Source organism: Mesorhizobium sp. L-8-3 (genome assembly GCF_016756615.1).
Lineage (GTDB): Bacteria > Pseudomonadota > Alphaproteobacteria > Rhizobiales > Rhizobiaceae.
Window position 1 is genome coordinate 6,965,256 of record NZ_AP023262.1, and the last position, 115,343, is coordinate 7,080,598.

The window sequence follows — 115,343 nt, forward strand, 5'->3', positions numbered from 1 at the left end:
CAACTCTGTTGAATGAATGCGGCAAGTGGCATCCAGACGCAAGAGAGACAGCTGACCCATATTGAAAAGAACGACGTTCGGCGCACTTACGCCAGGGCAGAGCACTGGGAAAAGCGCGTCAGTATGGTGCAGTGGTGGGCCGATTATCTGGACGAAATTGGGTGCACGAAACCTGCAGTTGAACCCAAACAAGTGTAACTGCAACCCCGTGTCCGCACCTATCGTGAACATGAACATCAGCTTTGCGTACGTTATGACATTGGCCGCGTCTATGTTGGGGCGGGACCGGCGACGCAGTCCTTCGAGGGACAGGGGCTTTTCACAAATCTACGTTAAGCGACTTAACTGGTTGTGGAGCTTCAATCGTTATTCCGAGTCGGCTGACGGCCGGCGTCAGCACAGCGTCAGGAACAGCGGTCTGGCTCAGCGTTCCGGCTTGTCGTCCCGGAGGATGCGCTCAGCGGCTCCGTCAAGATCCTCATATTGGCCACTCTTCAACGCCCACAGAAAGCCAGTCAGCCCCAGTGCGCCAAGAAATAGGGCGACTGGCATGAGGTAGACGAGTATCGTCATGATGACCGCGCTGATGGGTGAATGCCGGAATGCGTTGCCGAAGAAGCCCTCGTCAGCTCGGCGAGCCTAAAGCCCTGCAGCCGCAGCCCGTTTCCGATCACTAGCAGCGATGAGGCGGACATCGCGACCGCGGCGATCAACGGCGTGACGTTGCCGAAGATGGCGATCGGCACGGCAACAGCGTTGTAGATGATCGCGATGGCTATGTTTTGGCGGATCAGCCGCCCTGCCTTCCGCGAGACGTCCAGCGCAAGGGGTACGGCCGAAAGGCTTTCACGCAGGAACACGAAATCGGCCGCGTTGCGGCCAATATCGGCGGCGGTCGCGGGAGCGATCGAGACGTGCGCCGCGCCCAGCGCTGGCGTGTCGTTGAGCCCGTCGCCCACCATCAGGACCTTGTGGCCGGCCTTGGTCAGCACTTCGATCCGCTCAGCCTTCTCGGACGGCAGCAGCGCCGAAACAAAACGGTCGATGCCCAATATTCTTGCGACATCGCCACAAGCGTCCGGGGTATCGCCCGACAGCATTTCGACCGACACGCCGGCATCCTTCAATTGTCCGACCGCCGCCTTGGCGTCGGCGCGCCTAGCGTCCTCGAACTTGAAGGAGGCGACGATCCTCCCATTCTTCGAGAGCACCGTCCCGCCATAGCCGCCATACTTGCCTTCGCCACCGGTCCGGGCTTTCCATCCGGCCCAGCCGCGCCGGCCAAGACGCCAGGTGCTGTCCGCGGTCGTCGCTTCGATGCCGAGACCCGGGTGCTCGCTGACGGCTTCCAGCTTCGGCTGGCCGGCAAAACCCGCGAATGCGGCGATGGCCTTCGAGAACGGGTGACGGGAGTGCGCCGCCATGTCGGCTGCGATCGCCAGCATCGCCGGATCGATGGTCGACGCGTTGACCAGCCTGGGCTGACCGAGCGTTAGCGTGCCCGTCTTGTCGAATACCGCCACGTCTATCGCGGCCAGGCGCTCCATGGCCGATCCGTCCTTGACCATCATGCCGGCTTCGAACAAGCGGCGCGCCGCGACCACTTGCACGATCGGCACGGCCAGACCGAGCGCGCACGGGCATGTGATGATGAGAACGGCGATCGCGATCGTCACTGCCCGGTGCCAGTCGCCGGTTACCGCCATCCAGCCAAGGAACGTCACGAAGGCGGTGAGATGGACCACCGGCGCGTAGAGCGCCGAGACACGGTCGGCGATCCGCCGATAGTGCGCACGACCACCTTCGGCGGCTTCCATCAGCCGAACCATTTCCGCCAGGAAGGAGTCCTTTGCGGCAGCGGTCGCTTCGATGGTCAGCGGGCCGGTAAGATTGAGCGTGCCGGCCTGAACCTGTTCCCCGGACGCCACGGTTTTCGGTGTGCTCTCGCCGGAAACCAGCGAGCAGTCGAGATCCGACGCGCCGCGAATGACCCTGCTGTCGACAGGCACCCTTTCGCCGGCGGCGACCAGCAGTTGCATGCCCGGTTCGATCTCGCCAACCGGCAGGTAGTCGCGCGCGCCATCGCCGCGCAGCACCATGGCGCCACGTGCGGCCAACTGGGACAGGCCTTTCACGGCGGTCCGTGCCCGTTCGCGCATGACGTGATCCAGGGTGCGGCCGATCAACAGGAAAAACAGCAGGGATACGGACGCGTCGAAATAGGCGTGATCGCCATGATTGATCGTCTCGTAGAGGCTCATGGCATAAGCGAGCGACACCCCAACCGCGATCGGCACGTCCATGTTCATGCGGCCGTGGCGCAGTGCATTCCAGGCCGAGCGGAAGAAGATGCCGCCGGCAAAGGTGAGCGCCGGGATGGCGATCAATGCAGAGACCCAGTGAAACAGGTCGCGGGTAGCACCTTCGGCGCCGGACCAGACCGAGACCGAAAGAAGCATGATGTTGCCGGCGGCGAACCCGGCGACCGCGACCGCGCGGATCAGCTCGGCAAGCGTCTTGTCCTTCTTATCAGGGTCGGCTTCGAACAGGTGCGCCTGAAAGCCCAGCCGTCCCAGCGCGGCGACAAACGGAGGCACAGAGTCCCCACGCCACCGGATCGCGACCCGTTTCGTCGACAGGTTGACACGAGCGCCTTCGACGCGATCGAGCCTTCCGAGAGCCGTCTCGATGGCCTGGATGCACGCCGCGCAGTGAACCGTCGGCACTGAAAGGTCGGTCTGCCAAAGATTGTCGCCAAGCGATCGGCTCGCCAACCTGATCTCCTGGCTAGACGGCAGGACCGATGTGGTACTGGTCAGATCCAGCGCCAGTTCCGCGCTGGCTGCACAACAGCTCATTGCAGCGCTCCTTGCGAAATCATGATCCGGCGAACGTCGCGATAGGGCTCTGTCAGACCGGCATCGGCGTCGACTTCGACGATCCAGACGCCATCCCTTGGCAAGTGCTGCGCGGCAAATTCCTGGTCCGAGACGAGGGCGAGAGTGACGGCCTTGTCCCCAGCCTCGTAGGCGGGATGACGAAACAGTATCTTGACGCCATGCAACGGGACCGGCTTGCCGGTGGTATCGCTCAAGCTGTAGCGGACCTCACCCCGAGCGATCGTCAGTTTGCCGGTCCAGCCGAGTGCCGCCTGCGCGCGCCCTTCCTCGGCCTTTCGGTTGAATTGCTGGCTGGCCACATAGGTGTTCTCGACGACAAGGCCGGTCCAGCTCGTGCTGGCGAGTGTCGCCATCGTGAGATTGACCGCGATGATCACGCCGAAAAAGCCGAGAATGGTGAGCAGCATGTGCCTGCCGGTGAACTCACGCGTCTTTTGCGTATTGGTGCTCATCTGGCGATCTCCGGTGCGTTGAAGGTGGCGGTGTATTCGTCCGATTCGAAGCTCGCTCGGTCCTCGACGCGGAACTTGAAGGTTTGTGCAGCGTGCCGAACCTCACCCGCTGGCTGGCGCACGAAGACCTTCAGCATGTTCAGCCGGTCGGGTTCGACCGCGATGGCGAACAAGCGAGCTGCCGGCAGATCACTGCCGACGACGCTCATTTCGGCTCCCTGCAAGCCCTGCATCGTGACGACGATCGTCCTTGGCTCGGGGATCATGTTAAGCAGCTTGACGGTGTAACCGTTGCGGATCGAGCCGTCGGACAGGGTCACGAATTGCGGATTGCGGTCGTGCAGGACGTTGATCTCGAGTCGGTCGCGCGTCAGCAGCGAATAGATCAAGGCAAGCCCGACCGCCGTCCACGCGCCCATGTAGAAGAAGGTCCTCGGCCGGAAGATCTTGCGAATATGGAAATGCGCCAACCTGGCGGAGAATGTGCTGTCGGCCGTTCTGACGAGTGAAGGGTTCACGGGACCGGAGCCGCCTGCGGTCGCCACCGCCATGTTGGCGTTGTAGTCGGACAGCGTCGCATAGGAGATCAGCCCGCGCTCCTTGCCGAGCTTGTTCATGACGCCGTCGCAGGCATCAAGGCACAGCGCGCAAGTGATGCATTCGAGTTGTTGGCCGTCGCGAATGTCGATCCCCATCGGGCAGACTGCGACACAGGCATTGCAGTCGACGCAGTCACCGACCGGCTGCCCCGCAGCCTGGACCTTCTTGGCGTGCCGCGAACGAGGTTCGCCACGCCAGTCATTGTAGGTCACAGTGAGCGAATTCTCGTCGAGCATGGCAGCCTGGATGCGCGGCCACGGGCACATGTAGGTGCAGACTTGCTCGCGCATCAGCCCGCCGAACGTGTAGGTGGTCGCCGTTAGCACCGCGATGGTGACGTAGGCGACCGAAGCGGCGGTGCCGTTGAATACGTCGCCGATCAGCGTCGGCGCATTGGCGAAATAGAGGATCCAGGCGCCGCCGGTAGCTGCCGCTATGACCAGCCAGATGGCGTGTTTCGACACACGCAGCACCAGTTTGCGCGCGGTCCAGCGGCCGGCGTCGAGCTTCATGCGAGCGTTGCGATCGCCTTCGATCGCCCGCTCCACGACTAGGAAAAGATCGACCCATACCGTCTGCGGGCAGGTATAGCCGCACCAGGCGCGGCCGACGGTGGACGTGATCAGGAAGAGGCCGATGCCGGCCATCATCAGAAGGCCGGCGACATAGTAGAATTCCTGCGGCCATATCTCGATGAAGAAGACGTAGAAACGGCGGTTGGCAAGATCGATCAGCACGGCCTGATCAGGAGCAAACGGACCTCGATCCCAGCGCAACCAGGGCATCAGATAATAGATGCCCAGCGTGATCGCCATCACCAGCCATTTGAAGCGGCGAAAGCTGCCCGAGGCGCGTTTAGGGAAGATTTTCTTGCGCGGAGCATAGAGCGGCTGTCGTGTCTTGGCGGAGTTGACCGCTTTTGCCTCGAGCCGCTCCATCTGCGTTTTATCCAGCACGTGCATTTCCACTCGCGCGCGGCCTATGACATCGTTGTGCGACGGACTTGTCTGCTTCGACAGACGTCCGGTCTGCAGTGAGCCCGCTTCGCCGTGTGGGCCGCGTCGCCTTGCTGCAGGTCAATCGCCGCATGCCGGAATGGTGTCGGGGCCCGACTCGTGCCGGGCCCCGTCGCTTGGCGGGGAGGGCCGAGAATAGGCTTCCGTTCCTATTCTCCGCCGCCAAGCGAATGGACATAAACCGCAAGTTCCTTAACCTTGGTCTCGCCGAGACGCCCGATCCAGGCCGGCATGACACCGTGCTTCGGCGCGCGGACTTGGACGGCGATGGCTGTCTCGCCGGGTGCGTAGAGCCAGATCGCATCGGTCAGATTGGGCGCGCCGAGCTCTTTGTTGCCTTTCGCATTATCGCCATGACAGGCGACGCAGTTTTCCCCGAATACCTTGGCGCCGGGCTCGATAAGACTTGCATCCTGGACCTTGCCCGAGAGGCTGGCGACATAGGCGCCGACCTGTGCGATCTGTTCGGGCGTGATGATGTCACCGAAGGGGGGCATTTCCGACTGCCGAGTATCTGGGTCGGATGCGAAACGGATGCCGTGCGCGATCGTTTGCTGGATCTGCTCGGTCGTGCCGCCCCACAGCCAGTCATCGTCGTTCAGGTTTGGAAAGCCCTTCGACCCTTGGGCGCCCGAGCCGTGGCATTGCACGCAATTGACCTTGAAGGTAGCTCCGCCGGCCGCTACCGCGAATTCACGCAGCGCGTCGTCGGCTGCAATCTCGGATACGGTCTTCTGCTGGATGGCCGCGACATATTTGCCCTTGGCGGCTTCGGCAGCCGCCAGCTCAATCTTGACAGCGTTGCGGCTGGAATAGCCAAGCACACCCTTGGTCGCGGAAGACAGCATCGGCCAAGCCGGATACGCAATTGTATAAGCCACCGCCCAAGCGACGGTGATGTAGAAGGTTATCACCCACCATCGGGGCAATGGGTTGTTGAGTTCCCTTATCCCGTCCCATTCATGACCGGTCGTTGAGATGCCCGAGACTTCATCGATATGCTCGCTGCTCATGATCAGTCGTCCTTGAGTGGAATCTGGGCGGCTTGATCGGCCTGTGTTTTGCCGCCGGGACGCAAGGCAAAGGCAATGCAGCCGACGTAGAAGAGCGCCATGGCAAGCAGACCCCAGCTGTCCGCGAATTCCCGCATCAAATTATAGCTCATTGCGTCCCCCTCAGCGGTAGCCGGCTGCATCGTCATAGGTCTTGAAATCGACCAGTGTTCCCAGCATTTGCAGATAGGCGACGAGGGCATCCATCTCGGTCACCTGCTGCGGATTGCCGTCCAGATCACCGAGTTTGGCTTTCGGATAGCGTTTCTCGACGCCGGAGGCATCGGCATTCGGGTCGGCCTGGGCCATCAGATCGGCATTGGCGTGCGCGATCATGTCATCGGAGTACGGGACGCCAACACGCGCGTTCGCAACCAGATGCGTCGAGAAGTCCTTCACCTCGATCGGAGCGTCCTTCAGGAACGCATAGCTCGGCATGATCGATTCCGGCACCACGGAACGTGGATCGGAAAGATGTGCGACGTGCCATGCGTTCGAATAGCGGTCACCGACCCGGGCGAGATCGGGCCCGGTGCGCTTCGATCCCCATTGGAAGGGATGATCGTACATCGACTCGGCGGCCAGGCTGTAGTGGCCGTAGCGCTCGACCTCGTCCCGGAAAGGCCTGATCATCTGGCTGTGGCAGAGGTAGCAGCCCTCGCGCACATAGATGTTGCGTCCGGCGAGTTCCAGTGGCGAGTAGGGCCGCATGCCTTCGACTTTCTCGATCGTGTTGTCGAGATAGAAGAGCGGCGCAATCTCGACGATGCCGCCGACGGTCACCACAAGAAGAGAGCCAACGAGAAGAAGCGTGGCGTTCTTCTCGATGATCGCGTGTTTGTCCATCAAGCCCATTGTCTGGCTCCCTATTCGGCAGGCCGGAGGGCGGGCTCAGAACCTGGCATTGGTTGCTCTTCGCGCTCGTGGCCAAGAATGGTCATGGTCACGTTCCAGGCCATGAGCAGGGCGCCGGTGAGGTACATCGCACCGCCGATGGCGCGCATGACATAGTAGGGGTGCATGGCGGCGACGGTTTCGGCGAAGGAGTAGACCAGGAAGCCCTGCTCGTTGTATTCGCGCCACATCAGGCCCTGCATGACGCCGGACACCCACATCACCGCGGCGTAGACGACGATTCCGAGCGTCGCCAGCCAGAAGTGCCAGGTGACGAGCCGCAGCGAATAGAGACGTTCACGATTCCACAGTTTCGGCACCATGTAGTAGATTGCGCCGAACGAGATCATGCCAACCCAGCCGAGCGCGCCGGAATGGACATGGCCGATGGTCCAGTCCGTGTAGTGCGACAGCGAATTGACCGTCTTGATCGACATAATCGGACCTTCGAAGGTCGACATGCCGTAGAAGGCGACTGCCATCACCATCATGCGGATGATCGGATCAGTGCGCAGCTTGTCCCAGGCGCCAGACAGCGTCATCAGGCCATTGATCATACCGCCCCATGACGGCATCCACAGCATGATCGAGAACGCCATGCCGAGCGTCTGCGCCCAGTCGGGTAAGGCGGTGTAATGCAGGTGGTGCGGGCCGGCCCAGATGTAGAGAAAGATGATCGCCCAGAAGTGGACGATCGACAGCCGGTAGGAATAGACCGGCCGGTTCGCCTGCTTGGGCACGAAATAATACATCATGCCGAGGAACCCGGCGGTGAGGAAGAAACCGACGGCGTTGTGGCCATACCACCATTGCGTCAAGGCGTCCTGGACGCCGGAGAAGGCGGAGTAGCTCTTCGAGCCGAGGAAGGAGGCCGGCATCGACAGGTTGTTGATCACATGCAGCATCGCGATGGTCACGATGAAGGACAGGTAGAACCAGTTGGCGACGTAGATATGCGGCTCCTTGCGCTTCAGGATCGTGCCGAGGAACAGGATGAGATAGGCGACCCAGACGATGGTAAGCCAGATGTCCACATACCATTCGGGTTCGGCGTATTCGCGGGCTTCGGTGATGCCGAGCAGGTAGCCGGTCGCGGCCATGACGATGAACAGCTGGTAACCCCAGAACACAAACCAGGCCAGTTTGCCGCCAAACAGCCGGGCGCGGCACGTGCGCTGCACGACATAGAGAGACGTGCAAAGCAAAGCGTTGCCGCCGAAAGCAAAGACGACGCCGGATGTGTGCAGCGGCCGCAGCCGGCCGAAATTGAACCAGGGTTGGATGTTGAGGTGAGGGTATGCCAGCTGCAGGGCAATGATCACACCGACGAGCATGCCGACGACGCCCCAGAATACCGTTGCAATGGCTCCGTAGCGGATTGGGCCATCCATGTAGGCGGAGGTGTCGACCGGAGCCGCCGGCTTGAAATCTGTGTTGCGCAGCAGGATCGCGGTAAAGCCAGCCACGGCGACGAACAAAACCCCCATATGCTGGCGAAAAGGTCCTTCTACGCCGAAGCCGGCAGCCACCAGGGCCGCAAAAGCAAACAGGCTTAGAACGACGATCTCCGTGCCGAATTTCATGACATGTCCCCGACCAGGATTCCAATGCGCGGACGCCAAATCCGCGGTGCATTAATTCCGTAGTTGCCGCCTGCTCGCCCTGATCCATGTCAGAGCCGCACGATTTTGCTTCGGGCAGCATCGAGTTCGGTGCAATCAGAAGGTGGCGATTTGAACAAGGAAACGCAGCACGGGCCAACCCGCTCATGGACAAGTGCGGCTTTCTCGCGCCAGGCCGGCACAGAGGCGATTCCGGGCGAGGTCATGAAGCTTGCCCATCGGGAAAAGCTGGAGCTCTGCTTCTCGCTGGAAAGCATTGCCGATGCACTGCCGAACGTCGACCGCCTCAAATGTCTTGGAACGGCCAAGAAGATCGTTCCGCTGCTCCGTGACATTCATGGGTTTGAGGAGAGGGTGATTTTCCCTGCGTATGAGGCGCACTTGACCCCGGCCGAGGCCAAACTTGCCTCTACCAGCCGGTTGCGCATCGAGCACCTTGAGGATCAATGCTTCGCTGGCGAGGTGGCCGAAACGCTCCTAGCGATCGGTCATGGTGATCCGATAGAGAGCGCGGAAGCTGTCGGATTCATGCTACGCGGCTTCTTCGAAGGCTTGCGGCGACACATCGCTTTCGAACGCGAGCATGTCCTGCCGCGGATCGTAATAAGCGACGAAGGCCCCGACGCTTAGGTCTCATTCAAAGGCCGGTTGCCGCGCGCCTCGGCCGCCGCAGCGCTGCTCCAGCCGGCTCATGCTGTCGACCGTTACATGGCGTTTGCTCTCGATCCGGATCACGCCGTCAGCCCGCAATCGCGTAAGCTGGCGGCTCACGGTCTCGTTCGTCAGTCCAAGGAAATCAGAGATGTCGGCACGTGTCAGCGGCAGATCGAAGCATGCCGACCCAGCCGCCGGGTCGATACTGGAATCCATATTCCGGGCGATCATGAGGAGAAAGCTCGCCACCTTCTCCGGTGCGGTCTTGCGCCCGAGAGTCACCATCCATTCAAGTGCCTCGTCGAGTTCGTCCAGCGTCTGCTTGAGCAGGCGATGCTCGAGTCCCGGTGATTCCTTCATTATCCGTTCAACGGCCACCTTCGGAAACGAGCACAGCGAGACGGAGGTTGCCGCTTCCACATTGATCGTGCTTTTCACCTTGAAGGGCCGTCCCAGAAAATCCGGTGCGAACCGAAGACCGACAATCTGCTGGCGGCCGTCCGAAAGGCACTTCGTCAGCTTCACAACGCCTGAAAGCAAGTTTGAATAGCTGTCGACGGCCTCGGCGTCGGCGATCAGTTCGACCCCCGGCTCGAGCTTGTGCCGCGACGAAGTTTTGGCGAGCCCAACCAAATGGTTTGGATCGAGCGCAGCGCAGACGCCGCGAAGTCGTGCTGCGCAAGACAGGCAAAGAACGGGAATGCCGGAACTGTGAATGTCTTGCCGTACTGTCATTACGCTCGCGCTACCGATCCCAAGTTTCGACAGGATAGCAAGCGATGGCAGAGAAATCCTTGCGGCAGTTTGTCCGTGCTGGAGGCTGACCGAAATCAGGGCATTGGCTCTTCGACGCGTCCAGACTTCCGGCGAGGCAAAAACGGCGGACCACCAAATGAGACCGGAATTAGCTGCCAGGCTTGGCGAGAACGTCCCGCGTTATACCAGTTACCCGACCGCGCCGCATTTCCATCCTGGCGTCGACGCTGATGTCTATCGAAGCTGGTTGAAGGCGCTCGAAAGCGGTGACGAGGTCTCGCTCTACCTGCACATCCCTTATTGCGACCGGCTGTGCTGGTTCTGTGCGTGCCATACAAAGCAGACCCGCCGCTACGAGCCGGTGGCTTCGTATCTCCGCTCGCTTCACGCGGAGATCGCGACTGTCGCCGGTCTTGTCGGCGGCAAGGCCCATGTCCGCGCCGTGCATTTCGGCGGCGGCTCGCCGACCATGCTGAAGCCCGAGGATATGATAGCCTTGGGAACTGTCCTGCGGGATAGCTTCGATTTTCTTGCCGATGCGAAGATCAGCGTCGAAATCGAACCCAACGACATGGACGAAGCCCGCCTTGATACACTTGCCGAGATCGGCATGGCGCGGGCGAGCCTCGGCGTTCAGGATTTCGATCCGAAGGTGCAGAAGGCGATCAATCGCGAGCAGAGCTTTTTGCAGACCAAGGCGGTTGTAGACGGCATTCGCTCTCGCGGCGTAGGGTCCGTGAACCTCGATTTGCTTTACGGCCTGCCGCATCAGACCAGGGAGAGCGTCTGTTCCACCGTGGCGCAGGCGCTGACTCTGGAGCCGGACCGGATGGCGCTGTTCGGCTACGCGCATGTGCCCTGGTTCAAGAAGCATCAGACTATGATCGACGAGGCATGGTTGCCGGGTCCGGCCGAACGGTTCGCTCAGTGGCAAATTGCCGCCCGTCTGATCATGGGCGCCGGATACGAGGCGATTGGAATAGACCATTTCGCCAGGCCGGATGATGCGCTTGCAGTCTCGGCTCGCGCGGGAACAATCCGCCGCAATTTCCAGGGCTACACCGAGGATCGCTGCGAAACACTGATCGGGCTCGGGCCGTCATCGATCAGCCGGTTTCGACAGGGCTATTCGCAGAACATGCCGTCGACAGCCGAATATGGACGCATGGTCGAGGGGGGACATCTGGCCACGGTCCGCGGCATCGCGTTTTCCGAAGATGACCGTGTTCGCGGCTGGATCATCGAGCGCTTGATGTGCGATTTCGGCTTTTCAGCAGCCGATCTGGTGGAACGCTTCGGGGAAGCCGGACAAAAGCTTCTTTTCCAAGCAAGCTCCATCGCCATTGGCGACCCTGCTCGACCGCTTGAACTCCAAGGTGACAGTTACGTCGTATCGGCGGAAAGTCGTCCCTTTGTAAGGAGCATTGCAGCGAAGTTCGACAAATATTTCGAAAGTGGAACGGCCAGGCACTCAGTGGCAGTCTGAGTGCCACAGACGAACGTCACCGTCTTCAGTCGATCGCGAACCTCCTCAAAATCGCCGAAACCAGCAGCTAACAATTCGATAGTGCATATGACGCCACTTTACGATGCTGTGACGACGCGGGTATTTCCCAAAGGGGGTCGCATGGCAGAGGGCTGGGACCCGCCGGAACCCTGCAGGCAGGGCTCCACTTCGTATCCGCCCAAGCAGGTTGGATTGTTCGGCCCAGTCTTTCACTGAATGTCAGCGACGCACCCCATTGCGGCTTCCGCTACTCAGCGCTGCGGCTCTTGAATGCCCCTTTGAGATGAGCTCATTCTGAGTAACAACCGCACGGCGTTCCCACGGGTCTGAAACCATGCATCAGTGCGGCTAGCACGCCCTGCGCCTGTTCGCGGTTTCCGGGCCGCCCAGGCACTTACTTGACCTCCAGCTGCTCGAAGTTCGCGCATAGGCCTTACATGACGGATCGGTAGGCCGCGACCGCCGGGAAATTAGGCACCCGGGCGGCTGCGCCAATTGACCAACTTTATGCTTCGATTACTCGGAATCTGAACCTGACACGCGTCGCGATTTCTCTGACATGCCGGCGGGCAAGCTTTCCTTTCTGGCCTTGGCAAACGCTCTGTCACCTTCCAGAAACCCTGCCAGCATGAAAGGTATGAGTTCCGGTACCGTTTCAGACTCGCCATAGGTCTGGCGGTAAAGCGCCGCATAGTCCTTGAGTGCTTGGTTCAGGTCCGCGCTAACGGTGATGGTCATCTTCGAAGGTGTCCGGTCCGGAAGCTTTCCAAGTTTCAGATCTGCCATGATTACTCCTGTTCAAGTCGGGTATGGGCGCAGCACAAGATCCTTGTGTACAATCACGCGTAGGGGCCAACCGGGGCGGACGATAATGGTGGGTTGAATATTCAGGTTCTTTTCGGTGATGCGCTGGCCGGCTTGACTGATGTTTTGCTGAGTGGATTCCCGGATCGCCTTAACTAGGTCGCTTTCGTTTTCCCCAAAGCTCAACTCGGTACCAACGCCCAGTAGCGTCGCTAGAGCAACTCCCTTGATCAGCTGCCAGGTGTGAAAATCGACCTTGTCTTCAAGCCCAGCATAGCCGGCAGTATCCGTCGCTGGCAGATTGTCGATTTCGATCGAGGAACCGTCGGGCAGGATTATTCGCTGCCAGACCAGCAATGCGCGCCTCTGCCCAAAAGCCACGACGCTGTCATAAGTGCCGATGAGGCGTGAGCCTTGCGGAATGAGCACAATGCTGCCGGTGACTGTGTCGTGCACATTCTCGGTGACCTGCGCGACGACAAGGCCAGGCAAGTCGGAATTTATGCCGGTGACGAGACTGGCCGCGATCACGCTGCCGGCCATCAGTTGGTAGGGCGAGGCCGGCGTCTGCAGCGCATGCGGATTGTAGATCCCGCTTGTGTTTCGCTGACTGACAAAATCGAGCTTGCGCTGTTGGTTGTTCTGGTCACCCTCGGCTGGGGCAACGGAAGCTGACGTGCGCGTCGCTCCGGATTGCGGAAGCGCCTCAGACGGCTGCTGCGCACTCGGCCCGCCGCCGGCCACATCTCTCTGTCTGGGTCGATTGTCGATCCGGAACAAGACTTGCGACTCGCGCGCCTCAATTGCTTGCTGGGCAAGGCGCTGCTCCTCGGCGGAGATATCCTGCCCTGGCGCGATGCCGAGCTGACGTTGGCGTTCAAGGATGGGGCGACCGAGGTCGCCGGGCAGTGGCGGTCCGAGCACAGGGGCCTTCGGCATGATCCCGGAATAGTCCTTGGGAAGCGCTTCTAGTCCCTCGGCGGGTGGCTTGCGCTCGGTGTTATAGCGGTCCTCTGCCTGGTGCTTGATACGCCATGCCGGTCCTTGAAGCGCCATCATCGTGACGCCCAGAATGGCACCGGATCCGACTGCAGCGATGGCGATGATCACACCGCGCCTGAATCGGACAGCGCGGCGGGGCGAGGCTCGCAATTGCAGCTGCTCGGGATCGAGTTTCGGCGGCGCATCGGATCGGGAAGTATCGGTCATGAGCGCTCCCCTCACCTGCTGGGCCGCGCAAAGAGCGGAATCCGCCGCGGCGGTTGCCGGCCGTCAGTCCTGGTGATGCGCACCACCTGCTGCTGCTTGCTGCCTAGACGCAGTTCTGCAGCGCCAAAGAGGCGATCGACGATGTAGTAGTTGCCGCGCATGCGATAATTGACGAGCTGGCTGTCCCCATCGGCACCGACGATGAAGAGAGGAGGCGCTTCACCCTGATCAATGCGACGGGGGAATTCGATATAGACCTTGCTGCCATCGTCGAAAGCGCGCGTCGGCCTCCAGGGTGGTGTGTCGCCGGTGATTGAATACCGAAAGCGGATATTCTCGAGCGCCACATTCGACGCCACCGGCGTGGCAGCCTCGGCTTGGGCGTTGCGCTGGCGTAGCGCGATGATCTGGTCCTCGCTATAGGTCCAGGAGATCGCCGCCATTGAGGTCTTCTCGGTGCTTTGAAGCTGCAAATGGTAGGTGCGTCGTTCCGTGGTGATCACCAGATTTGTGTTAAGTCCCGGCGCGAAGGGTTTTACCAGCACATGGGTGCGCTGATTGTCACCGGTGCCGCTGACGGTATCGCCGATCACCCAACGCACCGTGTCGCCGGCCGACACGGCTGTTAGCTTCTCGCCCGGCTGGAGTGCGATATCGGTAACGCGCTCCGGCGCGGCATAGAGCTGATAGAGTGCGCCATCGGCGAATGGATAGACCTGAACCGCATTCACGTACCCATACCTGGTGGGTTGCTGCGTCGCTGCTTTATTGGCATCGGAGACCCGTTCTTCAGGAGAGCGCTTGTCATCGGCCACCCTGCCCGGATCGGGCTGTAGCTGACCTGGCAACGGCAGCGGCTTTGGCACTTCGACTATCTTGACCGGCTTCTCCGGCGGCTTCTCGATTGCGGCTGGTTTGAAATCGGCAGCATCATAGGAAATCTCAGGCGGCGGTACCGGCTTCGACGCGCAGGCGGAGAGGACTGCTGTAGAGGCCGACAGGATCAGCACGGCACGGACCGACGACATTCTATTCTTCATTGGTGGACTCCTTTTGGGGAAACGGACGTCGGCGCAGCACTGTCGAGCTCGCGCGACCAGTCGATCGCATTGATGAAGACGCCGAGCGGGTTGTTGCGCAGTTGGTCAGTATTACTTGGCGGGCGGATCACGATGGTGAGGATCGCGGTCCAGCGCGTCGTGCTGGCAAGGCTGCCGCGCTCAAAAACCTGCTCGGCCCATTTGACCTGGAACGAGCTGTCGGAAGCCCTGACCACGCTGGTCACTTGCACCGACACGCTGCGTGTGCCGATCTGGCCGAAAGGATCGTTCGCCTTGGCGTACTCGTTGAGAAAGAGCGCCGCGCGGTCGGTGGCGAAGTCATAGGCCGAAAGCCAGTTCTGCCGCACCAGCACCGGATCGGTGGAAACGGAACGGACATTCTGAATGAAGCGGCCGAGATGCCACGCGATCTGGGCATCGGAGGGCTCGTAGCCCCGGATTGCCGGCGCAACGGCGCGTGCCTCGCCGAAGCCGTCGACCTCGACGACGTAAGGCACGACGCGGCTCTGCATCGACTGCCACACGAGTCCGCCGGAAAGTCCGGCCGCCAAGGTCAGACAGCCAAGAGCCATGAACCGCCAGTTGCGGGCCTGCACTCGAGATGAGCCTATGCGCTCGTCCCAGAGCTGCGCGGCCTTCTGATACGGCGTGACCGGCTCGGGCGTCTTGCCGTAACGTTGAATGGGTCGCTTGAATAGCATTTAGTCGTCCTTGTCGTTGAGAGAGGGATTGGCGCTGCCTCCCGGCCTGTCGCCTTCACGGACGGCCTGCATGGCGGTGTGACGGTGGGCACGGGCTGTCTGTTCGGAACGCAGGCGCCTGGCCCAGCCGGGCGCGGCATCAGCGACCGGACCAGTAGGGCTTCCGGTTATGGATGCGGTCGGCGCACCACCGGTCGCGGTCCAGGCAGCTTCGCGCCCGGCATCAACGCTGCGCCCGAAGCCTCCTGCGGCAGATCGTGCCGCCCGCATTGCGGCGCCGCCGGCGGCGCTGGTCACACCATGCATTCCAGCAGCTACACCGGACAGGCCGGACTCGGGCGATGTTGCGCGCCCGATCTGCCAGGCCGTAGAAGCCGCTGACCCCATGGTCGTGCCGGCACGGAGTGCGGTGAGACCGCTGCCGGTTGCCGTGCGCGCGCCGGCAAATGCTGCGCCTGCGGCAACGAGCGATGCACCGGCTGCGGCTGCCGTGGTTCCAAGTGCGGCGCCCGCGCCAAGCTGCGGCGCGCCCGAGACAAGACCGGAGGCTATCCCAGGTCCGAAAATGCCGAGACCAAGGAGCGCCAAGGCGCCCAGGACCTGTGACATGGCGGCGGCCAGATCCGGCTCCTTGCCTTGCAGCGCGGAAGCGAACTCGCCAAAGAGCGTGGAGCCGATGCCGATGATGACGGCCAACACCATCACCTTGATGCCCGACGAGATGACATTGCCGAGCACGCGCTCGGCGAGAAACGCTGACCGGTTCCAAAGCGCGAAGGGCACAAGAATGAATCCGGCCAGAGTGGTGAGTTTGAATTCGAGGATGGTGATGAAGAGTTGGATGGAGAGGATGAAGAAGGCGATGATGACCAGGAACCAGGCCACGAGCAGCACGAAGATGGTGAGCGCGTTGCCGAAGATTTCTGGGAAGCCGAGAAGCTGGCTTGCCTGATCGAGAAGCGGCCAGGCGCCCTCGAAACCGGTTGCGGCAATGCGGCCCGGATGCAGGAGATTGTCGGCGGAGAGATTGCCTGAGGACGCATTGATGCCGAGGCCAGCGAAGGACCGATAGATGATGTCGGCGAGGTTCTTGAAGTTATTCAAGATGAAGGCAAAGACGCCGACATAGAGCACTTTGCGGATGAGCCGGCCGAATATGTTGGGTTCGCCGCCGAATGCCCAGGCGAGGCCGGCAAGTGTGACGTCGATGCCGATCAGGGTCGTGGTAAGGAAGGCGACATCGCCCGAGAGCAGACCGAACCCGCTATCGATGTAGCGGATGAAGGTCTCCATGAAGCGATCAATGACCCCAAGGTCGTTCATGCCGCCTTCCTCGTCGTCAAGAGATTGGTGATCAGTTGCCGGGATAGGCCGTGCCTGTGCCGAGGAAGCGCTTTGTCGTCTCGCGCGCGGCCTCCTCGGACTGCGCCTTGCGCGCCGCATCCTCGGCCTCAGCGCGGAACTGCGTTGCGAGCAGCGTCTGGATCTGCATCTGCTGCTTGGTCGAAAGCGCAAGGAGCTGGTTAGTGGCCTGACTTGCCTGAAGCGCACCGGCCGCGCCTTGGCTGCGGTTGACGAGATCGGCAAGCAGGTCGCCATCACCGCGAACATTCTCGACGATCTGCGACTGAACACCCATGGTCTGACGGAATGCCTGCATTGCGCTTTGCCAGCGGTCACGTGCGGCGCTCGCTACATCGCTGACCTTGATCGTGGCGTCGTAGCTTTCCGGATATTGATTACGCCACTGGTCCTGAAGCTTGTTGAGATCAAAGCTCAGGCCACTTGCCTGGTCCATCAGACCGTCGATCCGTTGGAGCGAGCCGGTAAGCTGACCCACGGAAGAAAAATCCAGACTCTGAAGATTGCGTGCCATGTTCTGCAGCACGGTCGCCTGGTTCTGGAGCGACTGGATCTGGTTGTTGATCTGCTCCAGCGAGCGCGCCGCCGTGAGCACGTTCTGAGCGTAGTTCGACGGATCGAACACGATGAGCGCGTAGGCCGGCTGCACGTAGTCGGCCATCGGCTTGGCGATCAACGAAAGGGTGATCAGGCCCGAGAGAAAGCGGCGCCGCATCATGACGATTGCTCCTTGGTTGGTTGAGGGAATTGCTGGAGAAGCTCGGCCGCCCAATCGAGGCCGCGGGCGCCGAGGAAGCGAAAGACAAAGCTGTCCTGCCCGTGCTCGGACAGGACCCTGTCGATCAGGCTTTGCGCGGCTGGACCCGAGGCGCCGCAAAGTGCAAGCGCGATGGGGCCGAGCCCGAGCTCGAAGAGACGGTTGCCGCAGCGCGACTGCAAATAGTAGTGCCGCTTCGGCGTGGCCCGGGCGATCAGTTCGATCTGCCGGTTGTTGAGACCGAAGCGCTCATAGGCAGTCCGTGCCTGCGGTTCCACGGCACGATCATTGGGGAGAAAAATGCGCTGTGGGCAGCTCTCGATGATCGCCGGCGCTATTGCAGAGCCGGCGATGTCGGCAAGCGACTGCGTGGCGAAGATCACCGATACGTTCTTCTTTCGCAGCACCTTCAGCCATTCGCGGATGCGGGCAGCAAAAAGCGGATTGTCGAGATAGACCCAGGCCTCATCGAGCATGAGCAGCGTCGGTCGCCCGTCGAACCGCTCCTCAAGGCGATGGAAGAGATAGGTGAGCACAGGCAGCACAGCGCTTTGGCTATGCATCAGCTCCTCGGTCTCGAAGCACTGCACATCCGACAAGGCCAGCCGATCGTCATCGGCATCGAGCAATCGGCCGAAGGGACCGTCGAGCGTGTAGGGCATTAAGGCGGACTTCAGTGCATTGGACTGAAGCAGGACCGACAGACCGGTCAGCGTGCGCTCCTGCGCCGGCGCGGTGGCGAGGCTGTTGAGCGCCGACCAGATCGCCTCCTTCACCTCCGGCGTGAGGGTGACGTTCTCATGGGCAATCAGGCCGGCGATCCATTCAGCTGCCCAGCTGCGCCTACCCTGATCACCGATATTGCGCAGTGGCTGGAAGGCAAGCGCACCGTCCGAACCCAAGACATGATGCTCTCCACCCATGGCGAGCGTTGCCGCGCGCGCCGAATTGCCTTTGTCGAAGACATAGACCTGCGCGCCGGCATAGCGACGAAACTGCAGGGCGATCAGGGCAAGCAGCACCGATTTTCCGGCGCCGGTCGGTCCAACGATCAGCATGTGGCCGACATCTTCGACATGGGAAGAAAGCCGGAACGGAGTCGACCCGCTGGTTTCGGCGATGAGGAGCGGCGGGGCCTCTCGTCCAGTGACTTCAGCCAGATGCTCGTTCGCCGCAGGACCGGCCCACACCGAGGAAAGCGGCATGAGATGGGCAAGGTTCAGCGTGTGAACGAGCGGCTGACGAACGTTGGCATAGACATGACCCGGCAGCGAGCCGAGCCAGGCTTCGACCGCATTGACGCTTTCGCGGATGGTGGTGAACCCGAGCCCATTGATGATGCGCTCGACCGCGCGAAGTTTCTCAGCGGCGGCTTGGCGATCCTCGTCCCATACCGTCACCGTTGCAGTGAGATACCCGAAGCCGACATGATCGCCGCCCAACGCCTGAAGTGCTTCATCGGCGTCGAGCGCCTTATTGTCGGCGTCGCTGTCGACGAGCGGAACGGGTTCGTTGCTTACAACCTCGCGCAGGATTGCGACGATCGATTTGCGCTTGGCAAACCACTGCCGGCGCAAGCGGGTCAGCGTCTTGGTGGCCTCGGTCTTGTCGAGCGGAATGAAGCGCGTCATCCAGCGATAGGCGAAATCCTGATGATTGAGGGCATCGAGGATTCCGGGCCGGGTGAGGTTCGGAAAGCCGAGGATGGTAAGTGTGCGAAGATGTTGCTCACCCAGCATCGGCTCCAAGCCGCCGGTAAGCGGCACATCGACCAGGATGCCGTCCAGATACATTGGCATTTCCGGCACGGCGACCGGATGGCGGCGGGTCGAGATCGTGTCGTGCAGGTATGTCAGCGTCTCGGCGTCATCGAGCGGACGCACTTCGGGCATGAAGCCCGACAGAAGATCCAGCACACGGTCGGTCTCGTCACGGAACCGCGCCATCTCCTGGCGCCAGTCTCTTTCGCCTTCTGAATGATGCGAGTCGACGAGCGCGCTTTCCGCCCGCGCCTGGGCGTCCGGTGGCGGCATGGACAGCAAGGTCAGGTGATAGCGGCTCTCGAAATGCGCGACCTTGCCTTCGAAGGCAGCACGCCGTTCTTCATCAACCAGCCATGACGCCGCGTCCGGGAAACGCGAGGACGGATAGCCCAGCGCTTCGATGCGCTCGGCCTCGAAAAACAATGTCCAGCCGGAGCCAAAGCGTCTAAGCGCATTGTTGGCCCGGGCGCAGATGCCGATGAGTTCGGCTTCGGTCGAGCTTTCCAGATCGGGCCCGCGAAACCGAAGAGTCCGCTGAACGCTGCCGTCCTTGTTGAGCACGATGCCGGGCGCCACCAGTGCTGCCCAGGGCAGATGGTCGGCAAGCCGGTCGGCCTTGCCGCGATATTCCGAAAGGTTCAGCATGCGAGCCATCCCCTCAGGCGAAGGTGACGGACAAGCACGCTGGCAAAGTCGGGATCGCGCCTTGCGGCAAAGACCGCGAGCGTGTGGCCGCCAAGCCAGAGCACTAGCCCGGCAATCCATTGCTGCAAGCCTAGTCCGATGGCCGCAGCCACCGTGCCGTTGAGGATCGCCACCGCCCGCGGCGCGCCGCCCAGCAGGATCGGTTCAGTCAAGGCCCGGTGAACGGGAACCTCGAAGCCCTCGATATGTTGCACTCCGGCGGCCATCAGACGAGCGCCCCGCCGCCGAAGGAGAAGAACGAGAGGAAGAAGCTCGATGCGGCGAAGGCGATCGACAGGCCGAAGACGATCTGAATCAGCCGGCGGAAACCGCCTGCAGTATCGCCGAAGGCAAGGGTCAAGCCGGTGGTGATGATGATGATCACCGCGACGATTTTGGCGACCGGTCCCTGCACCGATTCCAGGATCTGCTGCAGCGGCTGTTCCCAAGGCATGCCGGAGCCGGCAGCGTGCGCCGGAACTGTGAGAAGAAACGCGAGCGCGGCAAACGAAAGAAAGCGGAGCTTCTTGCGCATAAGGGGCCTTTCAGAGTTGCTGGAGTTGCGGAGGCGTGAGTGGGGTGAGGGCGTAGTCGCCGCTGCCGTCGAGACCTGTGACCTCAGCGATTGCATCGATGCGGCGCGACGAGCCGCGCCCCGCGATGAAGACGATGAGATCGATGGCATTGGCGATGAGGCGGCGCGGCACGGTGACGACAGCTTCCTGTGCAAGCTGCTCGATGCGATAGAGGGCAGAGCGCGCCGAATTGGCATGAACCGTGGCGATGCCGCCGGGGTGCCCGGTGTTCCATGCCTTGAGCATGTCCAGCGCTTCCGCGCCCCTGACTTCACCGACGATGATGCGGTCGGGGCGGAGCCGGAGCGTCGAGCGCACGAGATCGGCGAGTGTGACCGAGCCCCGCCTGGTTCTCAGGGCAACGCAGTCCTTTGCTGCGCATTGCAGTTCGCGGGTGTCCTCGATGAGGATCACTCGCTCGTCGCATTCGGCGACTTCGGCCAGCAGCGCATTGGCAAGCGTCGTCTTACCCGACGACGTGCCTCCGGCGACAAGGATGTTGCGCCGTTCTCGGACTGCATTTATCAACGCATCGGCCTGCAGCGGCAACATGATGCGATCCGCAACATAGTTGGCCAGCGTGTAGAGCTTTGCGGCTGGTTTGCGGATGGCAAAGCAAGGCGCCAGCACGACAGGCGGCAGCAGTCCCTCGAAGCGTTCGCCCGATGGCAATTCGGCGCTGACAATCGGATTGTCCGCATGCGCCTCGGCACGCACGTGGGAAGCGACCAGGCGGATGATGCGTTCCGCCTCGGAAGGATGCATATGCACGGCCGTATCGATTCGGCCTTCTCCCAGCCGGTCGAGCCGCAGCGCACCATCGGGATTGACCATCACCTCGATGACCAATGGATCGGCCAGCGCCTCAGTGATCGTCGGACCCATGGCGGTGCGCAGCATGGCGCGGCGTCGGTGGTCGGCCTCTGGATGAGCGCTCATCCTTCCCCTCCTCCGCCATTGTCTTTGCCAAACGAGCGTTTCCCCGATGCGATCTGGCGACCGACCTGCTCGACGAATTTGTCGAAACGCTCCTGAGCAATCGCCTGCGTCGCCTTGTCCGGAACAGGCGTGTGGGCATGAAGCGTGATCGAAAAGCGGATGAAGAGCGCCAAGCTTTCCAATGTCATGTCGACATCGCGCCTGACGTGACTGAGGTCGCGGGAAAGACGGTCCAGCCTCATGCCATAGCGCCGATCGAGTTCATTCTCGCCACGCCGCTCGATGAAAGCTTCTACGGCCTTCGCGACGACCGCGGATTTTGTGGTCGAGGGATCGCGGCTGAGGTTGTCCAGCTTCTCGCTCAATTCCGGTTCGAGCAGAAACTGGTGACGAATGCGGTGGGGCTTCATGCGCTTGTTCCAACTGGCCGGCGCTGGCGGGCCGGCGGCGGAACAAGCATTATCGAGATGCCCAAAATTGCTTACGGCCGTTATCTACGCTGAGATACGCCCGAGCTGCGGAAAGCGTTCAGAAGCCGGGGACGATATCCTTATCATCGTCCCTTCCCTCGTTGATGCCATAGGCACCTGCGACGGTGGAGATCCGGTCCATGACGCGCTTGTCCGCCATCGCCTCGCTATCATCGTCTGCGGGTCTGGACAGATCGTCCTGGTCCGGTTCCTGGGTGACGGCGGTATGTTCTTCGGGTAGGCCAGGATGGCGCTGCTGCTGAATCCCTCCCTCGTCCGCAAGCGCGGCGCCAGCGCTTTCATCGTCGGACGCAAGACGACGGTCGACGCCGCGTACTTGCCCAGTCCAATCGTCCGGCCGCGACATCGGGCAGTCCGCGTAGGGTCCGTCGCGCAACACCGGCGAAGGCAGCACCCGCTCGGTGAAATTGTGATCCTCATAGTATCGCAGCTTTTTGGCCCGGATGGGGGGCAGTCCCGAAACCAGCACCAGTTCGTCCGCGGGCGGCAATTGCATCACCTCGCCCGGTGTCAGCAGCGGGCGGGCGGTTTCCTGGCGGCTCACCATGACATGCGAGAGCCAAGGTGCCAGCCGGTGGCCCGCATAGTTGCGCATGGATCTGAGTTCCGTGGCCGTGCCAAGCGCGTCCGAGATTCGCTTGGCCGTGCGCTCATCATTGGAGGAAAAGGCAATTCGCAAATGGCAGTTGTCCAGAATGGCGTTGTTGTCGCCATACGCTTTGGAGATTTGGTTCAACGATTGCGCGATCAAGTAGGCACGAATTCCGTAACCGGCCATAAACGCGAGCGCGGTCTCAAAGAAGTCGAGGCGACCGAGCGCCGGAAACTCATCCAGCATCATGAGCAGTTGATGCTTGCGGCTCTTCTTTGGGTCACCCTCGAGGCGCTCCGTCAGCCGCCTGCCGATCTGGTTCAGGATCAGTCGCACCAAGGGCTTGGTGCGCGAGATGTCCGATGGCGGCACGACCAGATAGAGCGACATCGGCCACTCCGCATCCATCAGATCGGCAATGCGCCAGTCGCAGTCCGATGTTACCGCCGCCACGGTCGGATCACGGTAGAGGCCGAGAAAAGACATGGCGGTCGAGAGGACGCCTGAACGTTCGTTCTCCGATTTGTTCAACACCTCTCGTGCCGCCGAGGCCACGACGGGATGGACCTCAGGCTTATTGACCGAGCCGAGATGGTTGGTCGTCATCATTCGCCGCAAAGTCGCGGCAAACGAGCGTTGCGGGTCCGACAGAAAGGTGGCGACGCGGGCAAGAGTCTTTTCCTCTTCGGCGTAGAGCACGTGCAAGATAGCGCCGACGAGGAGTGAATGACTGGTCTTCTCCCAATGATTCCGCCGCTCCAGCGCGCCTTCCGGATCGACTAGAATGTCGGCGATGTTTTGGACATCGCGAATCTCGTCCGAACCTTTGCGTACCTCCAGCAGCGGGTTGTAGCGGGCCGATCGCGGATCAGTCGGATTGAACAAAAGGCAATGCGAGAACCTCGACCGCCAGCCGGAGCTCAGCTGCCAGTTCTCGCCTTTGATGTCGTGAATGACGGCCGAGCCGGACCAGGAGAGAAGGGTTGGGACAACCAGTCCGACGCCCTTGCCGGAACGTGTCGGCGCAAAGGCCATGACGTGCTCAGGCCCGTCATGACGCAGATACCGGTCCTTCAGTTTGCCGAGGAAGACGCCGGCCGGCTGAAACAGCCCTGCTTTCTCGATCTCCCGCGTCGCCGCCCATCGAGAGGAGCCATAGGTGGTGACCAAGCCGCGCTGGCGCGCGCGCCAGAGGGAACCAGCGATCGCAGCGGCACAGCCCATGAATCCACTGGTGCCCGCAAGCATGCCCGCCTTGTCGAATACCTCGGGCGCATAGGCATCGAATTGGAACCACCATTCCAACAGTTTCCACGGCTCGTAGATCGGCCAGCCAGCCGCGACAAACCATGGCGCGCCGAGTTGTTCCTGAAAGGCTAGCATATGAGCGCACCATTGCGTGGCAGCCCACACGCCGAGGAGAACGATGGCGAACACAATGGCGATCTGCCCAATCAGAAGCTTCGTGGGCGTCACTGGCTTGCTCCGCTGTTCTGGAGAGATGGATCGAGCATCGCCCGGGACGGCCGGAACAGGAATGCGCCCTATGTACGACTTGGTGCGATGAGAGGCTGTTTGGCGCGCCGTTTGCTCTCCTTCGAGGTGTATCAATATTCGCGCATTCCCGAGGACTGCTACGTCGGAGGGGACTCATATCGGTCGTGCCTATCGTGAGCACGTGGTCGGCGAGCTGGCGGTGGCGTGCGGGCAAGCCGCTGAGGAAATTCTGAAAATCGAGTCCGGTCTGAGGTACAACAAGCCTATCGAGATCGGATCGCGAGGTAGCCCTGCCCGCCATGGGAATTCCTCAGGCGAGTACCGACTTATTGGGCGCTGCCTTATAAGTGGAAGGCGCCTTCCCGTTGCCTCTATCGCAGATAAGTTACCTTCCGGCCTTCGCGCTGGGTTTCCCACCTGGACTGCGTTTCAGTCTCAATTCGCTGTGCTTCTTGTGAGCCAGACACCATTTCTCGGACGGTGGATTGACGACATTCATTGTCCGACAAGCCCTCGCCGGCGATCTGTTGGGCAGAGGCGGCTATCACCCCGGCCGTGGCACATCCGCGCGCTGCAGAACCTCGATGAGCCGCCGGCTCAAACGCCCAGGCGGATGCAAAGATCCACAGATGCGTTCCGCCAGCCCTAGTTGCCAAGCATATGACCGGCATTTCGCAACGCGTCTAGGAAGAGGCCGGCATGGTGAGTGACATCGAATTTGGCCTGCATTGACACCGGCATGCTGGTCCAATTCTCCAACGGTGCAATGAAGCGGGAGAAGGTATCGTCGATGACGCAGTAGCGGCTAATAAGGCCTTGTCTGTCCAACGCCAGCACACCAATCTGCCCGCCTCGATATCGGATGGCTGCGAGCCGTTGGACCTCGGCGTCATCATCGATCCGCACATCGAAAAGCAGGTTTCCGCGGCTCCTCGCGGCTATCTCCGCCGCTTTGTCATTGAAGCTCAAGCAGAGTGAGCGGACGCTTTCCACTGCCATCTGGAAAACCAACAAATCCAGTTCATTCACGGCCATGTGGGCAGTTGAGCCAATAAATGGATGATTGCAATGTCGCACACGGCTTGTTCACAGGTGTCGGCGACTGATTGTTCGTGGCTTTCTGTCCGCTGCCGGCGATGGAATATTTGAAGGACGGCGGGTCCCGTATTTCCTGTCGCGTTGGCAACCGCGGCGGCCACCTGCCGGGCGGCAGCGGCAGAGACAATGTCATAGACAGGTGGAAGCCTTTCTGCCCTTCAATAGTTCCCTGACCATACAGATTTGCACGCGCGGCCGCAGCTTGCCGCCCGCCTCAACGGATTCGGCTTCTCTGGCAGCACGTTCCATTGCTGCGGTCGCCTTATTGAGCGTCACCAGAACGCCAAGCTTCGTGGCTGGCAAGATCGCCAACTCGCTCAAGCTCACGACCTCTATTCGATGGACGGGCACGGCCGTGCATCGCCGCGGCAGGGGACAACATCGTCGTGACCGACCCTCAAGCCCTATATCGTGTCGGCGGGATCGTTCAGCAGGAACGGCGAGATCGCCGTGGAGGGCAAGCCCTTCTACATCGTGGCCGGCGGCGGGAGCGGCAAGATCCACGATCAAGCAGCTGAGAAAGATCACGCATATAGCCACGATCCCGCGGTCCAGCCGATCTACATTTGAGGACGACCAGATCAAGCAGCGCGCCCTGTCGAATTTGGGTCCGGGATTGGCAGTTGGTCTATCCCTTCCTGACGATGGAACGCTCGATCCAGTCATGGCTTATAAGGCGGAGAGCGGCGACCAGAGCGCAGATGAGTACGCGCCTACTACGAGATCGGCTATCGCACCAATTCGAGCGGATCACGATCGATGGCGACACCGTGGCATTCTTCGAGGGCGGGAAGCCGCTTGAGGCCTGCTTCCCTGGCGACGGCTGTGAAATCCTGACCTCGAAGAAAGGAAACCGCATGGGCGTCAAATTCCGCTTCGGCGTCGCCTTGGCCTCCTCACACTTGGTTGGCTGACTCAGCGGGCAACCCGGTCGAGAAAAGCGTCGAATGCGGCAGCGACAACGCGCATCGCAAAGCGATGCTGCCGCCGTACGCGGACAAAACCCTTTTCGATGTCCACAATCCCGTCCTTGGCAAGCATCGCCAAGCGTTCAGCTGAATCGAGAAAATGGATCGGATCAGATCCGTGGGCGGCACAGATTGCCGGCACATCGGCCTCGAGATCGCACATTAGTCGCTCGATGATTGCGGCTCGCGCGCGGTCTTCGTCGGTGAGACGGTAGCCCTTTGACGTCGCCAGACGGCCAGCCGCGATGTGCCGGCAGTAGGAATCCCGTGTAACCTCGTTCTGAACGTAGCCCTCGCCGACACGCCCGATAGCCGACGCGCCGAAACCGATCAGGGTTTTGCAGGTGTCGGCCGAGTAGCCCAGCGAGTTGCGCCGCAGGCGACCGGTTTTCTGTGCCAGCGCGAGATCGTCGTCCGGCAAGGCGAAATGGTCGAGCCCGATCTCTCGGTAGCCGGCGGCAATCAGCGTCACGGCAATGGCCGCATCCTGTTCGGCGCGGGCAGCGCTGCCCGGAAGCGATGCCTCCTCGATGAGGCGCTGATTCTTAATAAAGGACGGAATGTGCGAGTAGCCGAACACCGCAAGCCGGTTGGGGCGCATGGCGACCGCCGCCCTCGTGGTCTCGACGCAAGACTGCACCGTTTGCTGCGGGAGACCAAAGATGAGGTCGAAGTTGATGCTTGTCACTCCATGCCGACGCAGCATTTCGACGGCAGCCGCCGTCTGCGCCTCACTCTGGACCCGGTTGATCGCTTTTTGAACAATGGGATCGAAGCTCTGCACGCCGAGGCTCGCGCGGTTCACGCCGGCTGCTTGCAAGGCTTCGGCCATATCGGCCGTGAACGTGCGTGGATCGATCTCGACGGCGATCGTAGCTGTTTCCGCAAGCGCAAAGTGGCGGCGCAGGAATTCCGTCAGGGCGAGGAACTCAACTGGCCCCATGAGAGTTGGCGTTCCGCCGCCGAAATGCACATCGCTCACGGGCAGCGCCTGCGGCGCGTGCTCCGAGACCAAACGTATCTCGTCACGCAGCGCCGCCAGATAATTAACGATCGGCGCATCATGGCGGGTGATGGTGGTGGGGAAGCCGCAATACCAGCACTTTGATCGGCAGAACGGAACGTGCAAGTAGAGTGACGCCGGATCGTTAGCCGGTAGGTTCCTGAGCCATTCCTCATAAGCGTCGGCGCCGACCGCCCCAGAGAACTCCGCGACAGTCGGATAGATGGTGTACCAAGGCAGGTGGGCTTCGCGATGTTTTGTGGTCTGCAACAGTTACCGTCCCATGTTGTTGCCTTCCATCCTTACCACTGCGCTCTCCTGTGTCTTTGCGCTATATCAGTCCGGTCCGCTTTGGGCCCGATTATTTCGCAGCGATAGCCCCATTCAGCCTTGGCTGGACAGCGATGGTATGAGCACGCGCTGGTCAGCGACAAGCGCCGTGGGTTTCCCGTCGAGACTTTCCCGCACACCGTTTGGTGCTACTATCCTATCCTATCCCCTCCCTTCAGCGTCCGATGGAACGCAGCATGCCCCGTCCGACCAGTCGATTCGGCGTTGGGACCAGACTTTTGCTCGCCGGCTGGTGCGTAAGACGGCGTCACGTAGCGATACCTGGCATCTCGATGAGTTCGTCGTATTAATTGCCGGCACGAGGCTTTGGCTGTGGCGCACCGTCTGTCAGAGCGGGAATTGTGCTCGAGGAGACCGTCCAGGTCCGCCCCTGCCAAGGCTGCAAGCCTGATGAACCAATTTAGAAAGTAGCGCTACGCCAGGCGCATGATCACCGACAAATCGCGCTCCTGTGGCCCGGCAAAGCGCCGGAGTGAAGCGCAACTCAAGCATCGCTCGCAGCTGACAATCGAGCGAATTCGCATGTGCTTCCGTAAAAACAAAAATGGCCCATGCACGGCTTCCGATTCAGAGAGGGGCTTACAACGGCTCGTCTCGACCTTCCCGCCTTTCGGAACCACTTTGTCCGGACTAGCTGGAAAGCTGGTGCACCTCGCCACCGCCGAGGTGTGGCCCTTCGCCCTAACGAGGACGCTTACGCCTAGGCATGTCGGCATCAGTGGGGCATCTCGGCTCACGTACCGAGCGGTGCACTCGCATGATGTCAACAATGTCGAGGCTCAAAACAAACAAAAGCTATCGCCATTGAACGATACTGTCGCGAAGCGAACAGACGAACCATGTCCGAAACATTTGCTTTTCGTGCTCAGCTTGACCCTCAGAGCAAAAAAAGGAAACGCAAGCCAAGGTCCGACGGCAAACTTGAGTGTCAATCGTAGCTTGGTCGTGAGGTTGGCACGTCGCTTGCGGGGTGATTTTCTGAAGCCGGTACGCCCGCAGCTATCGGAGATAATCATGGCGATCGACCCAGAAGTGTTTGATTCCTCCCCCGGGCATTTCAAGCAGGTGATATGAGAACAACATCTTATCGCGTGGAAGTATGATTCAGATTCATCGCCTCTGTTGTTGAATCATTATTATGACCCGTGCGTCATACTGCGATGGGCGCAGCGCGATGTGCATCGTTTTCGATTGTGGGTCAGGAAGGGCTGGCTCGTTCGTTGACGTCCCCTTCTTTAATATTTGAACGGAGATCAAGAATGAACATCAGGAGCCTCCTGCTCGGCTCAGCTGCGGCCCTGATCGCCGTTTCCTGTGCCCGAGCCGCCGACGCCATCGTCCTGGCCGAGCCTGAGCCCGTTGAATACGTCAAGATCTGCGACGTTTACGGCGCTGGTTACTACTACATCCCCGGCACCGAGACCTGCCTGCGCATCGGCGGCTATATCCGTTACGACATCGGCCTCGGCGATGTCGTGTCGCATGACAAAGCTAGAACCACGGATGTGAAGACTGGCGAGGCCCAGGGCATATGGCAAAACCACACGCGTTTCACATTCAAAACTTGGACCGGGCAAGAGACCGAACTCGGTACATTGCAGACCTACATCGAGACCCGCATGAACTACGGCAAGCACACGGCCTATTCCGGTTCGGACAGTCCTCGATACCATGCCTTCAGCCAAGGCATCACGTTGACTTTCGCCTGGGTTCAGCTTGGTGGCCTCCGAGTTGGCAAGGACTGGTCCGCCTTCGACATGTTTATTGGCTACGCGGGCGACGTGCTCAATCAGATGCTTATCCCGTACGGCGCCTTCGATACTAATGTGGTTCAGTACTACTTTGACGCCGGTAACGGCTTTTCGGCTGTGGTTTCACTCGAAGAAGGCTCGGGCCTGGTCGGCACCATCGACAGCTACGTTCCGCACCTAGTCGGCGGAGTGAAATACACACAACACTGGGGCGCGATCACCGGCGTTGTCGCTTATGATAGCAACTACGAATCGGTCGCGGGCAAGGTCCGCATCGACGTCGATGTTACCGACCAACTCTCGCTATTCGGAATGTTCGGCTACGGCTCCAGCGGCAAGCTCAACGATGACGTCACTAACGCAATCGACGCTCATGGTCGCGGGTTCTACAAAAGTTGGGGCGGTAACTGGGCTTTCTGGGCCGGCGCCACTTACAAGCTCAATGAGACAACTTCGTTGAATCTTCAGCTCTCGGGTGATCAGCTCAGGAACTATGGTGTCGCTGCAAACGTCGCCTATACGTTTCTTGCAGATTTCACAATTACAGCCGAACTCGACTATGACCGCTACGGCGACTTCGCCGTCGGCAAGGTCGACCCTTCCATTAGCTGGGCGAATGCCAACAAAAAGAGCAGTGTCGGCGGCATCCTCCGTTTCGAACGTTCATTCTAACGGGAGGAAGAGCTTCATCTCGGTGCCTCAGGCGGCGAATGACGATTATGCGGGGGACCTGCCACGCCTGCGGCAGATAAGCGCTGGCACGTTTGCAATCGGATACAGCTGCGATTAGGGCGCGGCCGATGCCCCGCCTGCCGGGATGTGACAGCTGGCAAAGCGTTGCGGCAGGTTTGCTGGCGGTCCCGGCACTTGCGCTGACGCGTGCGGCGCAGTCCGGCGACACGGTGGAGGCCGCCGGCAGATGGGTGGGCGCGTGATCGCCGAAGCAATCGCCGAACTCGCCTAGTATCCCAGCTTCGATAACGACTGAATCGGCGGCGACTCAATGCAACCTTGGCTTCCGGAGACCGCGCTGACCGCCGCCGGCCTGACCGCGCTCGCCGCGCAGGATGCTTCGGACAAGCAAATCACCTGCGTCAAGGCGCCCTTCAAGTCGCTGATCGACCATGTCTTTATCTCGCCCAATCTCGTGCCGTGCGGCCACGATTTCATGATCCTCGCGCTCGACCGAACCATCGAGCGGTTCCTGGAAGTGTCCGATCATCGCCCGGTCCTCTTGCGACTGGCCGGGCCTATCGGTGAGCGTTAGATCCAGAACGAGGTTACACGGGATTCCTACAGCCCGCACATCGCAGCTGGCCGCCTGGCAAAGTCAAAGGGCAACCGTCTCACCGACGAAGACCGCGGCGAGCCGCAATCATCGAGCGAGGACGAAATAGGGACAGCGAAGGGTTTTATCCGCATGCGGCAGGAGGATCGCTTTGTGGTTAGCGCTATTGCTGCGTATTCGATGCTTTTCTCGACCGGGTTTGCCAGTAGGCACAGCCAAGCAGCGTGAGGGGAGGCCAAAGGGATAACCAATCGTCGCTAAACGGCATGCTCCAGCAAATAACGGCAAGGCGGTAGCGGCGCGCTTGAGCCCCGGTTGAAGTGCTTGGAGTTTTTTCCGAATGGGCGAGCGTTGCGACTAATGAAGGCGTCACATCATTCGACGGTGACTGATTTTGCCAGGTTGCGTGGCTGGTCGAGATCTGTGCCCATGAAGAGCGCCGTGTGGTACGCAAGAAGCTGTATCGGCAGCGAGAAGATCATCGGCGCGATAATCTCGTCGGTGGCCGGCAGCACGATCGTGTGCATCGTATCGAGTTTCGATGCGGCTGCCCCTTTTCCATCGGTGATGAGGATAATGCGCCCTCCGCGGGCGGCCACTTCCTGCATGTTGGAGAGGGTCTTGTCGAAAAAGCGATCATGTGGCGCGATGACGATCACTGGCATGTTCTCGTCTATCAATGCGATAGGACCGTGCTTCAATTCACCCGCCGCATAGCCTTCGGCGTGGATGTAGGAAATCTCCTTGAGCTTCAGCGCCCCCTCCATCGCCAGCGGGAAATTTGTGCCACGGCCGAGATAAAGGACATGATGACACTTTGACAGTTCGCGCGACAGAAGCTCAATCTCCGGCTGGATGCTGTCCAGTACCTGCCTCATGAGGCGCGGCATTTCGGCGAGGCTCTCGACGAGCGCCTGCACCTCATCTTCGGTCACGGTTCCGCGGGCCTTGGCTGCGTGGATGGCGAGTGCGGCAAGAGCGGCTAGCTGGCAGGTGAAGGCCTTGGTGGAGGCGACGCCGATCTCTGGGCCGGCAAGGATCGGGAAGACCACATCGGCCTCCCGAGCGATGGTCGATTCGCGCGCATTGACGACAGCGCCAATTTTCAGCCCAAGCTGCTTGCAGTACCTCAGCGATGCCAGCGTATCGGCGGTTTCGCCCGACTGTGAAATGAACAGAGCCGCAGACTGCGGCGACAATGGAATCTCGCGATAGCGGAATTCGGATGCAACATCTATTTCGACCGGCAGGCGCGCATAGCGCTCGAACCAGTATTTTCCGATCAGCCCGGCGAGATATGCGGTGCCGCAGGCAGAGATCGCCAAGCTCGGGATCTTGGCGAAGTCGATGCCAGAAACCGCATCGGCACCATTTTCGATGAAATTGATATAATGACCGAGCGCATCGGCGATGACCTCGGGCTGCTCGAGGATTTCCTTCTCCATGAAGTGGCGATGGCTGCCCTTGTTGGCCAGAGTGGCCACGGCCACGGAGGTCTGGCGCGGACGCGCGACGGGGTGGCCGTCGTAATCAAATATATCAGCGCCCGTCCTGCCGACAACGGCCCAGTCACCGTCGATGAGATAGGTGATTTCATTCGTGAATGGAGCAAGCGCGATCGCGTCGGAGCCCAGGAACATCTCGCCGTCGCCGTGACCGATCGCCAGCGGTGGTCCATTGCGCGCCGCGATGATGGTCGACGGATCATCCTCAAAGAGGATGGCAAGCGCGTAGGCACCCCTGACGCTTTTCAGCATGGCATGCACCGCCTCACCACGCCTCATGCCCTCCCGGCGGTGCCTTGCCAAGAGATGCGCAAGGACCTCAGTGTCGGTGTCGGTCTGGAACTCGGCTCCCGTCGCCGCCAATTCGTCCTTCAGTTCGGCGAAATTCTCGATGATGCCGTTATGGACGACGGCCACACCATCCGTGAAGTGCGGGTGTGCATTGCGTTCCGTCGGTGGCCCATGGGTTGCCCAGCGGGTGTGGGCGATGCCGATGGTACCACCCAGCGGCTCTTCCTTGAGTCTCCTCTCGAGATTGACGAGCTTGCCCTCCGCGCGCCGGCGGTGCAAGGTGCCATCGGTGATCGTCGCAATGCCGGCCGAATCATAGCCGCGGTATTCCAGACGCTTCAATGCGTCGACCAGGCGTTCCGACACCGGCTGTTGCCCAACGATGCCAACAATTCCGCACATGTTCTTCTCCGAAGTCTTCCCGGCAGCCTTAGCCGACGCAGACGAGGGACGCCGCCCGGCATGCGCTCAGTTAGAGTCTTCTAATGGAATCCAGTCAGTTCGGTAAAATTGATTGTTGGGATAGCCATCATCCACGCCATGGATGAACTAAATCTCAGTCCAATGCGGGTGATGTGAACCGGGGCGTACGCTTCCGCCTTCAACGGGCTGCGCATATCATGGCCGGCGCCCTCACCTGCGTTAATAGCATGCAAGCCGGCCAGAGGAGACGGGGAATACTTGGGCCGAGTGCGAATGGGTAGCCCCAGCGCACTCTTTGATCTCGCCGTTCAATTGTGCGGACGCTGCTTCATGCATCATTCCTCGGTTTGCTTCTCCAGGCCGGACGCAATGACTCCTTTCGGCGACGAGAAGCAAACCCTCTCTTCCGATCCCTGGGGCCACGCACCACGTCTTAGCTACCGCATGGGCCGTGCGGCAGGCCGAGAATCGGTCGCCACAGTACCGGCCCATTCAGACGTCCCCTCCAGCGGATGCGCAACAGGCTGGCGTGAGAGATCTCGAGAAACCCGGCCACCGCCTCCGTTTTGCCGACGGGCTGCGGCTTTCCGATGCGCGACAATGGCCACGTTGCGAGGCGAAGGATCCGTTCCATACGCGTATCGGTCACCGTCACGATCCGGGTGAGATTGTTGGCCAAGCCGAATTCGATCATGCCGGCGAAGAGCTCGTAGGTTGCTTGGGCAAGGCCGCCTGCCGCCTTGGGCGTTGATGGGGGCAAATCGAGCGCGAAACGGCTGCTTTCCCATATGTCGGGACTCGCGGGCGCCACAGCTTCACCCAGCAGCGCCGGGAATGTGTCGCGCAACATGGTCGGCCCAGTGGTTGGCAAGAGGCGCACGCAGCCACGAATTCGCCAATCGGATCCCTTGAGCAGCAGATAGACAGGCTTCAAGTCGTCAAAGGTGTCTGTTTCCATTTCGCCTCCGGTCTGAACTTCCCAATCGAGCCTCTCCTTGAAAACCCGATATCTGAGCCCGTGCATCTCTTTGAGCTCGCCTGCGAATTCGCTGTAGAGGCCAGGTGTGATCAGCTGAATCATTCGTCGCCTCCGTGCGGGTTGTGTTCCCGCCATCGAAGGGCAAAGCGCACAGCGATGCAGCCTGTGGACGTTTACAGCTATCCTCGCGGAAGGATCCGGATCTCGCCTGACCGGAGGCAGCCAGCCTGGCAACCGCATGGATCGTCCGAACGCGAGCTTTGCTTGGCATTTTCCAGATGGAAGGTCCCCTTGCCCTTTGAGACCTGCTTTCCAAGGCGTATTCGCGAGTTTTATCCATGCCTTTATGGTCTTGGGAGCGTGGCGGGCAGGCTACACAGTGGGTGGCCGAGAGGTCGGGAATCAGTTGGAATGGAGGAATTCGTCTCGCCAAAGAGGGGATCCTTTGCAATGCACTGCCTGCCCGACACTCCCGCTTCAACGTTACGCGCCACATACCGCCGAGTAACAGCCGGACCGGCGACGCCGGCTGTGCTGGTTGTTGGCCTGATCAGCGGCGGCACGGTGAATCTGAGCCACGTCGCCAGCCATTTCCACGGACCGGCGAGCGTAGCCTCCAACGATCGCCGGCGGCGACGCTTCTTCCAGTTTACCAGTTCGACGAGGACTGGCTGGCGTGTACGCTGGTGGCGCGGCTCAACCTACGCCCGCCCTTGCGGCTGTGCCTTGACTGCACCAATTGGAAGCAAGGACATAAGGTTCGCATCAAGGAGCGAGGCAATATGCATCGTCGTAACCTGATTAGAGCATTCATCGCGCTGGGCGTGTGCCCGATCTGCGCCCAGACCGCGCGTGCGGCCAGCGCCCATTGGGGATATGGCGGCTCGGTCGGGCCGGAGCATTGGGCCGATCTGGACACGAGAAATTTCGCCTGTTCGGCGGGCAGGCAGCAGTCACCCATCGACATCGCCGGCACGGTAAAGGCGGATATACCGCGCATCGACATCAGTTGGCTCAAGGGCGGCGGCAGGATGGTGAACAACGGCCACACCATTCAAATCAACATGCCGGAAGGCAGCACCTTGACCCGCGGGGATCGCGTCTTCCAACTGGCACAGTTGCATTTCCACGCGCCGAGCGAGCATCACGTGGCGGGCATGAGCTTCCCGATGGAAGCGCATTTTGTCCATAAAGACACAAAGAGCGATACTCTGGGTGTGCTGAGCGCCCTTCTTATGCCTGGCGCGACAAATAACAGCTTTGCCGGTCTCGCCAAGGTCTTTCCGGCCCGGCCCGGCGAGGAGATGGCAGTTGACGAGTTCGATCCCAACGGGCTTTTGCCGGCCTCGCTCGGCTATTGGACCTATGAGGGATCATTAACGACTCCGCCCTGCACCGAAAACGTGGAGTGGATGGTTGCAATGGAACCGGTCGAGGTCGACACCGCAGACATCAAGCGGTTTACGACGCTTTACGCATCTAACGCGCGGTCGATCCGTCCCTCCAATCGGCGCTTCATCCTAGGCCTCAGCTAAGGTCATCGCGCGCGTCAAGCAAAACCGCGGTAACAATCGGGGGGTTTCGAACAGTACGACGGCACCCTGGTGGCGCTGGCATCGACCATAATGCCCTAGAGCGGGATGAATTTGGATTGAATCGAAGGGGATTCCCAAGGGTCTGCAAATCAGATTCAAGATGCTGGCTGGGAGAAGGAGGCCGGCATGGATGGGCAAGCCATATTCAAACGATCTTCGGGACCGGGTTGTCGCTTCGGTTGAGCAGGAGGGGCTTTCGCGCCGGCAAGCAGCGGCGCGTTATGATGTCGGCATCAGCTCGGTAATCAGATGGGTGGGGCGCTTTCGAGAAACAGGCAGCGTCAGCCCCGGCCAGATCGGTGGACACAAGCCCAAGAAGATCCGCGGCGCCCACCGCGACTGGTTGGTTGAGCGCTGCCGCAATGAGGCCTTCACCTTGCGTGGGCTGGTCGCGGAACTGGCCGAACGCGGCCTGAAGGTGGACTATCGCTCGGTCTGGGCCTTCGTTCGCGAGGAGAAGCTTAGTTATAAAAAAAGACGCTGGTCGCGGCCGAACAGAGGCGTCCCGACATCGCGCGCCGGCGTCAGCAATGGTTGAAGTATCGCGCAGCGATCGATCCTTCACGCCTGGTGTTCATCGGCGCCGTTGCGCGGCTGGGCGCCGGTCGGGGAGCGGCTCTATGCCGAGGTCCCGCACGGCCACTGGCAGACCATGACTCCTGGCGGCACTGCGCCATGATCGGCTGGACGCGCCATGGCTGATCGACGGACCGATCAACGGCGAGCGGTTCCGGCTCTATGTCGAGCAGGTTCTGGTTCCGACCCTTAAACCCGGTGACATCGTGATCATGGACATGTGTGGACGCCCCCGTTGGTGCAAGAAGAATCTTTCGAAGAGCACGGAGCGTGGTCGGGTGCTGACATGTGTCCGGCCTCTGTTGCGGCTGTCACATGCCGCGGGCCTGTATGGGAGTTCGCGGAGCGGGTCCAATTCAATCTGGCGCGCTCAAGGCGCGTATCCATGATCTGGTTTTCCCGATCCCGTCTCGTTGACCGTTGCGCCATACTCTCCGTTTGACCTTCTCACACTTTCGAGGCCTTCTGGCCGAGCGGAACTAACCCGCCACGGCTGGAGCCCGATAAGTTCCGCCTTTCGCCATCAGTGCCCAGACGATGCGTGCAGTCTTGTTGGCAAGCGCGACGATCACCAACATGGGCGGCTTGCGGCCCAAGATGCGCATGAGCCATGGGTCCGCAGATTTCCCCTTCCGCATTGCCCAGCGTACGGCCGCGCTGGCCCCTATGATCAGCAGCCGGCGTAGCGTTCGCTCGCCCATCCGAGACGTCTCGCCGAGCTTCTGCTTTCCGCCCGTGGAGCGTTGCAGCGGCGTGAGGCCGAGCCAGGCCGCGAAGTCTCGCCCCCTCTTGAAGGTTGTCGCCGATGGAGCCAGAGCAGCAAGTGCCGTCGCGGTGATCGGCCCTATGCCGGGAATGGTCATCAATCGCCTGGCTTCTGCATCCTCCTTGGCACGCCGGGCGATCTCGCGGTCGAGCACGGCCACTCTCTCATCCAGCGACCGCAACTGTGCAACGAGCAGAGACAGGATCGGACGGGCAGCTTCGGGGATGGCGGTACCTTTGTCCTCAATCGCCGTGACAAGCTTGGCGGCATGGAAGAGACCCTGTGCAGCCACGAGTCCGAATTCGGCAAGATGGCCCCGTATCGCATTGATGGTCTGGGTCCGCTGACGAACCATAAGATCGCGAACGCGGAACACCATTGCCGCAGCTTGCTGCTCTTCGCTCTTCACCGCCACGAACCGCATGGTCGGCCTCTGGGCTGCTTCGCAGATCGCCTCAGCGTCAGCGGCATCGTTCTTCTCTGGTTGCCGCCCTCGATGCAAGAAGCCTTCCAACCTGATGTGCCCGGTGATCGAGTGCGTTCTTCTCTCAGGCCTTTCGTTGCGACCTTTCAAGAAGCCGCGGGCCAGTATGGTGATCTGCGGATCGGGTCCAAATCTTCTGCAAGAGCTTTCAAGCTCGCGAACGATGTCTGGTTTTCCTGATCCAGATCTTTTCGATCATTGTGCCCATTCAGGTCATCGACTTCCTACACCTCCTTCACCGGCGCAGTTCGTGTGGTGATGCATCCGTCATGCAGCCACAACTCGCGCCGGATTTCGATAATCCTCTTTCTTTGTCATCATCGCCCAGATCGCCCGCGCCATCTTGTTCGCAAGCGCGATCGCGACCAGCATGAGCGGCTTGCGACGCAGCATCCGTGCCAGCCATGAACCCTCGACGATGGATTTGCGGGCCAGCACTGTCAGGCGTGACATGGCACCGATGATCAACAAAGAACGGATATCAGTTTGGCCAGCCTTCGACACGCGTCCAAGTCGCTCTTTGCCGCCGGAGGTGTATTGACGTGGCACAAGCCCAAGCCAGGCCGCAAAGTCTCGCCCGCGTTTGAAGCTCTCCATCGGCGGAGCAAAGCCGCTGATCGCCAACGCGGTCTGGGGCCCGACACCAGGCATTGTCTGCAGGCGCCGCGCTGTATCGGTCGCCAGGGAAAGGGCTTTGGCCTTTGCCGTTTTGACGTCGATCCGAGCTGTCTTCTCGGCAATCTGCTCAATCAGGTCGCGGCATTCCTCGCGTACCAATTCGGGCAGGTCACTGTTGGGTGCCTCCAGGATGCCCTCGATCCGCTTGATGTGGGCGATCCCTTTCGGAATGATGTGACCATATTCGTACAGCACCGAACGCAGAGCATTCACAAGCTCGGTGCGCTGATGGAGGAGGCGCTCCCGACCTCGGAACAACACAGCGCATGCCTGTTGATCTTCCGACTTCGGCTGTACAAAACGCATCTCCGGACGCTGTGCTGCAACGACGATTGCTTCAGCATCGGCAGCATCGTTTTTCTGCCGTTTGACAAAGGGCCGCACATATTGAGGTGCGATCAGCTTCACCTCGTGGCCAAGCTTGACCATTTCTCGGGCCCAGTAGCTCGCGCTGCCGCATGCTTCCATCACAACCACAGCAGGCGGCTGGCTTGCCATAAACTGCCGGAACCGTGACCGCGTCAGCTTCTTACGGAATCTCAGATGCCCCGTCATTGTCGCGCCGTGAAGCTGGAAAACGTTCTTTGCCAGGTCCACCCCGATCATAGTATCGTTCATTTGCCGTCCTCTCCTTCTCGTGGCGTTGAACACCACGACCTTGGCACATTGCGATGCCGTCTGGGGAGGGCGGCAACCATCCCATCTTCTGCCGCTTCACGAAAGGCTTCACATATCCCGGAGCGATTAGCCGGGCATCGTGCCCAAGCTTCGCAATCTCCCGCGCCCAATAATGACCGCCGGCGCAGGCCTCCATAGCCACCGTGCAAGCAGGCTGCGCGGCAAGAAACTTGAGCACCTGGTCACGACGCAGTTTCTTGCGGAAGGCCACGGCTCCCGATCCATCCGCGCCGTGCATCTGGAACACGTTCTTCGCCAGATCCAACCCGATTGTGCTAACTTCCAACATGGACGCCTCCGTTCAAGTGATGATCAACGACACCACTTTGGCACAGCGATGCCGTGAGGGGGCGTCCACCCCATCAATCTCGGCTCGCACAAGGGCAAGGCAATGCGCCGCGCCATTCGCGGCGTCGGTGCCAGACTCCTGCTCCTGCCGAAATATTCGCCCGATCTGAACCCGATCGAGCAAGCTTTGCCAAGCTCAAGCACTGGCTCAGAAAGGCGGCGCGCCGAACCGTCGATACTGTCTGCAGCGCGATCGGCGAAATCCTCGATGGCCTCACCGCAACCGAATGCAACAACTACTTCGAAAACGCCGGATACTGTTCAACCTAAAATCATCCCGCTCTAGGGTTCACAACAGCATGACCGGATCATGGGGAACTTGTGGGCCGCTTGCTTGCGGAGAACTGGGTGGCGTCACCGACACCCGTACGCTCCGGCCTGGATCTGCTTGATCAGGGATTGATAAATTCGACGCGTCGCTCCCGTGCTGCGAGAACCCTCCTCATACTGGACCAATTAAAATCTCCAAAAGTGGCAGTTTAGTTTGGACCAGTGAACTGCAATATTGGCTTGCAGTCAGGGAAGCGATCGTGACTGGTCGCGCCGGTCATGGATTGCTTGCGCTCGAACTGATGGAGTTGCCTGGATGTTTGAGGGTCCCATCATCGACGCTCGAATTAAGAGTATTGCATCGGGATTTAGAGCCGTGAGCGTCTACGTCGATGCCACTTCAGCTGAAGAAGGACGTTTCGATCCCCGATTGCTTGGTGAAGCCTGCGATTGCGCGTTGGCGGATGGCCCGGCTTGGGCAGAAGCTCATCTGGCGAGTTGGTCCGACGCCTACGCCGTCTTTGGCGCGAAGCCTAACCGTACGCCGTGCTCAGCCCAGGCCCTCAGAAAGCGGGTTCTGAAAGACGGCACTCTTTCGACGATCAACCCGATCGTCGATCTCTACAACGCCATCAGCCTGAAATACGCAGTCCCGGTGGGTGGAGAGAATTTTGACGCCTATGTCGGAAGACCCTACCTGACGATCGCTGACGGGAGTGAGACGTTCGACACCATGGTGAATGGAGAGGCGGTCAACGATCCTCCCTTGCCCGGTAAGGTCATCTGGCGCGACGACATTGGCGTCACCTGCCGACGCTGGAACTGGCGACAGGGCACTCGAACCCGCCTGAAGACCCTAACAGGCCGGATGTGGTTCGTACTGGAGGCGTTGGAGACCATGCCGGACGATGCATTGGCAGAGGCGACGGATGCCATGGTCGGAGGGCTGAATGCCTTGATGCCTGGCTGCAAAATCGCGAGCCAAGAAATTGCCATCGCCGGATGAGGTTTCCGGTCGAGCGAGTGGATCCATGGCCGCCCGGGGCATCCGGCGCGATCGATCCGATCGAGATTATCAAGGGCTGAGAGAATGAATGTCGATCTCCATCAGTTGCTCATCGTCTTTGCTGCATATGTCATTGCCGCGGGGAGCCCCGGCCCGAGCAACATGCGCATTATGGGGGTTGCGATGGCGCGCGGCAGAGGTGCTGCGCTCATGCTCGCCTCCGGCGTCGTCAGCGGCTCGATCTTTTGGGGTTTTATGGCCTCCACCGGCATCTCCGCCCTGTTGGCCAGGTACGCCCAGGCACTGCTCGTTCTGCAGGTTTTCGGGGGGCTTTACCTGCTATTCCTCGCCTTCAGGGCGGGACGGTCGGCGCTTACGTCGAACGAGAAGCTGGCGGTGCGCGCATCGACCGACCAAGTCGCTCTTTCGCGGGGTGAGCTCTATAGGAAGGGCCTCTTGATGCATTTGGCGAACCCAAAATCCGTGCTGGCATGGATCGCGCTCGTCACGCTGGGGATCGGTCCGAATTCATCGTGGCAAAGCATCGCAGCGATATTGGGTGGCTGCGCCATCCTAAGTGTCACGATATTCTGCGGCTACGCCATTGTCTTCTCCACACCGCCTATGGTGGCTCTATATCGCCGCTGCCGCCGCTGGATCGAAAGTCTGTTGGCGATGTTCTTCGCGTTCGCCGGGCTGCGTATGCTGCTTTCCCGTATGTAGTTTCGAAAGGAATGGATGATGACTTTGTTTCGCGGCCTGTCGGCGTTCCCCCTTACGCCAACCGATGCGGAAGGGCATGTCGACACCGAGGGTCTGGCTCGTTTTCTCGAGCGTATTCAACGCGCCGGAGCGGACTCCATCGGCCTTCTGGGGAGCACGGGCGGTTATGCTTACCTCACCAGGGAAGAACGCAAGCGTGCCGTTCAGGCTGCCGTGGAATGCATCGGCGGCAAAACGCCTCTTGTCGTGGGTGTGGGTGCATTGCGTACCGATGAAGCTCAGGCTCTGGCGCGCGATGCCAAATCCGCTGGCGCTGACGGCCTGCTCCTGGCACCGATGTCCTACGTTCCCCTGAACGAGGACGAAGTCTTCCAGCACTTCGTCGCGGTGGCCGAGGCGGGGGAATTGCCTTTGTGCATATATAACAATCCAAGCACCACGCGCTTCACATTCAGCGACGCATTGATCGCCCGGCTGTCAGAGGTGTCCAACATCGTCGCGGTGAAAATGCCTCTGGCGGCGAATGACGATTACGCGGGGGAACTGGCACGTTTGCGGTCGATGACGCCTGACACGTTCACAATCGGATACAGCGGCGATTGGGGCGCGGCGGATGCCCTGCTTGCCGGATGTGACACCTGGTACAGCGTTGCGGCAGGTCTGCTGCCGGTCCCGGCGCTTGCGCTGACGCGTGCAGCGCAGTCCGGCGACGCGGTGGAGTCCACTCGGTTGAACCGCGCTTTCGGGCCGCTCTGGACCTTGTTCAAACACTACGGCAGCTTCCGCGTTATGTTCGTCATCGCCGACTACCTCGGTCTGGCGCACGTCCAGCCACCGCGCCCTATTTTGCCGTTGCCGGAGGACGCCGGAGATGACATTAGGCAGGCATTGGAGAAGCTCGAATAGCCGAGCACAGGGCATGCCCAGTGCAACTGCGTGCGGGCGAAGATGTCGAGCGGGAACTGCCGGTCCTCTCGACCTTTCTCGGCCACGCCAATGTTCGCGACACCTACTGGTATCTATCCGCCGCGCCGGAGCTAATGACCCATGCCGCGCGACTGCTGGATGAGCGGTGGGAGGTTCGCTCATGAGTGCCTCGAACGATCTGGCCGTGCTGATCGAGCGGTGGTTCACCGATCGGCTCATGCGACATCGAGGCGTAAGCTCCAACACCATCGCCTCCTATCGCGACACCTTCCGGCTCCTGTTTGCATTCGCGCAGACACGCCTTGGCAGGTCTCCGTCGCAGTTGACACTGCGGGATTTGGACGCGCCTTTCATCGGTGCATTCCTGGAGGACCTTGAGACACTGCGATCCGCCTCAGTGAGGACCCGGAACCTCCGCCTCACGGCCATTCGGTCTTTCTTCAGATATGCGTCGTTCGAGGAGCCGGCCCATAGCGCCCAGATTCAACGCGTGCTCGCGATCCCGAGCAAGCGATGCGACAAGCGACAGCTTCAGTTTCTCACCAGGCCCGAGATTGAAGCGATCCTGGCCTGTCCGGATCGCAGCACATGGCTGGGACGGCGTGATCACACTCTGCTGTTGCTGGCCGCGCAAACGGGGTTGCGGGTCTCGGAGATCATCGATCTCGACCGGGACTCGGTGATGCTGGGGCACGGTGCCCACGTGCGATGCGTTGGCAAGGGCCGCAAGGAGCGAAGTACGCCGCTCACCAAGGTTGCACAGCAAGCCCTTCGGGGCTGGCTCAACGAGCCCAGGAAGCGGGGCGCAACGGCTCTCTTTCCGAACACGCACGGCGGCAAGCTGAGCGCCGACGGCGTGCAGGCGCTGCTGAACAAATACCCAAATAGAAGGGCGTCTCAAACCAAAAGGCACGGACATCAAACGCCATCAGAGCCTCGCCGCTACCCCCGTGGCGGAAGGTTGCGTACAGACTTGCCGCACAGAACCCCAAGGCGAGTGAGCACGCGATGCTAATGGCTATGTTGGGGGACGTCGTTTTTGTAGAAGACATTGTTCCATGGCCGAATTAGCCGTGCTGATGCTGCGCTTGCTTCAGACACCGAACCGAGGTCGCGATGCCGACGCTCGACAGATCGATGCCGCAGCGGGTGGTGCGATGCTTGCATCGCGCCACCCGGCAGACGTGGATTTTGAAAGTTTCACTAAGCAGCTACGTCGACGGCCAGGGAATTGGAAACAGCAAGGCCGTGAACGGAATTCGGGAGAGGAAGCGTTACTGCCATGGCCGAGACCTCAACGGCCGGTGCGATCTCTGCTTCTCCTAGCCTCCATTAGATCCTCTCGGGCGTGATTGTAGGAGTGGCTTATGTCCCGGCCGACTTGACCACCCCGCTGCAGCTGTTCGTGGGAGGTTTGCGGGCCAACTGTATCACGGACTGCAGCCCCAATACCTGCTATGTGGGCGTCCAGATCCGCACTGCGTTCCTCTGCTGCATGCCGCGGAGGAAGCATCTGCGGCAAGATGTCTTGCATGCCGGGAATTGAGTGAGCTTGGCCCTGTTGATTTGGATCTAACTGGTGATACATCGCGTACATAGCATTGGATGCTGTCGACCTGACGTGGCCATCCGGATCGGTAGCCAATTCAGCGGCCTGATCAAAAATGCGAGCTTTATTTTCAGCGTTAAACTTGCTGAAGTTTTGCGCAGCGTAAAGCGCTCCGATAGCTTGCGAAGGTGGATCCATGTTGCCAATGCGATTAACAATACTATCTTGTGTCTCTGGCCGAAGGTAATGAGACACATTACTGACTGCTCTGAATTGCTCCAATGCTACTTCATCCGAGGTGTGTCCCAACCCGGCAGTCAATTTATCTCCCAGATCGACGGCTGATCGTCCAAGCTGATTGGTCCGCGTTTCAAACTTCGCGAGGTCAGTTTCTGGCTCGGTTCGAGTGCCCCGAACGGCTATGCGCTCTCGCCTCCCGAGTTCTTTGAAGGTCCCAAGATTTCGCGCTGTATCGCGCGGGTTTAGCGCTTACCAGCCGTTCTGCAACATCGGTCAATGGTCCGTATGGAAGGTCACGGAGGGTACTGCGATTCCCCACGTCTTGGGATGAACTTGCAGCTGCGCGTGCCCGTTTGTTATCGCGATCCATTGCTCGGCCTCCAAAGTCGTTAAGTTACCCAATCAGGGTACCACCGACGCTTGACCTGCTAAACCGATATGAGGTTACAGTTGTAGTCTGGCAGAAGCTTCTCCCAACTCTGGGATACGCCGAGAGCCGTAACCGGGGCAGATTTCCGGGCGGAAGGGGTTTGCGGCGAGAGCGTTCGTGATTCACCGTTTGCGTGACGCATCAGGATCGTCTCGTAAAAGAGAGTCCGTCGCGATACGCCCCGCGAATGACGATGGTACCTTCGGCTTGACTTATCCTTCGCGCTCTGCGGGTCCGACGAGAAAATCAGCCTACCCTTGCTGAGACTACCTGCGGAGGACTTGCCGCTACGGCGGTCCTGCTCGATCTCGTACTTGATCTTCTGCCCATCAACGAGGTTTGAAAGTCCAGCCCGTTCTACAGCTGGAGTATGGGCGAAAACGTCCTGACCGCCGTCATCGGGCTGGATTAAGCCAAAACCTTTGGTGCTGTTGAACCACTTCACTGTTCCGGTCGCCATATCTGTGTATTCCTCTGTGGCCAGTGCGAACCAGACGGGCCGTGAAGCCGATCCTGTTCATATTTCGTAGAGTTAAACCCAGCAAAAACCAGAATTACCCACCTCGGGGTTGCGGCGCGAAAAGCCATTGCTCTGTTTGGGAACGCACCGAACAGGTGCCGGTGAGCTTGAGCGCAACGCGCTGCAAGACGCTCGAGTGCCGAGGAATCTCTCCGACAAGGATACGTCTGAGCCGCCCAGTATGCCGGCTCGGCAACCACTCGAATGGATCGAAGCCGATCTGCAAAACGGATGGTGAGAGCGGTGGCTCGTTTCCAACCCATCCTGTCTCACCAGCGCGGACGCCTGGACGGATGTCAACGCCGGAAAAAGAACCGCATCGATTGGTCCCGCTTGCGGCCAGCTCCAGTCGGCCGCTCGATCGCAAGCGTGGTTCGAGGAGGAAGCTCTCCCAGGTGCAATGCGAGGAGACGCTGGTCCAACTCCTTGTCGGCTGCCGTAAGGCGGTGGTTCAGGCGAAGGTAGTCCATCCAGGTCGGGGTGCGGAAGGTTTCTGTCCAACGCGAAGGCTGCTGGAGGTCGCGCTGGAGATTCCAGTGTCGCGCACCAACGCCGCTTTGTACTCGCCGCCGTTCCCGCATCTGCTCCAGGAACGCTTCGACATTTGCTTCGGGTATTGAATATTCGATCTTGGCGACGATCGGCCCGCTTCGGGGCTTCAAATCCAGGGCAACCTGAGGCGTTTCGAAGCCAAGAGGAGCCTGATCGGAATCTTTCCATTGACGGATGGGCAGCAGGAAGCCGGTGCCAGCGACCAGCAGCAGCGCGCCACCTGAAAGCTCCAGAGCCGAGCTCAGCGAATAGCTCTCGGCCACCGTACCCCACAGCCAGCTGCCAGCCGCGATGCCGCCGGATGAAAGGGCGTAATAGATCGAGAGCGTGCGACCAACGACCCACCTTGGACTCGCCAACTGGACGCTTACGTCCAGCCCGGTCCAGGTCACGACCCAGCCCGCGCCGCCGAGCGCCAGCGCGATAGCCGCCACCGCCACCGAGGGGGTGAAAGCAAGCGATAGACAACAAGCCGCACAGGCGATGCACGACAGTGTCGTCAAACGTTCCTGGGACAGCCTCCGTCTCAGAATGTTGTTGCAGATGCCGGCGAACAAGGCGCCGGTCCCGAAGCCGGCCATCAGGATGCCGTAAACGACTGGCCCTCCCCCCAGCTGATCGCGGGCGACGAGAGGCAAGAGCGCTAGTATAGAGATGCTCGTCAGCCCAAAGAGGGCACCGCGGGCAATTGCTGCCTTGATTTCGGATGACAGGGCAGTGAAGCGCGCTCCGTCATGGATCGCCGTGGTCAATGGTTCACTCGGCAGCGGTGACGGGCGAACTTGCCATTTGCAGCGCCCTATGGTCCACAGCAGCATCAGATATGTAAGCGTCGCCACTGCGAAAGCCGTCAAAGGGCCAAAGGAAGCAACGACGACTCCACCGAGAGCGGGACCGATGCTTCGGACGGCGTTATATCCGACCGAAATAAGCGTGACGGCGGCCGGAACATCGCGCTTTCGCAGGATATCGCCAACCGACGCGTGCCAGGCGGGGTCGGTGAAAGCGGCGCCTACTCCGGCCAAACAGCTGAATGCAAGAACCATCCATGGATTGAAAATTCCGAGACCTGCAAGAACAGTCAGCATCGTCGAGGACGATGCTATCACGCACCAGCCAGCGAACATGAGATTGCGGCGGCTGTAATTGTCCGCTAGGGCGCCGGCGATAATTGACAGGAGGAATGTGGGCAAGGTTGTCGAAGCCTGCACCAAGGCGACCATCACATCCGATGTCGAAATGGTCGCCATCAGCCAACTGATGGCAACCATTTGAATCAGCCACCCTAGACTGGATACCTGTGTGGCAATCCAGATCGGACGGAAAGTTGAATTCTCGAGCGGCGCGAACGTTGCCGATGACACCGGATTAACTTCTTCACGCGCCACCCCGCTCATTGGGCCGAGCCTCCCTTCGCTGCCAGTTGTATGAGATTTCTCCCCGCCCACGTGCCCATGGAGGAATGGCAGGATCAGGGCATTTTATCTGCGCAACGCAAGTTATTTTTGCCTGGCCGATGCTGTGGCAGAACCGAATGCTTCCGGTGGAGCTATCGTTCCGCTATGCGGGACGAGACCGGTTCGATCCTGTCGCTCTCGATCCCCGACCACGTTACAAGAATCGTCAGTTTGACGTTCCTTAGCGTCTCCAACCAAGCCACGTCCTGGGCATCGACTTCCCTTCTGGTGATCACGAGCTCCCGCGCATTGAACCGCCTCGCCAAGGTGGATCAGTAGTCATCTTTGGCGTAGGTATTCAGCAGCCTGCTAGGCGCCCGCCGCCACGTGCGGGCGACGCCGGCATCAACCGGCGGGCAGATGCGCCGAGGGCAACAACCGCGCCTGACGCAACGCCGCCAGATCAGCCGAGCCGGTGCAGAAGCAGGCAACGGCCAACTGGCGGATGACGATCTCGAAATGCGCGACAACCGCCTCGGTGGACACCGTCGCCGCGCGCAGCACGCCGGCCGCCTGCCCGGCGATGTCCGCGCCCAGGCGGATGGCCTTGGCCACGTCGACGCCGTCGCGGATCCCGCCCGACGCGATCAGCTTCACAGTTGGCAGCGCCCGACGTACCGCCTGCACGCTGGCCGGGGTCGGAATCCCCCAGTCGGCGAACGCCATCGCCACTGCACGGTCGGCGGCATCGCGGGCGCGCTCGCCCTCCACCGCGGCCCAACTGGTGCCGCCGGCGCCGGCGACATCGATGACCGCCACGCCCGCCTTGACGAGCGCGCAGGCCACCGAGGCGGACAGGCCCGACCCCACTTCCTTGGCCACAATCGGCACGTCCACGCTGCGCGCGGCGCGAGCGATCTGCGCCAGGACGCCGCGCCAGTCGCGGTCGCCCTCCGGCTGTACCGCTTCCTGCAGCGCATTGAGATGGACGATGAGTCCATCGGCTTCCAGCGCATCCACCGCCCGGCACGCCAGGTCCAGGCCGTCGGCCTCGCGCAGTTGCGCGGCGCCGATATTAGCCAGCAAGGGAATGTCTGGGGCCATGCGGCGCAGCGCGCGCGTCAGCCCCTGGGAGTTGCGGGATTGCAGGCTCACGCGCTGCGAACCGACGCACATGGCGATCCCCAAGGCTTGTGCTGCCTCGCTCAGATGCCGGTTGATGGCCTCGGCGCGTAGCACGCCGCCGGTCATGGAGCTGATCAGCAGCGGCGCGCGCATGGTCTTGCCCAGCAGCGAGGCGCGCAGGTCGATCTGCGTCAGGTCCAACTCGGGCAATGCGCAGTGTTCGAAACGGATGTACTCCCAGCCGGCGGCGACCGTGGCCGGCGCCGTTCGCCGATCCAGCACGATGTCCAGATGGTCGTCCTTGCGCCGGCTCGGGATGTTGTCGCTATCGCTCATGCTCGCTCCATCCGTCGCATCGGGGGACGGCGTTGCATCGGATCGGACCGACGGCAGCGCGCGCACGCAGCCGCATCCCGCCGTTCAGGCGGGCGCACGCTGGCCTCCCCCCGCAGCGTCGCTGCGGTAGCGGCTGGTCGAGGTCTGGTAGTACTGCGCGCGGATGGCCGCCATGGCCTCGATCAACGCTCCCCACGGCGCGGGAAAGCGTTCTTCCGCCATCACCCGGTGCAGCATGCGCGTATGGCCGGCCAACTCGTCGTTGAGGAACTCCACCACAGGCATAGCCGGATAGCGCTGCCGCAGCAGGATCGCCGCGTTGTCGGCCTCGCCCGCCGACCTGTCCTTGTCGCGTCCATGCAGATCGTTCTGCAGGCGCCCTATCGCGGAGATGAGCCGCAGGACCTGGCGAAACGCCGGACGCGCGCGCAAGGTCGCCATGTCCAGCCCCCACAGCAACGACAGGCAACAGAACACGTTCGTGTAGGCGATCGAATCGATGCCGTTGTGCAGGTACTCGGCGTAGGACCAGCGTTCCGCCCCTACCGCCTGCGCGTGTCCGGCGCGCAGCGCCGCGCAGTAGCACCGAGTGTCGTCGAGCAGCCGAGCATAGTCGCGACGATCGTAGGCGAGCGCGGCCAGCGAAGCGCGCAGAGCAGCGCAGCCCTCGAATCCGGGGAGCGCGCACGGCACGCCCTGCCCCAGCGCCTGCTCCACCGCGGCGAGCTCCTCCGGCGCGATCAGGCCAAGGTCGTTGCAATCGTCGAGCCAGAACAGCAGCGCCAGTTCGCGATAGAACGCCACGATCAGCGTTTCGGCCTGCGGATCGCGGCCAGTGCGGGCGCAGGTGTCGCGCAGGCTCGGGTGGATGCGCTGCAGGATGTACTGGCCGCCCCTGACCGCTTCCACGGCATGCTCGTCGGCGAACCCTGTCAGGGAACGCCCCCACTCCAGCACCTGCTGCAGCGCGCGTTCGGTCTGGATCATGGCGCCGCTCCTGCTCCCTCGGCCAGGACGCGCCGCCCCCAACGAAGCGCCAGCCACAACCCGGCGAGTTCGGCCACCCGCACGACCCGGGTGGGGCAATACAGTTCCTTGCCGATCCACAGCGCCGTCTGCGGCAATGCATGCGCCACATGGCGAGCGAGCATCCACTCCAGCGCACGCGCCACCGCCTGCGCGATGCGCCGGCGCCCTGTCGGCTCTTCGCTCCCGTCCATGACGTGCAACGCGAACAGCGCATAGGCGGTTTCCTCAAATGAGGACGCGCGACCGGCGCCCCAGCCGCCGTCATCGCGCTGCGCCTGCAGCAGCGCCGCCAGCGCGCGCTCGTCGCGCCACTGGGGCTTGCCTTGCGCCAGCGCAGCGACCGCATGCGCGGTGGGATACAGCCACGAAACGTGCCATTTTTCGTTGTCCCATAGACCGTGCGGGTTGCGATTGGCCTCGACGTAGTAGCTGGTGCCGGCGGCGGGCTTTCCCAACAGTCGCAACGCATGCAGGGCATGGATGTTGGTCGACACCGAGGCATTGCGCTCGCCGGGGAAGGTGACGAATAGCTCGCCGATTTCGAAATCGCGCAGCGCATCGACCGGCGGGTCGCGACCTGCAAGGCGCAGGACGCACAACGCAACGGAGGTGTCGTCGGCATCGGCTGCGAAGTGCAAGGCCGGGCCCAGACCGCGCACGCCCATGCGGGCGTCGAGCTGCGCGACGATCACGCGCACGGCATCGGCGAACGCGGGATGCGCGAACAGCCCGGCCAGATGCAGGGTGTACAGCGACCAGCATGGCTCGAACACATTGATCGGCCAGACGTTGGGAACGACACCTTCGATGCCGCTGCGCGTCGCCCGCGATGCCGCCTGCAGATACGCGTCGGTGCGCCCGACCTGCGGCGTGCTCCCATGTGTTACGGCGTGCGCACGCCACGCGGCGGTGGCCGCCGGACTGATGCCAATGCTGCCGTCGTCGTCGGGGCATGCGGTGGTCGGCGACGTTCCCCAGGCTTCCCAGGAGTGCAGCAACGGATGGCCGCTCGGCAACGTCGCCACCGCCCCCAACTTGACAAGGCACGCCTGCCGCAACGGCAACAGCGCCGGGTGGCGCGGAAACCCCACGCCGCCCAGCAAGGATGCGGCCTCGCCGCACAACTGCGGCAGGATCAGCTCCGCGCCGATCGGCGCGTCCTCCGGCACCGAATGCGCGTAGGGATCGGGCTGGCGCTCGAGGAACCGGGTTGCAGCCTGGACTGCGTCGGCCGCGCCGGGAAGAGGATCGGCACGCTGCAATGTCAGCAACGTCGCCCAGGTGGGCGCATGGCGGAACAGCGGGAAGTCCGCGCTTCCCCATCCGCCATCGGCCTGTTGTTGCGCGATGAGCCACGCGTATGCGTCCTGCCGATCGGTGACGTTGCCGTGGAACTGCAGAGCTCGCGCCGTGTCGTAGACGGACGGACCGACGCTGCCGCCGTCGCTCATCTCGATCAGCAGGTGGCGCAATTCGGAAAGGATCTGTTCGGACAGCGCGTTCACGCGGTATGTTCCTTCTGCAGACAGTTGACGGGAACCTGGATCGGGCAGACGCCGCGCACGTCGCCGCAGGCCCGTCGCGGCCCGGCGCACGGGCAGCGCCGGACGGCCGCCCTGCTCCGGCGCGGCGACGCGCCCCATGCTGGGGCCGGTCCGCCGCATAGGCTTGCGCGCAGCGCGCCGCGTGAGCCGCGGCTGTGCTGGGCAACCGCTGCGATCGCCGCCGCCGACTTGGACACAGTGCAGCATGCACCGCTCACGCCGGCCGATCGATCGCAGCGGCACAGGGGCGACTCCATGCGGACGGGCGCGCTCATGCGCATGGCGCGTGCTTGAACAGATACGCGTTGGCCCGTTGCAGCATCTGCGCCAACCGTTCCGCACGCGTTCCCAGCGGGGGGATGGCCTCCCCGGCGTCGCGCAACAGATCCAGCGCCAACTGGCGCGCTGCCTGCAGCCCCATGATCGACGCACAGGTCGGCTTCTGCGCCGCCGCGTCCTTGCCAGGGGTCTTGCCCAACGTCGCGGTATCCGCTGTCGCGTCGAGAATGTCGTCGACCACCTGCAACGCCAGGCCGAAACAGGCGGAGTAGCGATCGAGCGCACAGTACAGCGCAGCGTGGGCGGCATCCTCCGCGATGGCGCATAGCGCGCCCATGCGAACGGACGCGCGCACTAGTGCTCCGCTCTTCATCCGGTGCATCGCCACGATCCTGTCCAGCTCGACGTGCTTTCCTACCAGCGACAGATCCATGGCCTGCCCGCCTGCGGCACCCTCGGCGGACACCGCCTGCGCCAGTTCGCGCACGAGCGCGATACGGTTGTCGCTCGGCGCATCCAGGCTCGCCAGGGTCAGGAAGGCGTGCGCCTGCAGCGCATCGCCGACCAGGATCGCAGTGGCTTCGCCGAACTTGACGTGCACGGTCGGAAGGCCGCGGCGAAGCACGTCATCGTCCATTGCGGGCAGGTCGTCGTGGACCAGGGTACAGGCGTGCATCATCTCGATGGCGGCGCCGACATCGTCGAGCATGGGCGCCGGCGTGTCGGCCAGTGCGCCGGTAGCCAGACAGAGCAAGGCGCGGGTGCGCTTTCCGCCATGCAAGGTGGCGTAGCGCATCGCCGCCATCAGCTCGGTCTCACCGTCGTCTTCGGCGCAGAGAAGACGCGCCAGCGCCTGTTCGACCCGCCTTGCGCCGTCCTGCATCCAGATCTCCGACGGCAGCCTGCCGGATGCGCCGCGCGCCTGCGCGTCGTCGTGTAGCGTGGAATCGGTCTGCATGTCGTTCATGTCCTTGTATCTGGCACGGCCACGGCGAGCGTCCGAGCCGCCGCGGTGTTGGCGGGGTCGCACCGAGCGCGCGCGCCGAGTAGCTGCCTCGCCACACGGGGCATGCGATGCCAGCTCATGAGAATCCGATGCGGATTTTCATGGACGGATGTGCGGTCGGGAAATAGCGCCGACCTTTTTCGACGGCGCTCAGCAACCGCGGCCGCACCCCGGCCTTGTGCATGGTCAGTGCCAAGGCGATGCAGAACTGCACCATTTCCAGCCATACCAGGTGGTAACCGATGCAGACGTGTGGGCCGGTACCGAACTGCAGCATGTCCACCGGCCGGATCGGCTCCGTGCGTTGCAGCCACCGTGCCAGGCGGAACTGATCAGGCGCCTCGTGCAGCAGCGCAGAGGTCGAGAAATGCAGCAGCGGGATGCACAGAGGGGTGCCCGCAGGAATGCGCCGTTGGCCGAGTTGCAATTCCTGCAGCGCGCGACGCGGCAGGAGCGTGGTCGCCGGATGCACGCGCAGCGTCTCGCGGAACAGCGCCTCGGCGACCGGACACTGCGCCAGGTCCGCGTGCCGGGTCGGCACCGCGCCCACGCGTTGCGCCTCCTCGACCAGGGCGTCCCATAGCCCAGGCTGCCGCGCCAGCTCGATCACCATCCAGGCCATCGTCGAGGCGGTGGTGTCGTGACCGGCAAGCAGCAGCAGGCGGATATTGGCGACCAGGACGTCGTCGGAGAGCGCATCGTCGCCGCGATCGAAGGAGCTCACCATGTCATTGATCAACCCAGTGCGCGCGGCATGTGCGCGCGCGTCGCGGACGAACTGGCGCAACTGCGCGTCGATCCAGTCGCGGGCGGCGCGGCCGCGCCGCAAGGGCAGTCCAGGCAGGTCGACCGGGGGCGCGACGATCAACTGCAGCAGTTGCCGGTATTTGCGATGCCATCCCGGCAGGTCCTGCGCTGGGATTCCCATGAGGCTGAAGATGAGCTTGAGCATCAGGTCGCCGGTTTCGCGCAGGATGGTTACGTCGCCGCGGTCGCGCCACGCCTGCACCCGCGCCTGGATGACGGGCGCGAACAGGTTGCCGATGCCGGCTTGGGTCAGCCCCTTGGGCAGGAACGCCGCCTTGATCGCGTCGCGCGCCTGCCGGTGCGCGCCGCCGTCCTGGGCGACCAACGTTCCGCCAAGCAATTCGGGCGCGATCTCTTCGATCAGCGCCGAGGACACGTCCTTGTGCCGGAGCAGTGCAAACGCATCCGGATCCACGCAGGTCATCAGGTGTCCGGCAGGGCCGAAATCCAGCCAGAAGTGGCTGCCCAACGTCCGTTCCGCGCGCCGCAGCAGGCGCGGCAGGTCGCATACGATGGCGGGAAGATGTCCGACCAGGGGGAAAGCGCCGGGCACGACCGGGATGTCGTCCCGCAGCCGGTGCCGACGGTCCAGCGGGTTGAGCAGCATGTCCATCAGCAGCGCGGCCCCGCGGCCGCTTTGGCGGTGTCGCCGGCAGGCCGCGCGGCGCGGCTGTTGCCACCGTCGGCGTACGTCGGCACATGCGCCAGCATGCCGCCGTCGATGCACAGGACCTGGCCGGTGATGAACGCAGCATCGTCGGAGAGCAGGAACGCCACGAGCGCGGCCACGTCCTCGGGGCGGCCGACGCGCTGCAGGAGTTGGTGCCGGCTCAGATGCCGTTGCATGCACTCGTCCAGCTTGGCGAGGAGACGCTCGGTCATGATGAGACCCGGCGCAACCGCGTTGCAGCGGATCTGCGCATGACCGTACTGGGTGGCGAGCGAGGCCGACAGCATGTTCATCGCCGCCTTCGACGCGGCGTAGGACGTCTGCGCGGTGTCACCGCTGAGCCCCTGGCACGACGACATGTTGACGATCGCGCCACCGCCGCGGGCGATCATTCGTGGGATGGCCTGCCGGCAGCAGAGCAGCGTGCCGCGCAGATTGGTCGCCATGGTCTGATCCCAGACCGCCAGGTCCAGGTCGAGGATCGTGCGGTCGCGCGGTGTCAGATGCATGGCGCTCGCGTTGTTCACCAGCAGGTCGACCCCACCGAAGTGCCGCTCCGCCGTCTCGAACAGCGCTGCCACCGCCTGCGCATCGGCGATGTCCATGGCCAGGGCCAGCGCGTGGCCCGCTTCGGCCGCGATCTGCGCGGTGCAGGCGACGGCCGCCGAGCCATCAATGTCGGCCACCACCACTCTGCCGCCCTCGCGCGCGATGGCGAGGGCGCATGCCTTGCCGATGCCGGCGCCGGCGCCGGTCACCACGGCCACCTTGCCTTCAAACCGTCCTCCTGGGTTGCGTTGGTCTTTCGCGGCATGCCGCTCAGCCTGCGCCGGAGAAGGCGCAGGGTCGGCGCTGGCGCGCTCGCCAGCGTCGCTTTCGATGACCCGAATGGCGGCGACCGGACACTGGCTGGCCGCGAGCCGCGCGGCGGCGTGCAGCGCCTGCGGGACCGTCGCCACGCACACTTCCGCCACGCCGTCCGGTTCGCGCTGGCGAAAGGTGCCCGGCAGCGTCAGCACACACTGCCCGGTGGTTCCGCATAGATCCTGATCGATCACGACGCGCATCTCAGCCCCCCTGAGCATGCAGTCGCACCGGCAGCGCGCGGAACGTCCTGAGGAACGCGGATGGCTCCCGGGTCGGCTGCTCGGCCAATGCCAGCGTGGGGAAGCGCGCCTCGATCCGCGGCAGGCTCTCGGCCAACTGCACCCGGGCCAGTTGCGCACCGAGGCAGAAGTGGATGCCGTGGCCAAAGCTCAGCATGATCTTCCCGTCGGTCGACATGCCAGGAGTGGTGCCGTAGAACCGCGCGGGATCGAAGCGGTCGGGATCGGAGAAGGCGTCCGGGTCGCGATTGCCGGCCGCGATCAGCACGCGCACGTCCGCGTTCTTCGGGATCACCACGCCGCCCAGTTCGATGTCGCGCTGGGCGATACGCGGGATGGAGCTGAACATGGCAGGCGCGTCGCAGCGCAGGACTTCTTCGACGAATGCCTTCACCCCCACGGCGTCTCCCTGCAGCCAGTGCCGCTGTTCGGGATACGCCAGCATCGCTAGGACCGCATGGTCGATGGTCGCAGCAGTGGTGGCGAAGCCGCCCAGCAGCATGCCCCACAGCATGCTGATCAACTCCGCATCCGACAGCGTGTCGGCATCGTCGTCGTGTGCGCCGACCACCATCGACACGATGTCGTTGCGGGGATCGGTGCGCTTGCGCTGTATGAGGTCGCCGAAGTAGGCCTGCACCCTGGCGCTGGCCGCGTCCGCCTCGGCGAGCTGGGGATCGCTGGCGTGTGGGCTCAGGCCTTCCAGAATGGCGCCGATGCCGGCGGCGAGCCCGAACATGTCATCCTGGGGCATGCCGAACAGTTCGGCGAAGACCAGAATGGGCACAGCCAGCGCGAATTCCCAATGCAGGTCCACCGCCTCCCCGCGCTCCAGCGCGGGCGCCATGCCGTCCAGGCGCGCTGCGACGATGCGTGCGATGCTCGGCCGCAGGTTGTCGATCTGGCGTATGGTGAAATCGCGCGAGATCAGCCGGCGCAGACGCGTATGCGTCGGTGGTTCCTTCATCGCTAGCGTGGACGCGAGGAGATTGAGTGACAGGCTGGTCTCCGCACGCGGGAAATAGCGCGCCAGTTCGCCCGGCGCCGGTCCCCGAAACACATCGCCCGTGGCCTTGAGCGCCCAGTAGATGTCGGCGTGGCGGCTCAACAGAAAGAGGCCCGACGCCGCACGATGCACCGGATCGTGCTCGCGCAACCACCGCATGAACGTATACGGGTCTTGGATACACGCTGGCGACGCAAGTTCGGCGAAGGCGTCCCGGCATGCTGCCGTGGTTTCTTGCACGTCCATCTTGGTTACCTGTTGGCTGGCTGATCTGACCGGCGCGCGCTGGGCGCGCCGGCAAATTGCGGAGTAGATCGCGATTCCGGGCGGCGTCCGCGCGTCACCAGAGCACCGGGAACTCCTCGAACCCGCCAGTGATGATCTCCTTGCGCAACTTCAGTTCTTCGGGCGCCACGGCCAGGCGCAGCGCGGGAAAGCGCTGGAAGATCGAGCCGACCACCACCTTGAGTTCCAGCCTGGCCAGCGCCATGCCGATGCAGTAGTGCGGCCCGTGCGAAAACGTCAGGTGCGGATTTTCGTCGCGTCCGATGTCGAAGATTTCCGGGTCGTCGAAATGGCGCGGATCGAACGACGTCGCCGGCAGGCCGACCAGCACCTTGCTCTCCGCGGGAATATGCACGCCCGCGATAGTCACGTCGGTCCTCGGATAGCGCATGATGCCGTCCCAGCCCGCGCCCGGCGGGTACATGCGCAGGATTTCCTCCACCGCCTTGTCCACCAGGGATGGATCGCCGACTAGGCGTTCGCGCTGTTGCGGATGGCGGAACATGGCCAGCAGGCCGAATTCGATCTGCGCGACGGTGCTCTCGTGCCCCGCCACCAGCATGCCCGCCGCCAGGCCGATCGCCTCTTCCTCGGTCGCATTGCCCTGCTCGACCGCCGCGAGCAGATCCGTCAGCAGGTTGTCGCCCGGATCCTGGCGCTTGTCCCACATCTTGCCGCGAATGTAGGCGCGCAGTTCTTCCCAGGCCAGGCGCGACGCGCTGCGCGGGCCGCTTTCATGCTGGTGCGTCATCACTTCGTCGGACAGCCCGGCGAAAAAGGCGTGATCCTCGTAGAGCACGCCCATCAGCGCGCTGATGACCATGGCCGGCAGCGGAAAGGAGAGGTGGCGCCTCAGGTCGGCGGGCTGGGGCTGGGCCGCCAGCGTCTCGAACAACTGCGCGGCGATCGCCTCGACCTGCTGCGCGAGCACCTTCACCCTGCGGTTGCTGAAGGCCGGCGCCACGATCGTGCGTAACCGGGCATGCTCGCCCCCCTCGTGCGAGACAAGCCACCCCGGCGAACCGAGAATCACCGAATCCGGGGTGAATGCCGCCGGCGGCATTCCCGCGGGCCGGAACGCCGCGTCGGACAGCGCCGCCTTGGCCTCGTCGTAGCCTGTCACCCACCAGCCTTCGTGCCCGGACGGGAAGCGTACGTGGTGGATCGGACCGTTGGCGCGTAGCGCCAACATCTCAGGCGAGGGCTCGATGTGATCGACGCGCCACATCGGCAGCGTCGGCAAGGGTTGTTCGGACATGGTGGCACTTCACTCTCTAAGCGATGGAAGGGCGGAAGGCGCTGCGGGCAGCGAATGATTACGACGGCACGTAGACGTCCTCCGGGGAGTAGCCCGACTCGATGTCAAGATCGGCCAACGTGTAACTGTCTAGGCATACCGCGCGGCGAGATGCAGAACTTTATCCTGCGCCTTCGAGTTCAGGATTAACGCGAGTGTGGTGGGCCCTTGAGTCGCAGCCGGCCATCAAGATTTCCTGCGCAAGCGTCGACAAGGTTGGCAGCCTGTTTGGGTACGGGCGGTTTCGCCAAGGCCCCCTTGCCATAGGATGCTATCTGATGCGGATTTGACATTATGCTTTTCTTTCTTCGTTCCATCGATCGCGGTGTCATCCACGAAATGAAGATCGGTCGTCGGCTCCCGGCTCCCAACGAAGGAGTCTCAAAACTCGTGCCAATTTGGCCGACCCAGCAGAAGAAAAACATTGTGATTGCTTTTCAGGGGATTAGCCTGAGGCAGACAAGAGCTCGATGAAATAGCCCGGTGTCGCGGACCCAACAAAGGCGACAAAACAGTGTCGGATAGTATACGGTGGTCAGACGCCAGACCGGCGACACCTTCTTTATTAGTTGTCCTGTCGTGGAATGATGGCAGGCGACCTGACCGTATTGAGCCATAGGAGGGCTCCTGGTTGGCTCAGGGGTCACGTGCTTGCTCCGGGCGCGCTCGAGGCGGCTTGCGGGCTCGTTGCCAATGCAACACAGGCGATCCGCAACACCGCCATCTAGGGCGAAGCCGGCACGGCCCAAGAAGTTCGGCGCTTGGGACGGCAACCTGATGACGGAATGGCATGTCCGCTATGGCGGTCGCGCGTGATGATCTACTGGCATGTCGAAAAGGGCTCGACCTGCATTTTCTCGCAGCTCAAGCGCTGTTCGTCTTCGGAGGTCGCGGCGATGACCAAGGTCTTGCTGCGACATTACACCAACGTGGAGATCCAGCGCTTATATGTCGGCAGCCATGGCCAGAGCGCCCTCGGCGTCCCTTTTGCCGCCTGCTCGGGTTCAACCTGCCGCCACGCCTGAGGGCGATCGCCTGGCAGAAGCTGGCGCTGCCAGGCCTGCGCGCTGAATTGCCAAATGCTTCCCATTCTTTCCAAGGTCCTCACTTGGGAGGAGGTCGAGCAGCAGTATGGCCACAGTCAATCTGGGCCGGCCAGAACGACATCGGAATAGTCCGGCCGGCACCGTAAAGTTAACCGACGGCTGATGAAGATGTGCGAACATGGGCCATGTCAGAAGTTGCTCGTGATCCGCTTTATCGTCGCCACCGCTTTCCCGCCGAGATTATTGCGCACGCGGTATGGCTCTACTTTCGCTTTCCGCTCAGCCTGCGCATGGACATGTTGGCGGCCCGCGGCATCATGGTCACGCATCAGACCATTCGAAGCTGGGCGGAGAAATTCGGGCGGCATTTCGCCCGGGAGATCAAGCGACGGTCAGCCGGCTGCCTGGGCGACAAATGGCATCTCGACGAATGTGTGGTGGCCATCAATGGCAAGAAGCAGTGGCTCTGGCGTGGCGTCGATCAGGACGGCTTCGTCCTCGAAGTGCTGGTGCAAAGCCGCCGAAATGCCAAGGCGGCAAAGCGTCTGATGCGCAAGTTGCTGAAGGCTCAAGGGCGGACACCACGAGTCATGATCACCGACAAGCTCCGGTCCTATGATGCCGCCAGGCGCGACCTCATGCCCGGTGTCGAACACCGGTCGCACAAAGGCCTCAATAATCGAGCGGAAAATTCGCACCAGCCGACCCGACGACGCGAAAGGACCATGAAACGCTTCAAGTCGGCACGCCAGCTTCAGCGGTTCGTTTCCATCCATGATCCGATTGCCAACCTGTTCCACTTTCCCCGCAATACGCTGTCATCGGCTCAACATCGAGACCTGCGTAACGCCGCCATGCAAATCTGGAACAAAATCGCGTGTCTCGCCGCAGCGTGACAGCCGTCCCGGCCAGCTATCGCTGCATCAATCCGCTGATAACTTTACAGTGCCGTGGGATATATTAGAAAGCGACTGAGCGTCGGCCCCCGTGGGGCACAGGTATGCGTGCAGGGCCTTCAGACATGGGCCCGCGTTCTGTTTATCGTTTTTGCGGGGTGGGACAAACCTGACGTTAGCTTGTTCATAGAACGGCTTGCGCTCGTCCATGAGTTGGGGAACCGTCTGATCCCGGTCGGAGCCCCGCAGCAGCGGGCGGGTGGTATCGTTCCTGAGGCGGCGTCGTAGCACCCGCGGGTCGGTATTTATCCAGATCGAGACCGCTTTGTCGGCGATGAGTCGCCGGGTCTGCTCATCGTTCAACGAGCCGCCACCGGTCGCGATGACCGCGGGCCCTTGCTCGAGCACACGCGCGATTGCCTCCGCCTCAAGCTTCCTAAAATAGCCCTCGCCATTTGTATTGAATATCTGCGTTATCGATTTCCCGGTCTGCTTCTGAATTTCTTGGTCGGTATCGATGAAGCGCAGCCCCAGTCGCTTGGCGAGTGGCGCGCCAATCGTGGTTTTCCCGGCGCTCGGCATACCGACAAGCACGACCGGCCGATGGCCGAGGGCAGCGACAGTCTCCTTTGCCTCCGGTGACTTGGCGATCTCCGACTCTGTTGATCGTCCGACAGCTCGCAATCCAGGTGCTGCAGCAGCACTATCCTTACCATCCCTCCAGTGTGCTATGCTGAGCACGTTATCGGGTCTGTCAACTGCCTTATTGCCTTCTCTTACCTTCTGCTCGAGTTTCTCTGCCTTCTGCAAAGCATCACGGCGCTTCAGCTCCTGCATCTCTTTATAGGCGTCGTGATTGTCAACTTTGGCGCTGTAGCTGGCTGGCGTATGGAATTCCACCTGGAAACGGTAGCCTTCTGTGGTGGCGAGCACAGTGTGTATGCCGAGATAACTCGGACGCTCGAATTTGAACCAGTTGGTCACCTCGATTTCGGTGTAGTGCTGCTCCTCGAAGGCCAGAATGGCTGCCTTGAAGGCACGTGTAAAATCGTTGTCAGGAATTTCGAAGACGTGGCGTACGGCGCTGCTGATCAGCTGTGGAGTGCTGCCGGACGAGATGCTCGTGCCGGTGAGCTGCTCTCTTATGGAGCGTTCCGATCTCAACCGGCGCTCCAGATGAGGCATTTTCACCTGGATCTCCATTTTCCTGAGGCTTGCGGCGACGCTGAGTGCCGCTGCGGTGATTTTCCCCTCCTCTTTTGTAGCGCGCGCAACCTCAATTCGGGCGCGCTCTGAGGCCTCCTCGGGGGTCAGCGGGATCATCTCGGCAGCTTCGGCGGTGGGCCGAAGGCCGGAGGGTCTGCGCAAAATGCCGTGCTCCGCAGCGAGATTGATCGATGTTTCCATGACTGAAGCCGTCAGCGTGGGGTTGTCCTCCAGGTCCTTCAAGGCTGCATCGACATCAAACCTTCCATGGTTGAGAGACGCTGCCAGGCCCTTGACGTAGGGCACGGACCTCAAGCCAGGCGTCGTATGCAGCAGCCGCTGAAGATCTTGGCTTTTCCTGGAAAAAAGCCGAGCGCCAGTGTTGGATTTGTAGGCATCGGTGCCGACCTTGATGCCGAGGCTCAGGAGATTGTTTGCGCTTTGCACGAGGTCATCCGGGTTGTAACCGTCCGGGCGAGGATCGATCCGCGCAGGATAGTTGTCGATCAAAGCCCGGATGCGGTCTCGGGGCTGATTTGTTACCGGATAGGCATCCGCCAGATCCGGCAACAACTCTGAGACTGCTGCGCTCAGCGTCGTGCTTTTTGCATCGTTCACGGGCCCGACTGTTTCGGGCAGGCGTTCCGGCTTCTGTGCCCACGCCTCAAGGTCGGCGACCAGCAGCGCGGCCATTTCGCGAGCAACCGGATGCCGGGCGACCTCGATCTCGCGCCGCGCTCTCGCAAACACGGTCTCGATATCCTGGCCACTCACCTCCTCTTCGCGGCCCAACAACTGACCGATGTCTCGCCGAAGCTCGTGGTGAACGCCTTCGTAGGTGCCAAAGATGGCACGCTCGGCAAACCAGCCTCGCGCTTCATGGGATTGAGCCAGGAAGTTTCGCTGCAGACCGCTATAGGTTTCCAGGACATCCTGGGTGGCGGCGAGAATCTGGCTGGCGCGACCAAACTGGTACTTGTCGCCGTCAAGCGCCGGAGTATGCGACTTTGGCGGCTTCAGCGATGGAAGTCCGAGAGCTTGCTCCTTTTCATCGAACTCGCGCACATGCTCATAAAGCTGCGGCCGGTCGCCGATGATGATGACGGTGTCGCCATCGAAGTCGCCGTCAAGCTTTTTCTGTTCACCGGTCGGGACGGCAACCAAGGAGCCCGGAGCGAACACCTCGGTGGCCTGCAGGATGCCGAGGCAGTCGAGCGGCGTGTCCTCCTTGACGCGGTCCTTGCCTGTCGTCCAGTGCGAATGGGACTTGACGTCCTCGGCAGACAAAACCAGCCCTCGGTCGGCGTGGGCGGCCGGCCACATCTCGTCCGGCACGACGATCAGGATGCCTTTGGCAAAGAAAGTCGGATCGTCGGCCGCGAGTTCCTCCCCCGACTTCTGGGCGACATTAAAGCTGTATTGGATAGCAACGCAGGTGTCGAGGAACGCTGCCGTCGGGTCCCCATCAACTGCTGACTTGACCAGGTCGGCGGAAAATGGGCGCAGGTTGGGCTTGTCGTAGGGCGACCGCCCGATCAGCACACCGCTTTTGCCCGTCAACGTCTCGCTCTTGAGCGTCGGCACATGGAGACACTTATCAGCGGACGGTACCGCGACTGCGCCAGGACCGTCGATATGTCCGACAGTCACCGTTCGAAACAGCTCCTCGGCCGTCAGCTCTTTCCCCTCTCTGCTCTCGAGCCAGGTCTTGGCCTTCTCGTGCGCCTCATCGGCCACTTGCTCGCTGCGCGGATAATGTTGCAGCGCCGAGGCAGGCAAGGACGATCTCCTTCCCTCACCAAAAGCAGGAACCCGATCAGGTCCTTCCTGCCGACCGGTCCGGCGAACAGCTGGCATACGCGTGGCCAGCGAGGCCTTGATGAAACCGCAGCCGTCATACGGTCGCAAGGCGATCGGGCCTTCCGGCCCAATCAGCTTGAAGGGATGTTCCTGGTTGGCAGGGCGGTCCGGCAGCAGCGACAATTTGAAGGCGCCTTCCAACGCGTAGTCGCGAGGCCCCAGACCTTGTAAATTCGGTGGCGCTGCAAACCCCCTGCGCTGAGTGTAGTAATATGCCTCTTTGAAAGGCGCCCAAGAGCGCGATAGCTGCTCGAACGCAGTGCCCGGTGCGGTTTCGGCATAGGGAATGGCCAGCAGCTTTCCGCCGGAAGATGCTGCCTCCACCCGACCTGGAATGCGGGCGGCGACCTGCGAAAGCGTCTTCGGCGGCGGCTTTAACTTGCTGCCGCCGAACAGGTCCATGCGGTATGGCACGCCCTCGACGGTCAACGTGCGCGCCAGCATGAACGGGCTCGGCTTTCCGGGCAGTTGCACCGCGACCATCTTCACCGCCCCCGAGGTCAGGCGATGAAAGATCGAATAGCGTGTCTCGGCCTCCGTGGCCAGTTGCCGGCCCTGCATGTCGACCACCGGCAATCGCATCAGCCCCGCCTCGCCCTGGGGCGGTCTGGGCTCGTGGTCCATGGCTCGCAAAGTCTGATGGACGTCGAAGACGGACGCTCGATTTTGGGCCTGCACCGTCGCGGCGTTCTGCGCCATGAACGTGTCCAGCGCATCGGTCGGACCCTCCGCTTCGATCTGCGCGATCAGGTTCCAGCTCATGTTGGAAAGGTCGCGTTCGACGAGCTCGCGCGTGCTGTCCAGGATTTCCTTGGTCTTGGACTGCAGCTCGTCGCGCCTCGCACGCAAATCGGGCTTGTTGCCCTCGACATAGGGCCGCCGCAGCAACCCTGCCAGGCTCGCACGGGCCTTGAGCACTTGATAGATCGACAGGGCCAGACAACGGGTCGAGTACGGCCCGCGGGCCCGCTCGGCATCGCTTGCCCTGAGATGGGCTTCGATCTTGTGCTCCACGATCGGTTGGATATCGTTCAGCAAGTTCAGAGCCGGCCGCCGGTGCCAAAGCAGCTGCTTGCGCGGACTGCGAGCCAGCGGCAGCAGAGCGGCGCACAGATTGCCCATGGTTTCGAGGTTATTCTCATGGGCAAAGCCAGGGGCACGATGCAATTCCGCGAGCCGATTTAAACCTGCTCCTGCGAGCGAACCGAGATCATCATACAATTGAGCCTTGGCCAACGCCTTCAAGATGCTCGTGACGCCCACCGCGTCGGCCTCCTCCAGACGATCACTGGCATAATGAAGATAATGAGCCAGTTTGTGCAGCCGATCTTTCAGCAGAGCGGCCTCTGCAATCTCTCCGGCGTCCTCGCTCCTGAGGATCCCCCGCGCCAAACTGTTGGCGATACTGGAGAGCCCGGGCGCGGCAAAATGACGGAATGGTTGACCCGCCTGGCCGAGTCTGCGCGCGATCTCCAAAATCGCCTGGCTGCACGCCTCTTCTTCCGCAAACCTGTCGAAGCCGTTGAGCAGATTTGCCAGTTGCTGCGGATTAACCCCGGAGAGTCGCTCGGCACCGCGAAGCACCTCACCGGCGATCGCCGCGGTGGCCTGACGTGATTTCTCCTCCTGCGGCCACTTGCTAAAGCCGTTCACCAGGTTCGCCAGGTGCTGCGAGGTAAAATCAGGGAGCCGGTTAGCGCTGCGAATCACCTCACCAGCAATCGCCGCGGCGGCCTGACGTAAGGCCTCCTCTTCCGGCCATTTGCTGAAGCCGTTCACCAGGTTCGCGAGGTACTGCGAGCTAAAGTCAGGGGGCGGGTTTGTGCTGCGAAGCACCTCACCAGCGATCGCAACGGTGGCCTGACGTGAGTTCTCCTCTTGCGGCCATTTACTGAAGCCGTTTACCAGGTTCGCCAGATCCTGCCCATTGAATCCCGACAGCCGGCCGGCGCGGCGAGGCACCGCCCGGGCGATCGCAACCATGGCCTCGCGGCAGTCCAAAGGCCACTTGCTGAAACCGTTCACCAGGTTCGCCAGATCCTGCCCATTAAATCCCGACAGCCGGCCGGTGCGGCGAGGCACCGCCCGGGCGATCGCAACGATGGCGCCACGGCAGTCCTCGGGCCATTTGCTGAAACCGTTCACCAGGTTTGCCAGCTCCTGCGGTTCAAACCCAGACAGCTGGTCGGCGCGGTGACGGACCTCACCGGCGATCGCAACTGTGGCTTGATGTGAGTTTTCCCATCGCGGCCACTTGCTGAAGCCGTTCACTAGGCTCGCCAGGTGCAGCGGAAGAAATTCAGAGAGTGGCTCGCCGCAGCGAAGCACCTCGCCGGCGACCACATTGGTGGCGTAACCCAAATTCACCTCTTGCGGCCACTTGCTGAAGCCCTTCACCAGGTTCGCCAGGTGCTGCACATCAAAATCAGAAAGCCCCTTGCGGCGGCCGGCGCGGTGACAGACTTCACCGGCGATTGCAACGGTGGCGCGTGAGCACTCCGCCGCTTGCAATTTGCTGAAGCCGTTCACCAGGTTCGCCAGGTGCTGCGGATCGAAACCAGAAAGCCCGGCCTTTGGGAGGTCCGCGAGGCGACAGACTTCAGCGGCGATTGCAATTGTAGCGCCGCGGCAGTCCTCTGGCCACTTGCTGAACCCGTTCACCAGGTTCGCCAATGCCTGCGCATCAAACACAGGCAGCTTGCCGGCCCCGCCAGCGACCTGACGCGCGATCGCAACTATAGCGCCGCGGCAGTCCAAAGGCCACTTGCTGAAGCCGTTCACCAAATTCGCCAACGCCTGCGGATACCACCCAGTCCGGCCGGCTTTTTCATCGGCGAGGCGACCGATCGAATCGGCTATGACAATTTCATCGGCGAGGCGACAGACCGCATCGGCTATGACAATGGTCGCCTGATGTGAGTTCCCCGGTTCCCGCGCCTTGCTGAACCCGTTCACCAGGTTTGCGAATGCCTGCGAATTAAACCCAGACAGGCCGGCTTTTTCACCGGCGCGGCCACAGACCTTCCCGGCGATTGCATCGATAACGCCGCAACACTCCTCCTCTAGCGGCCACTTGCTCAACCCGTTCACAACGTTACCCAGGTTCTGCGGATCAAAATCAGAGAGCCCGGCAGGGCGGCGGCGAATCTCGGCGGCAACTGCTACCGTGGCCTTACGAGCGTTCTCCTGTTCCGGCCACTTGCTGAATCCGTTGACCAGCAGAGCGAGACTTTGACCGTTGAGCTCCGACAGCGCTCCGGGTTGCTCATGAAACAGCTTGGCGATTGTGATCATTCCATTGCGACATTCCGCCAATCGGGGATGTCGACTGAACGACAATACGAACAGCGAAAGCGTTTTGCTTTCGACATCGTTCAGCGCCCTGCCGAGCCTCGACACCTGAGCTGCCATGGCCCTGCAAGCTTCCATGCCTGCCTGACCTCCAGGCTCCCGGCTCGTCGCGTTGCATGAGGTGGCGAACCCCCAGGTATTGCCGGCGCGGACATCGTCCTCCCATCTTGGAACAAAGTGACGGGTGAACTCGGAAGCGGCCTTTCGCAGGAATGTTGCCCGATGCGCCTGACTCTGCAGCCTCTTGTCGTTCTCCACCACAGCGTATGAGAATTCATTGATGTCGTGTGCGAAGAAAATTTTGTGCAAAGCGTCATTAAGTAGTGCATCGTCGAAGCTCTGTGCAGCTACATGGTCGAAACGCCGCCGTTCCGGTCCTGCAACCGGCCTGGACTGGCTTTGGTCATGGCGTGCGAGCGTGTCCGGTTGCGACCTACTCGGTTCTTGATCGCCGAGCCAGGACCTCTCAAAACGCAAAGAGCTTTCTTGCCTACCCATCGCTTCGCCGTGCCGACCTTGGGGAGAACCATGCCGCGGCCCACTGGTTGCGCCTCGCGAACCTGCAAGGGCTCCGCGGGGAGCTATGGAGTAATCGGCAGATTTGTCGCCAAGGGCTTCGTCGGCCCCTCGCACGACGCGAGCATAGGACATTCTATCTTGGGGCCCAGAGTGCGTCCGCTCCACGCCGGCATCGGACGATTGGCTGGATTGCCCAGGGGCATGACTTGATTGCGAGTTCAGAGCTTTGGCCAGTTCCTGCGCCTGGTTCAACATTCCTTTGAGCCGGACTGTTTTGTCTTGCACTTCGGGCACCTGTGCAGGCGCAAGCAGGCCTGGTCGACGAGGCTCATCCAACGCGGCCGGACAGGCCCGCATCTCGGCGGGCTGCGTCTGCAGGCGCTCGACCACGGTTTCCGCGACGTAGCGGGCGTCCTCGGGTTTCACCTGGCGCTCTTGCGTCAGTGCTTCCATGGACGGCGGCGCCTGCTTTGCCGACTGTGCGCCCGCCGACGCACTCGCACGCGCCTCCTCCGCGCTCACAAGCTTCGTACCCATATCCGAGAGCACTAGAACCTTGTCTGCTGGCGCCGTGTCGCTGTCGACGGCAGCGACTTGCGACGCCCGCCCGGGGGCTGAACTCCCGGCGCCAACGGCCGGCTTGCCCTTGCCTTTCCGCTTCCTACGCGCTGCGGCGCCTGCCACCGCAGCCTTGCCGGCAGTGTCGGCCGGTATTCCAGCGCCCATATCGGCTGGTGGTGCTATGTTCGCTGGCCAGTTCGGCTGCAGTGCCAGAGTGCCTTTGGCCACTGGAGACTTGCCGACAGTGTCGATCTGTATCGTAGCGCCAGCGTCGGCCGGCGAGGCAATGAGCGCTGGCGCCTTCGGCTGCAGTGCCAGAGTGCCTTTGGCCACTCGAGACTTGCCGGCAGTTTCGGCTGGTATCGCAGCGCCAGCGTCGGGCGGCAGTGCAACGGCTGGCGGCTTCGGCTGCAGTTCCAGCAAGTGCATGACCTCGTGCCCGACGATCCACGCGCCTTCCACGATCTGGCTCAACAGTTCCAATGGGAGGTCGGCACTTGTTTGGTGATCGTTTAGGTTGGTCCGGATGACTTGCAACTCGGACGCAAACTCCGAAAGCCGCTCGATGACTCCTTCCAAAACGGCGCAGTGATCTGCGTCGAGTGGGTGCCCACCGCTGCTCAGAACAGCGTTCTGTGTCGAAAGGAATGCCGGTAAAACGTCCCCGCTGAAGGCTTCCAGCAGACGCACTCGCCCATTCTCAACCATGAGGATTTCCCTGACGGGTGCGTCGAACGTGCTCGCCTGCGGCTCAATCTTCGCCCGCGCGAGATCGATCCGAGATTGCAGATACACGAGCTTGCTATGCATTACCGAGCCGGTTGCCAGCCGCAGCGTGGCCTCTTCTTCCTGCCGCATCTTGGCTGTTGCACTTGGCAAGCTGGCAGTGGCGCGCCAGGCGGCTCGCCCCCGTTCGCAGTGCCCTACCTTCTTTTCCCACCATTTCACGCAGGCCGCATGCGCCTCCACCACACTCTCCGGGGTAGCCGTGGATTGAGTCAGCCCGGTCGCTTCTTCCTCAGCTTTTTTTTTTGCAATTTGTGGATAGTCGGTTCGGCAAGGCGGCTATATTCTTGCACCGCATCCCACACGAGGTAGCGGCAGGTAATCAACTGGTTGTCGTCCACAATGGTCCGCGCCAAAGCCGGGGATAGGCTCTTGTAGTGGTGCAGAGCTGCTGAGCCTGCATTGATGACCTGATCGAGCAGCTTTTCATCGCCCGGGTCTTGCCTGGCCGCGTTAAAGCGCATGCCCACTAGCGTAAGCAGACTGTCCATTCGTCGCTTTTCCTTGATTTCGTCGCCTGACAAGCAAATGGGCGCTGCCACACCCGAAGTTGGCGGCTGGCTGGCGACCGGGGCCAGGGTTTCACCCTCCAACATTGACGGAACACTGCGCCGCCGCGGACCGGCTGCACGTGGCGCGGCGGCGGCATGCCGCGCAGCGTCCAGGGTTCCGTGTATACCAACGGAGGGGCCGGACGGCCTGTCGTGCAGGGCGTCATCGGCACCGCGCTCCATTGGCACGGCGGGCGTCCTTCTATTTATCTCCACAGAGCGCATCTGCTCCACGACGGTATCGAACGACTGGCTGCCTGCCCCAGGCGCAAGACTTGATTGCGAGCGCGAACTGCTCGCCTCCCCCGTCCTGCCGACTCTCTTTTCAGTCCGCGATCTCCCAGATCGGTTCACGCCCGTCATATTCCGTCTCCGATATAGGCGAGGATGTGTTGCCTATGCTGTTGGGGCTGATGTCGCTGAGCCCTAGCGTATGAAGGCTTTGATGAGTGAAATCACGCCTCGTCAGCTTCGCCAATGCGCGTGTAGTGTGCATCGGACGGGCCACCAATTCGCTATACTAGGATTTGCACTACTATCTTTCCGTTAGCGTCGGGCCGGTTAGGCACGGCAGGTCTAGATAGATCGCTTGGCTGACGATTAGCTGACGGAGAGTTTCAGAACCGTCCCGGGTTTGGCGAAGGCCATTTGGTTTGAGTCACGCGGCTATGGCTGGTTCTTGCAGCATGGCGTAGTATGGCACCGTAAAGTTAACCGACGGCTGATGAAGATGTGCGAACATGGGCCATGTCAGAAGTTGCTCGTGATCCGCTTTATCGTTGCCACCGCTTTCCCGCCGAGATCATTGCGCACGCGGTATGGCTCTACTTTCGCTTTCCGCTCAGCCTGCGCATGGACATGTTGGCGGCCCGCGGCATCATCGTCACGCATCAGACCATTCGAAGCTGGGCGGAGAAATTCGGGCGGCATTTCGCCCGGGAGATCAAGCGACGGTCAGCCGGCTGCCTGGGCGACAAATGGCATCTCGACGAATGTGTGGTGGCCATCAATGGCAAGAAGCAGTGGCTCTGGCGTGCCGTCGATCAGGACGGCTTGGTCCTCGAAGTGCTGGTGCAAAGCCGCCGAAATGCCAAGGCGGCAAAGTGTCTGATGCGCAAGTTGCTGAAGGCTCAAGGGCGGACACCACGAGTCATGATCACCGACAAGCTCCGGTCCTATGATGCCGCCAGGCGCGACCTCATGCCCGGTGTCGAACACCGGTCGCACAAAGGCCTCAATAATCGAGCGGAAAATTCGCACCAGCCGACCCGACGACGCGAAAGGACCATGAAACGCTTCAAGTCGGCACGCCAGCTTCAGCGGTTCGTTTCCATCCATGATCCGATTGCCAACCTGTTCCACTTTCCCCGCAATACGCTGTCATCGGCTCAACATCGAGACCTGCGTAACGCCGCCATGCAAATCTGGAACAAAATCGCGTGTCTCGCCGCAGCGTGACAGCCGTCCCGGCCAGCTATCGCTGCATCAATCCGCTGATAACTTTACAGTGCCTGCTCGATGCCGGCCATCGCGAGAATCAGCCACACCTGCGATCCAGGCCACTGCCGCTCCGCCAGGGGTTTCCCAGATTGCGCCTCTGTCTACTAAGCTGGTTGGAATCCACAAAATGCCGATGTTAGGCCGGCCCATTTCGCATATCGGCCCGGTCGCTCAACAAGGACTTACAGAACGCCGGGGTGAGCTTGCCGCGGTGGATTGCGTTGTCGTAACCCTTCTTAGCCCGGGAGGTCTGCCACTGCCGATTATGGCCGCGCTGTTCATTGGACTTGACGTGGCAAGCGGCGAACTCGGCGCTGTCCAGCGTTGCCAACTGCTGCGCATATATCTTTCGTGTCGTGTGGATGTGCACCCACATTGGACTCGGTAGTGTACGGTTGCTCAGCGCCTTGGGCTGCAGCCTAATCTCGAACAGATTGCTCGGCTCTGGGTTCAACGCGCACGGGGGATCTGCAGGCGTCAACTCCCGGGCCGACCGCAACTGCTCAAGGTGGTTTTGCGAGGGAAATGGGTACCTCTTCATGCAATCCATGATCATATCAGGCTTTTGTTCGTCCCAAGCTTTAGCCAATCCCCGCACATTGGCCAACATGTCCCTGAACTGAACCGTTAGTCGGTGCACGTCGTCCATCTTTCCCTCCTTGGAGAGACGAGACGCCTCCAACGCTGGGAGGCAGGGCTCCATCTCGACAGCCTGCGTTTGCAGGCGCTGGACCACGAGGCCGACGGCGTGTTCGACGTCCTCGGGCTTCCCGGAGCGCGCTCGGGAGATCAAACTTTGCTGAGCAGGCAAATCGAACTTCAAAAGTTCGGTCGACCGTGCGACTAGTGACTTCGTGTTCTCCCCCGTCGTTGGATTTTGCAAGATCGCCAAGCGTGCTGCCGCGGACGACGCACTGTTCTGCGCCTCCTCTGCACTCACGAGCTTCTTCGTACCTAAATCCGTGCGTACGAGCACCTTGGCTGCTGGCGCAGGGTCGCTGACGGCCGCAGCGACTTGCGGCTCCGGCCGCCCGGCCGCCGAACTCCCGGCGCCAGCGGCCTGCTTGCTCTTGTCTTTTCCTTTTTTTCTGGGCGCTGTAGTGCTTTCGGCCACCATAGTCTTGCCGGCAGTTCCAGTCGGCATCGCAGCGGCAGCGTCGGCCGTCAGGTCAGGGGCTGGCGGCTTCGGCTGCAGTGCGAGGAGGTCCGTAACCTCGTCCGAAGCGATCCAGGCGTCGTCCACGATCCGGGTCAACAGTTCCAATGGGAGGCCAGCACCTGCTTGGTGATCCCTTAGCCTGTCAACCACGGAGTGCGAGGCCGACGCAAAATCCGCAAGCCGCTCCACAACTCCTTCCAGAACGGCGCAGTGTTCCGCGTCGAGCGGGCGCCCTTCCTTCCTCAGTACAGCTTCGGCCGTCGAGACGAATGCCGGAAAAACCTCGCCGATGAAGTTACCCAGCAGACGCGTTTGCCCGTTGTCACCGATGAGGAGTTCCCTGATGGGTGCTTCGAGCATGATCGCCTGCGGGGCCATGTTGACCTGCGCGAGATTGATCCGCGATTGCAGCTGCATTATCTTTGAATTGACAACCCAGCCCGAGTGCAGCCGCAGCGCGGCCTCTTCTTCCCGCCGCATCTCGGCTGTTGAGCTTGGTAAGTCGGCTGTCGCGACGCAGACGGCCCGCATCAATTCGTGGCGCTGTACTTTCTTGTCCCAACGCTCCACGCAGGCCACGGGATACTTCGCCATACTGGGAGCCGATCGGCTCAGCTGGTCGAGGGTGGCATTGGATTTGACCAAGTTGTGGAGAATGTCCTCCATCCGCTTCCGGTTCTGTTCCTCCTTCTTGAAGATCGTATGGGCCAGCTCGTTGGCACTGTCCGCCCGATGAATCACGTCGGCGCGGTAGTGACGCACATCATCGTCGGACAGAGTGCTGCGCGCCTCATCCTTGGGCAGGCTCGCGTAGCATTCCAGAAGTTCTGCGCCCGCATTAGCGAGCTGATCAAGCTCGTCTCGGAAGCCCTCCATCGGTTTTCCGCTATGCAGGCTCTTCTCTTCGAGAACTTGGATTTCGTCAATCAGCGAGCACATTCGTCGCTTTGTCTCGTTGATGACTTCGCCTGACGAGGAACTGGGGACTGTCACACCCGAAGTTGACGGCTGGCTGGCGACCGGCGCCAGGGCTTCACCATCCGACGTTGAGGAAACACTGCGCCTCCGCGAACCGGCCGCACGTGGCCCGGCGGCTGCACGTGGCGCAGCCGCCGGGATTCGATGTGGGGGAACGGAAGGGCCTGAAGATTTGCCGCCAAGGTCATCATGGGCACCTCGCGCAGCGCCAGCCGAGGGTGAACCTTTACCTCCCTCAGAGCGCATCCGCTCCAGGACGGAACCGAACCCTTGGCTGCCTTCCCCGGAGGCAAGACCTGATTGCGAGCGCGAACTGCTCGATCCGGCTCCAGCATCTCCAATGCGCGATTTTCCAGATCGGCCAATGCCCGTCATTTTTTCATCTCCGATATAGACGAGAACGCGCTGTCTGTGGATTGGGGCTGATGTGTCAGCCGTAGTGCATCAGGGCTCTGGCGGGTAAGTGCAATCGCCCAGATGACAGGTGGCATGACGTCTGAGAACCAGCGGCATGTTTTCGTCAGTCGTCATGGCCAGCCCGGATCGACCCTGCCGCGCCGGTCCAGCCTGAACCCAATGCAAAACACACGAAGACCTGTCGATCTCCACGATAGGAGGCCGCGAAACTAGCGAGTACGGGCGTGCCGGCGCTGGATACGAACTCGCATTGAGACCAGGCGGCGCCATGTGCGCAAGTGCTTGCCAAAGCCGTCGCTGCCCTTTGACCGTACCGGGTCGTTAGCTTGGTTGGAGCTTTCGGATGAGCCACTTTTCCGACCGTACATGGCATTCGTTCCCTTTTTGGCGGAAGTCTTTAATATGATTTTGAGTTGTTAGGTCTCTCTCGAAGAGAGCTACTCGAACGAGCTGACGGTGAGCTGACGCGCTGTAAGCTAGTTCCGGCGGGGCGATGCACATACTGCGTTCGCTTTTTCTCTCGGGGGCCGTCGAATTCCCTCGCCTTCGGCACTCGCGCAGCGCATCACGGATCGGAATTAACTTTCGGATGATGCGGGCGTGCTGTCGGGAATGCCGCCCTGTCGACTGTTGCGCACGATGATGATGGCGGGCGCAACCATCGACCTACTGGCCGGCCAAGCGTTTCTCGTGGCGGGTTTCCAAATCGAGACAAGAACCGCGCGTCATCACCGATCAGCGGCCAAGCGCGATCCGCGCTCGCCCGGGCTGCGTAACCTGACCAACTCCGCCCGGCCGAACGCTGATCGCTCCCTGTAGTCTCGGACGGTGAAGGCCGGCGAGGCCCCGGCGCTGATCCATGCCTGGTCGGCCCCACGCGGAAGGGGCACCTGTAGAGGCCAGAGCAGCACTGCGCCGCATAGGGTCCAATGCCCTCTGGCAGGTCGGGCACCGCTTCGCCATTGAGATGGAAGTCGGAGGCGCCCGCAGAGAAGCTCAAGACCTGGCGCGAAGTTGTTGGGCCGGTGTTTCGCGGCACCTGGCCACTTGACGCCGAACTCCAAACGCCGAGGGCCAACTTCAAGTTGGTTCAGATGCTACGGGCCACGGGAGACGCGTTTCCAGAGGCGGTCGACGATGTGATTCCCCTAATCACGCAAGAGCCTGCGGTCAGGGGCACAACCGTGTTCTCTTTAAGAGACGCCGATCCGGCACTCTACAAACTGGCCCCTAGTCTTACTGTGTCGTAAGTTTCGTTAACGACTGATTGCGAGAATGGCGATTCGTGCTTCATATGGAGGGAGCGATGGATCTCCAGGACGGAATCGAAACGAGTGAATCGCGTTTTGCAGCCTATGTCGAGACGCTGGCCTCGGTATTGGGTCATGCTGACCGGGTGGCGCCGCTGAAGGCCTATTGCACCGGGCTGCTTTTGCCGCGCGAGCGCAAAAGCGTCGAGCCGATGGCGGCACGGGTGGAGCCTGGGCGTGTCCAGGCGGCGCACCAGTCGCTGCATCATTTCGTAGCGAAGGCGGATTGGTCGGATGATGCCGTGCTGAGCCGCGTGCGGGAACAGGTGCTGCCAGCGCTTGAGCGTCAGGGGCAGATCCGTGCTTGGATCGTCGACGACACCGGCTTTCCCAAGAAAGGCAAGCATTCGGTTGGGGTTGCACGGCAGTATTGCGGGCAGCTCGGCAAGCAGGACAACTGCCAGGTCGCGGTCTCTCTGTCGGTTGCCACCGAGCAGGCGAGCCTGCCGATTGCCTATCAGCTCTATCTGCCGGAAAGCTGGGCGAACGACCCTGACCGGCGGGCCAAGACAGGCGTGCCGGAGAATGTGGTCTTCCGCACCAAGCCCGAAATCGCCCTCGCGCAGATTCGGGCGGCGCTGGAGGCCGGCGTCTCACGGGGCGTGGTGCTGGCCGATGCCGGTTACGGCAACGACACCGCCTTCCGCACCGGGCTGACAAAGGTGGGCTTGACCTATGTCGTCGGGGTCCAGTCCTCGATCCGCCTGTGGTCGCCCGGCACGCAACCATTGCCGCCGAAGCCGTGGAGCGGACGCGGACGCCCGCCCTCGCGCGTTCGGCGGCAGGCTGAACATGCGCCGGTCTCAGCCAAGGAACTGGCGCAAGCGCTGCCCGAGGACGCCTGGCACATGGTTACTTGGCGCGAGGGCTCCAAGGCGTCGCTTGCCTCACGCTTTGCCGCCGTGCGGGTTCGGCCGGCCCATCGCGACTACTGGCGCTCCGTCCCCCACGCTGAGGAATGGTTCCTGATCGAATGGCCGGACGGTGAAGTCGAGCCAACTAAGTACTGGCTCTCGACCTTGCCTGGAAAGACCAGGCTTGCCGACCTCGTCGATCAGGCCAAGATGCGATGGCGGATCGAGCGGGACTATCAGGAACTCAAGCAGGGGTGCTGTCACATTGATTTTGGCTTAACGGTTTGACGATAAGTCAGGTTGGCATGGTCGAAGCATGCGCCACCTACAAGAACCATCGCTTCCCGATCGAAATCGTTGCTCATGCCGTCTGGCTTTATTACCGGTTCGGGCTGAGCCTGCGCGATGTTGAAGAAATGCTGCTGGAGCGGGGGATCGTCGTCTCCTACGAGACCATCCGCCGCTGGGGAAAGAACCACAGTCCCGATTATGCACGTCGCCTGCGCCGCAAGGCGCCATCGAAAGACGATGTCTGGCATCTTGATGAGGTAGCCGGGCACCGTAAAGTTAACCGACGGCTGATGAAGATGTGCGAACATGGGCCATGTCAGAAGTTGCTCGTGATCCGCTTTATCGTTGCCACCGCTTTCCCGCCGAGATCATTGCGCACGCGGTATGGCTCTACTTTCGCTTTCCGCTCAGCCTGCGCATGGACATGTTGGCGGCCCGCGGCATCATCGTCACGCATCAGACCATTCGAAGCTGGGCGGAGAAATTCGGGCGGCATTTCGCCCGGGAGATCAAGCGACGGTCAGCCGGCTGCCTGGGCGACAAATGGCATCTCGACGAATGTGTGGTGGCCATCAATGGCAAGAAGCAGTGGCTCTGGCGTGCCGTCGATCAGGACGGCTTGGTCCTCGAAGTGCTGGTGCAAAGCCGCCGAAATGCCAAGGCGGCAAAGTGTCTGATGCGCAAGTTGCTGAAGGCTCAAGGGCGGACACCACGAGTCATGATCACCGACAAGCTCCGGTCCTATGATGCCGCCAGGCGCGACCTCATGCCCGGTGTCGAACACCGGTCGCACAAAGGCCTCAATAATCGAGCGGAAAATTCGCACCAGCCGACCCGACGACGCGAAAGGACCATGAAACGCTTCAAGTCGGCACGCCAGCTTCAGCGGTTCGTTTCCATCCATGATCCGATTGCCAACCTGTTCCACTTTCCCCGCAATACGCTGTCATCGGCTCAACATCGAGACCTGCGTAACGCCGCCATGCAAATCTGGAACAAAATCGCGTGTCTCGCCACAGCGTGACAGCCGTCCCGGCCAGCTATCGCTGCATCAATCCGCTGATAACTTTACAGTGCCCGAAGCCTTCCGACCATGAGGCGAATGGAGGCCAGCTTGAGGAAGGCGAGCGCCCTGGTGCGATTCGAAATTGAATTTGTCTTCCTCAGCCCCTTTTGGAACTCCGGCCCCTGGAATGGCCGCCACCGGCGTAGAGCTTGAACAGGAAGGGATCGAGTCCGAACAGCTTCGCCATCACCATCACGCCGCCATCGCAGTCCTGGATGTCGGCGGCATGAACGAGGGCGTGCATCAGGAGACCTTGGTATTGACGAGAATATGCCGCTTCTTGCCTTTGATCTTCTTGCCCGCATCGCGCTGCCCAAAGTCGGGCTCCCGCTGGAGCGCGTCAACCTGGAAGCGTGCTCGCTGACGGCCTGGCCTCACGACGGATTGCGCGCCGAAGGCCAGCCGGTGCATGTCAAGAGCTGGCAATGCCGGCTCTGGCGTTCTCTCCTCGTTCACCGCCACCCGGTGCTGAACGAAATGCGCAGCATCGAGAATATGGTCCGGACGATCCTGCGGGAGGCCTGTATCAACTGGGCACGCGGTCGCGAACCACCATCGCCGGTCGTGTGCAGGAGCTGGCCGGCGCTGACGCCGAGGTGCTGGAAATAACCGGTCGCTGACCAAGGTGTGTCGGGCGGTGCATGTGCACAGCTAGCGCGACCGCGCCAACGCACTCAGGTCCGGACTTCCTTTAAAACGCAAGCGACAGGTCGAGATTGTGCTGCACCATCTGATTCCCAGGCTCTGTCTCGAGAGCTTGCCGATACAGCACCTGTGCCGCGTCATGCCGCCCCTCAAGGTCCAAGATCACTCCCTTCGCGTTCAATGCGCGCAAATTTCCTGGGGCTGCAACCAAGAGCCTGTCCAGTACCTGAAGCGCCTCATGCGGACGCTTCTGCGCGACCAAAGCATTCGTAAGACGGATCGCCGCATCGACATTGTCTGGGTGCTGCGTCAACTCATCCCGCAGAGCCCGCTCTTGTGCATCCTGGCCGACCGCGCTCAAAATGCGTTCTCGCATAGCCGGGTCGATTTGGTTGGCGTTGAGCAGCTCTGGGGATGACGTCTCCCTCACTGAAAGAGCAGGCTTGTCCAAGCTGGCGCAACCGCCGAGAGGCAGCATGGCGAGTACAGAGAAGAAAAGTGAGTTCCTAAATGCTCGGCCGTCTGTATTCTGGTGTGAATTCATGCTTGGTTTCCAATTATCATAGAGTGCTATCACGTTCATTCGATGGCAAACGGATTGGGTTTACTCTGACAGCCCACTGATCAATCCATGCGGGAATTTGACGGACCCGGCGGGTTTAACTGTAAAGTCGGAGGCGATATCTTGATAAGACAGCACGGCAACATCGATCCCGTTTCTGGTGAAAAAGCCGCGGACGAAGCGTCGGATGTCCGTTGAGGTTAAAACGACAGGGCGGGTCTGACCCGGTGCTGTGTTCGAAAGGATCTGACGTACCTGTGACAGCAGCGCTTCGCTTTGCCGGTCCTCTAGTACGAGGTGGGGTCCTGCAGCCGAATCTCGAACTGCATTGCGCATCACATCCTCACTCTGGCGTTCGACGACCAAGGCGGGCACGATGCCCTCTGTGTTGGCATAGCGGTGACAGATCTGACGCTTCAAACCAGAACGAATATATTCCGTGAGCAGGGCAACGTTTGGCTCACGTTCGCTCCATTCCGCCAATCCTTCTAAGAGAAGGCGGGTGTGGCGGATCGGGATTCCTTCATCCAGGAGCCGGCGCAGCACATCCGCAATCCGAGGTATTGGCGTCGTGCGCAGCACCTCCTTGACCAGATCAGAATAGTCCTTCTCCATTCGGCCTATCAATTGTCGGGTCTCTTGAATACCGATCAATCGGGGTGCGAAACGGGTCAACGCTGTATGGAGGCGCAAGGCGAGGAATTCGCCAGGACCGTAATGTGTGATGCCGGCACTCTTGAGAGCCGGTGCATGGCTTTGGTCGGCCACGAGTCTGTCCGTTTTTGGATCACGCCGATACGGGATACCGCTCGATTCGATGTTCGCCACATCGTCTTTGAGCATCAGCTGGCTCGGATCAAACACACCCTGTTCAACTGGCACCCCCTCGATATCTATTCGAAACTGAGACTCCAGCAACTGCTGGTCGACAGTGACAGGGATGGGGGGAACGACAATGCCAAGATCGGCTGAAAGTAGTTGCGAAACGCGTGCAATCTCCTGCTGCAATTCGACTTGTTCAATCGCATGCATCAGGTCTGGCGCAAGGAAGAAAGCGATCGGACATTCCTGCGCGGGCGCGGTTTGTTTTTGAGTGTCCCCTGCACTTGTGGTATCGACAACATCGCCCTTCACAAAGCTTATCGCGGCGAAGATTGCGGCCAACACCAAAAAGACGGGCAGGGGGAAGCCAGGAACGAACCCCATCAAAACCAGGACGCAAGCTGCGACCCGCACTGGTCGCTTGCTGGCAGTGATCTGATTCACTATTTCGGTACCAAGGTTGACCCTCGCCGCCCCCGTGACACGAGTGACGACGGTCGCCGCTGTAATTGATAGCAGCAGGGCCGGAATCTGCGATATCAATGCATCGCCTATCGTTAGCAGAGTATAGTGATGCAGCACATCGCCGAAGGACATGCCCTTCGAGAGCAGGCCGATCGATATCCCACCCAGCATGTTGATGAAGATAACCACCAGTCCGGCGATGGAATCGCCCTTCACAAACTTCATCGCGCCATCCATCGCGCCGTAAAGTTGGCTTTCCTTCTCCAATGCGGCGCGTCGCCTGCGAGATTCGTTGGCATCGATGTGGCCGTTGCGTAGCTCTGCGTCGACCGCCATTTGCTTACCCGGCAGAGCGTCGAGCGTGAAGCGCGCCGCCACTTCGGCCACGCGTTCGGCGCCCTTCGCGAGGACCATGAATTGTACCATGGTGACGACCAGAAATATGACGAAACCGACCACGATATTGCCCGAGATCACGAAATCGCCGAACGTATGGATGATGGCGCCTGCCTCCCCCTCGGCCAGGATCAGGCGCGTCGTTGCGACGGTGAGCGCCAGGCGGAACACCGTGGAAAGCAAAATGATGCCGGGCAAAGAGGAAAGATCAAGTGGAGTACTGACATACAGGGCAACCATCATCAGCAGGATGGCCAGTCCCATATTGAATCCTATCAGCGCGTCGACCACCACGATCGGGATAGGCATGACCATCATAGCGATAGCCAGAAGCAGCATCAACGCGACCATCAGGTCCGGGTTGGCCGGCGAACGGTTGATGAACTTACGCAGGACGTTGGCCATCTAGGCCCCTTTACGATCGCTTGAGAATTATTCTGCTGCTACGCAGTGAAGCGTAGCATTCGAAGTCCGAGGGCCAAGTCCCTCATTGGGCAGCCCGCGAGCAGCAGGCTGTGGCATGAGAGCCCGAATGCGCGAAGCTGGGTGGTCAGCAAGTTTTCACTCTGTCCAGGTTTGTTGTGGTACTGGGCGCGGCAGAATGGTAGCTGACCACGCAATTCTGCTTGATAGGGCCTGCGGACTAATACGGGAGAGCAGCAAGGCGGCCATTACGGCTCAGCAGCACACGACCGTCCTCGATCCTGTCGACCGTCCATCCATCATCCAGAACGGCGCCAACAAAATACTTCTCACCACCTATGACAAGATACGGTTGCGGGCCACGCCAAACGGCTTCAACTGCGATTGCGGATGGCGCCTTTTCGTCTTTTATGAGCACTCCATTGACCAGTGTCAGGGCGCCCTTGGTGCGATGATCGAACCACTGCTGGAGCTTCCGCCAACTGATGACCGATTCAGACGTGACGGTACCCTCCGCCGTCACAGTGTCCTTTGCCGAGCCGACCTTAACATTAAGTAGGCCCGCTCTATCGACTTCCTCCTGCAGCTCTTTAGCCGCTGCCTCCGCAATCTGGTCGTCGGCGCGGTGGTTGGTCCGCTTCGACTCATGATCGGCACTGGGTGAATTGGGTCTCGATGCACCACCGTCCCCATTATAGGAAAAAAAGGCTGAAAGCATACCGACCGCTAGAGAGCTGACTATCACCGTGGCCAGAACACGCATCGAGAGGCGTGGTATGCCTATCGGACCACTTGTCACTTCATCCTGCACGGACCAGAGAATGGACATCTCGCCTGCGAGAACGACGACAGGAAGTGGCACCACAACGCACTCGCCCGCGGCGATATTCCGCTTACCCTTGATGCTGAGTCCGGCCGCAAGCGCCTCGACCTCGATCGAGTTGCCAAGGAGCGTTATACGAAAATGATGCGGTGCCAATCCTTGCTCGACGAAGATCATATCGGCGTCTAAGCCGCAGCCTATTAAGCTCGTTTCGAGAGCAGTCTTACCCGTCAGCCCGCAATAGAGCCCCGACAGAACTTCGAAATCAAGAGAAACGGCGTCATTCAAGGATGTTCTCCCGAACAAGAGAGAAGCCGCACGGCAATTGCCGTGCGGCTCATTTCGGTTCCACATCGCGCCACCTGGCGACGCGATCGGGAACCCCTGCTTCCGAACCTACTGAACGCGCTCGTCGGCCGCTTTCTTGATTGTGTTGAGGTTGGTCGTAACGGTGCGCAGCTGTATACTCCTAGCCGTAGCCTCCAAGCTAGCCGCCGTTAGATCCGCGATTTGCGCCTCGAAAGCGGCTTTCCCCGCGACTCTGGTACCTACGTCTGTAGCCACCGAAGTCCCAGTGCCAGCCGCACTGGTGCCAGTACCTGCTTTACTCATAACGTTTTCCTTCTGTTCAAACCGCGCCCGTCAGCACGGCACACACATCCTGACGCAGACCATCCACGTCAGGCATCCTCTTCAGTTTCTGCAATAGCCTCGTCGGCATCAGCCATGGCATCGTTCAAAATAGTTAGCGCAACGGAGTGGAGAACCGTGTCGAACGCTTCGGCTAGAGCTTGCTGATCATCCCCAGAGATAGTCTGACCGTCCACAGGATCTTTCCCGCCAACCGGCTTGTTTGGGTCATTGTTCCCGCTACCCGGTTTGTTAGGGTCATCATTCCCGCTACCCGGCTTGTCAGGTTGCTCTGGTTGGCTTTTCGGATCTCCATGCCCCCTGCGAGCTAAGGAAATGTTGCCAAATCCACTCCCAATTGCTGCGGCCATCAAGTACTCCTGCATGCGTTCCATTGGCGCCGACGCCTAAAGATAATCTCATCAGGCTACGAGCAGGAGCTTTCGAGAACCTGACGAGTCTGGACAAAAAGCGGGCTACCGGAAAATAATGATCGAGCAGGGTTCGGCCTCCTGCAAAGTGGTGAAAAGTGGGTACTGCGCTTCTGCCAAAGGAATAGCGCCTGACAGGAGGCCTGACATTCTTCGAACGTAGCGGTAAATTCCGAGGCTTCGTTGCTGCGACATCATCATTTCCCAACTTTCCCACGGTGGCGGGCTGAGGGCGCGGGAGGCGAACTCCCGAGCCCCGCCTTGCCCGGACCGTCTTCTGCTACCGACCTGCGCCAAAGCGAGCGGCAGCCTCGACGGCGCAATTGCACTTCCCGGCGATCTCACTAACATCCGGCAAACGCTGCTGATGACGCCCGCCGTGCTGTCAAATTGAGGAGAAAGGTCGTTCCCATTCATCGCGGGCCGGAAAAGTGCGAACTTGGTCGTGTGACCTGGGTGCGGTGATGCGCTCCCGCGTCCAGCTGCTGCTCCTCCTTTTTGCACCGAGGGAGCTCAGGCTCGCCGCCGAATCCAGCGAGATCCAAGGGCGTGGCTCCGCGGCGGATTGTGCGTTAATTCAGCCGATCAGAGCTCGGAAAACCGCAGAGGCAGCTCGGGTCAGCACGGCCGGCGTCTGTCCGCTCCAAAGCTCTGCATGCCACATGCGCCGCCGCGCTTGCCGACCACAAATGACAAACCGCTCAGCGGCAGCTTAAGTGGTCTCCGTGAAATGGCGCGGATCGGCGTGAGCAACCAAATCATGCGTTCAACGTCTTGCATGAAACCCGCCGACTCCCACGAATTTTTCAGGCTAGGAATGTTACACATAAAGGCCTCACGGAAGACCGCGCTCCGATCACGTCCAAAATGGCACTAGCCCTCTTGTGTTACGGGGCGGCCACAGAGGCCCCAGGGCTAGGCCAATCCTGCGGCGAAGAGTGCTCTCGCCACGGGCTCGAAATATTGCATGGGAATGGGTCTGCCCAGTTGCGTTTTGCCGATGAGCTGATGCGCTAGGACATCGTTGTCGACAATTTCAAGACGTAGCGCTCGCGCCTCGCTAAGCAGGTGTGAAGCCCGCTCGCCATCGGCGCGGCAAACCAGGACGGGCACCCCGGTTTCACCGCGGACGTAACGCAGACCGATCAGTATCGCCGTTCCTTTGAAGATCAGCGTGGCGTGATGCACACCGAGGGGAGGTTCGTCAGCTGACTCGTCACGAATGCGACGTCGTTCACTCTTCAACTCTGGCGCCCCTTGCTGATCCTTCAGCTCGCGCGTGACTTCAGTCTTGGTCATCCTCATTTCGCGCAGAAACAACGCACGCTGCACCAGGAGATCGATCAGGCCAGCGGCCAGAAGTGCGCCGGCGCCAATTCCGATCAGCAGTTTTGCCCCCGTAACGACAAGGCCCAAACAGCCCATGCCGCAGAACGGCAGATAGACCATCGTCTTCCACATGCCGAGAAGGCAAAAGGAAAAGGTTGCGCCGAGAACGAATACTTTAAACAGCGTCTTCCCGAGTTCGACCATCGAACGCGCAGACGCCAAGCGCTTCAGCCCTTGAAAAGGATTAATTTTATCGAAGTTGGGCGTCATTGGCTCGAGAGAGAAAACAAATCCACCATTGGCTAATATGCTTGCCAAAAGCACCGCCGCGACAAGCGTTCCAAGCAGCGGGCCAACAGTTGCCAAGGTGAGTTCGGCAAGCACAACCAGCGCCTGCCGGACCGCGAAGTCAAATGGCAGGTTCTGCAGCTTGTCGACAAATAGTAGCGCTTCGCGGCATTTGTCTTCGATCGCGCTGCCTCTTAGCCAAAGGTATCCGAGACCAGCGCAAGTGCCGACCGCGCGAACGAAATCGGAGCTATGTGGCAGCTGCCCTTTTTTGCGTGCATCGTTTAGCTTTTTGGGGGTGGCGGCGTGTGTCTTCTCTTCGCTCGAGTCGCTCATTTCAGCAATCTATCGAACCACTCGAGCGCGCCATTCGCTTGTGTGATCTCCAGTTTCATACCCTCTACGAGATAGCCAGCGTATGTAACCATGAGAATCGGAAAGACAAGATTCTTGATCGCCGGGGACAGTTGGGTCAGCTTGAATTGCGGCGCAAAGCGACGCAGTAGCATAAAGGATACATCAATCAGCGTCATAAAGAACACGACGGGCCCTGACACCAATAACGCCGTGCGCATAATCTGGTCGAGGAGCCCTAACACCTCCATTGCTCCTTGCGTGCTCAATGTAGGATAAAACTTATACACGGGCCAGATCAAATAGCTGCCATAAAGGGCGCCGATCAACGTTTCCAGCCCCCCTGATGCGACGAAGATGGCAATCGCAGTGATCCCGAGAAAGACTCCCATGGCGGAAGCCTGACTATTCGTCGCGGGGTCGGTCGGGGCGGACGGGTTGGTGACGCCGCGTTGGTTGTCGATAAACTCACCGGCCGCCTGAAGTCCCCATAAGGGAATGCCAAGGAAGGTGCCAAGTAGTGCGCCGACAAGAACTTCCTTCAATCCGAGCAGAGCTACCTCAATCAGACGTGTTTCAGGATCCAGCGCCTGCAACGCGTCGCTGACATGTGCCAGACATGGTAATCCGAAGCCGACAGCCAGGCAGCCGCGGATCAGGCCATCGGTCTGAGAACGTGTAAATACCGGTAGGATCATCATAATGCCTATCGCGCGCGCTGCGCCAAGACCGGCTGCTACGACGAGTTCGATAGCCGTATGCATGAGGATCTGAATCTCGGCCGGTGACGCATACATGGCGGAGACTAGTAGCTAAGTGTCATGGCGGGAAACTCGGTAAAGATCTGGTCGGTTAGCTCTATCAGCGGGGCGCTCAGCACAGGAGCAAACAAACCAATAACCGCGACAACAACCAGAAGCTTGACGGTTAGTGGCAAACTTTCATCCTGGATCTGTGTTGCCGCCTGGATGATGCCAATGACCAAGCCAACGACCACCGATGCAATGAGCGGCGGCAGAATCCAGATCATGAATACCACCAACGATTGGCTCATAAGAGTGACAATACTGGATTCAGCTATAATCAACCTCCCGGTATCGTGTAACTCAACACAAGCCCGTGCATCAATTTCGACCAGCCATCAATAGCGACGAACACGAAGAGTTTGAAAGGGACAGATATAAGCGTCGGGGATACCATAGACATGCCCATCGCCATCAAAATTGTCGTCACAATAAGATCAATAACGATGAAAGGAAGATAAAGAAGAAATCCGATCTCAAACGCGCGCTTTAGCTCTGAAATTAGAAAAGATGGAACCAGAATGGACAAATCATCAACCGTGGCTTTGGCACGCATTTCCGCTGGCCAGACTTTTTCGGTAGACGAGAGGAAAAACTGTCGCTGCTCCTCATTTGTGAACTTCTTAAGATGATCACGCAGGGGCTCGCTCCCGGATTTGGCGGCGCTTACCCAGTCGTCGAACGTCTGATAATGTAGCTTCGGATCGGTCATCCGATCATAGGTCTGTTCAACAACGGGCGCGCTAAGAAACATGGTGAGGATCAATGCGACAGCGTACAGCGCTATGTTAGGTGGTATCGTCTGAGTCCCGAGCGCATTGCGCACGAGGAAAAGAACAACCGATACCTTTACAAAGGCCGTGGTCGTGACGACCACTAAAACCAGCAGACCCAGTCCGGCGGTAACTGCGAGAAGCGCCAGGATTGGCGGCTGGAGCTCAGTCATTGCATCCCAACCGGCCACGGAGCCTGATGCCCAGCGTATCTCCAATGCGCACGATGTCGCCACGCCCGATACACTGACCGTTGGCAAGTATATCGACCGGATCCTGAATCGGCCGTCCAAGTTCGAAAATATGCCCTTCGCCGGCACTTCTTAATTCCCCTAGAGGAATAGGCCAGCGACCGCATTCAAAGACAAGCATGATCTCGACATCGTCGAGATCCTCCGTCGGCCCTAGTTGCGATCCAAGTTGTGTCATATGCGCATTCTCCAAAGAATAGGAACGCGGGCGGAAAGGCCCGTGCAGGACTAGCTGGTCGCCCTCAAGATCGGCGCTGGCCCACAACTGGCCCAAAGATAGGGCGATCTCGCCCCGGCCGAACGGCGCCAGGTCCGGCAACAGAGCATCACCGGCACATGCTTTTCGAAGAATCGCCGCAGGAACGTGCAGCGTGCCGATCTCTCCTGCAACCACGATCGGGAGGTCTGAAAGTAATCCGCGCGGCTGTCGCGGTAACTGGCCAAACAGTTCGCCCAGAGCACGAAACGCAGACGGCACCAAGCCATCGAGAGGCGAGAACAGGAACAGACGACCCTTGCCACTGACCGGGCCGAAGTCGATATCCAGTTCGAGATAAGGAGCCAGTGTCGCGGCTTCAAACACGCGCACGAGCTGCACGTTCAGCTGAGTCCTATACTCCAGTCGAGCAATAAGTGGCTCAAGTGCAAGTTCAACAATGAGTGAAGCCGTTGGCTCGGAAGGGAAAGTCAGCCCATTCTGCACTGTTGCGATGAGCCCCTCTACGAGCGACCGCGATATCGACAGCACGACCGTCTCAGCTCCGACCCTACAAATGCAGTCGAGCATTGGAATGGCGGCAAAATTCTCCTGCCAGACAAGCCCTGCCACACGCACCGACAGTGGCACGTCGTTGATCCGGGTCTGAAACGGTCCGCGCGAAGCCGCAGTGTCATTGAGCCACGAGGCGACCTCGTGGGACAGTGTCAGCGCTGGTTCCAATAGAGGGGGGCTCACCAAAGCGGCTGCCAAAAAGCTGCACCGTTCTGTCATTCGGAGGACCTGCAGGTTATCGAATCCGTTTCGCGACCTGGGAAAGCGGTCCCCTGCCAAATCGAAGCAGTATCTCATCGTCGGCCTCGATCTCGCCTGCGGCCTCCGAATGGATCTCGACGGCGCGCCCGACGTCGTCCTCGATCTGGCGCCATTTGTGCGTAGCCGCCGAACATGCGACCCATAGGTCCCTCGTCTCGGACGCCGCTGTCTCCGCCTTTTCTTGGGCGATTCGCGCATTACCAAGCATCTGCCGTCGGCGTGTGATTTCAGTTGCAAGCCGCTCAACATGCAGGTGGTGCCGGTCAAGCGCGGCGTTAGACAAGTTTTCGAGAGTCATCAGCTCCTGGTAGAGCGCTGCTTCCGCCGTTGCGCAATGTTGTTGTGCCATGGCAAGCTCTCGGGAGGCATTCTGTGCGGCTAAGGTGGCCATACGGCGCTCGGCTTCCTTCTTGGACAGCTCACTAAGGGCACGACGCTCTTGCATTTCCTTCAAGACCCGTAACCTGGAAGCCTGAACATGATTTACGCGGTCAGACGCGACATCCATGCGACCGTTTCCTCAAACCCTGAGATCTCGTCTTCGCTCTGGCGCAAAAACTCCCTCAGTTCGTCTATTGACTCGACAGCCCGGTCCGTCAGGGGATCGCCGCCTTGCTTGTATTCTCCGACGTTGATCAAGAACTCGGTCTCGGCATGCCGGGAAAGGAGTTCACGAAAGAAGGATGCCGCCTTGCGATGTGTCCGCGAAACGACCGCATCCATCACGCGGCTGCGACTCTGTAGTACATCGATAGCGGGGAAATGCGATCGCGCCGCAATAGCGCGCGAGAGCACGACATGGCCATCGAGAATGCCGCGCGACTCTTCAGCGATTGGATCCCCTGTGCCATCGCCTTCTACAAGCACGGTATAGAACGCCGTGATTGAGCCACGCTCACTCATGCCGGCGCGCTCAAGCAGGCCTGGCAGCATGCTGAAAACGGAAGGAGGGAAGCCCCGTCGCGTCGGCGGCTCGCCCGCAGCAAGGCCTATTTCACGCATGGCGCGGCAGAAGCGTGTCAGCGAGTCCAGCATGAGAGCAACGCGTAGCCCTTGTTCGCGAAAATATTCCGCGAGCGCTGTCGCCATCGGAGCACATTGCGCCCGCTCAACAGCCGAGCGGTCGGACGTTTCCACAACAACGACGGCACGGCGAAGGCCCTCTTCCCCGAGATGCCTCTCGATGAATTCACGAACTTCACGTCCTCGTTCGCCTATCAATGCGACTATGACAACGTCAGCGGCGGCACCTTTTACGATCTGTGACAATAAGGTCGACTTGCCACCACCTGGCTCGCCGTAAATCCCGATCCGCTGGCCCTCGCCGCACGTCAGGAGACCATCCAGAACACGCACCCCAAGGGGCAAGGGCCGTTCAATCATGCGCCTTGTCATTGGATTTGGAGCTCTGCCGTGCAGCGGCCGAGTTTCTGTGGTCTCGATTTGGCCTTTGCCGTCCAATGGACGGCAGCGACTGTCAATCACCCGGCCAAGTAAATCGTTGCCGACGGGTACTTCACGCATTCGTCCAGTGGCCACGACTTCCGCGCGGCTGGAGAGGCCGACCAGGTCGCCGATCGGCGTCAGCAATACGCCATCATCCAACAGGCCGATCACCTCAGCTTCCAGCGACAGTCCGGTTCGTGGGTCCTGTAGGAGGCAAAGTTCTCCAATACGAGTGTCTGGCAGGACGGCATGGACCAGTGTGCCGACAGCCCGCGTGATCCTGCCGCGCACGACGCGCGTGTCGATCCCCTTTGCCGTAGCTCTCAAAGACGAGATCGCCGGATCGACAGGGCAGATCGCATCGTCGTGATTATGTTCTGATACCTGCGTTGTCACAGTTCGCCTTTTTCAGAAAGCGACCCGAAGCCGAGACGCAACGCGCGCATCTGCGCATCAAGCCCCAGATCGACATTGCCGTACTCGCTCCACAGCACGCAGCGTCGCGGCGATAACGTCGGATCCGGTTTGATCCGAACCCTTGGCCGACCATCCTGGCCGTCCCATCCCGCAAACTCTCGCGCAAGCATGTCCACTTGCGTCGGATACACATGGAGGCAGACTTCCGCGCCGCTGTATTGGCGCTCAATGGCGTGGCGAACAGCCATGACCAACAGTTCGCCCGGATCGAACGCTCCTAGAAGCTCGCTTAGTATCTCAAGCACGAGCTGCGGCAATTGCTGCTCCAGAACCGCCTTTCGTCGTGCGACTTCGGCAACCGCCTGCGAAATCAGCGCCGCCATTTCCTCCGCGCCTGCATTCAGGCCCTCGGTATGGCCGCGCGCCAACTCACGCTGATACGCCGCGCGTGCCCAACTGCGTACGTGCTGCTGATGCCGTTCTGCGGCGGCACACGCTTTTGCGGCATTATCCCAGATTTCGAGCTCGCTCGCCGGTATCAGTGGCCCCAATGGGCGCATCTGCGGCGCTGCCGGCGCCACGGAAATATCGGCTGTCATATCGGCGGGTTCTCCGCCTCAAAATGGCGTACCACAAGCGACAACAACTGGCCTGCGGCGTTCCCGTGCTTAGGCTCTGGATTGTCGGCGGCGGTTCCTACAGGCAAGCGTAGGAGCACGCGGTTGCGCTCCATCACTGGACTGTGATGGAGCCAGGCACCAAGACAGGCGTGTCCATCGTGTTCAATTTGGTGCGCGAGTTTTCCCGGATCCGCGATCAATCTGTCCGCAATGGCATGCGCCAGATGTCGGATTCCAAACGCATGGGCATCAGCGCCGATACGTTGAATGAGCACTGTGAGGTCAGGCTGAGAGACAAGCTTAAGCAGCGATCGGGCATGCCATGCACTACCTGCAAGGAGGGCAGCCCGAAGCGGATCATTACCGCGCAGAAGGTCCAGCCCCCGCTCAACATCATTCGACTTCGAATCATTGTCGAGTAACAATTCTGTTAGTCTTCGCTGCAGTCTGGGACACTTCTGCAACTGAGCCAACGTAGCAGCCGATAACGCCGGATCAAGACGCGCGCCAAGACGGGTAGGATGGGCCGAAGCAGCAAGCTCGCTCCGACCCAAGGAAGGCAATTGGAACGAACCATCAGGTTGGGCGGTCAGTATCGGCATTGGCATTGACATGTCACTGAGGCGCTATCGCCGGTGTCTTTTTGCGAATGGCATCGAGTGCGGAAACACCCGACCGCCGCTCGAGCTTGGGAACTTCGCCCGCTGACTGCTTGCGCCGGCGGCTAAGACCGGTGACTAAGAGATAGCACGCCACTGCGAACACAGCTGCGGCAATACCGGTTAAGCTGGCCAAAAGTGGCGCTGGAACGGGCCTGGACGCTTGGGCCAAAACAGTCGCCGGCACGGACCGTTGCTCAGGCGCGGAACGCTCCACCGACACCAAAACCACTTCGACCTTGTCGTAGGACAACCCTTCGATGCTGTCGGCCACGAGCATCTTTATCTTCGGCAGCAGAACCGAGAGATCTGCTTTGGCGTCGTGCCTGATAAAGACCGAAGCCGAGGATGGCGTGGCGCCTGCTCGCAAAAGGTCGTTATGCGGCAGAACTACGTGGACACGTACAGAGAATACGCCATCGATATCGCTGATCGTGCGGGACAACTCTTCGCTGAGCGCATAAACATAACGGGCACGTTCCTCGGTCGGCGAGGCAATGAGGCCTGATCCTTGGAAAATCTCTCCGAGGTTCTTGAATGACTGGCGCGGCAATCCCTTGCCATTCAGGAGGTCGATTGAGTAAGCGAGCAGCTTTTCGTCAACCTGGACCGTGCTAGTCCCATCCTTGGCAGCGACCCGAACCGCATGAACTCCGTTGTCCATCAGAAGGGCGAGCATTTCATTCGCCTCGCGCTCCTGCAGTTGCGTGTAGAGATCCACCTTGCAACCGCCGAGGGCCACGAGGAGTGGCAGCACGATAAGGCGAAGTGACCTCCGACCGCACGTGCCAGGCATGATTTCCTGGGCTAAGCCAATCATGTGCGCGGTTCAGCCTTCCTTTAGAAGTTTATTTACAGATGAGGTGATGCCGCTGACACCTTTGGAAACAAGCGCAACCTGAGTGACGCCATTGTACATATCCCGCAGACCAGCAATCATTGTTTCGAAATCATGCCGTCCTTGCGGAACGCCTGACGTTCCGGTTCCCGCATCACCTTCGGCAGGAAGCTTCTGCGGCCTAGGTAGAGCGCCCTTGAAAAGGCCTACCTGCTGGTCGAGCGCAGCCGAATTAACAGCACGGTCTGGGTACATCGCAGAAATCGTCTGCAACACGCGGTCCCCCAAGGGACTCATCTGCGTAGCCGCGCGTTGAAGAGCCATCGCCGGAGGAACTGGCACCCTCGATGGCGCCGATGCGGCATCGTTTTTCAGCGAGTCGGCCGCGTGCGCCAATGCGCGCTCAAACTGGGCTTGCTCGCTGAACGACGGTGACCCGGCCCTGGCCAGACAGTCCGTTAAAGTGGCAGTGATCGACGTGATAGGGATCATCATGAAAGACCCGATAGCTTCCTCTTTGACCGGAGCGAACTCGGCCCTTCGTCATTCGTTATCAGGTCAACGTCTAGGTGGCCGAGCTGACGACAAGCTGACTGACGGAGCCTGGTTAGTATCTAGAGGATATGCTGGCGCCTAAGTCACTTGTGCAAATTTCAGACTCTAGTGTATCAGTGCGCAATGTTGAGAGCGCTCATCCGATCCGTCCGCCCACACGTTTTGAGACTTCTGTGTGCCGGTTTTTTTCTCTCCGCCGGAACCAACGGAACTCTCGGCGTCCCCTTATCCCTCTCCAAGACGCCGTACAGATATACGGTTCTCGATCAGGATATTTCTGAGGCGCTGCAGCAATTCGGCAACAACCTTAATATCCGAGTCAACATTAGCGCCGAGGTGAAGGGGCGGATCCGCGGGAGTATGCCGGATTTGCCACCGCGCGAGTTCCTCGACCGTTTGGCCAATATGTACGGTCTCCAATGGTATTATGATGGGCTTGTCCTCTACGTGTCAGCCGCAAAAGAATCACAAACCCGCATGCTTGTGCTGACTTCGATCCGCTTCGATACGTTTAAGGGTGCCCTAGACAAGCTTGAGATCTCCGATGACCGCTACGTCGTGAGACCCGCGCCGGGAGATGGCCTCGTTTTGGTTTCCGGTCCGCCGCGCTTCACCGCGCTCGTGGAGCAGACTTTCAATGGTCTTGTCGCAGAGGCACAGGGGCAGCCGCGCGTCCATGAAACGCCGACAAGCGAATCGGTCCTGACATTGTTTCGGGGTTCCTCCACCATGGTCGTCCGCAACGGATTGCCTGAAGCCGCTTATTCGTCCGACGTGCCGCAGCAGGATGGCGTTGGCGGGAAGCCAGAGCCACGCCAAAAATGATATCTGCGGTCGCAGCTTCGGGACAAAACAACACCGCGGCCACCCCAAATTGTGAATTCCTCTGAACTCGTCAGTTTACCGAAAGCTAAACCGCTCATGGTGGCAACCGCCAGCTTCAGCGATATCTCCGGTCATTGTGCTGGTATTGCACATGGATCTGGCGTGGGGGATTGCAATTTCATTTTTGAGGAGACACAATGTCCGTCAATAATAATACAAGCAACGTTTTCAGTAGCCAGGATATTCTCCAGTACAGCAGCCTGAATCTGACATCTTCGTTAGAAAAGGCGCAGCAAAACGCATCGTCATTCGAGGCGATGCTCTCCCTTCACCTGCACGAAGACGACGCCAGCCCCTTCCCGTCGATGAAGGAATTGTGCCGGAACACATCGGAGTCGCTGTTGCCCGATGTCGCATCCTCGTTGGAAGAATTGCGCAAGAACCCATTGGATCTGCTGCCGCCAAGCATGAGGGCAGCCATCGAAGCAACGGATCAAGGCCCGCAGCCTGCGGTCGCCCTCCCTCCCATTGCGCACGAATCAGTTGATCAAGGCCCGCAGCCTGCGGTCGCCCTCCCTCCCATTGCGCAAGCGCCTATAAAAAGCGAGAGAATTACGTGGAACGGCGGCTCACTGTCCCAAGCCGAGTTGCAGATTGTCGCAGTGCTGAACCGTCACAAGGACCTATGCCCGCTTAGTTGGCAATCGCTGACGGATAAAGCCAATGATCCCTCTACGCCACCGGATCTGAAAGCGGCGATTGAGGGATTGCAGCAGGATCCAGAGCTTTTTTATGCGATCGGCTCGCAGGGCGATGGCCGCTGTGGCGGTAAGATCACGGCCAAGGATTTGTCCGAGTTCTCTCGCCATCACTCACAAGTTGCCGCATTTCAGGGCCAGCAGGCGCAAAGCTACGCGCAGAACTACATCCCATCCGATAGTACTGGAAGTGCGCAGCCGTCGGTTATGACCTTGAACGATGCGATGCGCGAGCTTTACCGGTACTCCGAAAACCTGCCCAAGAACCTGAGTCTGACTTATTTCAAGCAGATCGTCGACGGTGACGCGAAAACTGGCAAATGTCCGCCACAGGTCATTGCGGCGGCTCAGTACTTTGTCAGTCACCCGAATGAATGGAAGCGGTTGTACGGTGGCTCGATAGACAAAGTCCATAAAGAGGATTTTCTCCAAGTCGCTTCATCTTCGATGAGCCTCACGCAAACCGAGCTGAATACCCTTAAGACGATCAACAGCAACCAGCAAAAATTCTTTGGGAGCGGTGTCCTGACTCGTGACAAGCTCGCAAGCATGGCGCAAGACAAGAGCCTAGATCCGAGAGTAAAGCAGGCGGCATCGCAGCTGTTATCGGATCATCTGCTCTTCGGTCTTCTAAACAATTCGATTACGGGTTACAAGACCCACAATTCGTTCTTCGATTTCGGCGGCGGACACACGGTTGATTCCGGCAATATCAGCAACAAAGATTTTGGCCACTTCTACAACGGCATGTCGTCTGCAAACCGAGCCGTTCAGCAGCCAAAGACCCATGCGCCCGAAACTGCTGCGGAACAGGACGCCGTCTCGGACATGATGACGGGCCGGGCGGACCAGCCTGATACCAAGTCGGCCAAAAAGAACGGCGGGGCCTTCATCCACACAGTCGACGACGTGCTCAAGGTGTACTCGACAGTGGCTGATTGGGCTGCGACGGCGGTGGGTCTGTTGAGCTTCATTCCGGTCGTGGGCCAAGTGGCCGATGCCGTGTCGATGACGCTCGCGTTCGAGGCGCAAGCGGCAAATCTTGTCCGCACAGCCATTACCGGAGGCAATATGAAGCAGGCGCTGCTAGACGCTGGCATCAATATCGGAGCGCAGGCGCTCAGCCTTGTCGCGGGTCCCGAGGTCAAGCTTGCGATTCGCAACGGGCTGGTGAAGACGGCGTTGGAAGAGGCCGCCGCGGCCGGGATCGATCTGCCGATTTCCATGGCGAAAAGCTATGCAGAAGACTATTTGTCCAACCTGCAAGCATGCCTTCCGGCCGACACTATGCAAGCGGCCGGCCTCCTCAGCCCGATGGTGCCAATACTCCAGAAAGTGGCCTGACAACAAATGTGCGACTTCCTTCGCACGCTTCACTAGCCTATCAATCACCTTGTGGGGAACCTTTGCCTTTCCGCAAGGCGATTTGGCAGGCGTGCCTTGAGGATCGTGGTTAGGTCGCAGCAGGCCCGGGCTTAATCCGCTCATCCTTCGGCCTTGAGGTCGTTTTCACACTTAGCCTGAGAGGAGAAGGTGAGAACTGAGAACGGCTAGAAAAAACCGATATTGTTGAAAAAGTCCGCGTCGCGGTCGCCCTTGACGCTTTCGTAGGATGGCGTTCCGCGGAGACCCCAAAATTGAATCCTGATTCCATGCAATGCGCCGGGTTGGAACTGGATTCTAATATCGGTGGGGACTTTGCGGTGCGCCGGACTTTTTCAACAGTATCAACCCAGAGCGGTCGTGCTGGCCAGTTGGCGCAGCGCCCGTCCCCCACTGCTTCTCCGGTGGTCATAGGGACCACCGGGCCGCAACATGGGCCGGTGGAGCGCAGCGACACAGCCGCCAGCTTTGTCGACACGACCGCCAAGATCAAGCTCGCTTGGCCACTTGAGCCACGCCGCCGTCGCGTGACGTGCGCCTTTAACCTCGCAAATGAAGAACGCCGCTCAGCGAGGCAACGTCATGAGCGCAGCGCCACCGGGCACCCCGGAGAGGTGAGGGACACCCCTATCTTGTTCAGGTCACGGTCGTGTATTGTGACGGCCGCGCTCACCACCAGATCCGAAGCAACGGCAATGTTACAGACTGGAGGCGGCGCCGTGCTCTACCAAGCTAAAACATACGACCCATGTCATTGACCTTTGCCCGCCCCGAACGTCCTGTATGTGGCAACTGGTATGGCCGCACGCTCGCCATCGCTCGGCTCGACAGCCTGGTTGTCGAGCAAATCGCGCGGATCGTTGACCATTGCAGCTAGGTTACGTCGTGTCGAACAGCCAAGGGGCTTTTCGAAGGATTTGTCACTGAGTAAAGAATACGACGGACAGGCAGGTGGGCGGGCATGATACACAATTGCTTCTACTTGGACTGCGCCGCCATCGTGTTGGTCGAGCAAATGGATGTTGTAAGTGTCTATACCCATCTGCCTGGCCTGATGCACCACCTCTGCGCTGAGCCGGGACGAGCCCCAGATAAGGAGGTGAAGGGCATCGCGGCGGCCGCTACTGGTCCTGTCAAGGAAAACACGCAAACGCTGCCGTTCGGAAGCGCGGAGGCTCTTTAATATCAGCACGGTGGTCTCCGGCCGGATAAGGATTGGCGCAGGGGGCTCGACATAGATCGGCACAGTGCTTGTGCAGCCACTTGCGCTGGCTGTCAGGGCGACCAGGAGAACTTTGATCCGCAAAGTCATTCGATCACCTATTGAATTATGAAGCCGCGACCGCGCTTGGCCCCGGGCGCGCCGGCGCGGGCAGCAGCGCGGCCTCGCGGCGGATCTGCCGGCGGATCGTCCAAAGCCGGCGCCATCCGGTCCGTGGGTGCGCTCATCTGGTTGGGGCTGGAGCCTGGTTTTACGATGTAAGGCGTAACCAGAATTATAAGTTCTGATTCTTCTTTTTGAAACGAGGAGGAACGAAACAGAGCGCCAAGAATCGGCATTTCGCCGAGCCAGGGAAACGCACTGACATTATTGTTCACGTTGCGCCTGATCAGACCGCCAATTGCAAAGCTCTGCCCACTGGCGAGTTCGACGACTGTGTCGGCTCGGCGCGTGGAAACTGCCGGCACGGAAATACCATTGATTTGAACGGCACCTTGGGACGATAGTTCACTGACCTCCGGCTTTACGTGAATGTTGATCCGGTTGTTGTTGAGAACGGTCGGCACGAATTCCAGGCTGACGCCGAAGTGACGGAATTCAACCGACACTTGCTTGTTTTCCTGCAGGACAGGAATGGGAAATTCGCCACCTGCGAGAAAGCTGGCAGTTTCACCGGACATCGCGGTGAGATTCGGCTCAGCCAACACGGAAGCTATGTGCTCCTTGGCGAGCGCGTCTAGAACCGCGCCGATGTTGACGGCACCGTTGTTGAATCCGATTCCTGCTGTGCCACCACCCTGCGCTGCACCAGAGCCAGTGCCTCCGCCGCTTAACAAGCCCACTCTGAAATTGTCGATTTGACCAAAGGCGGACAGGTTAACGCCGAGTGCCTTCATGGCGCTACGGGAGACCTCCGCTACGCGCACACTGAGATTAACTTGTAAGGACCCAGCGACCTTAATGTTGTTGACGACTTGCGCACCGTCCCCGAGATACTGCTCAGTGACCCTTTTTGCGGTGTCGGCGACCTCCGCATTGGGCGCTGTACCGCTAAGGATTGCGCCGCGCGGCGTATAGCTCACCTGGATTGAAGAGTCGCCAACCTGATCGATCAACATGGCGCGCAATTCCTCGATCGGTTGCGTAACGACAATTCGCAGCGCGGCGAGAGCCTCGCCCTTATCGTCCAAGGCGAACAGGCTGGTCCGCCCGGATTTCTTCCCGAAGACGAAGATCGTTGTATTTGAGGCTGCCTGATAATCAGCGATCGTCGGGTCAGCAACAAAGATGGTCGTGGCAGGCGCGGGCAAATGAACCGTCTTGCCGAGCGAAGAGGAAAGGTTCAGCGTGCCGTCGATGCTATTGGATGCGGCACGCGGCGCCCCTTGATCCTGCATGTTTTCGGCCGGGGCAGAAACTGGATATGCCAGAATGAGCGCACAGAGAAGGCGGCCCAAGTAAGGAGAAACAGTAGCAGGTCCCGGGCAAACGATGTGCGGGGGCCGCCGATCGGTGTCAGAATGAGTTGTAATGATTTTCAAGGCGGTCTTTTCTTTCAAATTCGGCCAACTATACGAATGTCGCGCTAGTCACATTCAAGAATGTAACCAATGCCACGCACCGTTTTTATCCGTGGCGTTGCGTTTGAACTGCTCAGATATCGACGTAAGCGATAGATTCCGACTTCAAGCGCGTTGGCCGATACTTCATCGTTGAACGAATAGAGGTGATCTTCCAACTGCGAACGCGGCACGATGCGGCCTGCACGGTTGAGCAGATGCTCTAAAATACATAATTCACGGCGTGCGACCGTCAGTGGATAACCAGCAACGGAAACCTGTCGGCCGATCGGATCGAAGTGGAGATTGCCAAATACAATGATCGGGGCAGTCATCTGAGTCGACCGCCGCAGAACGGCTCTCATTCTGGCAATGAGCTCATTAGTATACACTGGCTTGAGCAGAAAATCGTCCGCACCACCGTTGAAAATCGCAATTCGCTTCTCAAGATCGTCGACGTCACTCAAAATGAGAGCAGGAACTGAATGTCCCTCACCCCTTAGCTGCTTCAGCCAATCCAAGCCATCGCCATCCGGCAGAACCAGCTCCAGCAGGAGAATTTCGTAGCTGGCGCAAGAAAATGCACTCGATGCTTGTTCCAGTGTGGGAACAACATCAACGGCGAAACCGCTGTCGCCGAGTGCAACTCCCACCGCTCGCGTAAGATCCGCATGGTGGTCAACGAATAGCGTTCGCATTTCATCTCCTATTAATGGTAGGACAGGTCACCGAGACTGTTGAGACGGCGAAAGCAGAAGTCGCGCAACGCGTCGCAGTGTTCGTAATCCTCTTTGGGACGGCTAGTCGCAGGATCATGCGAGCCGTACGCCTGTAGTAGGCGAGGTAGAACCTGTGATGGGCTGAAGCGTCGTTTGGGCAGGCCAAGATGCCACTCCGCCTTCAATTCGTCTGCGCATCCTGCCGATGTGGCGGCCCTTGCATTCGCCAAGCGACATTGCCCTCCAGAGCCCATAATTCCATGACCCGTAGGGGTTAGCTTTCGACAAGCGACTTGAGCAAATCGATTGTTCGGATGTAAGCAATCCACATCCTGGATTGTCCGCATATTCACCCCCCAGATCGCACTGTGAGGCTGATGCTTGGTACCGACGCCTCCCTGGTTTCAGCCTCAAATCAGGTCCGCCTGACCATGAAGTGCAATCGTTGACCGCTTCTGCGACACCTGGGGCGATTGGCAACGCCGCCACGTGCCCCAATGTGCCACGAGATAACCGTCGTCCTCGGAGACGGTTCAGTCCGGCACCGGCTCGTAACCCAAGCCCCCAATCACACAGGTCAGTGTCGGATCGAACCAACCGTCGGTTTTCCCTGGCAATCAGGTGCAACGGCCTCAAGAGCAAGCTGACACGGTTTTTGGTCAGGTTCTCGACTCGGCCTGTTGTAAAGCTGCACGATACCGAGTAGGCACCGGCGTATTGCACGCCCATCCAGAACGTTGTGGATATTGCGGCGGTCGACAGGGCCAAGCCTATAGCGGCGGTTGGGTGGGCGGCCGAGAGCATCTCCCTTCTTGGCCATCAGGAGGTGACGGCCGAGTTGCTGACACTGGCCTCGATTCTTGACCACGAAATTGCAGCCGATTATCACCGCTCGGGATGATAGATGCTGGGGAATGATGCCGTCCGCGCACCGCCTCGTCGCGCACCAACTCGGACGCGGCAAATAAGGGAGCGTCGCGCCGGCATTTCGGATTGGTGCAGACTCGTTGCCAAAAGTTTCCGATCAGTATCGGTTCCATTCTCCTCTCCGCAGAACACCTCGCGCTCCAGGGCGGCTCCGCCACATAATCTCGCTGAGAGACGCTCGCCTACTGGATGGCCGCAAGATGCGCTGGAAACCAAACGGCTCCCATCCGACATTATCTCGCCGCACCTAAACGTTGCCAAGGCTTGCCCGGCTGAATTGCGGCACTGATCGGCGCCCGTCTAGCATCAACCCTGTGGCGCGGCTTCATCTCGGCCGTGGTCGGGCTTGGGACAAATGCGATAGCGGTCATTCGCGCAGGTCGATGACGCCGAGTTCGTGCCACATCCACTCGGCGACCTTCTGACGGCCGCCGTTGATTTTGCGGCCGGACGTGGCGTTTGCTGCTCATGCCGACCAGTCAGCTGGTCAAGACTTTCGCGATGTCCATGGGTTGACAGACAATCTGCTCGCCGATTTCGGGCGGGTGTCTGAGGTAGGTTCCTCTGATCTTTGCCGGGACGTTCAGCTATCATATGCTCCACGGTGCCGATTTCAGTGAGCGGAGGCGCTGGAGATCACCAAGGGGTCTGCTGGATCAGCGTCTTTCCCGTTTCCGCACGCGGCCGAGTTGAACGGGGCCGTCATGGTACGACCCCGGATGAGGTCACGAGCTTGGGTACCGCCCTGCCCCCACCGCAAACATAGGCGTGCAGCGCGGTCAGGCAAGCATTCGCGTTCTTGAGATCCCGCTCATGCTGCGGGGCAATCGTGAGATCGGCAAGTGTATAGATTGGATTCCGCACATGCATCAGGTCTGTGATGGTCTGGGCTTGGTCGGCGGTCTGCACCTTTGGGCCTCTGATGTTATCTCTCAGGTTCCGCCTGATCACGTCCTCGCTGGTATTGAGCCAGATCGAGACGGCTTTCTCCCCGACATAATGCCGGATCTCCTCGATCATGAACGCTTCACCGCCGGTTGCGAGCACCGCCGACCCCAGTTCGAGTGACTGCCTGATCTCATTCACCTCAAGATCTCTGAAATAGGCCTCCCCATCCTCAGCGACGATCTTAGCTACGGACTTGCCGGTCTTCGCCTCGATTTTTCTATCGGAATCGACGAACCTCATTCCTAGTCGTTTGGCGAGTGCACGGCCCAAACTGGATTTCCCTGCGCCTTTCACGCCGACGAGCACGATCGACCGCGCGCCCAACGCGCCAAGAATCTCTGTTGCGATCGGGGAGCGCTCCGTTCGTCTCGGCGGGGCGACTTGCAACCGACGACGTAGGCTGGCACCAACTGTGCTATCGGCGTGGGCTTCCCAGTGGGGGATCTCTATGGCCTCGTGAGGGATGATGACCTTGTTGCAGGCCTGTCGCACGCGCTCCAAGAGTTGCTCGGCTATAGACTGATCCAGTGGATCTTGGCTCTCTCGCTGCAGCTCCTGCAGCTTCTGCAGCTCCTTGTAGGTGTCGTGATTGTAAATCTTGGTCTTGTAGCTGTCTGCAGTGTGGAACTCCACCTCGAAGCGGTAGCCCCCCGGCGTGGCGAGCACGGTCTTGATGCCGACGAAGGTCGGCGATCGCGTCCTGAACCAGTTGGTCGTGCTGACCTCAGAATACCCGCTCTCGTCGAAGGCTATAATGGCTTTCTTGAAGGCACGGGTAAAATCTCTATCAGGGAGTTGGAAGCAGTGGCGTACAGCGTTGTTGATCAGCTGGGCGCCGGCTTCAAACGGGGCCTGTATCCCGGTGAGCTGGCCTGTCATCGAGCTTTCCGATCTCAAACGCTCAGCGAGATGGGGCATCTTCACGTTGATATCGGCTCTCCTGAGGGCTTCGGCAACCGAGATTACCATCGGGGTGATGTCCTTCTCTTCGGCTCGGGCGCGGCAAGCCTCCATTTGAGCTCGCTGTACGGCCAGCTCGGGAGTCAAGGTCATCGTCGTGGCTGAATCATCGGCAGAAGCCCCTCGAGCCGAGGGTTGAGGCAGAAAGCCTCGCTCGGCAGCAAGTTTGATCGAAGCTTGCATAACTGAAGCCGCCAGCGTCGGATTGTCCTGAAGATCCTGCAATGTGGCATCGACATCAAACCGACCCTGGTTGAGGGTAGCCGCAATGCTCTTGGTGTAGGGCACCGATTTCGAGCCTGGTGTTTGTTGCAGCAGGCGCCGAAGTTGCCTGCTCTTGAACATAAAGATGTGGGCCCCAGTGTCCGATTTATATGCGTCAGTTCCGACTTTGATACCGAGGCTCAGGAGATTCTTTGCACTCCGCACGAGGTCGTGTGGATTGTATCCATCCGGTCGCGGGGCAATGCGCGTAGGGTAACGGTCGACAAGAAGCTGGACGCGGTCGCGTGGCTGAGCCGTTGCCGAATAGATCTCCGCCAGCTCCGGGAACAGCTCGCAAAGCGGTTGGCTCATCGCGAGTGGTGCCTCGCTCAGGCTGACGACTGTTTCGGGCAGGAGTTGTTCGGGCAGAGCTTGCTCATCCAGCCTCGCGGCCCACGTCTCGAGCTCAGCGTGGAGCAACTCAGCAATCTCGCGCGCGACCGGATGGTCTGCCAGTTGGATGTCGTGCCGCGCCTTTTCAAGCGTCTCCTGGACGTTCTGAGCACTGACCTGTTCCTGCTCCAACACGCCTCGGATGTCTCGCTTGAGCTCTTGGTGAATGCCTTCGTACGTGCCGAAGATGGCACGCTCGGCAAACCACTGTCGGGCTTCATGGGATTGAGCGAGAAAGTCTCGCTGCAGACAAGTATAGATTTCCAGAACATTGCGCGTGGCGGCGAGGATCTGGCTGGCGCGCCCGAACTTGTAGCGACCATCCTCAATCGCCGGCGTGTGCGACTTTGGCGGCTTGAGCGAGCGCAATCCGCGAGCTTGCTCCTCTTGATCGAATTGCCTGACATGCTCGTAAAGCTGTGGCCGGTCGCCGACGATGACGAGGCTGTCTCCGTCGAAGTCGCCGTCAAGTTTCTTCTGTTCACCAGTTGGGACGGCAACCAACGAGCCCGGGGCAAACACCTCGGTCGCCTGCAGGATGCCGAGGCAGTCGACCGTCGTGTCCACCTTGACGCGGTCCTTGCTCGTGGTCCAGCTCGCATGGCATTTGACGTCCTCGGCAGACATGATTAGCGCACGGTCGGCGTAGGCGGCCGGCCACATCTTATCCGGTACAACGATCAGGATGCCTTTGGCAAAGAAAGTCGGATCGTCGGCGGCCAGTTCCCTCCCCGACTTCTGGGCGACATTGAAGCTGTATTGAATGGCCGTGCAGTTATCGAGAAATACAGCGGTCGGATCGCCGTCGACGGCCAACTTGACCCGCTCGGCGGCAAACGGGCGCAGGTTCGGCTTATCGTAGGGCGAGCGCCCGACCAGCACGCCGCTCGTCCCCGTCAATGTTTCGCTCTTCAGCGTCGGCACATGGAGACACTCATCGTTGGAGGGTACGGCAACCGCGCCGGGACCATCGATGTGTCCGGCCGTCACCGTTCTAAACAGCTCTTCGGTGGTCAACGTTGGCTCTTGTTGGCTCTCGAGCCAGGCCGTGGCCTTTTCACGGACCTCATCCGCCACTTGGTCGCAGCGCGGATAGTGTTGCAGCGCCGAGACTGGCAGGGATGATTTCCTTCCCTCACCAAAGGCAGACATCTGATCAGGACCCTGCTCGCCGGCGCGACATACAGCTGGCATAAGGTTGGCTAGCGAGGCCCTGATGAAACCGCAGCCGTCATGCGGTCGCAATGCAATGGGACCGTCCGGCCCCCTCAGCTTGAAGGGATGCTCCTGGTTGGCGGGACGGTCCGGCAGCAGCGACAGTTTGAAGGCGCCTTCCAGCGCGTAGTCGTGAACTCCCAGGCCCTTGATCGCCGGTGGCGCCGCAAAACCCCTGCGCTGGGTATAATAATAGGCCTCCTTGAAAGGGGCCCAAGTCCGAGACAGCTGCTCGAAGGCGGTGCCCGGTGCGGTATCGACATACGGAATCGCCAGCAGCTTTCCCCCGGAAAGCTTAGCTAGCTCGCCTGGAGCACGGGCCGCAATCTGAGACACGGTCAATCGCGGCGGCTTTAACTTGCTGCCTCCGAACAGGTCCATGCGGTATGGCACACCGTTGACGTTCACCGTACGCGCCAGCATGAAGGCGCTCGGCGTTCCTGGCATCTGGACCGCAACGACTGGCAAAGCCCCGGCAGTCAGGCGCTGAAATATCGAATACCGTCTCTCCGGCTCGGTGGCCACCGGCCGTCCCTGCATGTCAACTACCGGCAACTGCATCAGTCCTGCGTCACCCTGCGGCGGTCTTGGCTCGTGATCCATGGTTCGCAGGACCTGATACACGTCGAAGACCGATGCTGGATGTTGCCCCTGGATCGTCGCCGCATCCTGCTCTATGAAAAAGTCCAGCGCATCCACTGGATTCTCCGCCTCGATCTGCGCGATCAGGTTCCAGCTCATGCTGGAAAGGTCGCTTTCAATGAGGCCGCGCGTGCTGTCCAGGATCTCCTTCGTCTTGCGCTCCAGCGCTTGCTGCCTCACCCGCAAGTCGGACCTCTTGCCCTCGACATACGGTGACCTGAATAGTCTCTCCAGGACCGCACGGGCCTTAAGCGTCTGATAGATCGATAAAGCGGGGCGGCGGCTGGCAAGCGGTCCACGGGTCCGCTCGGCATCGCTTGCGTTCAGATGCGCCTCGATCTTCTGCTCGAGCACGGATTGGAGGTCGTTGAGCAGATTGAGGGCCTGCGTGCGGTGCGAGCGCAGCGGCCTCTGTGGGCTGCGAGCCAGCGGCAGCAGAGATGCACACAGATTAGCCATGGTTTCCAGATCGTTGTGGGTCGTAAAATCAGGGGCTTGACGCAATTCCGAGAGGCGGTTCAAGCCTGTCGGTGCGAGCAAACCGAGATCATCAGACAGCCGAGCCTTACCAAGTGCCTTGAAAACGGTTGTGATGTCTAGAACGTCAGCCTGCGCCAGGCGATCATCATCATAGTGCAGGTAATGAGCGAGCTTGTGCAAGCGATCCTTCGGCAGAGCCGCGTCCGTAATATCCCCAGTGTCTTCTGCCTTCATGATCATTCGCGACAAAGCATTGGCGAGAATACTTAGCTGAGCTGTCGTGAACACACCGAATCGTAGCTCTCGAGCACCCAATCTGCGCGCGATGTCCATCGTGGACTGCTGGCACGCCGACTCTTCCGGCCACTTGGTGAAGCCGTTCATCAAGGTCGCCACTCCCTGCGGAGCGAAATCGGAGAGCTGGCGCTGACGGGCTTCCCCGGCGATTGCGATCGCGGCTCTGCGACAGTCCTCCCCGACCGGCCACTTGCTGAAACCGTTCACCAGATTAGATAGGTGCTGGTGACTAAACTCACAGAGTCGGGCGCCGCGGCGAATGACCTCACCGGCGATGGCGATCGCGGCGTCGCGACAGTCCGCCCCGTCCGGCCACTTGCTGAAACCGTTCACCAGATTAGCTAGGTGCTGGTGAGTAAAGTCACGGAGTCGGGTGCCTCGGCGAAGGACCTCGCTGGCTATAGCGATTGTGGCTTGCTGAGTCGACGCCGCTTCCGGCCACTTGCCGAATCCGTTCACCAGGTTCGCCAGGTCCTGGTCATTGAAATCAGAGAGCCCGAACTCGCCGCGCCCGGCGCGGCGGGTGACCTCCCCGGCGATGGCGACTGTTGCCTGGCGAGACGCCGCCTCTTCCGGCCACTTGCTAAAACCGTTCACCAATGTCGCAAGTGCCTGCTGAGTAAGATGAGAGAACTGGTCATCGCGTTGAAAGACCTCGCTGGCGATCGCCAGTGTTGCATCGCGACAGTCCGCCTGTTGTGGCCACTTACTGAAACCGTTCACCAAGTTTGCCAAGTGCTGATGACTGAAAGCAGAGAGTTGGGCGCGGCGGCGGATGACCTCACTGGCGATCGCGACTGTGGCGTGATGATAGTCGGCATCGTCCGGGCATTTGCCGAACCCGTTCACTAGGTTAGCCAGCTCCTGCGGAGTAAAATGAGACAGCCCTTGCTCGCCGGCGCGGCGAGAGACTTCTGTGGCGATATTGGCTGTGGCTTGGCGGTAGACCGCCCCTTCCGGCCATTTGCTGAAACCTTGCACCAGGTTCGCTAAGTCCTGATGATTAAAATCAGAGAGCCCGAACCTGCCGCGGGCGGCGCGGCGACCTACCTCATCGGCAATCGCTCCGGTGACTTGGCGACACCGCTCCTCTATCGGCCACTTACTGAAACCGTTCACAAGGGTCGCCATGTGCTGGGGATTAAGATCAGCGACGCCGGCACGCCGGTCACGACCAAGGACCTCACCGGCCATCGCACTGGCGGCTTCGCGGGACGCCTGCTCTTCCGGCCATTTGCTGAAACCTTGCACCAGGTTCGCCAGTTCCTGGTGGGTGAATTCGGAGAGCCGGGCACGGCGGTCGCGGCGCAGAACCTCGCCCGCGATCGCAACTGTGGCTTGGCAACAGACCTCCTCTTGGGCACACTTTCCGAAACCGTTCACTAGGTTGGCCAAGTCCTGGTGATTAAAAGTTGAGAGCCCGAGGTTACGGCGGCGAATGACTTCACCGGCAATCGTTCCGGTGGCTTGGCGGGACCACTCCTTTTCCGGCCACTTGCTGAAACCGTTCACCAGATTAGCCAGGTGCTGCTCCCTAAAATCAGAGAGCCCGAAACGGCGGTCCTCGCGACGACGGACCTCACTGGCGACGGCTTCCGTACCGTCACGAGTTTCCGACCGCTGCGGCCACTTGCTGAAACCGTTCACCAGCAACGACAGACTTTGACTTTGCAGTACGCCAAGTGTCCTGCCCTCATCGCGGCAAAATTCGGCGATTCTGATCGTTCCATTTCGGCATGTTCTCGACTGCGGATGCCGACCAAACGATGCCGAAAAGAGCGAAAAGGCTTTGGGGTCTACTTCGCACATTAACGCACTAGGAAGCTGCGACACCCGAGCTGCCATCGCCTTGCAAGCTTCCACACCTTCCTGACCTCCAGCCTCACGACTCACCGTATTGCATGCGGTGGCGTAGCCCCATGATTGCCCGCGGCGGATATTGTCCTCGAAGCATGTGACAAATTGAGCTTTGAACTGGGCGGCGGCCTTTTGCAGGAAGGCTGCATGGACCTCGTCGCCCGCCCCTTGCAGCCGTCTGTCATGCTCCACCACTGCACGCGAGAACCCCTCAATGTCACGGGCAAAACAAATGGCGTGTAGTGCGTTGTTAGATTGTTCTTCTGAGATTGCACTTTGCACGCTCTGCGCGGCGACATCGTCCAGGCGCCGCCTTTTTGGTCTGCGATCCAGGCCCGACACGGGCTGCCTGCGCGAGGAAGGACCACTTTGTTGTGAACTCCTGGACTGATCGGCATTGCGGACTTCTGCACCGGAACGCGACGAACTTTCTTGCCGATTTGTCGCTCCCAGATGCGGCAAGTCGCGAAAAACGGGCTGGCCGTCACACCTATTGACGGAGGGATCGCCGGACGTGCGGCGCCGGACATCGCTGGCCGAAGGTGGCCTTTCAGCTGAGGATGCCCCTAACTCTCGATCTTCAGAGCGCAAGCCCTGAACGACAGAACTGAAGGTCGAGCCTTTTTGACCACCGCCATGATCCGATTCAGCCCGGTGCGTGCCTGATCCGCTAGGCGCATTCAAACGCCGGTCAACTCCCGTCATAATCCGTCTCCAGGCGAGAAATGCGCGCCGATTACAATGCGTGGCGCACACGGCGCCCTCCACAACCCGCAAAGCGCGGATCTGCCCAACCTGCGCGCTCTGGGATCGAACATATCCCTTTCACCTGACGTGACTCTGACCTGGGTCTATCTGGAGTCGCATTGCGTTCACCTATTCCGCCAGACGTCCGGGAGCTGCCCCTATCTCGGGCCAGCTGCGGCGGTGAGCGAGATCGCTGTGGACAAGCCTCGGCGAAGCCACGCTGATGATGCGTGACGATGAATATGCTCTGACGAGGCAAAGACGAAGGTTGGCAGAGCCGTGCCGCTTGGCTTTGAAGAGTGAGGCGACAGATGCTAAGGCTTTTGCTGCGATTGCCCGCCAGTGGCGCGTGAACTTGCCGCTGGCGGTACCGCCGGGACTTCTCGTGATGGCGAAGCTATTCTCGCTCGGAAGGGCGCCGGTGTAGAATATTCTTCCGCAGCAACGGCGTCGCGCTACCGGCCCAGGCCCTCAGCCGACACGCCGTATACGTTGATGCAGACCAGCCGCCATCAGAAATAAACCTCTTGCCGACGGGCGGGCATACGTCTTGAACGTGACGCCGCGCTTGTCGAGGAACATCCACACCGTTGAAGGAACAACCCGCACGCCGTGCCCGGACGCCAGTCTCTCGGCGATCTCGGCAAGCGTGATGTCCGGCGTCTCCTCAATCAGGCCAAGAATGAAGCGTTCGTGCGGGTCGAGCTTCGAGCCAGATGGCTGGCCCTGCTTGCGTGCGACCGCCTCGCCGCGACAAGCGCTGATCGCGAGAGCTGCTCTGGTCGCCGTCAACCGCGGCCAGGAAAATTTCTGAGTCGGCCTTGCAAATCCCGGCGATCGGGGACGAGGTCGTTGAGATCTGCTATGTGTTGCCCGTCCGTCTTCACCAATCGTTCAATAAGGGCCCGGGTGCCGTCCACGACGAAAACGCCACAATCAAATTTGTTCTCCTGCTGACGTATGCTCGCTTGTTGCAGGTTGGCGCCCAACCGCGTTGCGAGCATCGCAGCTTGGCGGTCGTTGCCTCCCTCGTAGGAGTCGTAGTGATAGGCAACCGGGCTTTGCCGGTTGCGGCGATCAACGAGCAGCAGCGACCAATGGGTGCCGCGGGCCATACGATCGGCACGGCTAGCATCACTCACTGGCAGAAACAGGAAGTGGCGGTGTCATTACGATTGGGATCTTGGACGATGCGCCGAAATGCGCGCTGCGCCTCGCTCACTTCGCCCAGGCGCAGATGATAATGGGCTATGAGGGGATCGACAAGCCGCGTCCGAGCAGCGAGATTTGGATCGCGCGCCTGCAACTGCTCTCCCAGGAGCTCGTAATCCCTTTGGATGTGCTGATCGCCCAGGAATTCCCTGGCGCCGAGCGTCCGCCCGCTCGGGTCGGAGGACGAGACTTTCAACGCCCCGATCTGATCAGCGGAGAATGTGCTCGGAAGCGCGGGCGCATAATGAGCATGCAGCTTCGGGGTGGATGGCACCGGATAGCCAACACTCGCGGTGCTCCAGCCGGCAGGTACCTGTGCTCCGGCCTCCAGACGCGGCGGCTGACGTGACGGACCAGCTTCATTTATCTGCCCGGAGCGAGCATGATGGATGAGGCGAACGTCCCTGCGCCCTCCCGACCCAACGTGGCGGAGTAGTGCTCTCTGTTGATCGCGAACTGGGCTGGGCCGAACTGGTTCGGCAGCAGATTGATCTTACCCAGTTCCTCGATCAGGATCTTCGAGGCCGGTTGGGAGCCGTGGCGCCAGCCCTTGCCGACGATAGGTCCGATGTCCTGTAGGTCGGGGGGGCCTGCTGGCCCAACGAACGAAGGCGGTCTAGCAACGCCAGGCGCCAGCACAGATTGCGCATCGCTGCTCAACTTAGCCACTGTGAGCGCATTCGGATCAAGCACTGGGTCAAGGCGGTCGTACATGTTTGACGCCGCAGCGTCGGCTGACGATGATGACTCGGGTTGTTGTGTCTGCTCCCTAAGCCTGTCCCCATCCCAAGCTCCCGAGCTCGGCGTAGCTGGGGTTGCGGGAAGCTCCTGCGACGAGCTGGGCTGTGCGCCGCGCTGCGGCGCGGACAACGACGGGGTGGGAGCTTGCATCTGCTCGACGTTTTCGGCGGCAAATTTGAACCCTCTGCGGTCGGGAATTCGCTCAGCGGAGATCGGGTAGCGTGGCCGCTTTGGATCGATGCCGGTGATCCGGAATCGCTCGCTTCCGGTGCGGAACTCGCGTCCGAAGTCCGAAGGGGCCAATCCGAAGTGCTCTGCCAAGAACTCGAACCTGTCTTTTTCGAGATTGAATGCGGTGCCGTCGGAAGCGGGAATGCTGACGCGGAACACGGGCTCGAAGAAGAAGCCGGTATCCGTGCCGCGCCATCCGGCGCCCTCGATGACCAGGCCGTGGTCCTCAGCGATCTTCTGGCAGACTTCGAGCATGCGGGTCTGGATCTCTTCGCATGTCGCTGGCGTCAGACGGGTTATGAGCCTGCCCTTCGTCATTTGCCCTTCCTCACCTGATAGACAGTACCGCGTGAGACGCCGAGATCGCGGGCGATTTGTGTTGGGCCCTGACCCTGTTTAAGCCTTTGCTGGATCGTGTCGCGGTCGATTTTCGGCGGCCGGCCCTTGTATGTGCCGCGCTTCTTGGCGGCAGCGATTCCCTCCGCCTGGCGCTCGCGCCGCAGATTGGTCTCGAACTCGGCAAAGACACCAAGCATGTCAAAGAAGGCCTTACCGGCGGCGGTCGACGTATCGACAGGTTGTTCTGTCGCGGAGAGATGCGCGCCCTTCGTCTTGAGCTTGTCCACGATCATCTGCAGGTCGCGCAGCGATCTGGCCAGGCGGTCAATCCGGGTGACGACAAGCGTCTCGCCAGCATGAATGAAGTCGAGAATGGTGTTGAGTTGCGGACGGCCTTCCAGGGTAGAGCCGCTCTTCTGCTCCTCGCGAATGACCTCGCAGCCGGCGGCCTTGAGCGCGACGATCTGCGCGGCGAGGTTCTGGTCAGTGGTGGAGGTGCGGGCGTATCCGATGCGGGTCATGCAACTGTTCATTTTGGGTGTGCCGGCGCGATGCTCTGTTCATTAACGAAGATTGAGCCCAAAATATACAGGCTTTCCGGTTGCGACGTGTTCATGGGGGGTGTTCAGGCCGGGTATACCCAAATTAGAACACGCCCATCGGTTCCGGTGGTCAGTTACGCCGTCGTCGTGGTTTCAGCTTTCTGGTAACCTCCGCCAGCCACGCGACTGCACCGGGCGTGGCCTGCCAGGCCTGGCCGTTTTCGTCGACGTAGTCAGCTGCCTCATCCTCCCCCCCAAAGTGATATAGCCGTCGATGGAAGCAACCAAAGGCTGCTTGCCGGAAAGGACGCCAGGCACATGGCTGTGCGCGAGCCAGGCCTCCTCGGCAAGCTTGCCGGCGCCCGGATCGTTTTCACGAAAGGCAAGAAGTGCCCGCGTGTAGAGCCATGCAGCAGCGCCATCGTCTTCGTGCTGTTTGAGAAGCTTCCTCAGGGCCTTGATATCGTCGCGCGCCAGCAAATGCCCGGCCAGCACGTAGCGGATGCCCTGATTGTCATTCGGATTGAGCTTGAGCATTGACTGATAATGGTCGATGGCCTCCTGGTGCTGACCAAGCCGCCAGAGTACCGCGGCAAGACCTGCCCGCGCCCGCATGTAGGGGCGCGTCTCGAGAAAACCCCAGAAGCGACCGGCATATCCCTCAAACCCGTCAGGGCCCAGCGCCTCTTCACCCGCCGCGACGCCCTTCTGGTAATAGTCCAGCACTTCCTCGACAGACCCCGCCTCTTCTTCGGCCAACAGCACATAGGCGTCGGCGCACAACGGCGAGACTTTAAGCGCTTTCCGGGCCAGCGTAATACGCTTGCTGCGACTGGTTGCTTCCCAAGCCTCATACATGATGTCTTGCGCAGCGTCCGTCGGGTCGCTCCCACGCCCTCCGCCGAAAAGACCTGCCATGAACCCCTCCATGCCGCGCCGGTCCGGCATCGGAGGCAGAGCATTGTCATTTTCCGGCTTCTTGGATTTCGCCACTGCCTTCTTTCGGGGCTTCTTCGATACAGGCATTTCTACCATTCCCTTCGATGCTTCACGCCGCTTGTTTCTGCTCAAAATCGATCCTGCTGTTCAGGTCGAGGTTGAAGCGGCCATAAGGATTGACGTGACCGTATCAGCGGCGTCAGGCCGCGATAATCCTCCGGCGTTAGCCGCGCCGACCATTTCGGCTCGCTCAACACCGACTGCATCATGCGCGTGTTCACATAGACAAGCGACGCCTGCAGCAGATGCAGGGCCAGCACCGATATCTCCTGCTCATCGAGCCGGTTCGAGGCGATCTCGCCACCCTTGCCGAAGAAGACGAAGCTGTTGGCGCTGTTCCAGTTCTCGATCACATTCAGGCCTTCGTGGATTTCGCGGCGGAATTTCTCGTGGCGCAAATACCGGCAAAGGAAGATCGTCTTGATCGCCCGGCCGAGTTCGGCGAGTGCCTTATAGGTCGGGTGCATCACCTCGGCGCGGGCGAAGCGGCGCAGGATCGCTTCGGGATCGGCTAACCCGCTGTGCATTCTGCTCGATCTCCTCCCAGTTGATGACGCTGGAAAGAATGGGAAGCAGATTGGGCAAGCGCGCAGGCCTGGATGCGGCAGCGCCAGCGTCTGCCGGGCGATCGCCTTAAGGCGTGGCGCCAGTTCAAACCCGAGCAGATGGCAGAAGGCAAAGCCGATCGAGCTCTGGCCGTGGCTGTCGACATACTGCCGCTGGATCTCCATGTCGGTGCAATGCCGAAGCACGCCCTTGATCATCGAAGCAACTTCCGAGGACGAGCACCGCTTGAGTTGCGAGAAGACGCAGGTTGAACCCTTTTCGACGTGCCAGTAGATCATCACGCCGCGACCGCCATAGCGGACATGCCATTCGGTCATAAGGTTGCCGTCCCAGGCGCCGAATTTCTTGGAATCCGAGGCACAAGCCGTGCCGGCTTCGCCCCAGATGGCGGTGTTGCGGATTGCCAGCGTCGCATTGGCAACACGTCCGCAGGCCGCCTCCAGCGCATCCCGATGGATGAAGCGCCGGCCAACATGAAGCAGTTCCTCGTAGCTGACATCCGGGCATCCGGCCGCCACGCGCTTCAGGCCGGCATTCGTGCCCAGCCCGTAAAGACACAGGATCAGACGCCGGTCGAGCGCACCGCGCGAAAGCGCCACACGGGAAGCCGACGTTTCAAAGGCGTCCAGAAAGCCGGTGTCGAGCGCCGTCTCCTTCAACACATCCAGCAGTTCCGTCATCGGCCAACGCCGGCCGATCTCGGCCTTGACCGATCGTAGGCCTTGCGGTTCCGGCAGCGGCTGGAACGGCGTGATCGAGATGCGGTTCTCGCCGCGCCAGAGAATGCGTGCCTTGTCGTTGCGGGGGAGTTCGGCATTCACCAGCCGCAATTCCCGCTCAAGCTCGGCCTGGATTTTGCGCGTGAAAGCTCGCGCATCCGACGTCAGGTTGAGCGCGTTGTAGTAGGCCGCCCGTCGGCTCTCGAAATCCTTGGGCAGATCGTCGTCCGGATTGCGATAGTGGTCCGCCCCTACCACCCAGATTTCCTTGGCCCGGATGCGGTCGCGCAACTGACTGAGCACGCACAGTTCATAGCTGATCCGGTTGATGCGTCCGTCCTTGCCGATGATCGCGCCGCGGCATTTCGGCGGAATGACGCCTTCGATCGGCACCCCGTTCCGCGGCACCACGCGGCAACCGGTTTCGAAGGCCCGCCTGATCCAGTCCAACGCCCCAAGCACGGGCCGATGCACGGCATTGTTCGAACGAAACTCCAGAACCGAAAGAAGCTTCGGCAGGATTCTTCGATAGTGACCGGCATAGGATCCACGCATAACCTGGTAGATGCGCCGTTCGAGCGTGCCCTTCGCCCGATGCTCCTTGACGATCGCCGCAAGCTTCTCCTTGCCCGCTACCGGAAAGATCACATCGCAGACCCGGCCACCCGGCGCCTCGATCGCGGCACCCGCGATATCGACCAGCAGCCGCTCCTTGCCGTAAACCTTCTCGATGTCACGCGCGATGCCGCCCACCACCTTGCGCTTCGAACGCACCCCGATCTTGTGGATGGTCTCCACCAGCAGGTCGATCATGCCGTCGCTGATCTGTGTTTCCCGCATCGTCAGGAAAACGGTATGGAGGCCCCAGTTGCCGCCTCGGGGCGTGGCGGCGCATCTCCGACGCTTTTTCGGCGCCGACCCGCCGAACGATCTGATCGATCCAGGTCTTGCCGGCAGCGGATAGAAGATCCCGCGGTAAATCCAGCTTCTTGATGAAGGCAAGCCGATCAGCCAGGGCAAGCATGTTGTCCAGCGTGGCTGCACCCGCATCTCCTTTGATCGTATGGAACCCGGTCGGGCTATCTGGATCGGCCAGCGATGTTTGCATCAGCGCGACCGTTTCCGGGCGAAGCCGATCCGCAACACCGCCAAGAAAGGATTCCAGAAAGCGTTGCCGCTCGGAGCGCACTATCCGCTCCATCTCCTTGCGCGACGGACCGAAAATCTTGCGATCCCGGCACAACAGAAAAACAGCCTCCATCATCGCTGCGACCGATGCTCCCCCAGGGCAAAGCTCCGTCGCTATCCGGCTCGCAAGTGCGGCTCGATCCGCCCGCTTCATCCGGCGGAAACCAAGATGGCGCTAAATCTCGGCGCAATGGCGCCGCCCTGAACGCCCCGAAAAATCATACCGGCAGAGATCTGCCTTGCTGACGCCAAGCTGCTCGGCCAGATACGAAACCGCGTCATCGGGGGCCTCAGCCGCCGCGGTGGTGAAATATCCGTTCGCGGCGAAGAACTTCAGTTGAACCGCCAGTCCAAGCCTCGACCCGGCCGCCTTGACCTTCAAAAAGTCGATGTCGGCAAAAGAGAGGCTCCACGCCCCGGTCAACACCTCGAGCGAAACGCGCAAACCCATACATCCACTCCCTCTTCCAAGAGTGAATTCTCAAGCGCCGACGCCATACCGGTCAATCCGTTCCGGCAACGTTCCACAACTTGGCCAAAATCGCAGCTTGGGGCCGATTAGGCCATGATCGGAGTGTCGATAGCGCAGCCAGGTGGCTGCGGAATCATCCCTCCGTCGAGGTCGTCAGCCGAGACCGCTGCCGCCTGTATGCGCAGGCCGTCCGTGAAGGCGCACCGCAGGCTCACCAGGTGGCCGACCGGTTTCATCTGGTCCAGAATCTTCGTACGGCAATCGAGGAACAGATGAGCCTTAGTGGACGTGCTTCAGGAAGACCCATCCTGTCCGAGGACGCTATTGTCGACGCTGCGACACATCGCCGGCGTGCCCGTCTCGCGCATAGTCCTTACGCCAGGAGGGTCTATCCTACCAGATAGGCGGCGAGCAGCATTGAACCCCACATCACCATGGTGCTTTGAAACGTTCCTTGCCCAATGCTGGAAGTAAGGGAACCGCTGCGGACGGCATCTTTTTCATGATGTCAAGCAGCGCGGCTACACCGGCAGCTTCTCCAATCTGGAGCGACTGCTGGGAGCTTGGCGGCGGGCCGAAAGAGTGCGCGCCGATGATGTTCCTTCGATGGCGATCAGCTCGGGACCCGTTCGAGATCCGGATACCGGCCACGCGATTTCGCCAGTTGTTGCCGCGGCGCTGTACATAAAGCCAAGAGGCCTGCTGACGCCTCGACAAGCAAGGAAAGTCGATGCCCTGAAGCAGGGATCTGACGCATTCGCCGAGATGCGACGCCTTGGCAATGCGCTTCAACGGTATCCTTCGGAGCAGGAGGTCGGAAACACTGGCCCCCTAGATCGACGATGCAATCGACTCCGACATCATTCCGACAACAACGCCATCGAGCTGCCCTGGAGCAACGGACAGGGCGAAGGTCAGATCAACCGCCTCAAGACCCTCAAGCGCGCAATGTACGGCAGCCCGCGCGACTGGATGAACCTGCCCGGTTCCCGAGTACATCCGCCACCGTGACGACCGGAAGAAAATTCGAGCTGATCGTAGGCCGCTCGCTGCCTGAAGACGGCGCTCCGCGCTACATCGGTTTCGTCCACGGCTATGATCGCGAGCTGCAACGGCGCATTCTCGACCATCTCAAGAAGCAGGGCGTCCGGGCCAATCAGGATATTACCTTAATCACCGACGGGGGGAAGAAGTCCGCTCGCTCGCGGAAATGATCGCACCGGCGCGAGCATGTCCTCGACTGGTTCCATATCACCATGCGCATCACGGTTTTTCGCCAGTTCGTGCAAGGGCTCGACAACCACGACGAGCAGACCGGACAGGACCTGCTTGCAACCTTGCGCAGGATCAAATGGCATCTGTGACGAAATCGCCGAGCTGCAGCTCGACGCGGAAAGTCTCGACACAGGCTAGCCGAACATGCGCAAGTTCCTGACCCCCAATCGGCGAGTTCCAGGCCTACATCGCCTTCCAACAGTGCCAGCCTGATCAATTACGGCGAGAGCTACCGGGCCGGAGATCGCATCAGCCTCTCCGTCGGCAAAGAGCTGTTCTGGTTCATCCCAGCCATCGAGCTCAACGTCCCGCGTCGGAGCGCTCTCTGCTTCTGGAGGAAGCCATTAGGTCCGCTCGGGCTTGATCGGAGGCTTGGCCGATGGACGTTGTGTTTGCTTCGCTCGGCTGCCGCCCGATGGCGAGGCTTTGCGAATTGTCAGTCCTCTGCCTTTTCGCCGGTCTCAACGGCGCTGTGTAACGTTCAGTGTTGATGACGACGCCCCCGCTGTTCACGCGGTTGCTCCTGTCCAGTGTACTCGTCAGCTTGTCCTCGGCCTCGCGCGTCTTGCCCAAGTGCCGTTCCAACGGCGCTGGCGCGACCTGTCTGGCTTGCTGCTCTTGCAAGGCGGCGTGTTGCACCTGCGACCCGGGTGCTGCCAAAGCTTCGGCAGGGCTTGCGGCAAGCTCGTGCGGCAAGCGCCCCTCTCTCAGTCGGTTTTGCAGCGCCTGCCGATCGGCGACGAGGTAGTTGAGGTGCAGCGGCAGCTGCTGGTCTGGCCGCTCTTCGTTCGCCAATCGACGAACCAGCTCGCGCGTGCCGTCCACCACGAAGACGCCGCAGTCAACAGCGTTTTTCTGCTGCGCCATGTCGGGTGTTACCAGGGTCGCGTCCAGTCTTGTAGCGAGCTTTCGTGCAGGCACGTCGTTGTATCGCTGTTCATTTTGCTGGATGGAGTCGTAGTGATAGGCGACCGCTCTTTCCGGATCGCGGCGATCTACGAGGAGCAGCGACCAATGGGTGCCGCGGTCAATACCCACCCCATCGTTCACTGGCACGAACAGGAAGTCGGATGGGCCGGCGTTTCGATTATAAATCGACTGCAATGTGCCTCGCGCGTCTTGCTGCTCCATGTGGCGCAGCAGATGGGAGACCGACGGATCGACCAGCCGCGTCCGGGCGGCGAGCGCTGGATCGGCCTGCTGCAGCTGCTGCTCGAGGAATTCGTAATCCCTCTGGATATGTTCGTCGCCCAGCAGTTGGGTGGCCCCGAGCACCGCCCCCCGGGGGAGATTGGACGAGCCTGACGGAAGGGCTTCGATGTGTGCATCGGAGGAGGTGGTCAGATCGACCAACGGAACCCCGAGATGGGTGTCTGAGAGCCTGGCGGTCGCTGGCAAGGCGGGTCCCGGAGCCCTTGCCGGTACTGCTGCCGCTCCAGCTTCCCTTATCGCTCCGCGATGGAGGAGCCAAACGTCGTTGCCCTCCTCTGGCCTCCGGGCGGTGTAGCCGTGGCCTTTAATCTCGTAGTTCCATTCCGGCTTGTCCGCGTCCGGCAAGAGGCCATAATGGTACAAGGAAGAGAGCATCGCCTCTGGGACGCGTTGAGTCCCATGGGAGAAGCCTTTGGGCACGGCGAACGAAACATTTATGGAGTCCTCGATCGCAGCCGGGGGCGCCTCGGACCTTGCTGAGGGCGCGGCCCCCGCATGCAGCCTTCCGATGTGTTCGGACCCTGTCCCTTGAACCGGTACCCCTTGCAATGGCAATTCACCCAATTGCCGCATGGGGGGCTGCATCGGCATGCGGCCGCCTGAATTGCCGATTTCGCTCGGCTGCTGCTGAATGGCGGCGGCTTGCGGCGTATTCAGGGCCCTCTGCCTCTCCGCCGGCCGCAACGGCGCCGTCGAATGTTCATTGTTGATGATGAACCGCTCGGGTGGCAGGAGGTTGCCCTGGTCAAGCGCATCCGGCCAGGGCCGGATCTGCTGTTGGCTGGCAGCCAAGACTGGCGGGGCGGCGGCCTCAACTCCGGCGTGCCCAGAGCCGGCCGCTGCCAAAGCGTCCGCCACGATCCTGTCTGACGCAGGCTTCGCATCGCGAACCCGTTCAAGCGCCCAGCGGAGATAATGGTTGCCTGGAAACAACACCTCGGCGAATTCGATCCGCGAATCAT

At 60.6% G+C, this 115,343-nt stretch carries 86 protein-coding genes and 15 pseudogenes (2 of these 101 cut by a window edge); 28 read left to right on the forward strand and 73 right to left on the reverse strand.

The window, feature by feature from the left end; genetic code table 11:
- Positions 1–12, forward strand: a pseudogene (locus JN302_RS39685) (tyrosine-type recombinase/integrase) (its annotated part extends 243 nt beyond the left edge of the window); the annotation flags it as partial.
- Between the two features lie 411 nt (positions 13–423).
- Here the strand turns inward: JN302_RS39685 and ccoS are convergent.
- From ccoS to ccoN, 8 genes are all read right to left on the reverse strand, one after another.
- On the reverse strand, positions 424–573 hold the full coding sequence (gene ccoS, locus JN302_RS32340) for a cbb3-type cytochrome oxidase assembly protein CcoS (RefSeq protein WP_006329249.1): 150 nt from the start codon (positions 571–573) through the stop codon (positions 424–426).
- Entirely contained in the window at positions 570–2,858 is a 2,289-nt protein-coding gene (locus JN302_RS32345) for a heavy metal translocating P-type ATPase (RefSeq protein WP_202330386.1), read from the reverse strand. Before JN302_RS32345 ends, ccoS begins: the two co-directional genes overlap by 4 nt.
- Complete coding sequence (locus tag JN302_RS32350; RefSeq protein WP_006329246.1) at positions 2,855–3,352, reverse strand: FixH family protein; 498 nt, start codon at positions 3,350–3,352, stop codon at positions 2,855–2,857. Before JN302_RS32350 ends, JN302_RS32345 begins: the two co-directional genes overlap by 4 nt.
- Complete coding sequence (gene ccoG, locus JN302_RS32355; RefSeq protein WP_446720515.1) at positions 3,349–4,914, reverse strand: cytochrome c oxidase accessory protein CcoG; 1,566 nt, start codon at positions 4,912–4,914, stop codon at positions 3,349–3,351. Before ccoG ends, JN302_RS32350 begins: the two co-directional genes overlap by 4 nt.
- Positions 4,915–5,117: 203 nt before the next feature.
- On the reverse strand, positions 5,118–5,981 hold the full coding sequence (ccoP, locus tag JN302_RS32360) for a cytochrome-c oxidase, cbb3-type subunit III (RefSeq protein ID WP_010914033.1): 864 nt from the start codon (positions 5,979–5,981) through the stop codon (positions 5,118–5,120).
- Between the two features lie 2 nt (positions 5,982–5,983).
- Positions 5,984–6,133: a cbb3-type cytochrome c oxidase subunit 3 gene (locus JN302_RS32365; RefSeq protein WP_202295854.1), complete on the reverse strand. Its 150-nt coding sequence runs from the start codon at positions 6,131–6,133 to the stop codon at positions 5,984–5,986.
- Between the two features lie 10 nt (positions 6,134–6,143).
- Entirely contained in the window at positions 6,144–6,875 is a 732-nt protein-coding gene (gene ccoO / locus JN302_RS32370; protein ID WP_010914031.1) for a cytochrome-c oxidase, cbb3-type subunit II, read from the reverse strand.
- An 11-nt stretch (positions 6,876–6,886) separates the two neighbouring features.
- Positions 6,887–8,497 carry a cytochrome-c oxidase, cbb3-type subunit I gene (gene ccoN / locus JN302_RS32375; RefSeq protein WP_202330388.1) on the reverse strand — a complete coding sequence of 537 codons (1,611 nt, stop codon included), beginning with the start codon at positions 8,495–8,497 and terminating at the stop codon, positions 6,887–6,889.
- A 129-nt stretch (positions 8,498–8,626) separates the two neighbouring features.
- Between ccoN and JN302_RS32380 the strand changes: the two genes are divergently transcribed.
- Positions 8,627–9,166 carry a hemerythrin domain-containing protein gene (locus JN302_RS32380; RefSeq protein ID WP_010914029.1) on the forward strand — a complete coding sequence of 180 codons (540 nt, stop codon included), beginning with the start codon at positions 8,627–8,629 and terminating at the stop codon, positions 9,164–9,166.
- Between the two features lie 3 nt (positions 9,167–9,169).
- On the opposite strand, the gene JN302_RS32385 is transcribed toward JN302_RS32380, so the two are convergent.
- Positions 9,170–9,925: a Crp/Fnr family transcriptional regulator gene (locus JN302_RS32385; protein ID WP_202330389.1), complete on the reverse strand. Its 756-nt coding sequence runs from the start codon at positions 9,923–9,925 to the stop codon at positions 9,170–9,172.
- Between the two features lie 157 nt (positions 9,926–10,082).
- Here JN302_RS32385 and hemN (JN302_RS32390) point away from each other — a divergent pair, with 157 nt between their 5' ends.
- Positions 10,083–11,432 (forward strand): oxygen-independent coproporphyrinogen III oxidase, encoded by a 1,350-nt coding sequence (hemN, locus tag JN302_RS32390; RefSeq protein WP_096453978.1) that lies wholly within the window; start codon positions 10,083–10,085, stop codon positions 11,430–11,432.
- Between the two features lie 537 nt (positions 11,433–11,969).
- Here the strand turns inward: hemN (JN302_RS32390) and JN302_RS32395 are convergent.
- From JN302_RS32395 to JN302_RS39345, 11 genes are read right to left on the reverse strand one after another with little or no spacing between them, the layout of a single operon-like run.
- The gene (locus JN302_RS32395; RefSeq protein WP_202330390.1) at positions 11,970–12,239 is read right to left on the reverse strand and encodes a DUF2274 domain-containing protein; all 270 of its coding nucleotides are present in this window, start codon (positions 12,237–12,239) and stop codon (positions 11,970–11,972) included.
- Positions 12,240–12,251: 12 nt separating this feature from the next.
- Positions 12,252–13,466, reverse strand: coding sequence for a TrbI/VirB10 family protein (locus tag JN302_RS32400; RefSeq protein ID WP_202295863.1), 1,215 nt, complete (start codon positions 13,464–13,466; stop codon positions 12,252–12,254).
- 11 nt (positions 13,467–13,477) lie between these two features.
- On the reverse strand, positions 13,478–14,506 hold the full coding sequence (gene trbG, locus JN302_RS32405; protein ID WP_064987383.1) for a P-type conjugative transfer protein TrbG: 1,029 nt from the start codon (positions 14,504–14,506) through the stop codon (positions 13,478–13,480).
- On the reverse strand, positions 14,503–15,228 hold the full coding sequence (gene trbF, locus JN302_RS32410; protein ID WP_202295869.1) for a conjugal transfer protein TrbF: 726 nt from the start codon (positions 15,226–15,228) through the stop codon (positions 14,503–14,505). Before trbF ends, trbG begins: the two co-directional genes overlap by 4 nt.
- Positions 15,229–16,551, reverse strand: a complete 1,323-nt coding sequence (gene trbL / locus JN302_RS32415; protein WP_202330391.1) for a P-type conjugative transfer protein TrbL — start codon at positions 16,549–16,551, stop codon at positions 15,229–15,231.
- 31 nt (positions 16,552–16,582) lie between these two features.
- On the reverse strand, positions 16,583–17,308 hold the full coding sequence (trbJ, locus tag JN302_RS32420) for a P-type conjugative transfer protein TrbJ (RefSeq protein WP_065004902.1): 726 nt from the start codon (positions 17,306–17,308) through the stop codon (positions 16,583–16,585).
- Positions 17,305–19,755: a conjugal transfer protein TrbE gene (trbE, locus tag JN302_RS32425; RefSeq protein ID WP_202330392.1), complete on the reverse strand. Its 2,451-nt coding sequence runs from the start codon at positions 19,753–19,755 to the stop codon at positions 17,305–17,307. Before trbE ends, trbJ begins: the two co-directional genes overlap by 4 nt.
- Positions 19,749–20,021 (reverse strand): VirB3 family type IV secretion system protein, encoded by a 273-nt coding sequence (locus tag JN302_RS32430; protein ID WP_006329217.1) that lies wholly within the window; start codon positions 20,019–20,021, stop codon positions 19,749–19,751. The genes trbE and JN302_RS32430 overlap by 7 nt, the downstream gene beginning before the upstream one ends.
- Positions 20,021–20,329, reverse strand: coding sequence for a TrbC/VirB2 family protein (locus tag JN302_RS32435; protein ID WP_010914020.1), 309 nt, complete (start codon positions 20,327–20,329; stop codon positions 20,021–20,023). Before JN302_RS32435 ends, JN302_RS32430 begins: the two co-directional genes overlap by 1 nt.
- A gap of 10 nt (positions 20,330–20,339) precedes the next feature.
- Entirely contained in the window at positions 20,340–21,308 is a 969-nt protein-coding gene (gene trbB, locus JN302_RS32440) for a P-type conjugative transfer ATPase TrbB (protein WP_202330393.1), read from the reverse strand.
- Positions 21,305–21,481: a hypothetical protein gene (locus JN302_RS39345; protein WP_244846069.1), complete on the reverse strand. Its 177-nt coding sequence runs from the start codon at positions 21,479–21,481 to the stop codon at positions 21,305–21,307. The genes trbB and JN302_RS39345 overlap by 4 nt, the downstream gene beginning before the upstream one ends.
- 33 nt (positions 21,482–21,514) lie before the next feature.
- Here JN302_RS39345 and JN302_RS39350 point away from each other — a divergent pair, with 33 nt between their 5' ends.
- A complete protein-coding gene (locus tag JN302_RS39350; protein WP_244846070.1) occupies positions 21,515–21,811 on the forward strand; it encodes a hypothetical protein in 297 nt (98 codons plus the stop codon).
- A gap of 25 nt (positions 21,812–21,836) precedes the next feature.
- On the opposite strand, the gene JN302_RS32450 is transcribed toward JN302_RS39350, so the two are convergent.
- The 3 genes from JN302_RS32450 to JN302_RS39355 form a co-directional block, all read right to left on the reverse strand.
- On the reverse strand, positions 21,837–23,867 hold the full coding sequence (locus JN302_RS32450; RefSeq protein WP_202295878.1) for a conjugal transfer protein TraG: 2,031 nt from the start codon (positions 23,865–23,867) through the stop codon (positions 21,837–21,839).
- 666 nt (positions 23,868–24,533) lie between these two features.
- Positions 24,534–24,923: a hypothetical protein gene (locus tag JN302_RS32455; RefSeq protein ID WP_172352291.1), complete on the reverse strand. Its 390-nt coding sequence runs from the start codon at positions 24,921–24,923 to the stop codon at positions 24,534–24,536.
- 192 nt (positions 24,924–25,115) lie between these two features.
- Complete coding sequence (locus JN302_RS39355) at positions 25,116–25,307, reverse strand: hypothetical protein (protein ID WP_244846071.1); 192 nt, start codon at positions 25,305–25,307, stop codon at positions 25,116–25,118.
- 90 nt (positions 25,308–25,397) lie between these two features.
- Here JN302_RS39355 and JN302_RS39360 point away from each other — a divergent pair, with 90 nt between their 5' ends.
- Together JN302_RS39360 and JN302_RS39365 are read left to right on the forward strand one after the other, a co-directional pair.
- Positions 25,398–25,556 carry a hypothetical protein gene (locus JN302_RS39360; protein WP_244742431.1) on the forward strand — a complete coding sequence of 53 codons (159 nt, stop codon included), beginning with the start codon at positions 25,398–25,400 and terminating at the stop codon, positions 25,554–25,556.
- A gap of 53 nt (positions 25,557–25,609) precedes the next feature.
- The gene (locus JN302_RS39365) at positions 25,610–25,900 is read left to right on the forward strand and encodes a ZinT/AdcA family metal-binding protein (RefSeq protein ID WP_286295265.1); all 291 of its coding nucleotides are present in this window, start codon (positions 25,610–25,612) and stop codon (positions 25,898–25,900) included.
- A gap of 1 nt (position 25,901) precedes the next feature.
- On the opposite strand, the gene hemN (JN302_RS32465) is transcribed toward JN302_RS39365, so the two are convergent.
- Positions 25,902–27,227 carry an oxygen-independent coproporphyrinogen III oxidase gene (gene hemN / locus JN302_RS32465; protein ID WP_202330395.1) on the reverse strand — a complete coding sequence of 442 codons (1,326 nt, stop codon included), beginning with the start codon at positions 27,225–27,227 and terminating at the stop codon, positions 25,902–25,904.
- 1,340 nt (positions 27,228–28,567) lie between these two features.
- On the opposite strand from hemN (JN302_RS32465), the gene JN302_RS32470 reads away from it, so the two are divergent.
- Both JN302_RS32470 and JN302_RS32475 read left to right on the forward strand, forming a co-directional pair.
- Positions 28,568–29,731 carry a porin gene (locus JN302_RS32470; protein WP_202295904.1) on the forward strand — a complete coding sequence of 388 codons (1,164 nt, stop codon included), beginning with the start codon at positions 28,568–28,570 and terminating at the stop codon, positions 29,729–29,731.
- Between the two features lie 331 nt (positions 29,732–30,062).
- Complete coding sequence (locus tag JN302_RS32475) at positions 30,063–30,326, forward strand: hypothetical protein (RefSeq protein WP_006329192.1); 264 nt, start codon at positions 30,063–30,065, stop codon at positions 30,324–30,326.
- Positions 30,327–30,721: 395 nt separating this feature from the next.
- Here JN302_RS32475 and glmS read toward each other — a convergent pair whose 3' ends face one another.
- Positions 30,722–32,545, reverse strand: a complete 1,824-nt coding sequence (gene glmS, locus JN302_RS32480) for a glutamine--fructose-6-phosphate transaminase (isomerizing) (RefSeq protein WP_010914009.1) — start codon at positions 32,543–32,545, stop codon at positions 30,722–30,724.
- Positions 32,546–32,999: 454 nt separating this feature from the next.
- Entirely contained in the window at positions 33,000–33,647 is a 648-nt protein-coding gene (locus tag JN302_RS32485; protein ID WP_044549225.1) for an acyl-homoserine-lactone synthase, read from the reverse strand.
- Positions 33,648–34,327: 680 nt separating this feature from the next.
- Between JN302_RS32485 and JN302_RS32490 the strand changes: the two genes are divergently transcribed.
- Together JN302_RS32490 and JN302_RS32495 are read left to right on the forward strand one after the other, a co-directional pair.
- A complete protein-coding gene (locus JN302_RS32490; protein ID WP_202330396.1) occupies positions 34,328–35,080 on the forward strand; it encodes a carbonic anhydrase in 753 nt (250 codons plus the stop codon).
- A gap of 190 nt (positions 35,081–35,270) precedes the next feature.
- Positions 35,271–35,943: pseudogene (locus JN302_RS32495) on the forward strand (IS630 family transposase); the annotation flags it as partial.
- A gap of 252 nt (positions 35,944–36,195) precedes the next feature.
- On the opposite strand, the pseudogene JN302_RS32500 reads toward JN302_RS32495, so the two are convergent.
- The 3 genes and pseudogenes from JN302_RS32500 to JN302_RS32510 all read right to left on the reverse strand — a co-directional run.
- Positions 36,196–36,963: pseudogene (locus tag JN302_RS32500) on the reverse strand (IS110 family transposase); the annotation flags it as partial.
- A 270-nt stretch (positions 36,964–37,233) separates the two neighbouring features.
- Complete coding sequence (locus JN302_RS32505) at positions 37,234–38,262, reverse strand: IS110 family transposase (RefSeq protein ID WP_202330397.1); 1,029 nt, start codon at positions 38,260–38,262, stop codon at positions 37,234–37,236.
- Between the two features lie 85 nt (positions 38,263–38,347).
- A pseudogene (locus JN302_RS32510) lies at positions 38,348–38,611 on the reverse strand (IS110 family transposase); the annotation flags it as partial.
- A gap of 75 nt (positions 38,612–38,686) precedes the next feature.
- Here JN302_RS32510 and JN302_RS32515 point away from each other — a divergent pair.
- From JN302_RS32515 to JN302_RS32540, 6 genes and pseudogenes are all read left to right on the forward strand, one after another.
- Positions 38,687–38,940 (forward strand): annotated as a pseudogene (locus JN302_RS32515) (transposase); the annotation flags it as partial.
- A 316-nt stretch (positions 38,941–39,256) separates the two neighbouring features.
- A complete protein-coding gene (locus tag JN302_RS32520) occupies positions 39,257–39,946 on the forward strand; it encodes a B3/B4 domain-containing protein (protein WP_202330398.1) in 690 nt (229 codons plus the stop codon).
- A gap of 84 nt (positions 39,947–40,030) precedes the next feature.
- Positions 40,031–40,669 (forward strand): LysE family translocator, encoded by a 639-nt coding sequence (locus tag JN302_RS32525; RefSeq protein ID WP_010914002.1) that lies wholly within the window; start codon positions 40,031–40,033, stop codon positions 40,667–40,669.
- An 18-nt stretch (positions 40,670–40,687) separates the two neighbouring features.
- Positions 40,688–41,575 (forward strand): dihydrodipicolinate synthase family protein, encoded by an 888-nt coding sequence (locus JN302_RS32530; protein WP_069093303.1) that lies wholly within the window; start codon positions 40,688–40,690, stop codon positions 41,573–41,575.
- A gap of 29 nt (positions 41,576–41,604) precedes the next feature.
- Positions 41,605–41,760 (forward strand): annotated as a pseudogene (locus JN302_RS32535) (tyrosine-type recombinase/integrase); the annotation flags it as partial.
- Complete coding sequence (locus tag JN302_RS32540) at positions 41,757–42,611, forward strand: tyrosine-type recombinase/integrase (protein WP_244672974.1); 855 nt, start codon at positions 41,757–41,759, stop codon at positions 42,609–42,611. The pseudogene JN302_RS32535 and the gene JN302_RS32540, both read left to right, overlap by 4 nt.
- 279 nt (positions 42,612–42,890) lie before the next feature.
- Here the strand turns inward: JN302_RS32540 and JN302_RS32545 are convergent, their stop codons facing one another.
- From JN302_RS32545 to JN302_RS32595, 12 genes and pseudogenes are all read right to left on the reverse strand, one after another.
- Complete coding sequence (locus tag JN302_RS32545) at positions 42,891–43,466, reverse strand: hypothetical protein (protein WP_244846072.1); 576 nt, start codon at positions 43,464–43,466, stop codon at positions 42,891–42,893.
- Positions 43,467–44,071: 605 nt separating this feature from the next.
- Positions 44,072–44,275 (reverse strand): annotated as a pseudogene (locus JN302_RS32550) (cold-shock protein); the annotation flags it as partial.
- Positions 44,276–44,631: 356 nt separating this feature from the next.
- Positions 44,632–46,284, reverse strand: a complete 1,653-nt coding sequence (locus JN302_RS32555) for an MFS transporter (protein ID WP_096453949.1) — start codon at positions 46,282–46,284, stop codon at positions 44,632–44,634.
- A 405-nt stretch (positions 46,285–46,689) separates the two neighbouring features.
- A complete protein-coding gene (fni, locus tag JN302_RS32560) occupies positions 46,690–47,745 on the reverse strand; it encodes a type 2 isopentenyl-diphosphate Delta-isomerase (RefSeq protein ID WP_010913998.1) in 1,056 nt (351 codons plus the stop codon).
- 84 nt (positions 47,746–47,829) lie between these two features.
- Positions 47,830–48,732 carry a terpene synthase family protein gene (locus tag JN302_RS32565; protein ID WP_096453947.1) on the reverse strand — a complete coding sequence of 301 codons (903 nt, stop codon included), beginning with the start codon at positions 48,730–48,732 and terminating at the stop codon, positions 47,830–47,832.
- Positions 48,729–50,279, reverse strand: a complete 1,551-nt coding sequence (locus JN302_RS32570) for a hypothetical protein (RefSeq protein WP_010913996.1) — start codon at positions 50,277–50,279, stop codon at positions 48,729–48,731. Before JN302_RS32570 ends, JN302_RS32565 begins: the two co-directional genes overlap by 4 nt.
- Before the next feature lie 310 nt (positions 50,280–50,589).
- Positions 50,590–51,555 (reverse strand): polyprenyl synthetase family protein, encoded by a 966-nt coding sequence (locus JN302_RS32575; protein WP_202327574.1) that lies wholly within the window; start codon positions 51,553–51,555, stop codon positions 50,590–50,592.
- A gap of 124 nt (positions 51,556–51,679) precedes the next feature.
- On the reverse strand, positions 51,680–53,023 hold the full coding sequence (locus JN302_RS32580; protein WP_006329090.1) for a cytochrome P450: 1,344 nt from the start codon (positions 53,021–53,023) through the stop codon (positions 51,680–51,682).
- Positions 53,023–53,847, reverse strand: coding sequence for an SDR family oxidoreductase (locus JN302_RS32585; RefSeq protein ID WP_027033417.1), 825 nt, complete (start codon positions 53,845–53,847; stop codon positions 53,023–53,025). Before JN302_RS32585 ends, JN302_RS32580 begins: the two co-directional genes overlap by 1 nt.
- Before the next feature lie 18 nt (positions 53,848–53,865).
- Positions 53,866–54,147: pseudogene (locus tag JN302_RS39840) on the reverse strand (ferredoxin); the annotation flags it as partial.
- A gap of 1 nt (position 54,148) precedes the next feature.
- Positions 54,149–55,438 (reverse strand): cytochrome P450, encoded by a 1,290-nt coding sequence (locus JN302_RS32590; RefSeq protein ID WP_010913993.1) that lies wholly within the window; start codon positions 55,436–55,438, stop codon positions 54,149–54,151.
- 94 nt (positions 55,439–55,532) lie between these two features.
- Complete coding sequence (locus tag JN302_RS32595) at positions 55,533–56,735, reverse strand: cytochrome P450 (RefSeq protein ID WP_010913992.1); 1,203 nt, start codon at positions 56,733–56,735, stop codon at positions 55,533–55,535.
- Positions 56,736–57,521: 786 nt separating this feature from the next.
- Here JN302_RS32595 and JN302_RS32600 point away from each other — a divergent pair.
- Together JN302_RS32600 and JN302_RS32605 are read left to right on the forward strand one after the other, a co-directional pair.
- Positions 57,522–57,907, forward strand: a pseudogene (locus tag JN302_RS32600) (Tn3 family transposase); the annotation flags it as partial.
- 98 nt (positions 57,908–58,005) lie between these two features.
- The gene (locus JN302_RS32605) at positions 58,006–58,716 is read left to right on the forward strand and encodes an IS6 family transposase (RefSeq protein ID WP_202330399.1); all 711 of its coding nucleotides are present in this window, start codon (positions 58,006–58,008) and stop codon (positions 58,714–58,716) included.
- Between the two features lie 27 nt (positions 58,717–58,743).
- Here the strand turns inward: JN302_RS32605 and JN302_RS32610 are convergent, their stop codons facing one another.
- Both JN302_RS32610 and JN302_RS32615 read right to left on the reverse strand, forming a co-directional pair.
- Positions 58,744–67,251 (reverse strand): shikimate kinase, encoded by an 8,508-nt coding sequence (locus JN302_RS32610; protein WP_202334528.1) that lies wholly within the window; start codon positions 67,249–67,251, stop codon positions 58,744–58,746.
- Positions 67,212–67,490, reverse strand: a complete 279-nt coding sequence (locus tag JN302_RS32615) for a hypothetical protein (protein ID WP_202330400.1) — start codon at positions 67,488–67,490, stop codon at positions 67,212–67,214. The genes JN302_RS32610 and JN302_RS32615 overlap by 40 nt, the downstream gene beginning before the upstream one ends.
- Before the next feature lie 807 nt (positions 67,491–68,297).
- Here JN302_RS32615 and JN302_RS32620 point away from each other — a divergent pair.
- Positions 68,298–69,008, forward strand: a complete 711-nt coding sequence (locus JN302_RS32620; RefSeq protein ID WP_202330401.1) for an IS6 family transposase — start codon at positions 68,298–68,300, stop codon at positions 69,006–69,008.
- Between the two features lie 178 nt (positions 69,009–69,186).
- Here JN302_RS32620 and JN302_RS32625 read toward each other — a convergent pair whose 3' ends face one another.
- On the reverse strand, positions 69,187–71,562 hold the full coding sequence (locus JN302_RS32625) for a hypothetical protein (protein WP_446720274.1): 2,376 nt from the start codon (positions 71,560–71,562) through the stop codon (positions 69,187–69,189).
- Positions 71,563–72,910: 1,348 nt separating this feature from the next.
- Between JN302_RS32625 and JN302_RS32630 the strand changes: the two are divergent.
- The 3 genes and pseudogenes from JN302_RS32630 to JN302_RS32640 form a co-directional block, all read left to right on the forward strand.
- Positions 72,911–74,020, forward strand: a pseudogene (locus tag JN302_RS32630) (IS701 family transposase); the annotation flags it as partial.
- A 53-nt stretch (positions 74,021–74,073) separates the two neighbouring features.
- Positions 74,074–74,224: pseudogene (locus JN302_RS32635) on the forward strand (IS6 family transposase); the annotation flags it as partial.
- A gap of 148 nt (positions 74,225–74,372) precedes the next feature.
- Positions 74,373–75,083 (forward strand): IS6 family transposase, encoded by a 711-nt coding sequence (locus JN302_RS32640; RefSeq protein ID WP_202330402.1) that lies wholly within the window; start codon positions 74,373–74,375, stop codon positions 75,081–75,083.
- Between the two features lie 44 nt (positions 75,084–75,127).
- Here the strand turns inward: JN302_RS32640 and JN302_RS40060 are convergent.
- Positions 75,128–75,431 (reverse strand): annotated as a pseudogene (locus JN302_RS40060) (transposase); the annotation flags it as partial.
- On the opposite strand from JN302_RS40060, the pseudogene JN302_RS32650 reads away from it, so the two are divergent.
- A pseudogene (locus tag JN302_RS32650) lies at positions 75,432–75,706 on the forward strand (IS110 family transposase); the annotation flags it as partial.
- A 110-nt stretch (positions 75,707–75,816) separates the two neighbouring features.
- Here the strand turns inward: JN302_RS32650 and JN302_RS32655 are convergent.
- The 12 genes from JN302_RS32655 to sctL form a co-directional block, all read right to left on the reverse strand.
- Positions 75,817–76,314, reverse strand: a complete 498-nt coding sequence (locus JN302_RS32655; protein ID WP_010913980.1) for a tetratricopeptide repeat protein — start codon at positions 76,312–76,314, stop codon at positions 75,817–75,819.
- A 60-nt stretch (positions 76,315–76,374) separates the two neighbouring features.
- Positions 76,375–78,420, reverse strand: coding sequence for a type III secretion system export apparatus subunit SctV (gene sctV, locus JN302_RS32660; protein ID WP_010913979.1), 2,046 nt, complete (start codon positions 78,418–78,420; stop codon positions 76,375–76,377).
- Positions 78,421–78,658: 238 nt separating this feature from the next.
- Entirely contained in the window at positions 78,659–79,549 is an 891-nt protein-coding gene (locus tag JN302_RS32665; RefSeq protein WP_010913978.1) for a SctD/MshK family protein, read from the reverse strand.
- 392 nt (positions 79,550–79,941) lie between these two features.
- The gene (locus JN302_RS32670; protein ID WP_044551341.1) at positions 79,942–80,262 is read right to left on the reverse strand and encodes a hypothetical protein; all 321 of its coding nucleotides are present in this window, start codon (positions 80,260–80,262) and stop codon (positions 79,942–79,944) included.
- A 975-nt stretch (positions 80,263–81,237) separates the two neighbouring features.
- A complete protein-coding gene (locus tag JN302_RS32675) occupies positions 81,238–82,275 on the reverse strand; it encodes an EscU/YscU/HrcU family type III secretion system export apparatus switch protein (RefSeq protein WP_010913977.1) in 1,038 nt (345 codons plus the stop codon).
- Complete coding sequence (gene sctT, locus JN302_RS32680) at positions 82,272–83,090, reverse strand: type III secretion system export apparatus subunit SctT (protein WP_010913976.1); 819 nt, start codon at positions 83,088–83,090, stop codon at positions 82,272–82,274. The genes JN302_RS32675 and sctT overlap by 4 nt, the downstream gene beginning before the upstream one ends.
- Before the next feature lie 8 nt (positions 83,091–83,098).
- Positions 83,099–83,347 (reverse strand): EscS/YscS/HrcS family type III secretion system export apparatus protein, encoded by a 249-nt coding sequence (locus tag JN302_RS32685; protein ID WP_010913975.1) that lies wholly within the window; start codon positions 83,345–83,347, stop codon positions 83,099–83,101.
- Between the two features lie 29 nt (positions 83,348–83,376).
- Positions 83,377–84,042 carry a type III secretion system export apparatus subunit SctR gene (gene sctR / locus JN302_RS32690; protein WP_010913974.1) on the reverse strand — a complete coding sequence of 222 codons (666 nt, stop codon included), beginning with the start codon at positions 84,040–84,042 and terminating at the stop codon, positions 83,377–83,379.
- Positions 84,035–85,111 (reverse strand): type III secretion system cytoplasmic ring protein SctQ, encoded by a 1,077-nt coding sequence (gene sctQ / locus JN302_RS32695; protein WP_096453933.1) that lies wholly within the window; start codon positions 85,109–85,111, stop codon positions 84,035–84,037. The genes sctR and sctQ overlap by 8 nt, the downstream gene beginning before the upstream one ends.
- 16 nt (positions 85,112–85,127) lie before the next feature.
- Positions 85,128–85,661 carry a hypothetical protein gene (locus JN302_RS32700; RefSeq protein ID WP_010913972.1) on the reverse strand — a complete coding sequence of 178 codons (534 nt, stop codon included), beginning with the start codon at positions 85,659–85,661 and terminating at the stop codon, positions 85,128–85,130.
- A complete protein-coding gene (gene sctN, locus JN302_RS32705) occupies positions 85,637–86,995 on the reverse strand; it encodes a type III secretion system ATPase SctN (RefSeq protein WP_096453929.1) in 1,359 nt (452 codons plus the stop codon). The genes JN302_RS32700 and sctN overlap by 25 nt, the downstream gene beginning before the upstream one ends.
- On the reverse strand, positions 86,992–87,615 hold the full coding sequence (gene sctL, locus JN302_RS32710) for a type III secretion system stator protein SctL (RefSeq protein ID WP_010913970.1): 624 nt from the start codon (positions 87,613–87,615) through the stop codon (positions 86,992–86,994). Before sctL ends, sctN begins: the two co-directional genes overlap by 4 nt.
- A gap of 170 nt (positions 87,616–87,785) precedes the next feature.
- Between sctL and JN302_RS39690 the strand changes: the two genes are divergently transcribed.
- Positions 87,786–88,058 (forward strand): hypothetical protein, encoded by a 273-nt coding sequence (locus JN302_RS39690; protein ID WP_157866081.1) that lies wholly within the window; start codon positions 87,786–87,788, stop codon positions 88,056–88,058.
- Between the two features lie 193 nt (positions 88,059–88,251).
- On the opposite strand, the gene sctJ is transcribed toward JN302_RS39690, so the two are convergent.
- Entirely contained in the window at positions 88,252–89,115 is an 864-nt protein-coding gene (gene sctJ, locus JN302_RS32720; protein ID WP_044549206.1) for a type III secretion system inner membrane ring lipoprotein SctJ, read from the reverse strand.
- 9 nt (positions 89,116–89,124) lie between these two features.
- A complete protein-coding gene (locus JN302_RS32725) occupies positions 89,125–89,628 on the reverse strand; it encodes a nodulation protein NolB (RefSeq protein WP_010913967.1) in 504 nt (167 codons plus the stop codon).
- 183 nt (positions 89,629–89,811) lie between these two features.
- Between JN302_RS32725 and JN302_RS32730 the strand changes: the two genes are divergently transcribed.
- Positions 89,812–90,513: a hypothetical protein gene (locus JN302_RS32730; RefSeq protein ID WP_063825847.1), complete on the forward strand. Its 702-nt coding sequence runs from the start codon at positions 89,812–89,814 to the stop codon at positions 90,511–90,513.
- A gap of 197 nt (positions 90,514–90,710) precedes the next feature.
- Positions 90,711–92,615, forward strand: a complete 1,905-nt coding sequence (locus JN302_RS32735) for an HrpF/NolX family T3SS translocon protein (RefSeq protein WP_202308617.1) — start codon at positions 90,711–90,713, stop codon at positions 92,613–92,615.
- Between the two features lie 790 nt (positions 92,616–93,405).
- Here the strand turns inward: JN302_RS32735 and JN302_RS32740 are convergent.
- From JN302_RS32740 to JN302_RS32795, 13 genes are all read right to left on the reverse strand, one after another.
- Complete coding sequence (locus tag JN302_RS32740; RefSeq protein ID WP_010913964.1) at positions 93,406–93,966, reverse strand: CpaD family pilus assembly lipoprotein; 561 nt, start codon at positions 93,964–93,966, stop codon at positions 93,406–93,408.
- An 8-nt stretch (positions 93,967–93,974) separates the two neighbouring features.
- Complete coding sequence (locus JN302_RS32745; protein WP_446720772.1) at positions 93,975–95,333, reverse strand: type II and III secretion system protein family protein; 1,359 nt, start codon at positions 95,331–95,333, stop codon at positions 93,975–93,977.
- A 128-nt stretch (positions 95,334–95,461) separates the two neighbouring features.
- Positions 95,462–96,133: a winged helix-turn-helix domain-containing protein gene (locus JN302_RS32750; protein ID WP_010913962.1), complete on the reverse strand. Its 672-nt coding sequence runs from the start codon at positions 96,131–96,133 to the stop codon at positions 95,462–95,464.
- A gap of 1,650 nt (positions 96,134–97,783) precedes the next feature.
- A complete protein-coding gene (gene xopAD / locus JN302_RS32755) occupies positions 97,784–104,842 on the reverse strand; it encodes a XopAD/skwp family type III secretion system effector (protein WP_244846073.1) in 7,059 nt (2,352 codons plus the stop codon).
- A 513-nt stretch (positions 104,843–105,355) separates the two neighbouring features.
- On the reverse strand, positions 105,356–105,676 hold the full coding sequence (locus JN302_RS32760; protein ID WP_096453910.1) for a helix-turn-helix domain-containing protein: 321 nt from the start codon (positions 105,674–105,676) through the stop codon (positions 105,356–105,358).
- The gene (locus JN302_RS39370; protein WP_052292101.1) at positions 105,673–105,999 is read right to left on the reverse strand and encodes a Ulp1 family isopeptidase; all 327 of its coding nucleotides are present in this window, start codon (positions 105,997–105,999) and stop codon (positions 105,673–105,675) included. The genes JN302_RS32760 and JN302_RS39370 overlap by 4 nt, the downstream gene beginning before the upstream one ends.
- A gap of 23 nt (positions 106,000–106,022) precedes the next feature.
- Entirely contained in the window at positions 106,023–106,370 is a 348-nt protein-coding gene (locus JN302_RS39375; protein ID WP_010913959.1) for a hypothetical protein, read from the reverse strand.
- Between the two features lie 89 nt (positions 106,371–106,459).
- Positions 106,460–107,386 carry a hypothetical protein gene (locus tag JN302_RS39380; protein ID WP_010913958.1) on the reverse strand — a complete coding sequence of 309 codons (927 nt, stop codon included), beginning with the start codon at positions 107,384–107,386 and terminating at the stop codon, positions 106,460–106,462.
- Positions 107,383–107,928 (reverse strand): recombinase family protein, encoded by a 546-nt coding sequence (locus JN302_RS32775; RefSeq protein WP_202323978.1) that lies wholly within the window; start codon positions 107,926–107,928, stop codon positions 107,383–107,385. The genes JN302_RS39380 and JN302_RS32775 overlap by 4 nt, the downstream gene beginning before the upstream one ends.
- 174 nt (positions 107,929–108,102) lie before the next feature.
- The gene (locus JN302_RS32780) at positions 108,103–108,975 is read right to left on the reverse strand and encodes a tetratricopeptide repeat protein (protein WP_202330403.1); all 873 of its coding nucleotides are present in this window, start codon (positions 108,973–108,975) and stop codon (positions 108,103–108,105) included.
- Positions 108,976–109,016: 41 nt separating this feature from the next.
- A complete protein-coding gene (locus tag JN302_RS32785; RefSeq protein WP_202330404.1) occupies positions 109,017–111,047 on the reverse strand; it encodes a Tn3 family transposase in 2,031 nt (676 codons plus the stop codon).
- Complete coding sequence (locus tag JN302_RS32790; RefSeq protein ID WP_202323981.1) at positions 110,968–111,498, reverse strand: hypothetical protein; 531 nt, start codon at positions 111,496–111,498, stop codon at positions 110,968–110,970. The genes JN302_RS32785 and JN302_RS32790 overlap by 80 nt, the downstream gene beginning before the upstream one ends.
- Positions 111,499–111,597: 99 nt before the next feature.
- Positions 111,598–111,873 carry a DUF4158 domain-containing protein gene (locus JN302_RS32795; protein ID WP_010913953.1) on the reverse strand — a complete coding sequence of 92 codons (276 nt, stop codon included), beginning with the start codon at positions 111,871–111,873 and terminating at the stop codon, positions 111,598–111,600.
- 116 nt (positions 111,874–111,989) lie between these two features.
- Between JN302_RS32795 and JN302_RS32800 the strand changes: the two are divergent.
- Together JN302_RS32800 and JN302_RS32805 are read left to right on the forward strand one after the other, a co-directional pair.
- Positions 111,990–112,851: pseudogene (locus JN302_RS32800) on the forward strand (transposase); the annotation flags it as partial.
- A gap of 6 nt (positions 112,852–112,857) precedes the next feature.
- A pseudogene (locus tag JN302_RS32805) lies at positions 112,858–113,423 on the forward strand (ISKra4 family transposase); the annotation flags it as partial.
- A 46-nt stretch (positions 113,424–113,469) separates the two neighbouring features.
- Here JN302_RS32805 and JN302_RS32810 read toward each other — a convergent pair.
- A protein-coding gene (locus JN302_RS32810) for a Ulp1 family isopeptidase (RefSeq protein ID WP_446720773.1) crosses the window boundary here: on the reverse strand, positions 113,470–115,343 show its 3' portion. Its footprint extends 3,337 nt past the window's final position; the window shows 1,874 of its 5,211 coding nt (coding positions 3,338–5,211); the start codon falls outside the window, past its right edge; its stop codon occupies positions 113,470–113,472.

What these genes read in the sequence shown, in the direction of transcription:
- ccoS (WP_006329249.1), bottom strand. Translation starts at nt 573, where the DNA reads ATGACGATACTCGTCTACCTCATGCCAGTCGCCCTATTTCTTGGCGCA.
- JN302_RS32345 (WP_202330386.1), bottom strand. Translation starts at nt 2,858, where the DNA reads ATGAGCTGTTGTGCAGCCAGCGCGGAACTGGCGCTGGATCTGACCAGT.
- JN302_RS32350 (WP_006329246.1), bottom strand. Translation starts at nt 3,352, where the DNA reads ATGAGCACCAATACGCAAAAGACGCGTGAGTTCACCGGCAGGCACATG.
- ccoG (WP_446720515.1), bottom strand. Translation starts at nt 4,914, where the DNA reads ATGCACGTGCTGGATAAAACGCAGATGGAGCGGCTCGAGGCAAAAGCG.
- ccoP (WP_010914033.1), bottom strand. Translation starts at nt 5,981, where the DNA reads ATGAGCAGCGAGCATATCGATGAAGTCTCGGGCATCTCAACGACCGGT.
- JN302_RS32365 (WP_202295854.1), bottom strand. Translation starts at nt 6,133, where the DNA reads ATGAGCTATAATTTGATGCGGGAATTCGCGGACAGCTGGGGTCTGCTT.
- ccoO (WP_010914031.1), bottom strand. Translation starts at nt 6,875, where the DNA reads ATGGGCTTGATGGACAAACACGCGATCATCGAGAAGAACGCCACGCTT.
- ccoN (WP_202330388.1), bottom strand. Translation starts at nt 8,497, where the DNA reads ATGAAATTCGGCACGGAGATCGTCGTTCTAAGCCTGTTTGCTTTTGCG.
- JN302_RS32385 (WP_202330389.1), bottom strand. Translation starts at nt 9,925, where the DNA reads ATGACAGTACGGCAAGACATTCACAGTTCCGGCATTCCCGTTCTTTGC.
- hemN (WP_096453978.1), top strand. Translation starts at nt 10,083, where the DNA reads ATGAGACCGGAATTAGCTGCCAGGCTTGGCGAGAACGTCCCGCGTTAT.
- JN302_RS32395 (WP_202330390.1), bottom strand. Translation starts at nt 12,239, where the DNA reads ATGGCAGATCTGAAACTTGGAAAGCTTCCGGACCGGACACCTTCGAAG.
- JN302_RS32400 (WP_202295863.1), bottom strand. Translation starts at nt 13,466, where the DNA reads ATGACCGATACTTCCCGATCCGATGCGCCGCCGAAACTCGATCCCGAG.
- trbG (WP_064987383.1), bottom strand. Translation starts at nt 14,506, where the DNA reads ATGAAGAATAGAATGTCGTCGGTCCGTGCCGTGCTGATCCTGTCGGCC.
- trbF (WP_202295869.1), bottom strand. Translation starts at nt 15,228, where the DNA reads ATGCTATTCAAGCGACCCATTCAACGTTACGGCAAGACGCCCGAGCCG.
- trbL (WP_202330391.1), bottom strand. Translation starts at nt 16,551, where the DNA reads ATGAACGACCTTGGGGTCATTGATCGCTTCATGGAGACCTTCATCCGC.
- trbJ (WP_065004902.1), bottom strand. Translation starts at nt 17,308, where the DNA reads ATGATGCGGCGCCGCTTTCTCTCGGGCCTGATCACCCTTTCGTTGATC.
- trbE (WP_202330392.1), bottom strand. Translation starts at nt 19,755, where the DNA reads ATGCTGAACCTTTCGGAATATCGCGGCAAGGCCGACCGGCTTGCCGAC.
- JN302_RS32430 (WP_006329217.1), bottom strand. Translation starts at nt 20,021, where the DNA reads ATGGCCGCCGGAGTGCAACATATCGAGGGCTTCGAGGTTCCCGTTCAC.
- JN302_RS32435 (WP_010914020.1), bottom strand. Translation starts at nt 20,329, where the DNA reads ATGCGCAAGAAGCTCCGCTTTCTTTCGTTTGCCGCGCTCGCGTTTCTT.
- trbB (WP_202330393.1), bottom strand. Translation starts at nt 21,308, where the DNA reads ATGAGCGCTCATCCAGAGGCCGACCACCGACGCCGCGCCATGCTGCGC.
- JN302_RS32455 (WP_172352291.1), bottom strand. Translation starts at nt 24,923, where the DNA reads ATGGCCGTGAATGAACTGGATTTGTTGGTTTTCCAGATGGCAGTGGAA.
- JN302_RS32470 (WP_202295904.1), top strand. Translation starts at nt 28,568, where the DNA reads ATGAACATCAGGAGCCTCCTGCTCGGCTCAGCTGCGGCCCTGATCGCC.
- JN302_RS32475 (WP_006329192.1), top strand. Translation starts at nt 30,063, where the DNA reads ATGCAACCTTGGCTTCCGGAGACCGCGCTGACCGCCGCCGGCCTGACC.
- glmS (WP_010914009.1), bottom strand. Translation starts at nt 32,545, where the DNA reads ATGTGCGGAATTGTTGGCATCGTTGGGCAACAGCCGGTGTCGGAACGC.
- JN302_RS32485 (WP_044549225.1), bottom strand. Translation starts at nt 33,647, where the DNA reads ATGATTCAGCTGATCACACCTGGCCTCTACAGCGAATTCGCAGGCGAG.
- JN302_RS32490 (WP_202330396.1), top strand. Translation starts at nt 34,328, where the DNA reads ATGCATCGTCGTAACCTGATTAGAGCATTCATCGCGCTGGGCGTGTGC.
- JN302_RS32505 (WP_202330397.1), bottom strand. Translation starts at nt 38,262, where the DNA reads ATGAACGATACTATGATCGGGGTGGACCTGGCAAAGAACGTTTTCCAG.
- JN302_RS32520 (WP_202330398.1), top strand. Translation starts at nt 39,257, where the DNA reads ATGTTTGAGGGTCCCATCATCGACGCTCGAATTAAGAGTATTGCATCG.
- JN302_RS32525 (WP_010914002.1), top strand. Translation starts at nt 40,031, where the DNA reads ATGAATGTCGATCTCCATCAGTTGCTCATCGTCTTTGCTGCATATGTC.
- JN302_RS32530 (WP_069093303.1), top strand. Translation starts at nt 40,688, where the DNA reads ATGACTTTGTTTCGCGGCCTGTCGGCGTTCCCCCTTACGCCAACCGAT.
- JN302_RS32540 (WP_244672974.1), top strand. Translation starts at nt 41,757, where the DNA reads ATGAGTGCCTCGAACGATCTGGCCGTGCTGATCGAGCGGTGGTTCACC.
- JN302_RS32555 (WP_096453949.1), bottom strand. Translation starts at nt 46,284, where the DNA reads ATGAGCGGGGTGGCGCGTGAAGAAGTTAATCCGGTGTCATCGGCAACG.
- fni (WP_010913998.1), bottom strand. Translation starts at nt 47,745, where the DNA reads ATGAGCGATAGCGACAACATCCCGAGCCGGCGCAAGGACGACCATCTG.
- JN302_RS32565 (WP_096453947.1), bottom strand. Translation starts at nt 48,732, where the DNA reads ATGATCCAGACCGAACGCGCGCTGCAGCAGGTGCTGGAGTGGGGGCGT.
- JN302_RS32575 (WP_202327574.1), bottom strand. Translation starts at nt 51,555, where the DNA reads ATGCAGACCGATTCCACGCTACACGACGACGCGCAGGCGCGCGGCGCA.
- JN302_RS32580 (WP_006329090.1), bottom strand. Translation starts at nt 53,023, where the DNA reads ATGGACATGCTGCTCAACCCGCTGGACCGTCGGCACCGGCTGCGGGAC.
- JN302_RS32590 (WP_010913993.1), bottom strand. Translation starts at nt 55,438, where the DNA reads ATGGACGTGCAAGAAACCACGGCAGCATGCCGGGACGCCTTCGCCGAA.
- JN302_RS32595 (WP_010913992.1), bottom strand. Translation starts at nt 56,735, where the DNA reads ATGTCCGAACAACCCTTGCCGACGCTGCCGATGTGGCGCGTCGATCAC.
- JN302_RS32605 (WP_202330399.1), top strand. Translation starts at nt 58,006, where the DNA reads ATGTCAGAAGTTGCTCGTGATCCGCTTTATCGTCGCCACCGCTTTCCC.
- JN302_RS32615 (WP_202330400.1), bottom strand. Translation starts at nt 67,490, where the DNA reads ATGGACAGTCTGCTTACGCTAGTGGGCATGCGCTTTAACGCGGCCAGG.
- JN302_RS32620 (WP_202330401.1), top strand. Translation starts at nt 68,298, where the DNA reads ATGTCAGAAGTTGCTCGTGATCCGCTTTATCGTTGCCACCGCTTTCCC.
- JN302_RS32625 (WP_446720274.1), bottom strand. Translation starts at nt 71,562, where the DNA reads ATGACGGGCATTGGCCGATCTGGAAAATCGCGCATTGGAGATGCTGGA.
- JN302_RS32640 (WP_202330402.1), top strand. Translation starts at nt 74,373, where the DNA reads ATGTCAGAAGTTGCTCGTGATCCGCTTTATCGTTGCCACCGCTTTCCC.
- JN302_RS32655 (WP_010913980.1), bottom strand. Translation starts at nt 76,314, where the DNA reads ATGAATTCACACCAGAATACAGACGGCCGAGCATTTAGGAACTCACTT.
- sctV (WP_010913979.1), bottom strand. Translation starts at nt 78,420, where the DNA reads ATGGCCAACGTCCTGCGTAAGTTCATCAACCGTTCGCCGGCCAACCCG.
- JN302_RS32670 (WP_044551341.1), bottom strand. Translation starts at nt 80,262, where the DNA reads ATGGCCGCAGCAATTGGGAGTGGATTTGGCAACATTTCCTTAGCTCGC.
- JN302_RS32675 (WP_010913977.1), bottom strand. Translation starts at nt 82,275, where the DNA reads ATGAGCGACTCGAGCGAAGAGAAGACACACGCCGCCACCCCCAAAAAG.
- sctT (WP_010913976.1), bottom strand. Translation starts at nt 83,090, where the DNA reads ATGTATGCGTCACCGGCCGAGATTCAGATCCTCATGCATACGGCTATC.
- JN302_RS32685 (WP_010913975.1), bottom strand. Translation starts at nt 83,347, where the DNA reads ATGAGCCAATCGTTGGTGGTATTCATGATCTGGATTCTGCCGCCGCTC.
- sctR (WP_010913974.1), bottom strand. Translation starts at nt 84,042, where the DNA reads ATGACTGAGCTCCAGCCGCCAATCCTGGCGCTTCTCGCAGTTACCGCC.
- sctQ (WP_096453933.1), bottom strand. Translation starts at nt 85,111, where the DNA reads ATGACAGAACGGTGCAGCTTTTTGGCAGCCGCTTTGGTGAGCCCCCCT.
- JN302_RS32700 (WP_010913972.1), bottom strand. Translation starts at nt 85,661, where the DNA reads ATGGATGTCGCGTCTGACCGCGTAAATCATGTTCAGGCTTCCAGGTTA.
- sctL (WP_010913970.1), bottom strand. Translation starts at nt 87,615, where the DNA reads ATGACAGCCGATATTTCCGTGGCGCCGGCAGCGCCGCAGATGCGCCCA.
- sctJ (WP_044549206.1), bottom strand. Translation starts at nt 89,115, where the DNA reads ATGATTGGCTTAGCCCAGGAAATCATGCCTGGCACGTGCGGTCGGAGG.
- JN302_RS32725 (WP_010913967.1), bottom strand. Translation starts at nt 89,628, where the DNA reads ATGATGATCCCTATCACGTCGATCACTGCCACTTTAACGGACTGTCTG.
- JN302_RS32730 (WP_063825847.1), top strand. Translation starts at nt 89,812, where the DNA reads ATGTTGAGAGCGCTCATCCGATCCGTCCGCCCACACGTTTTGAGACTT.
- JN302_RS32735 (WP_202308617.1), top strand. Translation starts at nt 90,711, where the DNA reads ATGTCCGTCAATAATAATACAAGCAACGTTTTCAGTAGCCAGGATATT.
- JN302_RS32740 (WP_010913964.1), bottom strand. Translation starts at nt 93,966, where the DNA reads ATGACTTTGCGGATCAAAGTTCTCCTGGTCGCCCTGACAGCCAGCGCA.
- JN302_RS32750 (WP_010913962.1), bottom strand. Translation starts at nt 96,133, where the DNA reads ATGCGAACGCTATTCGTTGACCACCATGCGGATCTTACGCGAGCGGTG.
- xopAD (WP_244846073.1), bottom strand. Translation starts at nt 104,842, where the DNA reads ATGACGGGAGTTGACCGGCGTTTGAATGCGCCTAGCGGATCAGGCACG.
- JN302_RS39370 (WP_052292101.1), bottom strand. Translation starts at nt 105,999, where the DNA reads ATGGCCCGCGGCACCCATTGGTCGCTGCTGCTCGTTGATCGCCGCAAC.
- JN302_RS39380 (WP_010913958.1), bottom strand. Translation starts at nt 107,386, where the DNA reads ATGACGAAGGGCAGGCTCATAACCCGTCTGACGCCAGCGACATGCGAA.
- JN302_RS32775 (WP_202323978.1), bottom strand. Translation starts at nt 107,928, where the DNA reads ATGACCCGCATCGGATACGCCCGCACCTCCACCACTGACCAGAACCTC.
- JN302_RS32780 (WP_202330403.1), bottom strand. Translation starts at nt 108,975, where the DNA reads ATGCCTGTATCGAAGAAGCCCCGAAAGAAGGCAGTGGCGAAATCCAAG.
- JN302_RS32785 (WP_202330404.1), bottom strand. Translation starts at nt 111,047, where the DNA reads ATGATCGACCTGCTGGTGGAGACCATCCACAAGATCGGGGTGCGTTCG.
- JN302_RS32790 (WP_202323981.1), bottom strand. Translation starts at nt 111,498, where the DNA reads ATGATGGAGGCTGTTTTTCTGTTGTGCCGGGATCGCAAGATTTTCGGT.
- JN302_RS32795 (WP_010913953.1), bottom strand. Translation starts at nt 111,873, where the DNA reads ATGGGTTTGCGCGTTTCGCTCGAGGTGTTGACCGGGGCGTGGAGCCTC.